The sequence below is a fragment of the Chitinophaga sp. W3I9 genome (assembly GCF_050434025.1).
GTDB lineage: Bacteria > Bacteroidota > Bacteroidia > Chitinophagales > Chitinophagaceae > Chitinophaga.
The window spans coordinates 5,039,391-5,154,733 of record NZ_JBNPWC010000001.1 but is presented as its reverse complement, the minus strand read 5'-3'; the positions used below and the strand labels follow the sequence as shown (position 1 = coordinate 5,154,733).

78 protein-coding genes and 2 pseudogenes (2 of these 80 cut by a window edge) are annotated in these 115,343 nt (G+C 46.1%); 46 read left to right on the top strand and 34 right to left on the bottom strand.

Translation table 11 applies throughout. From position 1 onward, the window contains the following. From QFZ51_RS21025 to QFZ51_RS20950, 16 genes are all read left to right on the top strand, one after another. Positions 1-4,282: the 3' portion of an amino acid adenylation domain-containing protein gene (locus QFZ51_RS21025; protein ID WP_429048588.1), read on the top strand. Its footprint begins 1,814 nt before the window's first position; the window shows 4,282 of its 6,096 coding nt (coding positions 1,815-6,096); its start codon lies beyond the left edge, outside the window; its stop codon occupies positions 4,280-4,282. Positions 4,283-4,315: 33 nt separating this feature from the next. Next, entirely contained in the window at positions 4,316-6,325 is a 2,010-nt protein-coding gene (locus tag QFZ51_RS21020) for a MupA/Atu3671 family FMN-dependent luciferase-like monooxygenase (RefSeq protein ID WP_429048586.1), read from the top strand. Between the two features lie 47 nt (positions 6,326-6,372). Further along, positions 6,373-8,241 (top strand): asparagine synthase (glutamine-hydrolyzing), encoded by a 1,869-nt coding sequence (gene asnB, locus QFZ51_RS21015; RefSeq protein ID WP_429048584.1) that lies wholly within the window; start codon positions 6,373-6,375, stop codon positions 8,239-8,241. 11 nt (positions 8,242-8,252) lie between these two features. Further along, positions 8,253-8,984 (top strand): aspartate/glutamate racemase family protein, encoded by a 732-nt coding sequence (locus tag QFZ51_RS21010; protein ID WP_429048583.1) that lies wholly within the window; start codon positions 8,253-8,255, stop codon positions 8,982-8,984. A 6-nt stretch (positions 8,985-8,990) separates the two neighbouring features. After that, positions 8,991-21,236, top strand: coding sequence for an amino acid adenylation domain-containing protein (locus tag QFZ51_RS21005; RefSeq protein ID WP_429048581.1), 12,246 nt, complete (start codon positions 8,991-8,993; stop codon positions 21,234-21,236). Between the two features lie 10 nt (positions 21,237-21,246). Continuing rightward, positions 21,247-23,016, top strand: coding sequence for a non-ribosomal peptide synthetase (locus tag QFZ51_RS21000; protein ID WP_429048579.1), 1,770 nt, complete (start codon positions 21,247-21,249; stop codon positions 23,014-23,016). Between the two features lie 4 nt (positions 23,017-23,020). Beyond that, on the top strand, positions 23,021-33,505 hold the full coding sequence (locus QFZ51_RS20995; RefSeq protein ID WP_429048578.1) for an amino acid adenylation domain-containing protein: 10,485 nt from the start codon (positions 23,021-23,023) through the stop codon (positions 33,503-33,505). 27 nt (positions 33,506-33,532) lie between these two features. Beyond that, positions 33,533-35,167: an MBL fold metallo-hydrolase gene (locus QFZ51_RS20990; protein WP_429048576.1), complete on the top strand. Its 1,635-nt coding sequence runs from the start codon at positions 33,533-33,535 to the stop codon at positions 35,165-35,167. A gap of 40 nt (positions 35,168-35,207) precedes the next feature. Continuing rightward, complete coding sequence (locus QFZ51_RS20985; RefSeq protein WP_429048575.1) at positions 35,208-36,860, top strand: cyclic peptide export ABC transporter; 1,653 nt, start codon at positions 35,208-35,210, stop codon at positions 36,858-36,860. A 54-nt stretch (positions 36,861-36,914) separates the two neighbouring features. Continuing rightward, positions 36,915-37,685, top strand: a complete 771-nt coding sequence (locus QFZ51_RS20980) for an SDR family NAD(P)-dependent oxidoreductase (protein ID WP_429048574.1) — start codon at positions 36,915-36,917, stop codon at positions 37,683-37,685. Between the two features lie 75 nt (positions 37,686-37,760). Next, on the top strand, positions 37,761-42,095 hold the full coding sequence (locus QFZ51_RS20975; RefSeq protein WP_429048572.1) for an SDR family oxidoreductase: 4,335 nt from the start codon (positions 37,761-37,763) through the stop codon (positions 42,093-42,095). Between the two features lie 29 nt (positions 42,096-42,124). Next, positions 42,125-42,319 carry a hypothetical protein gene (locus tag QFZ51_RS20970; protein ID WP_429048570.1) on the top strand — a complete coding sequence of 65 codons (195 nt, stop codon included), beginning with the start codon at positions 42,125-42,127 and terminating at the stop codon, positions 42,317-42,319. Positions 42,320-42,359: 40 nt separating this feature from the next. Further along, the gene (locus tag QFZ51_RS20965; protein WP_429048568.1) at positions 42,360-43,274 is read left to right on the top strand and encodes a glycosyltransferase family 9 protein; all 915 of its coding nucleotides are present in this window, start codon (positions 42,360-42,362) and stop codon (positions 43,272-43,274) included. 44 nt (positions 43,275-43,318) lie between these two features. Further along, the gene (locus QFZ51_RS20960) at positions 43,319-45,742 is read left to right on the top strand and encodes an ABC transporter permease (RefSeq protein ID WP_429048566.1); all 2,424 of its coding nucleotides are present in this window, start codon (positions 43,319-43,321) and stop codon (positions 45,740-45,742) included. A 36-nt stretch (positions 45,743-45,778) separates the two neighbouring features. Then, positions 45,779-46,843: a TauD/TfdA family dioxygenase gene (locus QFZ51_RS20955; RefSeq protein ID WP_429048565.1), complete on the top strand. Its 1,065-nt coding sequence runs from the start codon at positions 45,779-45,781 to the stop codon at positions 46,841-46,843. Positions 46,844-46,902: 59 nt separating this feature from the next. Further along, a complete protein-coding gene (locus tag QFZ51_RS20950; protein ID WP_429048564.1) occupies positions 46,903-47,625 on the top strand; it encodes a glycosyltransferase family 2 protein in 723 nt (240 codons plus the stop codon). A 383-nt stretch (positions 47,626-48,008) separates the two neighbouring features. Here QFZ51_RS20950 and QFZ51_RS20945 read toward each other — a convergent pair whose 3' ends face one another. The 8 genes from QFZ51_RS20945 to QFZ51_RS20910 all read right to left on the bottom strand — a co-directional run bounded on the left by QFZ51_RS20945 (position 48,009) and on the right by QFZ51_RS20910 (position 52,764). Then, positions 48,009-48,971 (bottom strand): helix-turn-helix domain-containing protein, encoded by a 963-nt coding sequence (locus QFZ51_RS20945; RefSeq protein WP_429048562.1) that lies wholly within the window; start codon positions 48,969-48,971, stop codon positions 48,009-48,011. Positions 48,972-49,039: 68 nt separating this feature from the next. Continuing rightward, positions 49,040-49,786, bottom strand: a complete 747-nt coding sequence (locus tag QFZ51_RS20940; protein WP_429048560.1) for an alpha/beta fold hydrolase — start codon at positions 49,784-49,786, stop codon at positions 49,040-49,042. 110 nt (positions 49,787-49,896) lie between these two features. Further along, positions 49,897-50,235 (bottom strand): hypothetical protein, encoded by a 339-nt coding sequence (locus QFZ51_RS20935; protein WP_429048558.1) that lies wholly within the window; start codon positions 50,233-50,235, stop codon positions 49,897-49,899. 5 nt (positions 50,236-50,240) lie between these two features. Further along, positions 50,241-50,441, bottom strand: a complete 201-nt coding sequence (locus QFZ51_RS20930; RefSeq protein WP_429048557.1) for a hypothetical protein — start codon at positions 50,439-50,441, stop codon at positions 50,241-50,243. Positions 50,442-50,455: 14 nt separating this feature from the next. Beyond that, complete coding sequence (locus QFZ51_RS20925) at positions 50,456-50,902, bottom strand: ester cyclase (protein ID WP_429048556.1); 447 nt, start codon at positions 50,900-50,902, stop codon at positions 50,456-50,458. Positions 50,903-50,962: 60 nt separating this feature from the next. Beyond that, entirely contained in the window at positions 50,963-51,637 is a 675-nt protein-coding gene (locus tag QFZ51_RS20920) for a helix-turn-helix domain-containing protein (protein WP_429048555.1), read from the bottom strand. 54 nt (positions 51,638-51,691) lie between these two features. Next, positions 51,692-52,192: a lipocalin-like domain-containing protein gene (locus QFZ51_RS20915; protein ID WP_429048553.1), complete on the bottom strand. Its 501-nt coding sequence runs from the start codon at positions 52,190-52,192 to the stop codon at positions 51,692-51,694. A 5-nt stretch (positions 52,193-52,197) separates the two neighbouring features. Continuing rightward, a complete protein-coding gene (locus QFZ51_RS20910; protein ID WP_429048551.1) occupies positions 52,198-52,764 on the bottom strand; it encodes a short chain dehydrogenase in 567 nt (188 codons plus the stop codon). A gap of 86 nt (positions 52,765-52,850) precedes the next feature. Between QFZ51_RS20910 and QFZ51_RS20905 the strand changes: the two genes are divergently transcribed. From QFZ51_RS20905 to QFZ51_RS20885, 5 genes and pseudogenes are all read left to right on the top strand, one after another. Beyond that, complete coding sequence (locus tag QFZ51_RS20905) at positions 52,851-53,696, top strand: AraC family transcriptional regulator (protein ID WP_429048549.1); 846 nt, start codon at positions 52,851-52,853, stop codon at positions 53,694-53,696. 174 nt (positions 53,697-53,870) lie between these two features. Next, positions 53,871-54,566, top strand: a pseudogene (locus QFZ51_RS20900) (serine hydrolase domain-containing protein); the annotation flags it as partial. A 98-nt stretch (positions 54,567-54,664) separates the two neighbouring features. Then, positions 54,665-55,141 carry a hypothetical protein gene (locus tag QFZ51_RS20895; protein WP_429048547.1) on the top strand — a complete coding sequence of 159 codons (477 nt, stop codon included), beginning with the start codon at positions 54,665-54,667 and terminating at the stop codon, positions 55,139-55,141. A 136-nt stretch (positions 55,142-55,277) separates the two neighbouring features. Further along, positions 55,278-55,847: a glycosyltransferase 61 family protein gene (locus QFZ51_RS20890; protein ID WP_429048545.1), complete on the top strand. Its 570-nt coding sequence runs from the start codon at positions 55,278-55,280 to the stop codon at positions 55,845-55,847. A gap of 164 nt (positions 55,848-56,011) precedes the next feature. Next, complete coding sequence (locus tag QFZ51_RS20885; protein WP_429048543.1) at positions 56,012-56,743, top strand: DUF6000 family protein; 732 nt, start codon at positions 56,012-56,014, stop codon at positions 56,741-56,743. 17 nt (positions 56,744-56,760) lie between these two features. On the opposite strand, the gene QFZ51_RS20880 is transcribed toward QFZ51_RS20885, so the two are convergent. Then, positions 56,761-58,164 carry a hypothetical protein gene (locus QFZ51_RS20880; protein ID WP_429048541.1) on the bottom strand — a complete coding sequence of 468 codons (1,404 nt, stop codon included), beginning with the start codon at positions 58,162-58,164 and terminating at the stop codon, positions 56,761-56,763. 559 nt (positions 58,165-58,723) lie between these two features. On the opposite strand from QFZ51_RS20880, the pseudogene QFZ51_RS20875 reads away from it, so the two are divergent. Continuing rightward, a pseudogene (locus tag QFZ51_RS20875) lies at positions 58,724-58,882 on the top strand (DUF2461 family protein); the annotation flags it as partial. Between the two features lie 116 nt (positions 58,883-58,998). Here the strand turns inward: QFZ51_RS20875 and QFZ51_RS20870 are convergent. The 6 genes from QFZ51_RS20870 to QFZ51_RS20845 are packed head-to-tail and all read right to left on the bottom strand — an operon-like array spanning position 58,999 to position 64,826. Then, positions 58,999-59,253, bottom strand: coding sequence for a DUF6755 family protein (locus QFZ51_RS20870; protein WP_429048539.1), 255 nt, complete (start codon positions 59,251-59,253; stop codon positions 58,999-59,001). Between the two features lie 23 nt (positions 59,254-59,276). Then, positions 59,277-59,804, bottom strand: coding sequence for a Rieske (2Fe-2S) protein (locus QFZ51_RS20865; protein ID WP_429048537.1), 528 nt, complete (start codon positions 59,802-59,804; stop codon positions 59,277-59,279). A 10-nt stretch (positions 59,805-59,814) separates the two neighbouring features. Next, a complete protein-coding gene (locus QFZ51_RS20860) occupies positions 59,815-60,384 on the bottom strand; it encodes a 4Fe-4S dicluster domain-containing protein (RefSeq protein WP_370910607.1) in 570 nt (189 codons plus the stop codon). 23 nt (positions 60,385-60,407) lie between these two features. Further along, positions 60,408-62,621 carry a molybdopterin oxidoreductase family protein gene (locus tag QFZ51_RS20855; protein WP_429048535.1) on the bottom strand — a complete coding sequence of 738 codons (2,214 nt, stop codon included), beginning with the start codon at positions 62,619-62,621 and terminating at the stop codon, positions 60,408-60,410. A 39-nt stretch (positions 62,622-62,660) separates the two neighbouring features. After that, positions 62,661-63,725: a hypothetical protein gene (locus QFZ51_RS20850; protein ID WP_429048534.1), complete on the bottom strand. Its 1,065-nt coding sequence runs from the start codon at positions 63,723-63,725 to the stop codon at positions 62,661-62,663. A 36-nt stretch (positions 63,726-63,761) separates the two neighbouring features. Then, positions 63,762-64,826 (bottom strand): tellurite resistance/C4-dicarboxylate transporter family protein, encoded by a 1,065-nt coding sequence (locus tag QFZ51_RS20845; RefSeq protein ID WP_429048532.1) that lies wholly within the window; start codon positions 64,824-64,826, stop codon positions 63,762-63,764. A 110-nt stretch (positions 64,827-64,936) separates the two neighbouring features. Between QFZ51_RS20845 and QFZ51_RS20840 the strand changes: the two genes are divergently transcribed. Next, on the top strand, positions 64,937-65,626 hold the full coding sequence (locus tag QFZ51_RS20840) for a hypothetical protein (protein ID WP_429048531.1): 690 nt from the start codon (positions 64,937-64,939) through the stop codon (positions 65,624-65,626). A gap of 33 nt (positions 65,627-65,659) precedes the next feature. Here the strand turns inward: QFZ51_RS20840 and QFZ51_RS20835 are convergent, their stop codons facing one another. Continuing rightward, positions 65,660-66,172 (bottom strand): putative immunity protein, encoded by a 513-nt coding sequence (locus tag QFZ51_RS20835; protein ID WP_429048529.1) that lies wholly within the window; start codon positions 66,170-66,172, stop codon positions 65,660-65,662. Positions 66,173-66,371: 199 nt separating this feature from the next. Between QFZ51_RS20835 and QFZ51_RS20830 the strand changes: the two genes are divergently transcribed. The 5 genes from QFZ51_RS20830 (at position 66,372) to QFZ51_RS20810 (ending at position 70,900) form a co-directional block, all read left to right on the top strand. Next, positions 66,372-66,731: a SnoaL-like domain-containing protein gene (locus QFZ51_RS20830; RefSeq protein ID WP_429048527.1), complete on the top strand. Its 360-nt coding sequence runs from the start codon at positions 66,372-66,374 to the stop codon at positions 66,729-66,731. 116 nt (positions 66,732-66,847) lie between these two features. After that, positions 66,848-67,471: a bifunctional 4-hydroxy-2-oxoglutarate aldolase/2-dehydro-3-deoxy-phosphogluconate aldolase gene (locus QFZ51_RS20825; protein ID WP_429048525.1), complete on the top strand. Its 624-nt coding sequence runs from the start codon at positions 66,848-66,850 to the stop codon at positions 67,469-67,471. 17 nt (positions 67,472-67,488) lie between these two features. Then, a complete protein-coding gene (gene dgoD, locus QFZ51_RS20820) occupies positions 67,489-68,637 on the top strand; it encodes a galactonate dehydratase (protein WP_429048523.1) in 1,149 nt (382 codons plus the stop codon). 21 nt (positions 68,638-68,658) lie between these two features. After that, positions 68,659-69,963 (top strand): MFS transporter, encoded by a 1,305-nt coding sequence (locus QFZ51_RS20815; RefSeq protein WP_429048521.1) that lies wholly within the window; start codon positions 68,659-68,661, stop codon positions 69,961-69,963. Beyond that, positions 69,950-70,900 carry a 2-dehydro-3-deoxygalactonokinase gene (locus QFZ51_RS20810; protein WP_429048519.1) on the top strand — a complete coding sequence of 317 codons (951 nt, stop codon included), beginning with the start codon at positions 69,950-69,952 and terminating at the stop codon, positions 70,898-70,900. The genes QFZ51_RS20815 and QFZ51_RS20810 overlap by 14 nt, the downstream gene beginning before the upstream one ends. 15 nt (positions 70,901-70,915) lie before the next feature. Here QFZ51_RS20810 and QFZ51_RS20805 read toward each other — a convergent pair whose 3' ends face one another. Further along, complete coding sequence (locus tag QFZ51_RS20805; RefSeq protein ID WP_429048518.1) at positions 70,916-71,350, bottom strand: GNAT family N-acetyltransferase; 435 nt, start codon at positions 71,348-71,350, stop codon at positions 70,916-70,918. An 87-nt stretch (positions 71,351-71,437) separates the two neighbouring features. Between QFZ51_RS20805 and QFZ51_RS20800 the strand changes: the two genes are divergently transcribed. Continuing rightward, on the top strand, positions 71,438-72,703 hold the full coding sequence (locus tag QFZ51_RS20800) for a PLP-dependent aminotransferase family protein (RefSeq protein WP_429048517.1): 1,266 nt from the start codon (positions 71,438-71,440) through the stop codon (positions 72,701-72,703). 221 nt (positions 72,704-72,924) lie between these two features. Here QFZ51_RS20800 and QFZ51_RS20795 read toward each other — a convergent pair whose 3' ends face one another. The 4 genes from QFZ51_RS20795 to QFZ51_RS20780 form a co-directional block, all read right to left on the bottom strand. Continuing rightward, entirely contained in the window at positions 72,925-73,680 is a 756-nt protein-coding gene (locus QFZ51_RS20795) for an SDR family oxidoreductase (RefSeq protein WP_429048515.1), read from the bottom strand. A 159-nt stretch (positions 73,681-73,839) separates the two neighbouring features. Beyond that, the gene (locus QFZ51_RS20790; protein ID WP_429048513.1) at positions 73,840-76,440 is read right to left on the bottom strand and encodes a sigma 54-interacting transcriptional regulator; all 2,601 of its coding nucleotides are present in this window, start codon (positions 76,438-76,440) and stop codon (positions 73,840-73,842) included. A 143-nt stretch (positions 76,441-76,583) separates the two neighbouring features. Continuing rightward, positions 76,584-77,825, bottom strand: a complete 1,242-nt coding sequence (gene hmpA / locus QFZ51_RS20785) for an NO-inducible flavohemoprotein (RefSeq protein WP_429051595.1) — start codon at positions 77,823-77,825, stop codon at positions 76,584-76,586. A 14-nt stretch (positions 77,826-77,839) separates the two neighbouring features. Further along, positions 77,840-78,277 (bottom strand): RrF2 family transcriptional regulator, encoded by a 438-nt coding sequence (locus QFZ51_RS20780; RefSeq protein WP_429048511.1) that lies wholly within the window; start codon positions 78,275-78,277, stop codon positions 77,840-77,842. Positions 78,278-78,469: 192 nt separating this feature from the next. Here QFZ51_RS20780 and QFZ51_RS20775 point away from each other — a divergent pair, with 192 nt between their 5' ends. Next, on the top strand, positions 78,470-80,140 hold the full coding sequence (locus QFZ51_RS20775) for a TlpA family protein disulfide reductase (RefSeq protein ID WP_429048510.1): 1,671 nt from the start codon (positions 78,470-78,472) through the stop codon (positions 80,138-80,140). A gap of 68 nt (positions 80,141-80,208) precedes the next feature. On the opposite strand, the gene QFZ51_RS20770 is transcribed toward QFZ51_RS20775, so the two are convergent. Continuing rightward, a complete protein-coding gene (locus QFZ51_RS20770; RefSeq protein WP_429048508.1) occupies positions 80,209-80,658 on the bottom strand; it encodes an SRPBCC family protein in 450 nt (149 codons plus the stop codon). Positions 80,659-80,908: 250 nt separating this feature from the next. On the opposite strand from QFZ51_RS20770, the gene QFZ51_RS20765 reads away from it, so the two are divergent. Beyond that, complete coding sequence (locus tag QFZ51_RS20765) at positions 80,909-81,448, top strand: prolyl-tRNA synthetase associated domain-containing protein (protein WP_429048507.1); 540 nt, start codon at positions 80,909-80,911, stop codon at positions 81,446-81,448. A gap of 103 nt (positions 81,449-81,551) precedes the next feature. Here QFZ51_RS20765 and QFZ51_RS20760 read toward each other — a convergent pair whose 3' ends face one another. The 4 genes from QFZ51_RS20760 to QFZ51_RS20745 form a co-directional block, all read right to left on the bottom strand. Beyond that, positions 81,552-81,950 (bottom strand): (R)-mandelonitrile lyase, encoded by a 399-nt coding sequence (locus tag QFZ51_RS20760; RefSeq protein WP_429048506.1) that lies wholly within the window; start codon positions 81,948-81,950, stop codon positions 81,552-81,554. Then, positions 81,950-83,011, bottom strand: coding sequence for an NAD(P)-dependent alcohol dehydrogenase (locus QFZ51_RS20755; RefSeq protein WP_429048505.1), 1,062 nt, complete (start codon positions 83,009-83,011; stop codon positions 81,950-81,952). The genes QFZ51_RS20760 and QFZ51_RS20755 overlap by 1 nt, the downstream gene beginning before the upstream one ends. Positions 83,012-83,071: 60 nt before the next feature. Continuing rightward, complete coding sequence (locus QFZ51_RS20750; protein WP_429048503.1) at positions 83,072-83,629, bottom strand: DapH/DapD/GlmU-related protein; 558 nt, start codon at positions 83,627-83,629, stop codon at positions 83,072-83,074. 64 nt (positions 83,630-83,693) lie between these two features. Next, positions 83,694-84,572, bottom strand: coding sequence for a helix-turn-helix domain-containing protein (locus QFZ51_RS20745; RefSeq protein ID WP_429048501.1), 879 nt, complete (start codon positions 84,570-84,572; stop codon positions 83,694-83,696). Positions 84,573-84,751: 179 nt separating this feature from the next. Here QFZ51_RS20745 and QFZ51_RS20740 point away from each other — a divergent pair, with 179 nt between their 5' ends. The 7 genes from QFZ51_RS20740 (at position 84,752) to QFZ51_RS20710 (ending at position 90,941) form a co-directional block, all read left to right on the top strand. After that, a complete protein-coding gene (locus QFZ51_RS20740) occupies positions 84,752-84,928 on the top strand; it encodes a hypothetical protein (RefSeq protein WP_370910628.1) in 177 nt (58 codons plus the stop codon). A gap of 33 nt (positions 84,929-84,961) precedes the next feature. Further along, positions 84,962-85,141: a hypothetical protein gene (locus QFZ51_RS20735; RefSeq protein WP_370910629.1), complete on the top strand. Its 180-nt coding sequence runs from the start codon at positions 84,962-84,964 to the stop codon at positions 85,139-85,141. A gap of 95 nt (positions 85,142-85,236) precedes the next feature. Further along, entirely contained in the window at positions 85,237-86,211 is a 975-nt protein-coding gene (gene gwsG, locus QFZ51_RS20730) for a grasp-with-spasm system ATP-grasp peptide maturase (RefSeq protein WP_429048499.1), read from the top strand. Continuing rightward, on the top strand, positions 86,189-86,368 hold the full coding sequence (locus QFZ51_RS20725; protein ID WP_429048498.1) for a hypothetical protein: 180 nt from the start codon (positions 86,189-86,191) through the stop codon (positions 86,366-86,368). Before gwsG ends, QFZ51_RS20725 begins: the two co-directional genes overlap by 23 nt. 2 nt (positions 86,369-86,370) lie before the next feature. Beyond that, positions 86,371-87,441 (top strand): grasp-with-spasm system SPASM domain peptide maturase, encoded by a 1,071-nt coding sequence (gene gwsS, locus QFZ51_RS20720; RefSeq protein ID WP_429048496.1) that lies wholly within the window; start codon positions 86,371-86,373, stop codon positions 87,439-87,441. Between the two features lies 1 nt (position 87,442). Further along, positions 87,443-89,650, top strand: a complete 2,208-nt coding sequence (locus QFZ51_RS20715) for a peptidase domain-containing ABC transporter (protein WP_429048494.1) — start codon at positions 87,443-87,445, stop codon at positions 89,648-89,650. Next, complete coding sequence (locus tag QFZ51_RS20710) at positions 89,640-90,941, top strand: HlyD family secretion protein (RefSeq protein WP_429048492.1); 1,302 nt, start codon at positions 89,640-89,642, stop codon at positions 90,939-90,941. Before QFZ51_RS20715 ends, QFZ51_RS20710 begins: the two co-directional genes overlap by 11 nt. Before the next feature lie 36 nt (positions 90,942-90,977). Here the strand turns inward: QFZ51_RS20710 and QFZ51_RS20705 are convergent, their stop codons facing one another. Further along, a complete protein-coding gene (locus QFZ51_RS20705) occupies positions 90,978-92,153 on the bottom strand; it encodes an MFS transporter (RefSeq protein WP_429048490.1) in 1,176 nt (391 codons plus the stop codon). A 94-nt stretch (positions 92,154-92,247) separates the two neighbouring features. Further along, on the bottom strand, positions 92,248-93,015 hold the full coding sequence (locus QFZ51_RS20700; protein WP_429048488.1) for a helix-turn-helix domain-containing protein: 768 nt from the start codon (positions 93,013-93,015) through the stop codon (positions 92,248-92,250). A gap of 323 nt (positions 93,016-93,338) precedes the next feature. Between QFZ51_RS20700 and QFZ51_RS20695 the strand changes: the two genes are divergently transcribed. Beyond that, the gene (locus QFZ51_RS20695; RefSeq protein ID WP_429048486.1) at positions 93,339-95,252 is read left to right on the top strand and encodes a tetratricopeptide repeat-containing sensor histidine kinase; all 1,914 of its coding nucleotides are present in this window, start codon (positions 93,339-93,341) and stop codon (positions 95,250-95,252) included. Positions 95,253-95,270: 18 nt separating this feature from the next. Continuing rightward, on the top strand, positions 95,271-96,017 hold the full coding sequence (locus tag QFZ51_RS20690) for a LytR/AlgR family response regulator transcription factor (RefSeq protein WP_429048484.1): 747 nt from the start codon (positions 95,271-95,273) through the stop codon (positions 96,015-96,017). A gap of 42 nt (positions 96,018-96,059) precedes the next feature. On the opposite strand, the gene QFZ51_RS20685 is transcribed toward QFZ51_RS20690, so the two are convergent. The 4 genes from QFZ51_RS20685 to QFZ51_RS20670 form a co-directional block, all read right to left on the bottom strand. Beyond that, positions 96,060-97,091, bottom strand: a complete 1,032-nt coding sequence (locus QFZ51_RS20685; protein ID WP_429048483.1) for a right-handed parallel beta-helix repeat-containing protein — start codon at positions 97,089-97,091, stop codon at positions 96,060-96,062. Between the two features lie 139 nt (positions 97,092-97,230). After that, positions 97,231-97,701 carry a hypothetical protein gene (locus QFZ51_RS20680; protein ID WP_429048481.1) on the bottom strand — a complete coding sequence of 157 codons (471 nt, stop codon included), beginning with the start codon at positions 97,699-97,701 and terminating at the stop codon, positions 97,231-97,233. Positions 97,702-97,743: 42 nt separating this feature from the next. After that, complete coding sequence (locus QFZ51_RS20675; RefSeq protein ID WP_429048480.1) at positions 97,744-99,123, bottom strand: DUF4157 domain-containing protein; 1,380 nt, start codon at positions 99,121-99,123, stop codon at positions 97,744-97,746. Between the two features lie 70 nt (positions 99,124-99,193). Next, positions 99,194-99,622 (bottom strand): DUF6194 family protein, encoded by a 429-nt coding sequence (locus tag QFZ51_RS20670; RefSeq protein WP_429048478.1) that lies wholly within the window; start codon positions 99,620-99,622, stop codon positions 99,194-99,196. A 104-nt stretch (positions 99,623-99,726) separates the two neighbouring features. On the opposite strand from QFZ51_RS20670, the gene QFZ51_RS20665 reads away from it, so the two are divergent. Both QFZ51_RS20665 and QFZ51_RS20660 read left to right on the top strand, forming a co-directional pair. Beyond that, complete coding sequence (locus tag QFZ51_RS20665) at positions 99,727-100,059, top strand: winged helix-turn-helix transcriptional regulator (RefSeq protein ID WP_370910644.1); 333 nt, start codon at positions 99,727-99,729, stop codon at positions 100,057-100,059. 97 nt (positions 100,060-100,156) lie between these two features. Beyond that, positions 100,157-101,077, top strand: a complete 921-nt coding sequence (locus QFZ51_RS20660) for a hypothetical protein (RefSeq protein WP_429048476.1) — start codon at positions 100,157-100,159, stop codon at positions 101,075-101,077. Between the two features lie 7 nt (positions 101,078-101,084). Here the strand turns inward: QFZ51_RS20660 and QFZ51_RS20655 are convergent, their stop codons facing one another. Beyond that, on the bottom strand, positions 101,085-103,973 hold the full coding sequence (locus QFZ51_RS20655) for a polysaccharide lyase family 8 super-sandwich domain-containing protein (protein WP_429048474.1): 2,889 nt from the start codon (positions 103,971-103,973) through the stop codon (positions 101,085-101,087). Between the two features lie 77 nt (positions 103,974-104,050). After that, positions 104,051-108,022, bottom strand: a complete 3,972-nt coding sequence (locus QFZ51_RS20650) for a two-component regulator propeller domain-containing protein (protein ID WP_429048472.1) — start codon at positions 108,020-108,022, stop codon at positions 104,051-104,053. Positions 108,023-108,292: 270 nt separating this feature from the next. On the opposite strand from QFZ51_RS20650, the gene QFZ51_RS20645 reads away from it, so the two are divergent. The 4 genes from QFZ51_RS20645 to QFZ51_RS20630 all read left to right on the top strand — a co-directional run. Beyond that, positions 108,293-111,349, top strand: a complete 3,057-nt coding sequence (locus QFZ51_RS20645) for a SusC/RagA family TonB-linked outer membrane protein (RefSeq protein WP_429048470.1) — start codon at positions 108,293-108,295, stop codon at positions 111,347-111,349. Positions 111,350-111,435: 86 nt separating this feature from the next. Next, the gene (locus QFZ51_RS20640) at positions 111,436-113,469 is read left to right on the top strand and encodes a RagB/SusD family nutrient uptake outer membrane protein (RefSeq protein WP_429048468.1); all 2,034 of its coding nucleotides are present in this window, start codon (positions 111,436-111,438) and stop codon (positions 113,467-113,469) included. A gap of 17 nt (positions 113,470-113,486) precedes the next feature. Beyond that, on the top strand, positions 113,487-114,398 hold the full coding sequence (locus QFZ51_RS20635) for a DUF5017 domain-containing protein (protein WP_429048467.1): 912 nt from the start codon (positions 113,487-113,489) through the stop codon (positions 114,396-114,398). 4 nt (positions 114,399-114,402) lie between these two features. Beyond that, on the top strand, positions 114,403-115,343 hold the 5' portion of the coding sequence (locus tag QFZ51_RS20630) for a glycoside hydrolase family 88 protein (RefSeq protein WP_429048466.1). 295 nt of this gene lie beyond the right edge of the window; 941 of the gene's 1,236 nt are visible here — the first part of the coding sequence; the start codon lies at positions 114,403-114,405; the stop codon falls past the right edge of the window.

Sequence of the window (115,343 nt, the reverse complement as noted above, 5' to 3'; positions counted from 1 at the left end):
CATCAGCATATTGTCAGCCCTGAAAACCGGTGCGGCATACCTGCCCATTGATCCCTCCTTCCCGCAAAGCAGGATCGATTTCCTGGTGGCTGACAGCGGTTGCCGGCTTGTAATAGACACAGACGTAGTGGCCTCTTTTCGCGGGTGTCAGGAATCGTACAGTCCGGAAAATCCGGTTATCGTAAGGGATCCATTGGATCTGATCTATGTTATTTACACGTCGGGGTCTACAGGCAAACCAAAGGGTTGTATGCTGGAGCATCGTTCGGTGGTAAACAGGATTTACTGGATGTGGAATCACTACGGGTTCTCAACAGATGACAATATTTTACAGAAAACCGCCTTCACATTCGACGTTTCTGTCTGGGAAATATTTATGCCGCTTTGTTTTGGCGCCCGCATGGTATTGTGCAAAAGAGAAGATTCCGTATCTCCCGACTCGATCCTCTCACTGATTGAAAAGGAAAAGATTACGGTGCTGCATTTTGTACCTACTATGATGAATGCATTTATTGCCCGGTTGTTTTACCAGGAGGATATCGCATACCGGCTTAAAAGTATGCGACTGGTGATAGTCAGCGGCGAAGCATTGTTGCCAGCTACCGTCCGCAATTGGTATGCAAAGGTAAATATACCGGTGCATAACCTTTACGGGCCTACGGAAGCAGCTGTGGACGTTACTTATTATGCCACATCAGCTGATGACGTTGTAATTCCCATTGGCCGGCCAATCTGGAATACCCGTATGTATGTCCTTGACAAGTATCGTGCTTTAGTGCCGCCAGGTGTTTACGGAGAAATTTGTATCGGTGGTATAGGGCTGGCAAGAGGTTATTTAAACCGTCCAGAGTTGTCTGCGGAGAAGTTCATTGCACATCCCTTCAATGCAGGAGAGCGATTGTATTGTACCGGAGACACTGGTCGCTGGCTAAGTAATGGCGATATAGAATTCAGCGGTCGTATCGATGATCAGGTGAAAGTACGCGGCTACCGTATAGAAACCGGTGAAATAGAACATGCCTTACGGAAACATGCAGGTGTTGCCGATGCACATGTAAAAGTATGGACCGATAGTAACGGAAACAAGGAACTGATCGCTTATCTCGCAGGGGAGTCCCATAATGAACGGGAGATACGTGCCGGTCTGGAAATGGAACTGCCGGTATATATGATACCACATCATTTTATTTCTCTTGCTGCCTTTCCGTTAACCATCAATGGAAAAATTGACAGAAACGCACTGCCTGCACCGGATGCATCCATCTCTGCCACCAATACTGTTTTTACGGCAGGTCGTAATGATAAAGAGATACAGCTGATAGCGGTGTACGAGGATGTTCTGAAGAAACGACCTATAGGAATTTATGATGACTTCTTCCTGCTGGGAGGAGATTCTATTAAGTCGATACAGATTGTTTCCCGGATGAAACAGCGTAGATATGTACTTACCATACAGGATGTAATGCGGTATCCTGTCATCGCGGGATTGTCTGCCCACGTAAAAACATTGGAGCGGGAAGCTGAACAGGAGCTGGTGACGGGCGTTATTCCGCTTGCGCCAATACAGCATTGGTTCCTTGATAATTCGGTAACGGATGTGCATCATTTTAATCAGTCCGTTTTACTGGAAAGTAAACAGCCGTTGTCGGTACCAGGTATTAGGGCGGTGCTGGAAAAAATTACATTACATCATGATGCCTTGCGCATGATTTTTCATAAAACAGCTGCAGGATGGATTCAGGAATGCAGGGGAGAAGAACAGGAAGTACAGTTGGAGGTAATTCCCTGGACAGATGAAACTACATTTGCAAAGGAATGCAATCGCGTACAATCCGCAGCGGACCTGAGCAAAGGGCCTTTATTCCGGGCTGTCTTGTTTCATGACCAGGAAAAAGACCTGCTTCTGCTGGTAGCGCACCATCTTGTTATAGATGCCGTTTCATGGCGTATCCTTCTGGAAGATTTATCAGACCTGTACCTGCAATATATGTCAGGGTCCATGCTTCATCTTCCGCTGAAAACAGATTCATTCCGCTACTGGCAGCAACAGCAGCAGCAATATGTTCATAGTGCTGTTTTGAAAAAAGAAGAAGCGTACTGGTCTGCTGTTGAAAGCATCGGGCTGCCGGCGCTTCCTATGGACAATATCAATGGCGGTAACCAGGTGAAAGTAGCAGCATCCCGCTCTTTTGCACTTGATGAAGCTACTACAACAGAGCTGTTGACACAATGCTATAAAGCTTTTAACACAGATATCAATGACATCTTATTGGCCACATTGAGCCTGGCGGTTCATGAAATATTTAATACAACAACTGTAGGCGTGAAGCTGGAAGGGCATGGCCGGGAAGATATTGGTGGCGATATTGACGTGACCCGTACCGTGGGATGGTTTACAACGATGTATCCTGTGGTGTTCGACATGTATTACCACAGCGATCCGCTGCGTCACCTCATCGCTGTAAAGGAAGTGCTTCATCGCGTACCGGGCAAGGGAATAGGTTATGGTATATTACGTTATGCCGGTGCGCGGCCATATTGTCTTGCACCACAAATACTTTTCAACTATCTCGGTGATTTCGGGCATGCAGTGGGTACCGGAAACAGCTCCGCCGTTTTTTCCTTCTCCGGAGCTTATCGCGGAAATGAAGTGTCTGCAGACAGAGAACGCGGTGTGCTCCTGGAAGTTTCCGGAATAGTAATAAAAGGCTGCCTGCAAATGTCTGTGGAATACAGCAGCCAGCAATACAATGTCACTACTATAAATGCACTGATAGCGGCATATCACCGGCACCTGGCTGCATTGATTACCCGCCTGTCGGCAACCACTAACAAAGTCCTTACTCCGGTGGACCTTACGTATAAAGACCTGAGTATAGATCAGGTAATACAGTTACAGCAGCAAATACCGCTGGAAGATGTATACAAGTTAAGCCCGCTGCAGGAAGGATTGTATTTTCACTGGGCGGCCACGCCAGGCTCTCCTATGTATTTTGAACAGGTGAGTTACCGGTTGAAAGGTGCACTGAATATGGCGCTTTTGGAGAAAAGTTATTATATGCTCATTGCACGCCATGCCGTTTTAAGAACCCATTTTACGCAACGCTTTGGCGAAAGGATACTTCAGGTAGTGGCCCAATCGGTAAAAGAAGGGTTCACTTATGAACAGATCAGCAGCAATGTTGACCACCAGATTGAACAGATTAAACAACAGGATCGTGCCCGCGGATTTGACCTGAATAAAGGTTCACAGATGCGTCTCACCGTACTGGATGTAGGAGGCGATAACTGGGAGTTTATCTGGAGTCATCATCATATCATCATGGACGGCTGGTGTATCGGCATCCTTGTAAAAGAGTTTTTTTATATCTATGATAGTCTGCTGGGTGGACAGGAACCGGTGCTGATGCCCGTACATTCCTACGCGAAGTATATACAGTGGCTGGAAAGCATCAACCGGAATGATATGCTGCGCTATTGGCGTGATTATCTTTCAGGTTACGATACCGTCAGCACGTTGCCGCAGAAACGGGACACCATAAGAAGGCAGGCGGTCGTTAAGCGCCGTTCTTTTCACATCGGCGGGCTGGCCAGGAAAAAGATAACAACACTGTGCGCGGAACTCCGTATTACAGAGAATATATTCATCCAGGCAGTATGGGGAATACTGTTATCTGCCTACAACGCCAGGAACGATGTTGTTTTTGGAGCGGTGGTATCCGGCAGAGCAGGCCATCTGGAGGGAATAGAAGATATGATTGGTTTCTTTATTAATACGATTCCCGTTCGTATTCAATACGACAACCTGTTAACCATCCGTTCACTGCTGCTGGGGATTAAAGAAAGTCTTGTACTGGGAGAGTTGTATCATTATACCCAACTGGTGGATATCCAGGAGGAAAGCGGGTTCGGTAAGCATCTTTTTAATAATATCCTGATATTTGAAAACTACCCCGTTCAGGAAATAATAAAACGCGATTTAAAAGAGAAAAGCGTTTGGGAAGATTTGTCCTTTACCTCTAAGGGAGGCTATGAACAAACCAACTTCGACTTCGTGGTGGTGGTGAGCCCTGGAATAACCTTCAATATAGACTTTTGTTACAATGCCAATATTTATGAAGAGTCACTGGTAGAAAGGCTGCAACAGCTGTTGGTATATATAGCAGAGGCGATGTTAAAAGAGCCGGACGGCCTTGTATCTGCTATTAACTATCCAGGCACTGGTGATAGCGCCTCCAAAGACGAAACGGCATTCAGTGCCGTTATCAGCGACAATTTCTGAACACTTCAATACCGTAATCTTTAATTATCAGTTATGAAAATTGCAACCCGGCAAGGTTACGATACGGCCATTGTATCCGCAGAGATGACTTTTACAGTGGATATGCTGCGGCGCAAAACTGCCCGGATCGGACAGCAACTGAAGCAAAAGAAATGGATACCCGGAAGTCCTGTTCTCATATATGTAACATCAGCAGGTGATCTGCTGGCTGCCATGTGGGCGCTCATTTATCATCGCAGCACCTTTGTTCCTGTAAACCCCGGCAGTGATGTTGCCATGATCACCACGCTGGCGCAGTATTGTGGTGCCGGTGCAATCATAACAGAGCAACGCTACGGGGAGTTTCCCCCAACAGTAGACACTATTTTAACAGACGATGATATCCCGGAAGAAACAGTTGAAGCTATCACAACAGATGACTATGATATCAATTGCATCTTCCGGGAAGGAGATAAAATGGTTTCGTTTCATCATGATGATATAACTGCATTCTATCAGGAACTGGATATGCTGATGACGCCAGCGGAACGGCAGCGGATTATGCTGGCAGGTAATATTCCTTTTACAGAACAAACGTTGGAGTTGCTGTGGGCTTCCGTAAAAGGTATAACGGTGGTCATGGATCAACTGAAGGATCAGGCGTCCGCAGCGCAGTATATCTACCTGAAGCCTCCATTCTCCATGGATTTCAGTTTGTTTCATTTTGGCAGTTATGTAGATAACTCACAACAGGACAAATATGGTTTGCTTTTAGATGCCGCCACATTTGCAGACACACATGGTTTCAAGGCTATCTGGACACCGGAACGGCACTTTAATGAGTTTGGTGGATTGTATCCCAATCCATCAGTATTGAGTGCAGCATTGGCGACTCATACCCGCAATGTGCAGATTCGTTGTGGCAGCCTGGTTTCACCGTTGCATCATCCGGTGAGAATTGCGGAGGACTGGGCGTTGATCGATAATTTATCAAACGGGCGGGTTGGAATATCCTTCGCTTCCGGATGGCAATGTGACGATTTTATTTTCTTTCCCGGGAAGTATGCAGACCGTCACCATCATATGCTGGAGCAGATAGCGACTGTGAGGCAGTTGTGGGCAGGTGAAAGCGTTCCCGCCATCAACGGGCTTGGAAATGAAATTCAGGTGAAGATATTTCCCCGGCCAATACAACAGGAATTGCCCATCTGGATCACCGTGTCGGGTAAGATAGAAACCTTTGTGGATGCTGGCAGGATAGGCGCCAATATTCTTACACACCTGCTGTGGCAAAACACGGATGAGTTGATTGATAAGATAGCAGCCTATCGGACTGCATTGAAGGATAGCGGATTTGATCCTTATTCCCGGAAGGTGACTGTGATGGTGCATACTTACCTGGGAGAAGATGATGAACAGGTAAAACAGCAGGTTAGAGAGCCACTGAAAAATTATATCCGGTCGTCGACACAGCTCATACAAACCATGGCCAAAAGTAATGCGGCCGCCGGTAACTCGAAAGAAGTAGCTGGCCGTTATGGCGGATTGAACGATCAGATTGCAGACGAATTACTGGAGGAGCTTACTGAGCTGGCTTTTGAACGCTTTTTTGAACAGGCCGGATTGCTCGGATCTGCGAAAAAAGCAGAACGACTGCTGCATAAACTTAAATCTTATGATGTAGATGAGGTAGCCTGCCTTATTGATTTCGGTTTGTCACGGGAAGATATTCTCGAAGGACTTCACCGCCTCAACAACCTGAGAACCTTGTACGCTGAACAACCCAGCATCCCGCCTTCTATATCTGCGCTGCATTGTTCGGCTTCCTTATTGCGCATGGCAGGGGAGCAACCCTGGCTGCTGGCGTGTTTGTCAGCTGTACAACATATTCTTACAGATAGTGATGAACTGGACGGAACGCCGGCATCATTGCTCAAAAAAGTTAAAGTGGTACGTGCGGATACAGCAGGGAAAGGTAATAGAAGGGTTTATGCAAATAACGTTATTGACATACAATCGGATCCGGATTCAGCCTTTATAGGCGCTTTAAGTGATGAATTTTAATTCATCCGGTAAACCGAAATAATTCGCACTTGACTTAAATAGTAATTATGTGTGGTATCGCAGGGATTTATGGTGTGAAAGCGCCTGTTCATATTGACGAGAAACTCGTGGCAGAGATGGCCAACGCTCTTTATCACAGGGGGCCTGATGATTTGTCGTGTTATGTTAACAGCCGCGTGGGGTTGGGTTTCAGAAGACTTAGTATCATCGATCTTGATCATGGCCGCCAGCCTTTTTTTAGTGAAGACGGACAGGTAGTGCTGATATGTAATGGAGAAATATACAACTACAAAGAATTACGAAGGGACCTGGAACAGAAAGGATATCGGTTTAAAACCCATTGTGACGTAGAAGTGGTATTGCACCTGTACCTGGAAGAGGGGCACTGCTTTATGAATAAATTGAATGGGCAATTCGCTTTCTGTATTTATGATAACCGCGACAACAGTATTTTCCTGACGAGGGATCAATTTGGTATCTGTCCATTGTTCTATACGATTACAAATGATGTACTTGTCTTTGCTTCTGAAATCAAAGCGATACTTAAGCATCCAGATGTTAAAAGAGCCGTGAATCTGGAGGGATTGGATCAGGTATTCAGTTTCCCCGGCCTGGTAAGTCCGGTAACCATGTTTAAAGACATTTTAAGCCTTGCTCCGGGACATTTTCTCCTCGTAAAACAGGGAAAGGTATCATTGATGGAATACTGGGACCTTAATTATCCGGAACAAGGTACTGTGGAGTACCACCCAGAATCATACTATCTGGAGAAGCTGGAAGAACTGCTTATTAAATCGGTAAGATACAGGATGAATGCAGATGTCCCTATTGGGTTTTATCTCAGCGGCGGACTTGACTCATCATTGGTCGGTGGTATTATGAAATCGATATCGCCCGGGAGTAGTTACCCGGCATTCTCTATTGGCTTTCCGTCGGACAGGGAAATGAATGAGCGCCAATATCAACAACAGGTAGTAAAATACCTGGGTAGCCCTTCTAATGAGATAGGGTTTGATCCGACAGAAGTAGAAGCCCGGCTTAAACAGGCGGTATGGTCATCGGAATGCGCCTTGAAAGAATCTTATAATAGCTGTTCCCTGGCCCTGTCGCAAGCGGTAAAGGAGAAGGGGATAAAAGTGATATTGTCCGGAGAAGGCGCGGATGAATTTTTTGCCGGATATGTAGGTTATAAGTTTGATAAGCAACGCACCGTGAACGCTGGTTTCAAACCATTGGAGGAACAGTTGGAAGATGAATACCGGTTGAAATTATGGGGTGATCAGAACTTCTTCTACGAGAAAAACTACTATGAATTTACAGATGTAAAACGCAGCATTTATTCGAAGGGAGTACGGGAGCAATTTAAAAGCTTTGATGCCACCAATACCCTGAAGTTTAGCAAAGAACGCATCCGAAACAGACATGTATTACATCAGCGCTCCTATATAGATCTTAAGCTCCGGTTGTCTGACCACCTGATTGCAGACCATTGTGACCGTATGACATACGCCAATTCTGTAGAAGGCAGATTTCCATTCCTGGATCCCGAACTTGTAGAGTTTATCAAAACCATTCCGCCGGATCTGAAATTGAATGGGCTGAATGAAAAATATATACTGAAAACAATCGCCGGAAAGTATGTGCCATCCGGAATTATCGATCGGCAGAAGTTCGGATTTATTGCGCCGGGCAGCCCCGATCTGCTCAAACAAAACGTCGAATGGATCAATGAAATGCTTTCATACGACCGCATTAAAAAGCAGGGATACTTTGACCCGGATATGGTAACAAACCTCAGGAAACATTATATGGCGGATGGTTTTCGTTTGAATTTGCCTTATGACAGCGACTTGCTGATAGTAGTCCTGACATTTAACATTTTGCTGGAACTATTTGATTTGCCCAACATTAATTAATGATTCTCCTTATGGTTCACAAAAAAAAACTGGGAATAGTAGGAGGAATGGGATCCCGTGCCGGCGCACTATTCTTACAGAAGATCATAGATCTTTCGCCGGCTTCATCTGATCAGGATTTCCCGGAAATCATCTTCCATAATAATTCCTGTATTCCTGACAGAACGAAGGCTATCCTATATAATGGCCCCTCGGCTTTAAATGATATTCTGAAATCCATTGAACTGTTTAATAGCAGCGGTGTGGAAGTAATATCTATGGCTTGTGTTACCTCTTACTATTACTACGATCAGTTCAAGCATTATACGAATGCCAGGATTATAAATCCTCTTCACCTGATTTCGGATGCAGTGCGCGAAGCTTCTGCAGGCGCATCCAGAGTAGGTGTGCTGGCTACCAGCGGTACTATTAGTGCAGGACTGTTTCATGCTGTACTGAATAAGGAAGGCTTTGAGGTAATAACGCTCAATAAAATTGACCAGGAAGAAATCTTCATGCGTGCAGTTTATATGGAAGACGGCTTCAAGTCGGCCAATATTTCGATGGAAGCGAGAGCCCTTATGGATCTTGCTTTTGAAAAGATACTGGCGGCAGATGTAGATGTAGTGATCGGCGGATGTACAGAGGTGTCACTGGGGGCGCCGTCTATGCTGCAGGGTGGCCGTTTCATCGATACACTGGATTTACTGGCAAGAAAAACGGTAGAAAACTGTTACAGTACCAATTATATAACCATTGAATAGCTTAAAATGAATAAGAAATTGATTCATAGTGTTTTTGAAGGAGTGGTACACACCAACCCCTCAAATATTGCCATTGAAACAGCTGATGGGCAAATGTCCTATTCCGACCTGAATATTTTCGCGAACAGAATATCCGCTTTGCTGAAACATATCGGATGCGGGAAGGGGACCATTGTAAATGTGTTGGTTCCTCCGTCTATACAGATGATCGCCGCCATGATTGGTGTTTTCAAAAGCGGAGGTATTTATCTGCCTGTTGATATCAATTTCGCTGAAGCGCGGTTGTTGCAGATATTTAAAGATACGTTTAACGGGATCATCATCATAGATGCCGGCCTGCAGGATACATTCCTTTCTATTGCGCAGCGACTGGAAATACCGTCCGCGCACTATATCATAGTGGATGGGCAGAACAATATCAGCATCTATAGATATGAGCAGGGCAGCATTACACCACAGGCTTTTGAAGAACAGCCGACCTGGAAAGATAATCCGCCATTAACGGTAGAAGGAGATGATAGTAACTATATCTTTTATACATCCGGAACTACCGGCAACGCCAAAGGTATTGAAGGAGCACATGCAGGGCTGAGTCATTTTATACATTGGGAAATCGGAGAGTTTGGTATCACGGCTGATGTAAGGGTTTCTCAATTGACCCAATTCACTTTTGATGCTTCCCTGCGTGATATTTTTGTTGCACTTATTGCAGGTGGTACTTTGTTTATTCCGCCTGCCGATGTAAAAACAAATCCGGCCAGCCTGCTGCAATGGTTATCTGACAATAAGATCACGCTTATTCACTGCGTACCTTCCTTATTCCGGGTGTTCATAAAAGAAATGCAATGGTCGGATGCACGGCGATATGATCTTAGTAACCTGCAATACCTGCTGATGGCCGGAGAGATGCTATATGCCAAGGATATCCTGGAATGGCGCAAGCTGGCAGGCGATCATGTGCAGTTGGTGAATTTGTATGGCCCCACTGAAACGACCATGATCAAATCCTTCTACAGAATAGGGCAGGTACCGGAGAATCCTTCTCAGGGCATCCCTGTGGGAAGTCCTATCAGTAATACCAATATTGCCATTATCAAAGATGGATATATCTGTAACGCGGGTGAGATTGGAGAAATATATATCAAAACACCCTTCGCTACCAAGGGATACTATAAAAATGAAGCACTTACCGCGGAATGCTTCGTACAAAACCCTTTAACACAAAAGGATAAAGACATCGTCTATAAAACAGGTGACCTGGGCCGGTATCTTTCCGATGGGCATATTGAAATACTGGGTCGCCTGGATAGCCAGGTTAAAGTAAATGGTATCCGTGTTGAATTGATAGAAATAGAAAAAGCACTACTGGAATTGGATAATGTGCACCAGGCGGTGGTAAAACCATACCGGACGGACGACAATTCTATTTCGCTGATTGCTTATTATACCGGGATAGAGAAAAGTGTGGATGATTTCCGCTACTTGCTAGCCCGCAGACTCAATGCTCAGATTATTCCTTTTTACTTTATTCGACTGGAAGCATTTCCATTGAATGTAAACGGGAAAATAGATAAGAAGGCTCTACCGGTTCCGGAAGATATTCTTATGGGCGGTATTGATTTTGAAGCGCCGGAAGGAGAGATAGAGGAAAAGCTGTCCGAATTCTGGAAGGAAATTCTCGGGTACAAAAAAATTGGTAGAAATATTTCTTTCTTTGGTGTGGGTGGTCACTCCCTCCGCGCTATTCAGCTGGTATCGAGGATACAGAATCAATTCAATATCACGATCCGGATAGCCGATATCTTCACGGAACATACGATCAGAAAACAGGCATCTTTTATTGTTGCCACCATGAATACCTCGTATGTATCCATTCAGCCCGCAGCAGTGCAACCGCATTATGCGCTGTCTTCTGCACAAAGGCGTCTTTGGGTACTTTGTCAGTTTGAAGATGGTAACATGGCCTACAATATGCCGGGAGCGTATATTCTTAAGGGAGCATTGAACAGAGATGCACTGGAGAACGCATTTAACCAGCTGATTACGCGGCATGAAAGTTTAAGAACTGTTTTTCGTGAGCAGGACGGTGGCGAGATCCGTCAGTTTATCCTTTCACCGGAAGATATTAATTTTAAGATCGCTTATAGCGATTTTCGGAATAAAGCAGATAAGGAAGCACTCATAAAGAAAATTATCAGAGCAGAAAGCCTGCATCGCTTTGATCTTTCCCGGGGCCCGCTTTTACGTGCAGTATTGTTTCAGCTGGATGATGACAGACACGCGTTAATATACACCATGCATCATATTATAAGTGACGACTGGTCTATGCGTATTTTGGTGGAAGAACTGTTTGCCCTTTACAATGCGCATGTATTAAACAGAGAAGTACACTTAACAGCGCTGCGCATTCAGTATAAAGATTATGCAGCGTGGCAGCAGGAACAGTTGAGAGGAGAAGCACTTGAAACACATCGAAATTACTGGCTGGAGCAATTCAGCGGAGCGCTTCCCGTACTGCAGCTTCCGGCAGACAAGCCGCGGCCAGCCGTTAAGTCCTACAATGGCGATATTATTTATGGTGTAATTGAGCCGGAACTTGCCTACAAATTCAAGACGTTTTTGCAACAGCAGGGTGATACATTGTTTATGGGATTGCTTGCTGTTGTTAATGCATTGTTATACCGTTATACCGCACAGGGTGATATTATTATTGGCTGCCCGGTGGCCGCCAGAAGTAATATAGATCTTGAAAACCAAATCGGTTTCTATACGAATATTCTCCCGCTTAGAACAAGGTTCAGTAGCGACAGTACCTTTGCGGAGTTGCTCCGGGAAGTAAGGCAGGTGACCGTTGATGCCTATCGTCATGAAGCATTTCCGTTTGATCAGCTGGTAGATGAGTTGAGGCTAAGGAGAGATATGAGCCGTGCTCCGCTATTCGATGTGTTTGTAGATCTGCACGATACTGTAGCCAAAAGTAAAATCAATGCAGAGATCGGACAGAACGATCTGGAGATAACGCCATATGAGGAAGAGGAACATCATGTCAGTAAATTTGACCTGACTTTTATGTTCACCAATACAGAGAAAGAGATTTATTTGTCTGTTGAGTATAACACAGATATATATAATAAAGAAACAATTCTGCTGTTGTATACCCACTTCCTGCAATTGATGGAAGCTGCCACAGCAGCGCCATTTGTAGCGGTGAGTAAGCTTAAATATCTATCCGCCAGTGAGGAAAAGACTTTATTGTCAGCATTTAATGAGGAATACGAGGTGCAATTTCCTTACCAGCCCGTACATGTTTTGTTTGAAAAGAATGCAATGTTGTCTCCTGACGCCATCGCCGTTGTGTTCCAACAGGAATCTTTTACTTATCAGCAATTGAATGACGCTTCCAACCGCGTGGCTGATTATTTGGCGAATGAGAGCGCGGTGAAACCGGGAGAAAGTGTCGGTATTATGCTAGACCGGTCTGAAAAGATGATCATTGCCATATTGGGAATATTAAAAGCGGGAGCAGTTTACGTACCGATAGATCCGGCTTATCCCGAAAAACGTAAAGAATATATTATGAGGGATGCAGCGCTGAAAGCGCTGATTACTCAAACAGATTACATTTTTGATATCAGTTATTTTGAAGGAAGTCTTTTTGCTATTGACGCACAACTGGAAACGATTGCTGAATCAGGTCAATATGCCATTCAAACGACATCCCAGTCGAACCACCTGGCTTATGTGCTTTATACCTCAGGATCTACCGGAATGCCGAAGGGTTGTGAGATCACGCATGGCAGCCTGTCGCATTATGTGCAGTGGGCCTGTCATCATTACCTGGGCAATGGGCTGAAAGGCAATTTCGCATTATTTACTTCGTTGTCGTTCGACCTGACAGTCACCAGTATTTTCAGCCCGCTGATCAATGGATCTACCTTACATATTTACGGACAGGAACAACCGGTGACAGATATTCTGCGTGATAGCTTCGGGAAAGACAGCGGGATAGATTGTATGAAGCTGACCCCTTCACATGTACGTTTGCTGAAGGGATTATCGTTGGAATCTTCCCGTGTTTTGTGTGTAATTGTGGGCGGCGAAGCAGTGATGCCAGATGATGTGTCCACGCTGAAAGCGTTGAACCCGGAAATGAAGGTGTATAACGAGTATGGCCCTACGGAGGCTACTGTAGGCTGCGTGGTGAAAGAACTGGAGTTGAACACGGAGATATTGATAGGGCGGCCGATCGCAGGAGCAGAAATATGTATACTTGATAGTCAGCGGTCGCTGGTACCGGTGGGTGTTTATGGCGAAATATGTATTGGGGGTGCGGGGTTGGCAAGAGGATATCTGAACCGCAAAGAATTAACAGAAGAGAAATTTATTCCTCACCCTTACCGGGAGGGTGAACGTCTTTATTTAACAGGAGATACCGGCAGATGGCAGCCCAACGGGGAAATAGCATATGCCGGCCGGACGGACGAGCAGGTGAAGGTACGTGGCTACCGCATTGAAACAGCAGAAATAGAACATGCACTGTTAAAGGGAGAATTTACTTCAGCGGCAGTGGTCAAAGTATGGCCAGGTGAGGATGGAGAAAACGAACTGGTAGCCTACCTGGCAGGAGAGTCTCACGACATTCCGCAGCTACGCGCTTACCTGCTCACACAACTGCCGGGTTACATGATCCCGCATCAATTTATTTCGATACCGGAAATTCCATTGACGACTAACGGTAAAGCCGATCGTAAAGCCTTGCCTGCTCCGGGAGTGACTAATACGGTAGCCGGAAGTGAGTATATCGCTGCGCGCAATGAAGTAGAAGCACAGCTGATTGCAGTTTATGAAGAAGTGCTGAGAAAGCAGGGGGTTGGTGTGCAGGACGACTTCTTTATGTTGGGTGGTGATTCAATCAAATCGATACAGGTTGTATCCCGTCTTAAGCAGCGGGGTTTCATCCTCACGATTCAGGATGTGATGCAGCATCCGGTGATCGCCGATCTGTCTCTCTGCGTCAGGACATTGGGTCGTGAGGCCAGCCAGGAGCTGGTCACCGGTCACATTCCACTCAGTCCTGTTCAACAATGGTTTTTTCAAACGGCCGTTGCAGCGCCGCATCATTATAATCAGTCGGTATTACTGGAAAGCAGGGAGCCTTTAGCAGTACCCGCGCTGAAAGCAGCGCTGGATAAGATATTACTTCACCATGATGCGCTGCGGATGGTATATCATCCCACTGCCACAGGCTGGCTGCAGGAGAACAAAGGTAGCGAGCAGTCATACCTGCTGGAGATCATTGACTGGACAGATGATGTCTCTTTTGCCGCGTGTTGTGATCGTATTCAGCGCAGTGCAGACCTGGATAAGGGACCGCTGTTCCGGGTGGGGTTATTTCGTGGTACTGGGAAAGACCGGTTGTTACTGGTCGCCCATCACCTGGTGATAGACGCTGTATCATGGCGTATTCTTCTTGACGATCTTTCTTCTCTTTACCAGGAATATGCGGCTGGTATCTCTACTGATCTTCCAGCTAAAACAGATAGTTTCCAATACTGGCAGCAACAGTTGCAGGAACATGCGAAGAGCAGTGTGTTGAAGTCAGAGCAGCCTTACTGGGATGCTATTGAAGGGGTAGCAGTAGCAGGATTACCGCTGGATAATGTGGGGGGCAGTAATCAAATAAAAGATATTGACACCTGCGCTTTTGTGCTGGACAAGGATATGACGAGCCGTTTGCAGGTGAGCTGTTATAAAGCCTGTGGCGCGGAGATGAATGATATCCTGTTGACCGCGCTGAGCCTTGCTGTACAGGAAGTGTTTGAAACAGATGATGTTATGGTGCGGCTGGAAGGTCATGGCAGAGAAGACATCGGCAACGAGGTAAATGTAACGCGTACTATTGGTTGGTTTACAACCATGTATCCTGTGGTCTTTAATATGCGGTACCACAAAGATCCGGTGCGTCAGCTGATTGCAGTGAAAGAAAAGTTGCACCGCATACCGTCAAAAGGAATTGGTTATGGGGTATTGCGTTATATGACAGAACAGGGATATAAATTACAGCCACAGATTGGTTTTAACTATCTGGGCGATTTCGGGGCTGTGCTAAATAAAGAGCAAACCGTTTCAGCTTTTACTTTCTCAGGTGTTTACCGCGGTGTTGAAATACCTGCGGACATGGAGCGTGATCTGCTGCTGGATGTATCCGGCATGATAGCAGATGAAAGAATGAAGCTGTCTATTGATTATAGCCGGGAACAATTTAATCATGCTACTATAGACAGACTGGCAACTGCATTCAGACAACATCTCGAAGTGTTGACGGATAAATTGTCGGCAGCAACCGTAACAACGCTTACGCCGGTTGATCTTACCTATAAGGAACTGGAGGTAGAGCAGGTGATGGAACTGCAAAGGGAAACCATGCTGGAGGATGTATATACACTGAGTCCTTTCCAGGAAGGATTGTATTACCACTGGCTGGCCACTCCCGGTTCCCCTATGTATTTTGAACAGATGAGTTACCGGCTGAAGGGTAAGCTGGATATCGCGATATTAAAGCAAAGCTATTATACGCTTGTATCCCGTCATGCGGTGATGAGAACCTATTTTACGCAACGTTTTGGAGAGCGCCTGTTACAGGTGGTATCCCGATCAGTAAGCGAAGGGTTTTCCGTTCTGGAACCGGCAGGAGATGGTGAAAGCTTTGTGGAAGCATTCAGGGAGCAGGATCGCCTTCGGGGTTTTGATCTTCATAAAGGCTCACAGATGCGGTTGACGGTAATTGATATGGGAGAAGAGATGTATGAGTTTGTATGGAGCCATCACCATATCATCATGGATGGCTGGTGTGTGAGTATTTTGGTAAAAGAATTTTTCCAGATATACGAAGGGTTAAAAACCGGTGTGGCGCCGGAGCTGGGTAGGGTATACCCTTACGCAGGATACATTAAATGGCTGAATAGCATTAATAGTAACAATACGCTGAACTATTGGCGTAATTACCTATCGGGATATGATACCGTGAGTACGCTGCCCAGAATGAAAGCGCCGGAAATAAAGTATCGGGGCACACAACAAAGTTTGTTGATAAGCGGAGATATAAGAACCGATATCAGAAAATTATGCACCGTTGCCGGCATAACGGAAAGTACATTCATACAAACTGTCTGGGGAATATTACTGGGCAAGTATAACGATACAGATGATGTGGTATTTGGTACGGTTGTTTCAGGGCGTCCGGCGCACCTGGAAGGAATGGAAGAAATGATAGGTCTATTCAGTAATGCGATACCGGTACGTATACGTCCTAAAAGAACATCCAGCATCCGGAATTTACTGAAAGAAGTACAACAGATGTGGATTGAAGGGGCGGATCATCACTACATGCAGTTGGCGGAAATACAGGCTGCCAGCAGCCTGGGAAGGAATCTGATGGATCATATGCTGGTGTTTGAAAATTATCCGGTAGTAGAAGCCGTGGAGGAAAATATGGAAAGTGTAAGAGGACTCTCCGTATTATCCAGTGGTATTTTTGGTCGCGCCAACTACGACATGATGATCACTGTTATTGCACGGGATAGCATTGTGATCAAATTTGATTACAATAAATATGTGTACGAAGACAGTCAGATAGAACGTATGAAATCTCATCTGATGGGTATTGTGAACGCCGTGCTGAATGACATAGACACCGCTGTTGTATCTCTTGATTATATCGGGAAAGAGGAGCAGCAGTTATTATTAAAAACGTTTAACAATACTACTGTAAGGTATCCTGCAGAAAGTACGCTGATAAGTCTTTTCCGCGATCAGGCCATTCGCATTCCGGATGCCGCATCTGTTATATTTATGGATAAGCAGCTCAGTTACCGGGAGTTGGATGAGCAATCCGACCGGCTGGCAGGTTATCTGCAACAACAGTATGCACTGAAACCTGGGGATCGTATTGGGATGATGCTGAACCGGTCGGAAAAAATGATTATCACCATCCTGGGTATCCTGAAGGCAGGTTGCTGCTTTGTACCGATTGATCCGGAGTATCCGCAGGCAAGGAAATCTTTCCTTATCAGCGATGCCGCTGTACCCGTGTTGATTACCGAAACGGATCATATCTTCAACCTGGATTATTACGGCGGCGCGATTATCGCCATCGACCTGCAACTGGACACCATGGCCCAGCCTCTGGTTGGCAGCTTACCGCTGGTCAGCGCAAACCAGGCGGCCTATGTAATTTATACCTCCGGTTCTACCGGTACGCCCAAAGGTGTTGTTATCGAACATCATGCAATTGTGAATACGATTCTTTCACAGCGGGTTACTTTCGATATACAGGATAATGAAAGAGGATTACAATTTGCTTCTCCTTCCTTTGATGCATCAGTATGGGAAATATTTATGATGTTGTCCACAGGTGGCGCCTTGTATATTATTGATGAAGACAGTAAGCGGAATCCCGCACTGTTGGAAGCTTATATCACCGATAACGCCATTAACATCGCTACCATTCCACCTGCTTATCTAAAGCTGTTGAATTTATCTGGTATTGGCAGTCTCACCAGGCTGATTACCGCCGGAGAGGCAGCTATCAAAGGTGATGCGCTGGCGTTCCTGGAATACGGTACTTATTTTAACGCCTATGGTCCGGCGGAATCCAGCATATGCGCTACGGTATTCCGCGTGGAAAAAGGTGACGAAATTCCATACAATAGTGTTCCTATAGGAAAACCGATTGCGAACACGCAGCTATATATTCTGGGAAGGGATCGTGCATTGATGCCCATAGGTGTATGGGGAGAAATTTGTATTGGAGGAGCAGGTTTGGCACAAGGTTATTTAAACCGGGAGGAGCTGACAGCAGAACGGTTTATTCCGCATCCTTTTGATGAAGGGCAGCGTTTATACCGGACCGGTGATGTAGGGCGCTGGTTGCCAGATGGCAACATTGAATTCAGTGGCCGCCTGGATGCACAGGTGAAGATCCGTGGTTACCGGATAGAAACGGGTGAAATAGAACATGTACTGCAAGGGCATGATAGTGTGACTGGCGCAGTGGTGTTGCTTTGGCAGGGTAAAGAAGGACCGCCTGAACTGGTGGCCTATATTGCCGGAGGTGCTCATGATGAGCAGGCTATCCGTGCTTATCTGGGGGCGCATTTACCCGTGTATATGATCCCGCATCATTTTATTTCCCTGCCGGAATTCCCGGTAACGGTGAATGGAAAAACAGACAGGAAGGCACTGCCCTCTCCTGAAGATATGGCCCGGCCGGCAAATGTTATCTACGCAGCGGGCCGTAATGAAACAGAGTTACAGCTGATTGCTGTATTCAGCGAGGTGCTTAAAAAAGAGGGTATCGGCATTTATGACGATTTCTTTATGCTGGGAGGAGATTCTATCAAGTCTATCCAGATTGTAGCCCGCCTGAAACAACGGGGTTATTCGCTGAACATCCAGGATGTAATGCAACACCCGGTTATTGCGGAGTTGTCGGGCTGTGTGAAAGCCCTTACCCGTCAGGCCTCACAGGATATCATTAGCGGTGAGATTTCTCTGAGTCCGATACAACAATGGTTCTTCGAATCCTCCGGATCTGCGCTGCATCATTATAATCAGTCTGTATTGCTGGAAAGCAGCGATCGGTTATCCGTGCCAGGGTTGAAAGCGGCACTGGACCGCATCCTGTTGCATCATGATGCCTTAAGGATGGTTTACCGGCATACAGCAGCAGGATGGGTGCAGGAAAACAGGGGTAGCCAGCAGGGCTATATACTGGAAGTGCATGAGTGGACAAATGATGCTGACTTTGCGGCCGATTGCAACCGGCTTCAATCCGGAGTGAGCCTTGAAGAAGGCCCGCTGTTCCGGGTAGCATTGTTCCAGGGAGGAGCTAAAGACCGGTTGTTACTGATAGCTCATCACCTGGTGATAGATGGGGTATCATGGCGTATTATATTCGAGGATCTATCTTCGCTTTATCAGCAATATATCAGTGGGGTTAATGCAGATCTGCCTCAGAAAACAGATGCTTTCCATTACTGGCAACAACAGCTGGAGGAATTTGCAGTGAGTGAAACGCTGCAGGCAGAAGAAGCTTACTGGTCTGCGATTGCATCCAGGCAGGTAAAGGGGCTTCCGGTAGACCATGTGACTGGTAGCAACCAGGTAAAGGATATTGCTTCCTGTTCCTTTGTACTATCTACGGATACGACTACACGCTTGTTAACCCGCTGTTATAAAACCTATAGCACAGAGATCAACGATATTCTCCTGACTGCCCTGAGCCTGGCGGTGCATGAGGTTTTTGCAGCCACGGAGGTGGCGGTGCGCATGGAAGGGCATGGTCGGGAACAGATTGGGGGCGATGTGGATGTGACCCGTACGGTAGGGTGGTTTACCACTATCTATCCGGTGATATTCGATATGCAATATCATGCAGACCCGGTTCGTCAACTGATTTCAGTCAAGGAAGTGCTGCATCGTGTACCCGGGAAGGGGATTGGTTATGGAGTACTACGTTATATGGGGCGGCGGCCATATAGGCTTGAACCGGAGATTACTTTCAATTACCTGGGGGACTTCGGATCAGGTGTAGACGCGGCTGATGGTACCTCGTTGTTTACTTTTTCGGGTGACTATCACGGAGAAGAAACGCCCGTTGACAGAGAGCGGGGTGTGTTGCTGGAGGTAAGCGGTATGGTGGTAGAAGGATGTTTACAGATGTCTCTCAGGTACAGTGAGCAGCAATATACTGCCGATACGATGAACAGGTTGCTGAAAAGCTACCGTGATCATCTCGACCTGCTGATCAATCAGCTGTCTGTCGACAGACCCACCGTGCTCACACCGGTAGATCTTACTTACAATGGGTTAAGTGTGGATCAGGTTATGCAATTGGAAAAGGATATTTCTCTGGAAGATATCTATCCACTCAGCCCTTTACAGGAGGGGTTATATTATCACTGGGCAGCGTCACCAGGATCTCCGGCTTATTTTGAGCAGATGAGCTATCGTCTGAAAGGTCATCTGGATATGGATATCATTGAGCAATGTTATTACGCGCTTATATCACGTCACGCAATATTAAGAACACATTTTATACAGCACTTAGATGACCGTATACTTCAGGTGGTAACCCGGATTACAGATAAAAGCTTCGCCCTGGAAAAGGTGAGTGGGGATCCGGAAAGCTTTATGAGTCGCTTCAAGGAAGAGGACAGGTCGAGGAGTTTCAACCTGAACAAGGGCTCGCAAATGCGTTTAACAGTCCTCGATATGGAAGATGACACGTATGAATTTATCTGGAGTCATCACCACATTATTATGGATGGTTGGTGCATCAGCATTCTTATAAAAGAATTCTTTCAGTTGTACGATAGCCTGAAAGCCGGAGTGCAACCTGATCTGAAGAAGGTACATCCCTATGCGGAATACATAAAATGGCTTGGCACCATCAATAAGGAAAGCTCGATGCGCTATTGGCGGAGCTACCTGGCTGGGTATGATACGATAAGCACATTGCCCAAGACGAAAACATATGGTGCGGCGTACCGGAGTGGCAAACAAAAGCTACAGTTGCATTCTGAGCTGATGACGGCTGTCAGGAAAGTATGTGCGGAAGCAGGTGTTACAGAAAATACGTTTATCCAGCTCGCATGGGGGATTTTGCTTAGCAGGTATAATAATTCACGGGATGTGGTATTCGGTACCATTGTTTCGGGCCGTCCGGCCAGTCTGGAAGGCATTGAAGAAATGATAGGCCTGTTCAGCAATGCGGTACCGGTACGTATTCGTTTGGATAAGGATAAAGCCACCACTGCATTGTTGGAAAGAACTCAGCAGCTGGCAACTGAGTGTAGCAGCCACCACTATGTACAATTGGCGGACGTGCAGGCAGAATCAACACTGGGAAGAAATCTGTTCGACCATATTCTTGTATTCGAAAATTTCCCGGTGGCATCTGTTCTGAAAGATAATATTGAAAAAAACAGTCTGGCAAGCACTTTAAGTTTCCTGTCTTCTGAAGAGTTTGACCGGTCCAATTATGACCTGACGCTTACTATTCATCCCGGCGATACCACAGATTTGTTGTTTAACTATAACAGCAGCGTATATCCGGAATCGCTCATGCTACAGGTAAAGTCGCATTTATTACACATAATAGAACAGCTGGCGACTAACATGCCTGTCAATAGTGATGAGGTAGATATTTTCAGTATCATAGAAAAAACAACAGCTACTGGAAACATTTAACGATACAAAAGTGAACTTCCCTTATGCAACGGTGATAGAAATGTTTGAAGCAAAGGTGATGGAAATACCGGATCATACTGCGATCACCTTTGACGGAGGTAGCTTATCCTATAAGGTACTGAATGAAGAGGCAAATAAATTCGCGGATTACCTGGCGGAAAAGTACGAAGTAGATAAGGGCGATCTGGTTGGTATGAAACTGGAACGTAGCCAATGGGTTCTCATCTCCATACTGGGCGTTCTGAAAGCAGGTGCGGCCTATCTTCCAATTGATACTGCATATCCGGAAGAGCGTATAAAGTACCTCATCAACGATGGAAATTGCAGGCTTGTAATAGATGAAGAAACAATACAACAATATCTACAGGGTGAATCAGCAGGGCGGGAATCCCGCCGGTTTTGTAACCCCGGGAACCTGGCCTATGTTATTTACACCTCTGGTTCCTCCGGACAACCCAAAGGGTGCGCTATTACACATGCCAGCCTGGCCAATTATATACAGTGGGCCAATAATTATTATTTCAAAGACAAGTGTCCGGCAAACTTTGGTCTGTTTACATCAACATCTTTCGACCTGACGGTGACCAGCATTTTCTGTTCAATTACCAGTGGTGCTACCCTACATATTTATGGTCATCAGGAAGAAATGCTGGAAATTTTTCAACATAGCTTTAGTAAAGCAAGCGGTATACGCAGTATCAAACTAACACCTGCCCATATCAATATTCTGAAGGAGCTGTCTATTAAGTCATCTTCCATGCAGTGCGCTATTATTGGAGGAGAAGAAGTGAAGCAGGAACATGTGAAAATACTTAGGAACATAAATCCAGACATCCGGATTTATAATGAGTATGGCCCTACAGAAACTACGGTAGGATGTGCTGTAAAGGAATTGGAGGAAGATACACCAATATTGATTGGGAAACCTGTGGCCAATACCCGGATGCTGATCCTTGATCATGAACTCAGGTTATGTGCGCCAGGTGTTTCCGGAGAAATATATATCGGTGGGGCAGGGCTGGCTCAGGGCTACCTGAACAAGCCTGATATCACAACAGAAAAATTTATTCCGGATCCTTACGCCCCGGGATCGCTTTTATATAGAACGGGAGATGTTGGTTGGTGGATGCCGGATGGAGATATCGGATTCCTGGGCCGTGCAGATGATCAGGTCAAGATCAGAGGCTACCGCGTAGAACCGGGAGAAGTGGAAAATCTGCTTCAGGCTCATATAGATATTGATATCGCGGTAGTAGTTGCCACCGGAAAGCCTGCCGATAAACATTTGGTGGCCTATATAACCAGCAAACAGCCCATCGATCCGGAGGTTATCAGGACTTATCTTTCCGGCCTGATCCCGGAATTTATGATACCGGCCCGCTTTGAACAAGTAGCAGCATTTCCGTTAACGCCCAACGGAAAAATCGACAGGAAAAGTCTTCAGGCAAGCCTGCAACCTGCACATACTACAGCAAATGTTTACCTGTCACCTGCCAATGAAACAGAGGAAAGATTGCTCCATATCTGGCAGGAGCTGTTGGGAAAAGAGACAATCAGCATGGAAGACAACTTTTTTGCCCTGGGAGGCCATAGTCTTAATGGCATGAAGCTGTTGGCCCAGATACACCGTGAATTTAACGTAATCATTAAAGTGAAGGATTTCTTCGATAAGGCTACCATCCGGGAAATCAGTAACGAGGTGATGAGAATTGAATGGCTGAAAAAGAAACACGAGGAACATATTGATAATCTAATTCCAGAGAAAAGCTTCACACTTTAGCACCATGATAACCGAATTAATTGACAGGCTAATGCAACTCAACATAGTTGTTGAGCTGGCGGAACAAGATAAACTCAGAATTCATGCTGATGTAAATAGCATTCCTCAGCAGCTGTTGCAGGAGATTAGAAGCCGGAAACCGGAATTGATAGCATATTTGAAGGAACGAGCTTCGAATCCGGATTTTGAGATCATTCCCCAGGTGCGGCAGCAGGATAGCTATGTATTGTCATCATCCCAGAAACGCTTGTGGGTGCTGGCACAGATGGATGGCGTTAATACCGCTTATAATATCACGAATGTATTTGTTTTTGATGGTGAACTTAATGTTAATGTCATAGCGGACGCATTTGATCGCGTAATTGAGCGGCATGAAATATTAAGAACCATTTTTAAAATGAATGAAGCGGGAGAAGGCCGACAATTCATACTTTCTCCGGAAGAGTCAGGATTTAGAATTATTTATAAAGACCTGAGTAATACGTCGGCTCCACATGATACTATCAGGCAAATCGTAGCACAGGAAAGTATTCACCTGTTTGATTTATCCACAGGACCGCTAATGCGTGCAGTGTTGTTAAAAACGGGTGATGGCAGATGGGTACTTGTTTATAGCGTGCATCACCTTATTAGTGATGGATGGTCCATGGATCTGCTGTTAAAGGAAATCCTGGAGCTATACAATACCGGCATTAAAGGTATTCCTGCTGCATTGCCGCCACTGCGTATACAATATAAAGATTACGCTGCCTGGCAACAGGCATTATTGAATAGCAGTGTCACAAACAGCCACCGATTGTACTGGAAAAACCAGCTCAAGAAAGAGCTGCCTGTTATCGCATTACCGGTAGATAACGTACGACCACCTTTAAGGACATATAGTGGCGGCCTTGTGAAGAGAGTGATAGCGCCTGCTGTAGTGGATGATTTGACGCAGCTATGTCAGGGACAGGGAGCAACTTTGTTTATGGGCTTCCTGGCGGCTATGAATATTATTCTGTATAAATATACCTCACAGGAAGATATCATCATTGGTACACCTATTGCTGGCAGAGATCATGCTGATCTGAAAGATCAGATCGGTTTTTATGTGAATACCCTCCCTTTACGTGTACGATTTAACCCTGGCAATAGTTTTACAGAATTGTTACAGCTGGTGAAAACAATTACATTGGAAGCGTATCAACATCAGGTTTATCCTTTTGATAAACTGGTGGAAGACCTGGAGCTGCAACGGGATATGAGCCGAAATACATTGTTTGATGTAATGCTGGCCTTTCAAAATACAGATGATCTGAAACCAGGAAGTAGATTAGATGACCTGCTTGTGAGCGGCTATGATCATGATGACCATGTCATCAGCAAATTTGACCTTACATTCAATATTGAACCTGCCGGGCGCGGTATGAAGTTGAGTGTGGAATATAATGGCGATATCTTTTTTAGAGAAACAATAGAACGATTATCTGATCATTTTTTACAGGTACTCGAAGGTATTGTCTCCATCCCATCACTGCCTGTTGCACAGTTAACCATATTAAACAAAAGGGAAGAGAAGCAACTATTGGTGGACTTTAACGCAACGGATGATTTTCAGGCCACCGCTGCCACCATCGTTACATTGTTTGAGAAAATGGTGGCTGATTGTCCGGATGCGACAGCTGTGATTTTTAACGGAAGGCATCTGAGCTATAAAGAACTGGATCAGCAGGCGAATAAATTGTCTGCTTATCTGTTGAAGCGTTATACAATACAACCGGATGACCTGATTGGCATATTACTTCCGCGCAGCGAATGGCTTATTATCACCATATGGGCTATTCTCAAGTCTGGTGCCGCGTACCTGCCAATAGATACAGCCTATCCGGCAGACAGGATTACTTATATACTGGATGACAGCAAATGCAAAGGAGTAATAGATGAACAGGACATTGCTGACTTCATCGATACAGCAAATAATTATGATATAGAAAGACCATTGGTAAGACCCCAGTCGAACCACCTGGCTTATGTGCTTTATACCTCAGGATCTACCGGAATGCCGAAGGGTTGCGAGATCACGCATGGCAGCCTGTCGCATTATGTGCAGTGGGCCCGTCATCATTACCTGGGCAATGGGCTGAAAGGTAATTTCGCATTATTTACTTCGTTGTCGTTCGACCTGACAGTCACCAGTATTTTCAGCCCGCTGATCAATGGATCTACCTTACATATTTACGGACAGGAACAACCGGTGACAGATATTCTGCGTGATAGCTTCGGGAAAGACAGCGGGATAGATTGTATGAAGCTGACCCCTTCACATGTACGTTTGCTGAAGGGATTATCGTTGGAATCTTCCCGTGTTTTGTGTGTAATTGTGGGCGGCGAAGCAGTGATGCCAGATGATGTGTCCACGCTGAAAGCGTTGAACCCGGAAATGAAGGTGTATAACGAGTATGGCCCTACGGAGGCTACTGTAGGCTGTGTGGTGAAAGAACTGGAGTTGAACACGGAGATATTGATAGGGCGGCCGATCGCTGGAGCAGAAATATGTATACTTGATAGTCAGCGGTCGCTGGTACCGGTGGGTGTTTATGGCGAAATATGTATTGGGGGTGCGGGGTTGGCAAGAGGATATCTGAACCGCAAAGAATTAACAGAAGAGAAATTTATTTCTCACCCTTACCGGGAGGGTGAACGTCTTTATTTAACAGGAGATACCGGCAGATGGCAGCCCAACGGGGAAATAGCATATGCCGGCCGGACGGACGAGCAGGTGAAGGTACGTGGCTACCGCATTGAAACAGCAGAAATAGAACATGCACTGTTAAAGGGAGGATTTACTTCAGCGGCAGTGGTCAAAGTATGGCCAGGTGAGGATGGAGAAAACGAACTGGTAGCCTACCTGGCAGGAGAGTCTCACGACATTCCGCAGCTACGCGCTTACCTGCTCACACAACTGCCGGGTTACATGATCCCGCATCAATTTATTTCGATACCGGAAATTCCATTGACGACTAACGGTAAAGCCGATCGTAAAGCCTTGCCTGCTCCGGGAGTGACTAATACGGTAGCCGGAAGTGAGTATATCGCTGCGCGCAATGAAGTAGAAGCACAGCTGATTGCTATCTATGAAGAAGTGCTGAGAAAGCAGGGGATTGGTGTGCAGGACGACTTCTTTATGCTGGGTGGTGATTCAATCAAATCGATACAGGTCGTATTCCGTCTCAGGCAGCGGGGTTTCATCCTCAGGATTCAGGATGTGATGCAGCATCCGGTGATCGCCGATTTGTCTCTCTGCGTCAGGACATTGGGTCGTGAGGCCAGCCAGGAGCTGGTCACCGGTCACATTCCACTCAGTCCTGTTCAACAATGGTTTTTTCAAACGGCCGTTGCAGCGCCGCATCATTATAATCAGTCGGTATTACTGGAAAGCAGGGAGCCTTTAGCAGTACCCGCGCTGAAAGCAGCGCTGGATAAGATATTACTTCACCATGATGCGCTGCGGATGGTATATCATTCCACTGCCACAGGCTGGCTGCAGGAGAACAAAGGTAGCGAACAGCCATACCTGCTGGAGATTATTGACTGGACAGATGATGTCTCTTTTGCCGCGTGTTGTGATCGTATTCAGCGCAGTGCAGACCTGGATAAGGGACCGCTGTTCCGGGTGGGGTTATTTCGTGGTACTGGGAAAGACCGGTTGTTACTGGTCGCTCATCACCTGGTGATAGACGCTGTGTCATGGCGTATTTTATTCGAGGATCTTACGGTACTATATGAACAGTACCAATCAGGCGATGGACTAAACCTTCCAGCTAAAACAGATAGTTTCCAATACTGGCAGCAACAGTTGGAGGAATATGCGAAGAGCAGTGTGTTGAAGTCAGAGCAGTCTTACTGGGATGCTATTGAAGGGGTAGCGGTAGCAGCATTACCGCTGGATAATATGGGGGGCAGTAATCAAATAAAAGATATTGACACCTGCGCTTTTGTGCTGGACAAGGATATGACGAGCCGTTTGCAGGTGAGCTGTTATAAAGCCTATGGCGCGGAGATGAATGATATCCTGTTGACCGCGCTGAGCCTTGCTGTACAGGAAGTGTTTGAAACAGATGATGTTATGGTGCGGCTGGAAGGTCATGGCAGAGAAGACATCGGCAACGAGGTAAATGTAACGCGTACTATTGGCTGGTTTACAACCATGTATCCTGTGGTCTTTAATATGCGGTACCACAAAGATCCGGTGCGTCAGCTGATTGCGGTGAAAGAAAAGTTGCACCGTATACCGTCAAAAGGAATTGGTTATGGGGTGTTGCGTTATATGACAGAACAGGGATATAAATTACAGCCACAGATTGGTTTTAACTATCTGGGTGATTTCGGGGCTGTGCTAAATAAAGAGCAAACCGTTTCAGCTTTTACTTTCTCAGGTGTTTACCGCGGTGTTGAAATACCTGCGGACATGGAGCGTGATCTGCTGCTGGATGTATCCGGCATGATAGCAGATGAAAGAATGAAGCTGTCTATTGATTATAGCCGGGAACAATTTAATCATGCTACTATAGACAGACTGGCAACTGCATTCAGACAACATCTCGAAGTGTTGACGGATAAATTGTCGGCAGCAACCGTAACAACGCTTACGCCGGTTGATCTTACCTATAAGGAACTGGAGGTAGAGCAGGTGATGGAACTGCAAAGGGAAACCATGCTGGAGGATGTATATACACTGAGTCCTTTCCAGGAAGGATTGTATTACCACTGGCTGGCCACTCCCGGTTCCCCTATGTATTTTGAACAGATGAGTTACCGGCTGAAGGGTAAGCTGGATATTGCGATATTAAAGCAAAGCTATTATACGCTTGTATCCCGTCATGCGGTGATGAGAACCTATTTTACGCAACGTTTTGGAGAGCGCCTGTTACAGGTGGTATCCCGATCAGTAAGCGAAGGGTTTTCCGTTCTGGAACCGGCAGGAGATGGTGAAAGCTTTGTGGAAGCATTCAGGGAGCAGGATCGCCTTCGGGGTTTTGATCTTCATAAAGGCTCACAGATGCGGTTGACGGTAATTGATATGGGAGAAGAGATGTATGAGTTTGTATGGAGCCATCACCATATCATCATGGATGGCTGGTGTGTGAGTATTTTGGTAAAAGAATTTTTCCAGATATACGAAGGGTTAAAAACCGGTGTGGCGCCGGAGCTGGGCAGAGTATATCCTTACTCCGGATATATAAAGTGGATAGAAAACCTGAGCCGGGAGAAGACCTTGGATTACTGGCGTAATTATTTGTCGGGGTATGATACGCTCAGTACACTGCCGAAGACGCCATTTCTCCATCCCGAAGAAGGAAATCAACACCAGCTTTTGATTTTGGATGGCAGCAGAAGGGAAGCTATCCGGAAATTGTGTACCACGATAGGAATTACGGAGAGCGCCTTTGTGCAGGTGGTTTGGGGAATTTTATTAAGCAAGTATAACGATACAGATGATGTGGTATTTGGTACGGTTGTTTCAGGGCGTCCGGCGCACCTGGAAGGAATGGAAGAAATGATTGGTTTGTTCAGCAATGCGATACCGGTACGTATACGTCCTGAAAAGGCGTCCGGCATCCGGACTTTACTCAAAGAAGTACAGCAGATGTGGATTGACGGTTCCGATCATCACTATATGCAGTTGGCGGAAATACAGGCTGCCAGCAGCCTGGGAAGGAATCTGATGGATCATATGCTGGTATTTGAAAACTTTCCGGTAGTAGAGTCGATAGGTCAGAATGTGGATAGCCTCAAGGGTTTGTCTGTATTATCAGGTGGTGCGTTTGGACGAACCAACTATGATCTTATGTTAACGATTTCTTCCCACCTGAATATTGAAATTAAGTTCGATTACAACACCACGATATACGATAGCAACCAGATAGATCGAATGAAATCTCATTTGATGGCGATTGTAGATAGTATGCTTGAAAACCCCGAAGCAACAGTAGGGACACTCGATTATATCGGGAAAGAGGAGCAGCAGTTATTATTAAAAACGTTTAACAATACTACTGTAAGGTATCCTGCAGAAAGTACGCTGGTAAGTCTTTTCCGCGATCAGGCCATTCGCATTCCGGATGCCGCATCTGTTATATTTATGGATAAGCAGCTCAGTTACCGGGAGTTGGATGAGCAATCCGATCGGCTGGCAGGTTATCTGCAACAACAGTATGCACTGAAACCTGGCGATCGTATTGGGATGATGCTGAACCGGTCGGAAAAAATGATTATCACCATCCTGGGTATCCTGAAGGCAGGTTGCTGCTTTGTACCGATTGATCCGGAGTATCCGCAGGCAAGGAAATCTTTCCTTATCAGCGATGCCGCTGTACCCGTGTTGATTACCGAAACGGATCATATCTTCAACCTGGATTATTACGGTGGCGCGATTATCGCCATCGACCTGCAACTGGACACCATGGCCCAGCCTCTGGTTGGCAGCTTACCGCTGGTCAGCGCAAACCAGGCGGCCTATGTAATTTATACCTCCGGTTCTACCGGTACGCCCAAAGGTGTTGTTATCGAACATCATGCAATTGTGAATACGATTCTTTCGCAGCAGGTTGCTTTCGATATACAGGATAATGAAAGAGGATTGCAATTTGCTTCTCCTTCCTTTGACGCATCTGTATCTGAGATTTTTATTATCATCCTGACGGGTGGCGCCCTGTATATTATTGATGAAGACAGTAAGCGGAATCCTGCACTGTTGGAAGCTTATATCACTGATAATGCCATTAACATCGCTACCATTCCACCTGCTTATCTGAAACTGTTGAATTTACCTGGTATTGCCGGTCTCCGTAAGCTGATTACCGCCGGAGAGGCAGCTATCAAAGGTGATGCGCTGGCATTCCTGGAATATGGTACTTATTTTAACGCCTATGGTCCGGCGGAATCCAGCATATGCGCTACGGTATTCCGCGTGGAAAAAGGTGACGAAATTCCATACAATAGTGTTCCTATAGGAAAACCGATTGCGAACACGCAGTTATATATTCTGGGAAGGGATCGTGCATTGATGCCCATAGGTGTATATGGAGAAATTTGTATTGGAGGAGCAGGTTTGGCACAAGGTTATTTAAACCGGGAGGAGCTGACAGCAGAACGGTTTATTCCGCATCCTTTTGATGAAGGGCAGCGTTTATACCGGACCGGTGATGTAGGGCGCTGGTTGCCAGATGGCAACATTGAATTCAGTGGCCGCCTGGATGCACAGGTGAAGATCCGTGGTTACCGGATAGAAACGGGTGAAATAGAACATGTGCTGCAAGGGCATGATAGTGTGACTGGCGCAGTGGTGTTGCTTTGGCAGGGTAAAGAAGGACCGCCTGAACTGGTGGCCTATATTGCCGGAGGTGCTCATGATGAGCAGGCTATCCGTGCTTATCTGGGGGCGCATTTACCCGTGTATATGATCCCGCATCATTTTATTTCCCTGCCGGAATTCCCGGTAACGGTGAATGGAAAAACAGACAGGAAGGCACTGCCCTCTCCTGAAGATATGGCCCGGCCGGCAAATGTTATCTACGCAGCGGGCCGTAATGAAACAGAGTTACAGCTGATTGCTGTATTCAGCGAGGTGCTTAAAAAAGAGGGTATCGGCATTTATGACGATTTCTTTATGCTGGGAGGAGATTCTATCAAGTCTATCCAGATTGTAGCCCGCCTGAAACAACGAGGTTATTCGCTGAACATCCAGGATGTAATGCAACATCCGGTTATTGCGGAGTTGTCGGGCTGTGTGAAAGCCCTTACCCGTCAGGCCTCACAGGATATCATTACCGGTGAGATTTCTCTGAGTCCGATACAACAATGGTTCTTCGAATCCTCCGGATCTGCGCTGCATCATTATAATCAGTCTGTATTGCTGGAAAGCAGCGGTCGGTTATCCGTGCCAGGGTTGAAAGCGGCACTGGACCGCATCCTGTTGCATCATGATGCCTTAAGGATGGTTTACCGGCATACAGCAGCAGGATGGGTGCAGGAAAACAGGGGTAGCCAGCAGGGCTATATACTGGAAGTGCATGAGTGGACAAATGATGCTGACTTTGCGGCCGATTGCAACCGGCTTCAATCCGGAGTGAGCCTTGAAGAAGGCCCGCTGTTCCGGGTAGCATTGTTCCAGGGAGGAGCTAAAGACCGGTTGTTGCTGATAGCTCATCACCTGGTGATAGATGGGGTATCATGGCGTATTATATTCGAGGATCTATCTTCGCTTTATCAGCAATATATCAGTGGGGTTAATGCAGATCTGCCTCAGAAAACAGATGCTTTCCATTACTGGCAACAACAGCTGGAGGAATTTGCAGTGAGTGAAACGCTGCAGGCAGAAGAAGCTTACTGGTCTGCGATTGCATCCAGGCAGGTAAAGGGGCTTCCGGTAGACCATGTGACTGGTAGCAACCAGGTAAAGGATATTGCTTCCTGTTCCTTTGTACTATCTACGGATACGACTACACGCTTGTTAACCCGCTGTTATAAAACCTATAGCACAGAGATCAACGATATTCTCCTGACTGCCCTGAGCCTGGCGGTGCATGAGGTTTTTGCAGCCACGGAGGTGGCGGTGCGCATGGAAGGGCATGGTCGGGAACAGATTGGGGGCGATGTGGATGTGACCCGTACGGTAGGGTGGTTTACCACTATCTATCCGGTGATATTCGATATGCAATATCATGCAGACCCGGTTCGTCAACTGATTTCAGTCAAGGAAGTACTGCATCGTGTACCCGGGAAGGGGATTGGTTATGGAGTACTACGTTATATGGGGGGCCGGCCATATACGCTTGAACCGGAGATTACTTTCAATTACCTGGGGGACTTCGGATCAGGTGTAGACGCGGCTGATGGTACCTCGTTGTTTACTTTTTCGGGTGACTATCACGGAGAAGAAACGCCCGTTGACAGAGAGCGGGGTGTGTTGCTGGAGGTAAGCGGTATGGTGGTAGAAGGATGTTTACAGATGTCTGTCAGGTACAGTGAGCAGCAATATACTGCCGATACGATGAACAGGTTGCTGAAAAGCTACCGTGATCATCTCGACCTGCTGATCAATCAGCTGTCTGTCGACAGACCAAACATTCCATTAAGTCAGGATACATCAACTACGGCAGTCTCCGGGGGGACATTGATAGACGCGTCCTATAATCAGCTCTTCTTCTTCTCCGAATGGACGGTAAAGGTGGAGGTAGTAGTTTCATGCTACGAAACGCCTACCCTTGATATACCTGCTTTCCACGAGGCGATGATAAAGCTTACAGAGCGTCATGAAATACTCAGGACAGGGTTTCTTCCCATCAACGGAAAAATTAAACAATGGATTGTGCCAGCAGAAGACCTGCATTATCAATTGCCGGATGTTATAAAACTGACGGATGATCGTGAAAAAGATGATATTATTGATAAAGCACATTATCAAAAATTTGATTTACGCAAGCCGCCGCTTTTTGGGGTGCAATTATACCAGCTAACTACAGGTAGCTTCCTGGTAGTGATTACACTGCATCATGTTATCACAGATGGATATTCCGACGGTATTTTGCTGAAAGAACTTAGCTCATTATACGAGCAGGCGTTGAAGAAAGAAGTGATGGCATTGCCGCCATTGACTTTACAATACCAGGATTTTACCAGGTGGCAGAAGCGCTTTGTTGATTCGGCAGAAGGATACCGGCAACGGAATTACTGGATGAAAAAGCTGGCAGGGTTTAATCCGGATCTGAGGCTATCACCGTCGCTGATGAATACCGGGACACGGGCAACAACAGGGGTGGATATCCGCACCACACTAACTGTGGAAGGGCAGCTGTATGATGATATCGGTAAGTTCGCGGCAAAGAATAACCTCACACGTGCCGGCATCATGATGGGAGCACTTACTTTATTACTCCGGCAGCTTACCGGGCAGGAGGATGTAACTTTTGTTACACCGCTTTCTTCAAGGAATTCCAATCATTTCAAGGAGCTGGATATCACCACGCTGATAGGCTATTTTGTAAACGTAATATTTGTCAGGACGTTTGTAGACATGAACAGGTCACTCATTGACCATGTCCGTAATGTGCAGCAGCAGTTCCTGGAAGATCTGAATAATAGTTTATATCCTTTCAGAAAGCTGATAGACGAACTGCCGGACGTAACGCCTTCTGCTTCCTTTATCAATCCGCATGTATTCTTTAATTACCATAACTACGAGTATCTGAAAGATCAGGATGCCAGGATAGATAAGTCAGAGTTGAACGACACGGAAGATACGGTGGAAATGCAGTCTACATTCGGCATTAATATTAACGAGTTCAGAAACTGCTCAAGGGTACAGCTGATCTTTGATCCGGCTGTATTTGATCCGGCGCTGCGTAAAGAAGTCAAAGCGATGTTCCATTCCTTTCTTTGTGATATCGTATATGACCAACACCAGCCACTCAGAAGCATCAAGCGAAAGATGGTTATCAAGGGTATCTAAAATTATTAATCATATTAATAAGCTGTTATGAAAGAAGAGTTGTATTACCTCAAACCGAATGTTGTATTTGAGCCACTCATAGGAAGATGGTATGCCTGGTCTCATCTGATATCTCCGGCCACGGCGGCCATGAATGTGGTGGGCAGACATCTGAAGATTATGAATTCCTATATACAGGCTCCGCAGATACATGCTGCTGCAGTACTTAATCCCAAAATGCTGGGAGGACCGTTTATGGATTATGGAACACCCAAAGTAGAGGAGATCAGGAAGTTAAAAGAAGAAACGATAACCAGTCAGTCATCATTGATCAGGATGGCAGAGGCGATTAAGGAATTGAATGCTATCCTTGAAAAAGAGGCCAGCGGATTTTCCCTGGAAAGCCTTTATGAGAAAGTGCCGGAGATATTGAGAGGCTATGTGGAATTGAATTATGATCTGAATAACAGGCCATCTTTCCGCTTCTTTGAACCATTGCTGTACAAGAGTGAGTTTTATAATAAAAAATCGCAGAGCGTGGCGTTGTGGGTCACGGAAAATGACGAGCGCCCGTTTTGTTTAAGTACCCCCCGCCTTGATAGCCCGGAAATACTGCACCTGAATATTTCTTTCGATCATCCGGGAATAGATGTACTAAGTAAGATGAAAAGAACCCCTGGCTCCATAAATGAGATAGCGGCGTTGCTTGGCGTGCAGGAGGCTGACAGGGCGCTGTTTGATTCTTTTTTCACGAAACAGACGTATCCCGCTTATAGTAAATATGAAGGTCTCGCTGTACGAATGCGCTATTTCGGGCATGCCTGCATTTTGATTGAAACGCAGGGCATCAGTATTTTAGTAGATCCTCTGATCAGCTATTACGGTTATGAATCCAGTGTTTCTCACTTTTCTGACGTGGATATCCCGGATGAAATTGACTATGTATTGATAACGCACAATCATCAGGATCATATTTTATTTGAAACGTTACTGTCTTTACGATATAGAATAAAAAATATCATCGTACCAAGAACTACTGCAGGAGCCTTGCAAGATCCCAACTTGAAGCTGGTATTCAATGAAGCAGGATTTAAGAATGTCATTGAAATCGATGATATGGAAGCTATCCGGTTTAAGGATTGTGTGATCACAGGTGTACCTTTTACCGGTGAACATAGTGACCTGAACATACAGGCCAAAACCTGTTATCATGTTGCGGTCAACGATTTCACTTTCCTGTTCGTTGCCGACTCCAGGGTGTTGGAAGCGAGGCTGTACGAGCATATTCACCGGATGATAGGAGATGCGGATGTCATTTTTCTGGGTATGGAATGTGATGGGGCCCCGCTTTCCTGGTTATATGGTCCGTTGATGCCGGAGGAGCTGCCTCGCGACAAAGATCAGTCAAGGCGCTTGTCCGGATCTGATTTTAAGAAAGGTATTCACCTGGTGAACACCTTCCATCCCAAAGAGGTGTATGTGTATGCGATGGGCATGGAGCCCTGGCTGGAGTTTATTAGTACGGTAAGGTATACGGCTGCATCTAATCCCATTGTACAATCCAACCTGTTAATAGAGGAATGCAAAAAAAGGGATATAATGGCAGAGCGGTTATACGGAGAGAAAGAAATTTTGTATCAATATAGCCAGGAGCCTGCATTGCAGGAAGCATTGAAAGGGTAATATTATATAGTCACCAGACGTGGATCTTTTAAACAAAAGAATGAAAAAGTTACTTGAAATAGTTTTGCCTTTAATCGGCAAAATGCGGCTTATCAAATATGTCATTTGTGGGATACTTTCCGGATTGTTCAACTTTTTGTTTATCAACTTCATTACGAAAGTGATCTCCAGATTGATTACCGGTGACTTTGGGGAGTCCCGTACCAGCTACGTTGCCATATTTGCTGGCGTCATTATCGTGTATGTCCTGATCAGAAGGACCTTGTCACTGGGAATTATAAAACTGGCCCAGTCAGTTTTCTGGAAGTTGCGTAAGGACATATTTACGCAGGCACTCAAAGCCGGTTATCAGCAGATCATTCAACGAAAATCAGAAATTCAGACAGCGATTTTGGGAGATGTCCAGGTACTTACGGATGCATCACTCAATATTATTGGATTCTTTTCTGCCTTCATTCTGGCTATTTCCTGCTTTGTGTACCTGTCATCCATTTCGCTGATTCTCTTTCTGATTACACTGGCTGTAGCAGGGATCGGTATTACAGGATATCATTTTAGCTCGAAGAAGAATATCAAACAGTTCAACAGGTCAAGGGAGCTGGAAAACAAGTTTGAGCAGAATGTAAATTCAATTCTTTACGGGTTTAAGGAAATATTTGTAGAGCCGGAGAAAGGCAATGATATATACCATCAGAATGTGATTCCTGTTGCCCAGGAGTCATACGATAGCAATATGAAAGCTTTCTCTGGTTATATCAATAATCAGATGACGGGTCAGGTACTTTTTTATATCCTGATAGCCTCGGTATTGCTTTTTTTTAGCCTGATCCTGAAAATAAATCCTGCTGATATAGTAAGTTTTGTATTTACGCTGTTTTACCTGCTGGGGGCGCTGGAAACAATTATGGTACTTCTGCCGGGTATTGCCCGTGCGGGCGTTGCGGCCAGGCATCTTACTGCGCTCAAACACGATCTGGAAAATGTGGAACAACGTGCACCTGATAATTTAGGCATCTTCAGCAAAGAGGAGTTCAACACGATTGAAATCAGGAACCTTGAGTTTCGTTACGGCGGCCATAACCGGTTTTTTGCGCTTGGACCTATTAACCTGGAAGTATGCAAGGGGGATATCATTTTTATTTACGGCAGTAACGGCAGTGGGAAATCTACACTTATCAACGCGCTGCTGGGGTTATATCCGCATTCTGCTGGAGAAGTATTGTTGAACAGAACAATCGTGGAAGCGTCCTGCCACGCATCTTACCGGGGATTATTCTGTGTTGTATTCAGCGACTTTTATTTATTCAGTGAACTGTATGGTATTAATAATTTTAATCTGGAGAGATGGGCATATTATCTGAAATTATTTGAATTAGAGGGGAAAGTAACGCTGACAGGCAGAAAGTTGTCTACTACAGACCTTTCCACCGGACAGCGGAAACGGCTGGCACTCATTGTTGCATTAATGGAGGAGAAGCCAATTCTTGTGATGGATGAGTGGGCGGCAGACCAGGATCCTTATTTTAGAAAGAAATTTTATATCGAAATTATTCCCATCCTGAAGAAAGAAGGTTACACCGTTATTGCCATTACACACGATGATAAATATTACGACTGTGCCGATAAATTATTCAGGATGGATTATGGAAAGTTATGGCCGGAAACGGTAACGGAACATTCTCTGGGCCGATGATTTTTGGAGTACGGGTCTTTTTATTATTTCCATACGCTGTTAAAAAATTTCTTAATGAATAATCGCATAGCAATTATAACCGGCGCGAGTTCAGGCGTTGGCAAAGCTACTGCCCTGGAGCTGAGTCGTAAAGGCGTGAAGGTGGTACTCAATGCCAGAAATACAGATAAACTGGAGGCGCTCTGCAAGGAGATTAATGAGTTTGCCGCGGGGAGCGCCATATGGGTTTCCGGTGATGTATCAGACAAGTGGGTGATGGATCAGTGCTGCGAGAAATGTCTTTACACATGGAATGTTTTACCCGATATTTTTATAGCCAGTGCGGGCCGGGGACTTCCAGGAACGGTGATGAACTCGGATGAAAACGAGTGGAATGATATTATAAATACCAATTTTAATGGACTGATGCGTCAGTTGAAATGTGCCGGTGAGATTATGACCGCACATATCGCCGCCGAACGAAATCCGATCACGCATCCATTGGATATTATTGTGTTAGGATCGAACATAGGAAGAAATGTTTCCCCTTTCAACTCAGTATATGGCGCCACAAAATTCGCGGCCAGAGGGCTTACCACCGCTTTGCAGCGGGAGCTTGGGCCAAAGGGTATCCGTGTAACACTGATTGAACCTGGTATGATTGCCACTTCCTTCCAGGAAACTGCTGGTTATGATCCGGAATGGTTCGGGCGATATGCCAGTGAGATCGGACCTGTTTTGCAGGCTGCTGATATTGCAGGCATTATCAGCTTTCTGGTGGGCTTACCGGGCAATGTAAACCTGGATATTATTTCTATCAGGCCTACCCGTCAGGCTTATCCATAAGTGCGTGGCCTGCAGTGGATCTTTTGTAATAAGTTTTCAGATTGTAATTAGTTAGGTCACTTATTCCGTCTCCAAATGTACATTCCTCATATAAATTTAACGTCACTCTTTCTAAGCATCTGCAGGGAATTTCCTGACAGAGTGGCCATAAAAGACTCCGGGTGTTCACTCACCTACAGGCAAACGTTGCAATTTGCCCAACAGCTTGCGGCATCACTGAAGGAGCAGCAGGTGGCTGTGGGAAACAGGGTGGTGTGTATTGGCAGAAAGGATGTGGAAACCATTGTCAGCTTTTGGGGGATATTACTCGGTGGGTGCATCCCTGTTATGCTCGATGAAGAGGATGGTGAACACGTTAACATCGCCAAGATAAAGGAAGTAGAGGCAGGCGCCCTGGTACTCGATAAAACCAGACAACCAGCTGTTACCGCGGCGCACGATATACCTTTGCTGGAGCTTTCCCAGCTTTGCGCTGCCAGGTTATCCGCTGCGGTGTATGATACTCCCGATGTCTCTGGTTTTCCGGACCTCTGCTACATCCTGCTTACCAGTGGTACCACTGGTAAACCTAAAGCCGTGCAGATATTACATAGCAGTGTACTGCATTATGCATATGCCATTTATCAGCGGATTGGTAGTCCTGACCATGTAGTGGCGGCGCATGTATCTACTATGGCGGCAGACTTAGGGCTTACTAACCTGCTGATAGCGTTGGTAGCTGGCGGCACCTTGCGCGTGATCAATAAAACAGAAGCAACGGATCCTGCATGCTTCAATCGTATAATGGAAGAGGAGAAGGTATCCCTGCTGAAGATTACGCCTTCCCATTTGATTTCTCTTATCGGCAATAATATTGCACCCTATACAACGCCGCTTGATTGCATTATCCTGGGAGGTGAAAAGCTGGGCTGGGATGTGGTAGACGCCATTGTTTCCGCAAAATTATGTACAAAGCTTTTCAATCACTACGGGCCAACAGAAGCTACGGTTGGTGCATTGGCTTTTCACATCGATCACGACAGCGCAATTACTGCTAAAACCGGCTCTGTGCCAATGGGTACACCTCTCGGAGAGGGGATCTGCTTTCTGGAAAACAAAGAGGGCGACACCGGAGAACTCTATATCGGAGGGCCGGGTATTAGTGTCGGATATCTGCATAATGAGGCAGAAAATGAACGGAAATTCCTTGTCAGGGAATTTGCCGGCCGGAAAGTGCGGTGCTACAGAACGGGCGATGTTTGCAGGCAACTGAGTGACGGCAATTATGAATTTCTTTACAGAACAGATCGTCAGGTAAAGGTAATGGGGCATCGGATAGAATTGGGCGAGATAGAGCTGGCCATTTATGCCCGGCCTGAAGTAGCCGCCGTTGCCGCAGATACTTCTATGCATTTAGGTCATCCGGTAATAGAAGTATACATCAAGCTCAGAAAAGACGCGACCCTTGATACAGAAGAGTTAAGAATATGGCTTCAGGAACGCCTTCCGAAATACAAAGTACCCACTGTTTTTAACTTTTATACTGTCACTCCCTACAACGCCAATGGAAAGCTGGACCTGCCTGCGTTGAAAGCATCGTTCCGAAAGGATGCGAAAGCCAGGGAATCTGGTGGGACGAAATTACATGAAATTTCCTGGCGGGGGCTCGTTAGTAAAACATGGATGAAAGTGCTGGGAAGTACGATGGTATCGCCGGCTGATAACTTTTTTAAAACGGGAGGGGACTCGCTCCGGGCTATACAATTTATTGGAAGGCTGCAACGCTTTGGATATAAGGTGAGTATATCTGACATCAATAATTTTCCGGAGTTTGGAAAATTCCTGGATCTGGCACCGGAAAAAGAGCGTAACTACAAGGTGTCATCGCAGCCGGTGAAAAAGGTGCAGCAATGGACCATTTCGCAACATCGGCTCCTTGAGCAGAAAGGCTTTGATATCGCCAACTACTGTCAAAGTATACTATTGCAGGCGACGGAAAAAATCAGCATTCGTGAATTGGCTCTGGCACTCAAATGTTTGTTGGAAGGGCATCCGCAACTCGGTATGTATTTCCAGGAGATAAGAGGACATTTCAGTATGGAGAAAAAGTCAACCACCGGTATACATTTGCAAACGACAGTGCTGGACAGTGAAAAACCTGTAGTAGTACAAATCCAGGAGGTGGCGGCGCATCTTTTAAAAGAGATATCTGCAGACCGGTTGTTGTTCTCCGTTCATCTATTTATCGATAATAAGGGTAACGATTATATTTATTTTCTTGGGCATCATCTGATCATTGATGTAGTATCGTGGCATATCATTATTGGTGAATTATTTGACTATTACGAGCATTTTTTATCTGGTAATCATCCCACCATAGTGCCGGAGGATTCACTCGGCAGATTTTTTAACGAGATAGAAGCAGGGGCGGAGGAAAGTAAAGCGTTATTGAATGGCAGCGTGCCCCAACGTATACACAGACTACCCGAGCAGGTGCCGGAAACCGACGGACAGCATGCCCTGGAAGTGTTATGTATCACCATTCCCGAAGAAATATCTGCCGCCCTCAGATTTGTGGACTTGCAGGGGACGCCATCTTTGCTAAGTGGTTTGCTGATGTATTCTTTTTCCAGCGCGTTGCTGGATGAATATTCCCTGCCGGCACTTACGGTAGATACAGAGTATCACGGAAGGCCCAGGTATAATCATCTTCCTGACCTTAGCAGGTCTGTTGCCTGGTGGGCTACTACCTGGCCGGTACATCTGGAAGCAGCAAAACTATCCGTCGGATATTGTTCACGCCTGATTCATGAGAAAGCAGCTGCAGCCAATAATATTAACCTGCTGCCACCGCTTATAAATAGAAAGAACAGGGAACGACCACCTGATGTTAAATTTAACTACCTGGGATATTTTCCGGAAACATTTGGAAACGGAAAAATTACGCTGGTTCCCGCATGCTTCAATCCCGGATCGCCACGAAGCATGAGTGCCCAGCAGGAGTATAAGATATCATTTACTACACGGTTTATTGGTAACCGGATGGTGGCAGACATGCAGTATGATCTTCAGTGGTGTTCCGGAGCGAAAGCAAGCGCTGTTGCTGGACGTTTCTTTGAGATATTAAAAAATGCACTGCGGGAAAGAAATTGCTCATTTGATGAAACGGTCCTGCCTTTTATGAAAAGCAATATGCCCTCTGTAGGTCAACCGTTATACCAGTTACATTCCGCAATAGCTGCAGCAAAGCCAGCGAATATCTTTCTTACCGGCGCTACTGGATTTCTGGGCATTCATCTGCTGCATCAGCTAATAACACAGGGAGCCAGGATAATCAATTGCCTGGTCAGGAGCGGGGGACGGGATGCAGCAGCTAAGAGATTGAAACATTGTTACGAGCATTACTTTCAAAATGTGCCCGTTAACTGGGATAAGGTAGTGCGCGTTATAAACGGGGATCTGTCTGAAAGCCACTTTGGCTTGTGTGCTGAAGATTATCAGCTGTTGGCGGATGAAACAGATGTTATATTACATACCGGTGCAGATGTAAACCTCCTGCGTGATTATGCATTGCTGGCCCAAACCAATATCACAGGTACCCGCAATGTAATTGAATTAGCCACTGCCGGTAAAGGGATGAAAATACATTTCGTTTCTACATTGGCAGTAAGTGGTATGCCTGGCGATAGCATAAAAAGGAAGTTTAGCGAGGATGATTTCGATTACGGGCAGATTTTTATCTCCAACTACGAAAAAACCAAGTTTGAGGCAGAGCAACTTATCCGGGAGTTTATCAATACAGGAGGGCAGGGTCGGATATATAGGGTGAGTCATATTGCGGCAGACTCTGCAACAGGTAAATTCCAGAAGAACGTTGGAGATAACCGTATTTTCCAGGTGTTAAAAGGGATGCTTTTGCTGCGACATATTCCGGATACCTATCAGGAGCAGCTGTCTTTTTCCTACGTAGATATTGTTGCACAGGGAATTGCCGCATTTTGTCTTGAGAAGATCCATGCGGATATACGTTGTGTACACATGGAGAATCCTCAATGCCTGCCATTTACAGCGGTTGTACAATTGCTTCGGCAGATGGGTTATGTCATCGACGTAGTTGATACGTCTGCTTTCAAGGAGAAAATAAACAATTATGAAGGCCCCGCCGGCTCGAAAAGAGATATTGATCTTATGGATACCTGGATTCAGCGATATCTTCAAACGCCGCGACAGATCATCTACAATAATAACAGGTCTGTTGATATGTTGGCCACATTCGGTATTTATTTCCCGAAGGCTGATCTGCAATGGTTTTCCCGTATGATCCAGAAAGGTATTAGTGCCGGATACTTTGAGCCGCCCGCAGGCTATCGTAATGTTGCCAGTTGGTCAGATGTTACTGATGCAATGGGAGAAGTACAGCATCGGTCCTGATCATCATTTTTCACTATAAAATGCCAAGTATGAAAACAAAGGAGGAAATATTGGAAAGAATCATCCATATTCAGCATGATGCAGTACTGATTGAAGAAAAACTGAATGAAGAGATGCTGAAGCGGCATCCGGACAGGGATTACACGCTGCTGAAATTTCTGCATAAGGAGAAATGTAATTGGGCAAGTGCTGTCCGTGAGTTGGAATGGATGATTACTGACTGAAGATATTCTGGTTACTCATTTCTATTTATTAATGTTCAATATGAAGAGAAAAATAATCCGCGTAATCTCCTGGGGAGGTTTAGGAGATGTGTTGTTAACTACACCTTCCTTTGAAGCCCTGAAAAAAAAGGACCCGACCTGCAAGGTTATTATTTATTGCACCTCAAAATCACATATGGAGGTTTACAAAAACAACCCCTATATTGATGATGTCAGATCAAATGCTTTCAGATCTAATATGCTGGCTTATTTTCTGTCTTATTTCAAGCTGGCGCGTTTTCTGATTCCGAACTATGGCCAAATGCTTCCAAGCCTGTTTTTTAAAAAACATGCAACGGAAATTATAGCCGAAGAGATCTTCAACGTAAAGCTGGAAAGGAATAAAGTACAGATATACCTGACAGGCGCGGAAGAGGAATGGGCCAAACAAAAGCTGTCGGCCTACAGGACCCCGGTGGCCATTCACGTTACGTCTATCACCTCCACGAATCAGATGTGGCCATTGGAATACTGGGAAGAGTTGGTGGCTTCCTCTCCGGAGTATACCTTCTTACAGTTGGGACTTCCATCGGAGCAGTCTATTAAAGGCGCCGTGGATCTGAGAGGGGATACTACTTTCCGTCAGGCATTGGGAATTTTGAAATATTCTGCAAGTTTTATTGGAGTGGTTTCTTCTTTTTTACATGCCAGCAGTGCATTTGATACGCCGGGTATTGGTCTGTACGGATCCTCTACCCCCGTTGTATGGGGATATGACAATAATATAAATTTATTTAAAAAATTACATTGTGCTCCCTGTATTGATTATATTTGGAAAAGCCCTTGTCCATATTCAAGTCGCTGTATGACGGGTATTACTGTAGCAGAAGTGAAAGCAGCGCTGGACAAACAAATAAGGAACAGGCAACAAACCCGGAACCCCTTGGAGTCATTACTGCAGGTATCCGAACCATGATTCAATCGGGCTGATTCGTTTAACATCTTATTTAACCATTATTTATGCTCAGGAACTATTTGAAATTTGCTATCCGAAATCTGTCCAGAAACAAAACATTCAGCTTTATCAACATTATAGGCTTGTCTGCAGGTACATTGTGTTGTTTGTATATTATTCTTTATGTGCAGAACCTATTTAGCTATGATAATTACCATAAACACGCGCAGGAAATATATCGCATTACCACCACACTGGGCCCAACGGGGGATCAGGTAAAGCTTGCCACTACTTCGCCTCCCGTGGCGCCGGTAATGAAGATGGAGTTCGGGGAGGTGCAGCAGTACACCCGTGTTGTAGGTACCAGGGATATCAAAGAGAGCCTGCTTACCTATCATGAGAACGCCTACTATGCTAAAGATATGGTGTATGTGGATTCTACTTTTTTCGATGTTTTTGACTACCACTTTGTAAATGGTAATGCAATCAATGCTTTAGCAGAGCCCAATGTGGTGGTGCTCCTGAAGACAACAGCGGATAAGATCTTCCCGCACGAATCGCCGGTCGGTAAAATTATCCAAATCGAAAATGCTGAGGGAAGAAAGGATTATAAAGTTACCGCTGTTGTTGATGAAAGTCTCGGACTATCGCATATCCGTGCCAGTTTGTTTATTACAATGAACAGCGGCGGCATAGGCGGTGATGTAAAGACGGATGATGACTGGGGCGGTCATAACTTTGTACATTCCTATGTGAGGCTTTATCCCAACGCGAAGGTAACGTCATTGCAGAAAAAGATACCGGAATTCCTGAATAAATATGGGGGCGCCAGGCTTGAAAAACTGGGAATGAAAAAGCAATTGCATCTGCAGCCGCTGAGTGACATTCATACTACTACAGGTTATGAGAATGAAATGACGCAGCCAATCAGTAAAGCATTTTTATACCTGCTCTTGCTGGTGGCTATTCTCATTCAGTTTATCGCTTGTATTAACTTTATGAACCTGTCTACCGCTTTCGCTTCCAAACGGGCGAAGGAAGTAGGGGTAAGAAAAGTTATGGGGGCCGTGAAATATGATTTTGTCCGGCAGTTTCTCAGCGAATCAATGATAATGGTGTTTATCAGCATTGTGCTGGCACTCCTGTTGTTGGTGCCCGCCATGCCTTACCTGAACCAGTTAACAGGTACGGACATCAGGTGGACTGTTTTTTTTGACTACCGCATCTGGCTGATATTGCTGACGATTTTAATTTTCACTGGTGTCCTGGCAGGAAGTTATCCCGCATTTTATTTGTCTGCATTCCAGGCTATAAAAGTCATCCGGGGAGACTTTACCAACCGTATGTCGGCGGCGGGCCTGCGGCATCTGCTGATAGTGTTTCAGTTTTCTATGTCCATCATGCTGATGATAGGCATTGTTGTTATTTACTGCCAGCTGAACTATATCAAGAATAAAGATTTGGGCTATGAAAAGAAACAGAAACTGATCCTCACCTTTCATACAAACAATACCAAAAGTCACATGCGTGCTATCATGTCCGAGCTGCAGCAACAGACGGAGGTACTGGCCGTAAGCAGCACCAATAGTTATCCGAGCCAGGCAGTGACCAATGACTGGCCTTTCTTTCCAAGGGGCGGAAGTTCCACCACCGCAAAAGATGCGCAATTCATTCTTACGGATGAGAATTATCTTAAAACTACCGGAATAAAACTGCTAACAGGAAGGGATTTCCGGAGAACCGATTCGGCAACTGTTCTCATAAACGAGACGATGGCCCAGAAAATGGGCTGGAATACCAATACTGCGGTAGGTCAAAGAATCTACTCACAACAAGACGATTCGATTCCATTGGAATTTGAAGTAGTTGGCGTGATGAAGGATTTTAACTATAACTCTCTTCATGGGGATATCTATCCATTTTTGCTGATGTATGATCCGGAAAACGGCGATATTTCCAATTTGCTCGTTAGCCTGAAGAGCGATAATTACAAAAATACACTCGGTAAAGCAGAACAGATATGGAGAAAGAATCTTCCTGATACCCCTTTTGAATACTCTTTCCTGGATAGTGAAGTGGAAAAGCAATATGAAGGAGAACTTACACTTTCGCGTATTATCAGATCTTTCGCTATTATGGCCATTATAATTTCATCGCTCGGACTATTTGGCTTATCCGCTTTTAGTGCCGAACAAAGGAGGAAGGAGATTGGCATCAGGAAAATACTTGGCGCCAGTATCTTAAACGTAGTGATGCTATTGTCAAAAGACTTTGTGAGACTGGTGTTGGTTGCTTTTGTTTTTGCGATCCCCATTGCCTGGTGGACAATGAGCAAGTGGCTAAATGATTTCGCCTACCGGATCAGTATTAGCTGGTGGATGTTTATCATTGCCGGCGCCATGGCCCTGTTTATTGCTTTATTCACTGTCAGTTTCCAGTCTATGAAAGCAGCCCGTACAAAACCGCTTGACAACTTGAAAAATAAATGAGATCCTCATCTTTTTATCACTCATTGAAATAAAACAATGGAAGATATTATTTTTGACAATATGCCGACTCCACAGAGCCCGGCAACAGGGACCGTCATTCCTGAAATAAAGAAATCGCTGCTGAATGGTGGTGATCAGCTAATGCCTCTGGTAATTACGTCGTTGTCAGCTAACGGAAATCTGAGCAGTTGGATGAAAGCCAACAAAGCATCTTTCGAGGCTGATCTGATACATCATGGAGGCGTATTGTTCAGAGGGTTCCATATCAGTGGGCCTGCGGATTTTAAAGAATTTATGAATTGCTTTAATACAGACCCGCTCCCTTATTTGTTCAGATCCTCTCCCCGAAAGGAGCTCTCCTCGTCCACGAAGAATATTTATCTGTCTACCACATATCCACAGGAGAGATCCATCAATATGCACAATGAATCGTCGTATAGCCGTGTATGGGGCAAGAAGATTGTTTTCTGTTGCCTTAAGGTAGCGGAGCGTGGAGGCGAAACACCATTGGCAGATTCTCGCCTTGTATTGAAAAGCATACACCCGGATGTGGTGGCGAAATTCCGGCAAACCGGCGTTAAGTATCGTCGGAATTTGCTCGAAGGAATGGGAATGGCATGGCAGGAGGTTTTTCAAACAAATGATAAAGAGGTGGCACTGAATATTTGCAGGAGGAATGATATCACCTGCACCTTCAAAGACCAAAATGATGCAGTAATAGAATGGGTAAAACCTGCTGTTTACCGTCATCCTGTTTCCGGAGAAGAAATGTGGTTTAACCATGTATTCTTCTTCAACAAGTATTCCCGTTATGAGGAGCTGGGGCTTGGTGTTGATGATTTCCTGCCGGACGATTACCTCAGCTCCGATACTTTTTTTGGAGATGGATCAATCATTAGTTACAGTCAGTACTGTAACATCCGGGATGCGTATGAAAAAAATAAAGTAGTATTTCCCTACCAACAGGGCGACGTCATTTTCCTGGACAATATGCTTACTTCACATGGTCGCAATCCATATGTGGGCGAAAGAGTAATCGCCACAGCTATCATTGAGGCCATTTATGATGAAGGATACTCCGCGGCTTCGTTCAATGTGTAATACAAAATTATTTTTAACAGGCATATTCTAAGTAAATGCTCCAAATTAATAACAAATTTATGAAGAAGCCATTGATTTCTATTGTCACCGTGGTGTATAATAATGAAAAGGGAATTGCAAAAACAATCGACAGTGTGATTAGTCAAACCTATCCGGCTATAGAGTATATAATTATTGACGGAGGTTCAACAGACGGAACAGTTGATATCATTAACGGATATAAGTCCGGGATAACAAAATTTATTTCAGAAAAGGATTCGGGTATTTATGATGCTATGAATAAAGGGATCAGGAATGCTAATGGAGAAATTATTGGCCTGATAAATAGTGGTGATCATCTTGAGCCCGGATGTTTAGATGCTGTTGCAAAGGCATACCTGGAAAATCCAACGTATGACGTATTTCATGGTTTAATGAGGGTTTATTCAAGTTCAGAAAAATTCATTTGCATCATAGGTAACGATAGTTCAACATTGTCAGGAGGAATGATAGAACACGCGGCTTGCTTTGTGAAAAAAACTTCCTATGAAAAGTATGGTGATTTTAACCTTAAGTATAAAATTTCGTCAGATTATGAATTTATGCTCAGGTTAAGGAAACAAGGTGCCGGCTTTTACTTTATTGAAGCCGTTCTGGCAAATTTTTATCTGGGAGGGATATCATCCAGGCCCTTGGGAACTTACGAAAGCTTAGAAATTCGTCATAACTATGGTTTAATTTCCACTACGGTGAAAAATGTCAATCGATTTTTTCTAAAACTAAAAATGATGCGTAGTAATTAGATAAATTGTCGGATAAGATTTGTGAATATGCTCCATTACGAAGATAAATATTAAATTGTGCTAACCCTCACAGATCCCAAATGCTGCACCGCGTTGCGTTTGACCAATGTTAGGTGATGTCAGGATAAATGAAGTTGAAACAATTTCTGAAAGCCAATCTACACAAACATTACAGCCATTTAGTTATATCCGGTTCAATCGTGACCTGTACGCGTTGGGGCTGAATTTTGTGAATACCCCGGGTTGGATGGAGTTAACCATATTCAGCACCTTTGTGCCATGATGCTTTCTTTTCACAGCAAGGCCTATGTTTTAGGATGATTCAATTGACGCGTTATATGAAATATAGGTATTTTGATGATGTTATTTCCGGACCAGTTTAGCTACTTCATTTTTGTATGAACTGTTGATCGTTCAGCCTCCGTGTTCCAGTGGAAGCTTGCCCTGAATGCCAAAGGCGACAAGTTAGTCCTTGACTTGAACAGCCGGCTGAATGATTGCGGGTGTTCAAACCCCAATCCATAGGCAATTTCACTCACCGACTGGTTCGTGGTGGATAGTTGCGCCTTTGCGTTTTCAATGAGCCTGTCCAGGAGGTAGTGTTGTGTGCTTTTCCCGGTCAGCGCTTTCAGTAAGTTGCTGAGGTATCCTGCAGAAACATTCAATGAAGAGGCCACATATTTAACGGTGGGTATTCCTTCTGTGGATAGCCGGTCGCTGTTGAAATATTCATTCAGTAAGGATTCTAAGCGGTCGAGGATCGTATGGCTGTATTTTTTTCGGGTAATGAACTGCCGCTGGTAAAATCGCTCCGCATACGTCAAAAGCAATTCCAGTTGCGCAATGATCACGGGGTCGCTGAATTTGTCGATGTTATTCCGGTACTCCTGCGCCATGCTTTCTATGGTGGCAAGGATGGACTTTTCTTCTTTATCCGATAGGAACAGTGCCTCATTCACAGCATAGTTAAAAAAGTCGTATTGCCTGATTTTCTTTGCCAACGTAGTTTTCCATAGGAAATCGGGATGGATGAGCAATACCCAGCCTGAGCGGTTGGTGTTTTCCGCTTCTTCAACACTCACTTCAAATACCTGACCTGGCGCCATAAAAAAAAGTACGCCTTCCTCGAAGTCTCCCGACTGCTGCCCGTATTTCATGTTGCCTTTAAAATCCCTGTCGATGAGGATAGCATAAAAGTCGAACATGAAACCCATACTGGTCTTGCAGGGTAGCTGTATAGACCCGTAGTCCACAATGCTGATCAGCGGATGTTCCGGCTTGGGAAGGCCCATTACCTTATGGTATTCACTGATCGTTTTTATCCGGTGTATCACCCTGTTTTCCATATCCTAAGTTACTGATAAATGGTTTAAGATTGCCGCAGGCATATACCCGTCCTTTTCCCCGGGAGCTATTACCGTACGATCTCTTCCAGCTTTTTTACCAGGTTTTCCGGTTGCTCACGCATGGAGTAGTGTCCGCCCTCCAGTGTATAGATTTTCCATTTTCTTGCCCTGGCTTTCAATATTCCCATTTTATCGTGTGCCGGACTTCCCTTACCGTCTTTCGTCATCTGGAGAAAGGCGGTTGGAATCTTTTTAACCATGGGGTTGCTGATCTGCAGCGGTTCAGTAAAGGTATTCAATGGCTGTGGCACATCCATCGGCGGAGTAAGCTTTGCGGGACCGAAAGGATAAAGCACCATGTTATCTTTGATATTGCCCTTTGTCATTGGCTCCCAGAGGTCGCCACACACGTCTTTTGCACTTTCGCCGTTGTCAGGTACCATCGCATCCAGGTAAATCAGCTGTTGGATGCGCTCAGGCGCCTGTTCCGCCACGCCTGAAATGACCATGCCGCCATAGCTATGACCTACCAGGATGACATTGTGCAGGTTCTCGAACCTGATCACATTCAGTATATCATTGATGTAGGTGGTCAGGTTGATATCCGGGTTGGAGAGATGCACCTTTTCTCCAAGGCCTGTAAGTGTCGGGCGGTAAACGATGTCGCCATGTGCGCTTAGAATGGAATCCACTTTTGCGTAGTCCCACCCGCCGTCCCATGCACCGGGAACGAAGAGAAAAGTACGGGGATGGTGTGGCTGTCCGTACGCGAAGGAAGAGAGGATCATGCTTAAAATAAAGATTAATTTTTTCATACAATGTTTGATTGAAATCTCTTGTTTGAGATGACAAAATTCCGGAATAGGCGGATGCCAGACCTAACCGGATCTGCTTTAGTTGTAACAAAATATGAGATTGGAGCGTATTACCCGGCAGCAGATGGCTCATATTTCATCCGCAAGGGAAGCGCTCCAAGTATGATGGATACAAATATCGTTATGATGGAGCCCTCCAGTTCAGGTTTCACCGTCATTAAAAAAATAACCCCCAGGAAAATTGCTGTTCGCATTTTGATAGAAAACCACAGTGAATTATCGTTTATAAGTTTTTCTAACTCCTGCGAATGCGCATTATTCTCTTTCATTATTTTCCTGATTTTTTTCATTTTTCTCCCTGTTATGATGCCGCCAATCAAGCCTATGAGTATCAACCCCAAAAAACCAAATATAGCCCACCTGGCATCACCCCAAACGGAGACCATCATATATATTATATACCAGGAATCAGGATCAGGAGCGCTCCTATATCGCCCATGATACCCACCTTGGAATAATAGAAAAGCGATTCCTTAATGCGGTCCATACTAGCTGTTTTCCTGAAATGGATGATGCAAAGCCACTCAATAGCAATGGCGGCACATACCATTAAAGCTCCTGTAATGTGTAAGAATAGCGCAATTTTATATAGCATGATATCTTGTGTTTTTAGTGTTGTTTTACGTTGGCTGATGAAGTGTCTTTTACTTTTTCAAGTAGCCGGTGCAGATTGGTGACCACCCAGCGTTCTGCCAATTTATTGTTTTCCAGGCGGTAGATCGCAATACCCTCGAGCGTGATAAACCTGCCTGTGGGAACGATGTCAAGGAAGTGGCCTTTATGGGTCCCCAATAGCCTCCATCGCACTACTACCCGGTTCCCTTCTGCAATCAGGTCGTCCACTTCATAGCGGGCGTCCGGTAATACGGAGCGTATAACGGTTGAATAATAAGTCCGGAATGCTTCCGGACCTGATGGGCTGCCTTCCGGCCAGTCGTGAGATATAAAATGAGGTGCAATAAATTCCTCTACCAGTGACATATTCCAGTTCACCAGTACTTCCTTGTACAGTCGTTGAACGATTGCCTTGTTAATGGCTGTTATTGTGTCGGTCATCTTTGTGCTGTTTAGAAGCAAAGTTGGGACGACGCCGACAAGATAAATTGTATAATCCTGCTATTTTTTGATGGCAAAAGATGGATAGATGCCAAACATTTTCTGAAATGTTTTAATAAAATGAGAAGAGTCCGCAAAACCGGAAGAGTAGGCGCACTTGGTGAGGGAGGCGCCTTCCAGTGCATGTTTTATAGCCATTTCAATCTTTTTCCATAAGATATACTGATTAATAGAGGTGCCTACTTCCTTCTTAAATAAATGTGATAACCTGCTTTCTGATAAAAAAGCAACTTCAGCAAGCCTGGCAATATTTATCCGGTCGGTTGCATAATTCGCTTTTATCCAGTCCAGGATTCGTTGTATCCGGCTGTCCATGTCATTTAAAGCCAGGTTTTTATTTTCAAAAGCGAGTATATGATTTTCCCTGAAAAATTCAATTTCAACGGGGTCAATTAGAATGTCTTCGTTCTGGCTAAGATAGGATTTCAGGATATTCTTCCCGGTATAAGACACGGGGTTTATAAAATACAGCTGGCATTCACTGTTCAGGCAACTGAAAGTATGCGGCACATTTGAATTAATAATGGCAGATTGAATATTAGCATATTTGTGGGTATCGGTTTCAATAGTTAACTGCCCTGATAAGCTGAAAGCTACTTCAATAGGGAAATGGGCATGACGCTTTAATTGGTAATCCTTTTGTGAAAAACCCGCCACTCCGCTATTTAAATCCATATAGTTTATATGCATATTTCCGCTGTAAATACCCCGGTAAGATATGATTATTTGTTAATTTTTTCTCCATACAACCTTCGCCACCGCAGCGCCTCCGCTTGTAGGTGTAGTCACGGTATATGTAAGAATACTATCTTTCAATGAATAAGTACGTACTTGCGTAATTCCCTCCCAATTTGGATAAAAAGCATGTTGGATAGTGAATACAATTACCTGTTTGTTTTCATCAATAGTATAGGTTCCGAAATGAGAGTTATTTCCCCGTACTAACGCCGCATTTTCTTCTGTGGTAGCTTTATCTTTATCATTGGCTAAAACTTTACTCCGGTTAGCTTTTAATATCTGGATGGCGTACTTTCCTTCTTTTGTAAAAACGAGCATCCCAACGGGATGTTCGCCATAAGGAGCAATTTTACTGCCATCAGCATTTATATTTTCAACGGAGATAAGTGACCAGGTACCCCAAAATTGGTGCTGGTCTGATAGTCCTTTATTATCTTGTCCCTGTACAAAAGAGACAGACATCGTAAAAACGAGATATAGAATAGTCTTCATTTTAATTACTGTTTATAATAACCTACTCTTATAATTTCCCCATTTATTGCTGTTTCAAGACATCTTACATAAGCCGCTATTAATTCATCCCCGCCAGTATCTGAAACTTTAGACGGGCTGATAACATTCAGTCTGAGTCCCCTGGGCATTTCCTGCGCCGCAGCCATTACAAAGCTGTTGATCGCTCCATTTACAAATGCCTTCCCCGACGAACCTTTAGCGGGAAATTCACCCATTTTTCCGGATATAAGCATGATCGAACCATTATCCTTCAGATACTTCATGCCGGAAAGCACCAGGTTAATCTGCGGCCATAACTTCTGCTCAATACCAACCATGAACTGCGCTTTATTCATCTCCGGCAAGGGACCTGTAACGCTATCGCCGGCAGTACAAATGATCGCATCGATATCTGATACTTGCTTAAATAGATTTTCCACGGCAGTTGGGGAAGAGATATCAGCCATAATATCCCCGGTGTTTCTTCCCACGGTGATGACTTCATGCGCTTTCAGCGCCGCAGTAACCTTCATACCAATAGTGCCGCCCGCACCAATTATTAGAATTTTCATCTTATTAGAATTTATATTAGCAAATGTATACAAGGGGATTATCATTCTGGTTGTACATTATTACGCTAATTTTGTACTTTTACAACATGCCGGGAGGAACCTTACATCAACAATATGAAATCGAATGGAAGGAGTTACAGCGCTTCGAAAAACCTTTAAAGCGCAATAATTTCTTTGAACTCATCTATATTATGGAAGGTACCGGCGTACAGTTTGTCAATAACCATCAGTTTAATTACCGCAAAGGAAATTTATTTTTATTAACCCCAAAGGATACTTACTCTTTTGATATTGACCAAAAGACCAGTTTCTTTTTTCTAAGATTTAATGAATCATATATCAGGGAAAAATCAGACAGGGATCAGGATACGGTGACGCATGTAACATACATTTTACAAAATGCCAGTCACAGACCCGGGTGTATCTTAAAAAATAAAACGGATAAACCTTTTATTTTTTCACTGGTAAATACGATCCTTGATGAACACACCAGGCAACAGATCTACTATACCCGTATTTCAGAACAGGTTATCAGTACCATCATAACGGTTGTAGCAAGAAATATTGCGTTAAAATTGCCCAAGAATATAAAGGAGGATACAGGTGAGCCAATTTTGGAAATATTGAATTATATACAAGTAAACATTTTTGAACCGGAGAAACTCAGAACGGAGAATTTAAGCCGTCATTTTAATATTTCAACAAATTACCTTGGCAGGTATTTCAAAAAACAAACCGGTGAAACACTTCAGAGCTATATTACTCATTACAAAATCAGGTTAGTGGAAACCAGGCTATTACATAGTGATATGCGCATGAGTGAAATTGCCTATGAGCTTAGCTTTACAGACGAAAGTCATTTAAACCGTATTTTTAAAAGGTATAAAGGAGTAAGTCCTACAGCGTTTAAGAAAACAGGAAAGAAAGTATAATAATAGCCATGAAAAGAATCGGGATCATTATCGCCTTTTTTGGAGTATACCTTAACTGTTCAGCTCAGGTGTTGAATGACAATCCCTTAAAAACCCAACTGGATTCTACGGTGGATCGTTCGGCAAAATTATATTTAAGTAAAGCGGGGAGGGTGGGTATATCCATCGGGGGAACCGGTGCGCGTGGGATACTTGCTGAGTCATACCGCGATGTTTCCAAATAGTTTTACGGATGGTGACATATCGGTTCCAATGACGGAAGCTTATTTCCTGGATCACCTGCAGCAAATCAAACTGGATAGTTTGAAGACGTTAAAATATGCATATTCCAACGTAGGTTACCAGTTATTGGGCTATGCACTGGAACATATTTACCAGGCTGACTTTGAAACGTTGATCAACCGCTACATAACTGGGCCCCTACGCATGACAAATACATTTGTGAATCGTGCTGCTGCAAAACTTGACGGTTATACTGCCAGTGGTGAAAAAGCACAGCCGGTACAGGTCTCTTTTCCAGGCGCAGGAGGGCTTCATTCCTGCATAGATGATATGTTGAAATATGCTGACTACCAACTCGCTGAAAAAGATGCTGCGGTAAAACTCACCCACCGGGTTGTTTATGGTAACGTGGAAGAAGACGCTGTCGGCTTCCAATGGGCAATTGGCAGAACAAGGAATTGGGACTATTATATCAGGATAGACGGAGGTACTAACGGATTCCGGAGCTTCTGTTCACTATATCCAAATGACCAGGCAGCCATTATCCTGCTTACTAACGAAAAAGACGACCAGGCAGGCGGTGACCTTTACCGGCTGACAACTGCGATACTAAAAACGTTGAAACAAAGTCACTTCTCCTCCAATTAGCATCATGGTGATTCTTTCTTATACAATTTGTCATCCAGCACTAACCGTGATCGCTTTTCTTGTTTTGGGAATCAGGATAAATATTTATTTTTACCGGTATGGGACAATTAAGAATAGGACTGGGCAGCTGTAGGCCCATTCCAAGCGCAAACACCGATCATTTTTCGCACGTACACGGTCGCTTACAGATCATAATCGATGAGAAGGTGGTACCCGCCCTGGGCTATTTTGGAGAAGGAGATGTATGCCTGAATGCCTGGCTCAATGTGTTGGGCACAGTCGTCCGCAACTTCGAATCAGGAAAAGATACCGAATACACCTATGATGAGGGGGAGCAGGGGCAACCCGCCTTTCGATTTGTGCTGGTTAAACCGAACGAGGTAGCCTTTTCCATTGTTGAATCGGCTATCTCAGGTGGAGGGGGCAGCGGCAGTAAAAAATGGCGCAACAAAACCTTTCCACTTTCTGATCTGAAGAAAGAATTCCAGAAAGTTGCTGAGCAGTTTTTGAAGGAAGTGGCTTCCAAAGCGCCGGCTCAATTGCCACATTGGAAGAAGATTATTGGGAATGTATAGTGCTTTGATAAAAAGATAGGCATGAATTTTTTATATTACCGAAATACACAATCCAGATATCAGAAGAAATAATTTGTAATGTAGTAATAACGGCTAAGCTTTATCTTCGTAATTATTCCCGATAATTATATTACCATTGAAAGAGGACCAGATAAAACACATTTTAGATAGCTATGTGATTCACAGGGAAATGCCTGTAAACAGGAAAAAACGAACCCTGGGCAACGGAAAATACCTTTTGGCTTTTGGTGAATGGTCTCATTCACATTATCATTGGTTCTGCAACGTAATCCCCCGCCTGTTTCCGATTAGGGAATTGGTAAAAGATTATATTTTATTGCTTCCTGATGTAGCATACATTAGAGATATTGGCCTGGCGAGTTTGGAGTTTTTCGACTTAAACCCGGCTGGAATTGAATTTATACAAGAGCGGGAGCTTGTCAAGGCAAAGCATCTGTCGATTGTCACCCATACCTGTTTAACCGGGTACACGAATGATAAGGTGATGCAGGAAATGCAGCGTTTTATTTTATCCAGGCTGAGCGTTCCAATTGCCAAAGACAAAATTTATGCTACCAGGGATAAGGCCAGGTATCGAAAGATGCTGAATGAAGAAGTAATTTTGGATGTTGTTAAAAGTAATGGTTATAGCATAATAAGGTTTGAAGATTTTGATTGGAAGCAACAGATTTTGATAGCGGCTTAGGCTAAATCCATGGTTTCATTGAAGGAACAAAGAAAGTAGCAATAGCATTAAGGTTCAATAACATGTTCATGTTATTAGGGACTTGTTTAGAGAATGATGCTGTATTGGATAATTATTGAATATGATTCTGTACATTTACGCCACATAATCTCATTCCCTATACTATGAACGACCAGGATAAAATGATCCGGCTGCACATTGCTGGTGCTGCTATCAGGCATACTCACCCCTTCGATGAACTGCCTGATCATAAAAATTCAAAGGAACTCTCTGCCAGCTTCCTCCAGGATTGGGTAACGCCATATTATCTCGAAATTAACTTGAAAAATGATCAAAGCTGGATCGTCGCCCTGGAGAAAATAAAAGGAAAGATCACCCGGGAGATAACCAAAGAACTGTTGGGCGACTTCAACTGGCGCACAAGACTGGTAGGGGCCTACTTTGCTGCCATTAAAGGTTATACGGAATTCATCGATATCATAGGTATTCATTTACTGAAAAGTGAAGTGTGCTGCGTAGGACATATCTACGCCCTTACCCTTACTTATCTTAATACGGAGAAAAGTATCGGATACCTGCATCAGTATCTTGATCATTACCTGACCACACCTTCCCTGTATTTTAATCAGCAGACGGTCATGGAAGCATTGCTGTACCTGGATCAGCAACAGCAAACCAATCACTTTGCCAAACACGTACCAGCCTGGGAAAAGTTAAGTTTAGAAAGGGCACGGATCAATAAAAAATCTGTTTCGGGTATTACCAGGATGCTGGAAATTGTAACAGATAAAAGCCTTGGCGAAGAAAAGGCGGAAACGGCAGCCCCAAAAGAAGCAATATTTAAAACAGATTTCTTCATGGGGCATATGGCCATCCTCGAGCGCTTAAAAGACTGAGTAAGAATTGAAAGCTTTTATTTATTCTTCTTGTCCCGTTCATATTCCAATTCTTCCCGGGATTTTCCAGTATGCCATTCCCTTTTGCGCAGACCATGGTCGTCTCTCAATTTATTCTCGGTAATATTATGCACGGTAGCTTCTTCCGGTATTCCTTCAATCGTATGCTTTTCGTCTTTATTGTGCCAATTGTCGCCAAGAGTTTGAGATTTAAGATCCTTGCCTGTGACCCGTGAATTTAAAATATGGATCAGTTCATGTCCATAAACAATAAATCCGGGAGCAGGAATAGGATGATGATCCTTATCTTCATTCACCATTTCACTATCTTTTATCCGTTCTCTTAGCTCAACATCTTTTCCGGCAGGATCTGCGTTAGCAACGGAAGAATTATATTTATCCTTTTCTACTTCACGGCTGCCAACCTGCTCCTCAAGTTCTCTTTTCCTGGACATAAGCTTAGTATATATTTCTGAATCAAAATAGGCATCTAAAGTCTCCTCTTTTTCAGCGCGCTCAACATTCTCTTTGTTTTGCTTTATTATCTCTTCCAATTCGGGTCCATATTGCTTTAGTTCCCTATTTATCTCATGCTTACGATATACCCTTTCCTGTTTTTCCTTCCTGGACAGATTAGGGGCTTTGTTTTGTTTTATTTCAAGCGTTTGTTTTGTTTCGAGCAACCTTTTTAGCAATTCAGCTCCATTGGGCTGAGAAAGAAGTTTGGCATGCATCGCCCTTAATTCCTTCTTAAATTCAGGTGTGGCATCCTTATTTGTTTTTATGATACCTGTTTCATTACGCAGGGCGTTCCAATTTTGCTGGACCGTTTTAGTTTGTTCAGGCGTAAATTTAGCATCTTTGGGCAGGGGGAGATCTAAATTCATACGATGAACATAATCGACAAGATTTAAATGCTCCTGTTGTAAGTGATCTAGTGCATCCAAAGCGCTGTTGTCAATATCCCCGTTATCAAATGCGTCCTGAACCCGCTTGTATAAGCCTTTCTGCTCGTTTTCAATGCGCTCCATTTCTTTATTGGCATAGGATTGCTGATAATACTTGTATGCGCCTCCAGCCAAAGCTCCCATCCCTACCAAACCCAGACCAACGGGGCCTGTTAAAGCCGAAACGCCTAAATAAGCACCTACTCCGGCAGCTCCGGCCCCTGCCAATGCCCCTATGCCAGCTCCTTTTGCCATTTCCTTGTTCCTGTTCGTAAATTGCACGACATTGCCGGCTGTTTTTGCCTGAGTAATAGCGTTGTTTTGATCTATTGAATGAGATAACGGTGCTTCATGTGCTAATTTACGCTGAAAGGGGTGGATGGATGGCCGCGAAATGCCAGATGAACTATGATGGTTTGCTGCTGCACGGGAAGGGGGTTGTGCAACATCAGTACGGTTATGATTATCAAACATTTGAGGGACCGGTTTTTATTGAGATACAATTTTGATTATCAAACCTAATATACGAAAAAGAATCATCATGCCTTTAGTCGGGAGCGCTTAATCTTTCCAATAAAATAATGAATTGCGAGCGCCAATATAGTCCAGTAGAGAGCAAATCCAATAACCAGGAATGGGGGTGGAGGATCCGGCAGATTCATAAGTGGAAGAATGGGACCCGCCAGAACAATTTTAACAGGATACAACATTGTGGATACTATGCTCTTCCAGCCAGTAAGTGATTCCGTGCTCATAAAAGACGCTCCGTTTTCAGGAATGAGCCGGACGACTGACCGAAAAATTACGTTGTATATAAAAAGAAAGGCAAATCCACCAATGAGGAAGAGGACAACAAATCTTTTTCTTGAAATTTTCATGATCCCGCCTTTTTTAAGTGAGAGAAATGCTTTGAATTACAAAGTAACTAAAAGTACTTTGTAATTCAAAGTGTTTTAACAAAAACTTTTATAATCCGGTACTGAGAGAATTTCGTATGCTAAGCACCTAACCAGCGGTAGGGAAAGCCGGCTACTATCTGCATATCCAGCGTGGTCAATCCTTTCTGGCGGGAGGTATTTACATGCTGGAAAATGATAGCCCGAAAACGCTCCGGAAAGAGATTTCCGGCAATGCACTGGAGTTTGAGAAAATTGAGGTGAAGAAAGTTGCCAGCATTACTTCGGCGGTTTGAGCAAAGAAGGAAAAATAAAACGTATTCCTTCGGGCTTTGAAAAAGATGATCCGGTGGGGGAATACCTGAAACTGAAGAATTTCAGCTTTGTTGTAGGCTTCCTGGAGTATTTCCCTTTATTCCCGGTCATTTTTCCGGTATCCCATAGGCAGGAAATGCAGCCAGAAGAAACCTATCAGGAATAAAAACAGTGAGGCCAGAAATGCCGGCAGGGCAATATCCCTGTTTTCGCCGAGGGCGTTATTAAGACTGGTATAAAGCAGCCATATCTGGATGCCGATATTCAGGATAAGAATAATGATCAGCGCAGATATGAGCGTGTTTGTTTTATTTGGGTGCGCTTTATTTTGTGCATCTTTAAAATTGCTCATTTTTAATATTGTTAGATAGATTTTTAAATGGCAGCTGCGTTTTTAGCAGCATTCTGATTCCCGGCTTTCACATACACATCATCCCCTTTCAGCAATACTTCCAGGGCGGGTAATGGCCTGGGCGGCGGCCCTGCCAGCACTTCGCCTGTCATGGCGTCAAAGAAACCTTCATGACAGGGGCATACAATCTGCCCGGAGCCGGGCTTATAATATACTGCACAGGAAAGATGGGTGCATTTTTGTTCATATGCCTTCCAGTTGCCGTTTTCCAGTCGTATGAGAATATACGGGATAGTGCTTCCTTCAATAACAAAGGAACGGGTACCTCCTACAGGAACGCTGGCTGCTTTACAAACAAAATGTTCTCCTGTTACTTCTTCTGGCGGAAAGAAATTCGCTTTAACAGCTACGTAGGCGCTGCCCGCTGCAAGACCGCCGGAAACCAGGCAAAGGAAGCGGGCGAAATCCCGCCGGCTTACCTTCGTGGCTTCGGTTCTTTCTATCGGAAAATCCTCTTTCCAATGAGGTGCTTTTGCAGTTTTATCAGACATACTGTTCAGTTTAATGGATTTTCAGAAAGGTGCTTCCTTTGGGCATCATGATATTTACTTTCGTTGTCACTTCCTGTTCCCCGAAAATGAATTTATTTACCGGGGTGCTATTAGGGCGCATCCGGTTAATTTCTTCCCTGGTGCCGTAAAACAAGGCCTGGCTGGGGCAAACAGTGGCGCACATCGGTTTTTTGCCGGCGCTGGTCCGGTCGTAGCACATGTTGCATTTCATCATCATGTCGTATTTCTCTTCTTTGATGGGTACGCCAAAAGGACAAGCCATCACGCAGTTGGAGCAGCCTATGCACCGCGCGGTATTGGCGCTGTGTACAACGCCAAAGTCATCTTTGGAAATAGCGTCAGCAGGACACACTTTCGCGCATACGGGATCGTCGCAGTGCATGCATACCTGCACCGTGGTTTGGATAGTAACAGCGCGTTCCACGTAATTTACGTGGATCATACTTTCGTGGCCATTGGTTTCGCATTCCGCACAGGCCATTTCACATGCTTTGCAGCCAATGCAGCGCTGCATGTCCACGAAGAACTCCATATCGGTTTTGTAGGCGGTAACTTCCATCAGGTTATCATGTTTTGTGTGAATCAGATACTGTCAAATGCAGGTACTTCGCCCGGCTGGGTGAAAACTCCCAACGGCTCCAGCTGGCACGCGCATACTTTGAATTCCGGGATCTTTGACACCGGGTCCAGTGTGCCGATGGTCAGCTGGTTGGCTGATTTTTTGCCAGGCCAGTGATAGGGGATGAATACGGTGTCTTTCCGTATTGTTTCCACAATATTTGCCGGGAAATCGGCCGTGCCGCGCCTGGTGGTAACCCGTACGGTTTCGCGTTGCCGGATATTGTATCGTTGTGCCAGTTCAGGATGTATTTCGAGCAGCGGCTCGGGTATCAGCTCCACCAGTTTGCCGATCCGCCTGGTTTGTGTGCCACTGAGGTACTGTGATACTACCCGTCCGGTGGTAAGTACTACCGGGTATTCGCTGTCAGTTACCTCCGATGGTTGCCGGAACGGTGCCGGGTTAAAATGAGCCTTACCATCCGGGGTGGCAAATTTTTTATCTTCCCACAGTCGTGGTGTGCCCGGATGATCTTCGGAAGGGCAGGGCCAGAAGATGCCCATATTATCTTCCACTTTTTTATAAGTGATGCCATAGTAATCGGCCGTGCCACCTTTGGAGGCGATGCGCAGTTCATTAAAAATGGCTTCTGAGCTGGCGTAGTTAAATCGCTCTGCTTCTCCCAGCCTGGCTGCCAGTTCCAGTATAATGGAAGTATCTGTGCGGGCATTTCCCGGAGGGGTAACGGCCTGGCGTATACGAACTACCCGGCCTTCTGCAGTAGTAACGGTGCCTTCTTCTTCTTCGTGCAGGGAGCCTGCCAGTACGATATCTGCATGCCTGGCGGTTTCGTTTAAAAAGAAATCGATGCAAACATAGAATTCCAGTTTCTCGAGGGCTTCCCTCACATAGTTATTATTAGGCAAAGATACCAGCGGGTTGAAGCAGATAGACAGCAATCCTTTTACCTCGCCGCGATGTATGGCTTCTATCAGCTCCCAGGCGGTGAGTCCTTTTCCAGGCAGTTCCTGTTCCGGGATATTCCATACGCCGGCAATATATTTCCGGTGTTCCGGATTGGTGATGTCGCGGTTGCCCGGCAGCTGGTCGCATTTATGTCCATGTTCCCGGCCTCCTTGCCCGTTACCCTGACCGGTGATGGTGCCGTAACCGCAGTAGGGCCGGCCAATGCGGCCGGTAGCCAATACCAGGTTGATACAGCCCAGTACATTGTCTACTCCTTTGGAGTGATGTTCAATACCGCGTGCATGGAGGAGAAAACTGGTGCTGGCTTTGCCCCATAGTTCCGCTGCCATTTGTATTTTTTCCTTTTCGATACCGGTAATGGTTTCCGCCCATTCAAGGGTATAGTCCTGTACCGCTGCAATAGTTTCCTGGAACCCGGTGGTATGCTGATCAATAAAATCATGATCCAGCATATCATGGTCCGCCAGGTATTTAAGCATGGCGCCATACAGGGCAGAATCTGTTCCTGGTTTTATCGCGAGGTGTATGTCTGCCGTTCTGGCCAGTGGAATAACCCTTGGGTCTATGACAATCAGTTTTGCGCCGTTGTCTCTTGCCCGCCAAAGCCAATGGGTGAGGGTAGGGAAAGTTTCGCTCACATTAGCGCCGGTAACAATGATCACCTCCGCATGTTCCAGGTCGGCGTAGCTGTTGGAGGCACGATCCAGCCCAAACGCCTTTTTATTCCCGGCGCCGGCACTCACCATACACAATCTGCCATTATAATCCAGGTTGGCGGTTTTTATAGCTACCCGCGCAAATTTTCCCATCAGGTAGCTTTTTTCGTTGGTGAGTGACACTCCTGATAAAACCGCGAAAGCATCTTTCCCATGATCGGCTTGTATCTGCCTGATAGCGGCAGTAACCCTGCTGAGTGCATGATCCCAGGAAACCGGCTTAAAGCCTTCTCCTTCCACCCGCTCCAGTGGTTCCATTAACCGGTCGGGGTGATTATCCTGCAGGTACCGCTGTACGCCTTTGGGGCAAAGCCGTCCTTCGTTGAAGGGGAATTCCATCCACGGTTCGAACCCAACCACTTTGTTGTTTTTTACCAGCAGCTGAATGCCGCATTGCATACCACAGAAGCAGCAATGAGTTTTAACGGTGGCATCAGGTTCATCCCTGCCGGTGTATCCCTCCTGGGGAGCAAAGTTGAGATGAGGGCCGAAATGGGCAATCAGTTTATCGGTGGAAACGGGTAATTTGGCCATGCTGATCGTATTTTATTTTCGGGTAATGCTTCTTTGCGTTTATCCAAACAGCGTACCGCCTTCCTGCCGGGCCTTCAGATGTGCCTTGGCCAGCAGGGAGCGTTTTCCTTCCGGGCTGTAATCCAGGTGAGAGGTGCCGTCTTCCAGGGTGAAATCGAAACCTAATTGTTTGGTGACGGTCTTCAGATCGTCTACATGTAGCTGGGAGGTAAATGCCTTGCCCGTATGCGGACAAATCGCCATGCCTCTCTTTTCTCCTTCCCGCCTATAAATATGCGCACCTATCTGCGCAGGACGCTGGATAATATGAAAGAACTTGCCAAAGGGAATCCACACCAGGAAAAGGATCACGGAGATGGCATGTGTTACCGACATAAAATCATAGGCGATGCCTTTCATAAAAGCATAGCTGAAATTCAGTCCCAGCCCCGTTACCGAAATAATGATCAGGAGAATCAAGGGGAGCAGATCGCCTTCAAAGGTCTGGGATGCGATCAGGCCCGCATTGGTTAATCTTCTTACTAAAAAAATTACCGCGCCTGCTATAACAAACCAGGAGCACCAGGTTAAAGCATGAAAAATTAAAAACGCCATAACCGACCCCAGTTTAAAGTTCATTACTTTAAAACCGAAGAAGTTGGCAGCATATAATTTAGTAGCTCCCGGATCCAATGCGGATGCAGGGTCCAGGGTGAAATTGATCCAGCCAAGAGTGAGCGGAATGGTAATGGCGAATGCCGCCAGGCAACCGGACGCCAGCATAAAGTGCGCTATCCACCGTTTTTTGCCCCTGGGGTAGATAAAAGACTGGAACAGGAGGTTCTTTACGGAGTCTGCTACCAGGGAAAAAATATGAGCGAAGATTTTTCCGGAGAAGACCAGTTGCCAGGTGCGTTTAAAATACATCCAGGTAGGAGGCCTTTGCAGCCATACGCAATAACGGTAAATGCCTCCGAACAGCGCAAACAGGGTTCCGAATAAATAGGCAATTAAAGCAGGGTCAAAATTTTGCAGTTTCCTGGAGCCATAAAATGAAATCACTACGCAAACGAGGGTAGCAATAATCGAAATAATGGCCGCTTTCTTATTGAGAGAATGCTGCATGGGTACATTTTTGGATAGCTGAATAAGACAACGGGGTTATTTCTCTTGTATTTTTTTTGCTGAAAAAAGATCAATAAACAAACCAATCATCACGATCACCCACGTGCCTAAAGCTAATATAACAAATAAAGCGGAAATAGGTTTCAGGAAACTGAAACCGGTGATGGCCGCATATGTATACGTACATACACCGTACATGCCCAGTGGGAAAACCATCGACCAATACTGTGGATCGTACTTCAACTGCACGCCGGCAATAAAGTGCCGGTAGAAAAACATGATGAATAACAAAGGGAGCCACCAGCTGGCAAACGCCCAGAAAAACATCGTGAAAGCCTGTACGAAGCCGGCCCACTCGCCAAGTGTTTCATGTGCCCGGGCATACATGACAAGACGGGAACCTGCCAATGTAATAATCGCTACTGCGCCCATATTAATCCAGTAGGGTGGTGTGAGGGTTTCTGCTTTCATGCTGAAAAACAACCACCGGTAAAGGATTAGCCCGATAAGTACAAAGTAAAACATGCCACCTATCATATAAGTGCACAGGGAAATAAATGCAATCAGCCAGTGAAGTGCGCTGCTGTTGGCGATGATGGCCCCCAAAACAGCCACCGACTCTGTAGATACAACGATTAACAGCCAGGCGCCATTGATGCTCTGCTTCAGCGAAGGTTTGGGCTCCTTCATAATATTTACAAGGAAGAAAGTATATAACAGCAGTATCCAGAGTACAAACCCCGCTATCCATAATGCCAGCGCAATATCCATGCGACCGGTGATAAGCGCCACCTGGCTGCCCAGCACATTGTTACCGGCTACCAGTGTGAGGAAGGTTACGCCCCTGGCCGGATGATGGAGATCATTCCAAACCACTACCGGGAATTTTATAATCCGTAGAATAAGAATGATCCATAACAGCAGGTAAAAAAATATATTTAAACCGAGAAAGATACCGGCCATGCGGGGATGCGACCAGAGGAACATTCCTATGGAAACGATTCCTGTAGCCATTATCAGCGCAAAATAACCAGGGAAGAAGTTTTCCAGAGACGTGGTGTTAACCGGTTGACCAGGATGTGCGAGTCCAGCTTTAGACATGATCAGGGTTTTATGTAATTTAAGATTTACTGCGCATAAAAATCTTTTCGATGTATAAAAATGTTGGATAATTCACGCGGCTATTTTATTTTGTACCGTAAGATGCAACTATGACAGACCATAAAACCACACTAAAAATTTTTGTAAACTCATTTAAAGAATGGCTGTCGGCAAACTATTCCCTGCAAGAGATACAGGACCTGCAAGTTAATGACGCCAGTTATCCGGAGTGGCAACCAATAGAAGATTATTTTTCGGCCCTGCTGGCCGCCAGACAAATCAATCAGCTGGATGAGGAGGATCTGGCTCATTTGCTTTACCTCATTGCGCGGCATTGGGATATTGGAAGAATGATTGCATGGTTATCCCGGGCGCCTGTATTATCGAACCTCGGCGATCTTTCAGTCGAAGATTTTATGATACTTGCCAGGGCTGTGTCTCAATTATCCGGAACTGAATACGATGATGCAAAATATCAGTTTGCTGCCTGTTTTGAAAAAAAGTTCGATACACTAACGCCCGGAATAGCGCACATCCTTTTAAACCTTTACCATAGCAATGATGAATACACCAAACGGTTATCCCTGCTGGCGCTGGCAAAACTCAAGTATCCGGATATCAGGACGATATTGAAACAATCGTGGGACACCGTTGATGAGCAGTATCATAAGATTGGCTGCCTGCAGGCCATTGATGAATATATAAAAGACCCGGTACTGCTTAACGAATACCTCGCGTTGGCGGCCGGCGAAACAGGCGATGAACTGGAAAAATATGTCAGCTGGCTTAAAAGTAAATAAGGTGATAAGTATTGGATACTTGTCGCTTACTCCTTACAAGCTGAATACAAACCAGCATATATTATTTCTTAATTGCTGATCGTCAAGAACAAGTTCACGGATGGCATCCGGAAGTTGTTCCCGCTGCCATTGACATTCTTTGCGTCGCATTTCATCTTTTTCATTTTCAGGAACGGATTCCATCGCTGCTCTGATGGCGTAGGCTGCTGCACCAAGTTCATGTGCTGCAACGTGGGCCACTGCTACCGCTTGCCCGGCTGCCAGTGCTGCAAACCTGGCGGCGTCAGGCAATCCTTTTGCAGCAGCATTTGTAGCAAAAGCTGTTTTGTGCGCTTCTTTCATAGTGATTTCTCCGTTTACCCATGCCCGTGTCAATGCTATTGCTTGTTGTGGCCGGTCGTCGTCAGAGGCCTGCTCAAACAGGTGCAGCACATGTTCCGCGCAACTGGCGGCCCATAATGCCAGCAAATGATGATGGATATCTGTCAAAGTGCCACCACGTCTTATCGTTATAAATCTTGGGTCCCTTTGTTTCGGTAATATCATGGTGTGATTATTTTTTTGAATAGTGTAAAAGCCGGGACATGATTACCAGCATAAGCACACTCGTAACATAACACATGATCCTGAAAAATTCAGGTACCCGGAAAATCTCCGTGGTATAAATCGTCCGCATAGCGATTCTTTTAAATCCGCCTGTAATATAAAATGTGTATTTTTATTTTCATCAATAAAAACCCATATTATGACAGTAGAACAAATTGCTGCACGTTTAACGGAACTTTGCCGGCAGGAAAAATTTGATGTGGCACAAAAAGAACTCTATGCCGATGATGCAGTTAGCATAGAACCCTATGCCACGCCTGGCTTTGAAATAGAAACCAAAGGACGGGAGGCTTTAACTGAGAAAGACAAAAAGTTCAGTGCTATGGTGGAAACCAGGTATGGCACGGAGGTTTCGGAACCATTGATCGCAGGCAATGTTATTGCATTCGTGCTCACCATGGATCTCAAGATGATTGGCAGGGACCGTATGAAGATGAGTGAGCTTTGCGTATATCATGTGAAAGACGGTAAAATTATTTCAGAGGAGTTCTTCATGTAGCTTACTGGTATTATTAATATTACGTTTGGGCGTTCCCGTGCCCGGAGTGTAAGAAATGTTGAAAATACACTTAATTATTTTTATCTTTCCGGTAGACAATTATACGCGTAAATTCCATGTCTACACTCTCTCAGATACTCGAACATAAGATCATTGCCATCATCCGCGGGGTACAGCCGGCAGATGTGCTGCGGGTGGCAGAGGCCATTTATGCCGGCGGCATCCGCCTGCTTGAAATAACAATGAATTCAAGCGAGCCACTGGCCGTTATCAAAGAAGTGTCCGCTAAAATGGGCGATAAAATGATCATCGGCGCCGGCACTGTGCTGGACGCCGCTACTGCCAGGGAAGCAGCAGCGGCGGGAGCTCGCTTCATACTTTCTCCCATACTGGAACCGGAAGTGATCAAAACAGCCCGGGAACTGGGTGTGGTGAGCATTCCCGGCGCCTATACGGCCACTGAAGTTTATGCAGCCTACAAACAGGGGGCAGACATGATTAAGGTTTTCCCGGCTACCTCCGCTGCTTATATCAAAGATATTTCCGCACCACTGCCTAAAATGCACCTGCTACCTACAGGTGGCATCACACCCGAGAACATCAAAGATTTCCAGAAAGCCGGTGCTGCCGGCTTTGGCATTGGCAGCGCCCTGGTGAGTGCCGGTGTTGCCGTTACGCCGGAATATTTGCAGCAACTCGCCATAAAGGCACAACAGTTCGTCCGAGCCATTCAATCCTGAAAAAGTAATACATCGTTATGAAGATAAAAAGCTATGAACTGTTCCAGGTGCCGCCACGCTGGCTGTTCCTGAAAATAGAAACGGACGAAGGCATTATTGGCTGGGGCGAACCGGTGATAGAAGGGAAAGCCGCCACGGTTAAAACTGCGGTGGACGAGTTAATGGAATACCTCCTGGGCAAAGATCCTATGCATATTGAAGACCACTGGAACGTGATGTACCGTGCCGGCTTTTACCGCGGCGGTCCCATCCTGATGAGCGCCATTGCAGGCATCGATCAGGCGTTGTGGGACATTAAAGGGAAGTATTACAACGCGCCCGTCTACCAGCTACTGGGCGGCAAAGCGCGCGACAAAATGAAGGTCTACTCCTGGATTGGCGGCGACCGTCCCGCTGAAGTAGGAGCGGCTGCCCGTAAAATGGCAGAACAGGGCTTCCTGGCCGTAAAGATGAATGCTACGGAGGAACTGCAGTACATTGATAGTTATGAAAAGATAGATGCCGCCATTGAACGCATCGCTTCCGTGCGCGAAGCCGTTGGACCGGGCATCGGTATCGGCATCGACTTTCACGGCCGCGTGCACAAGCCCATGGCTAAAATACTGGCCAAAGAAATGGAGCCGTTCCGGCCCATGTTTATTGAAGAGCCGGTACTGCCGGAAAACAATGAAGACCTGCGCGAGATTGCGCAACACGTAGCCATCCCCATTGCCACCGGTGAACGCATGTTTTCCAAATGGCAGTTCAAAACACTGCTGAAGGAAGGTTACGTGGATATTATCCAGCCGGATGTTTCCCATGCCGGGGGCATCACCGAATGCAAAAAGATCATCTCCATGGCAGAAGCGTTTGACGTGGCAGCAGCGCCGCATTGTCCGCTGGGACCTATTGCGCTGGCGGCCTGCCTGCAGGTAGACGCTACCTGCCACAACGCTTTTATCCAGGAACAAAGCCTCGGTATTCATTACAACCAGGGCAGCGACCTGCTGGATTACCTGGCGGATAAAACAGTATTCCAATACAAGGATGGCTATGTGGAAATTCCTTCCAAACCAGGTCTTGGTATAGAGATCAACGAAGCGCATGTAAGGAAAATGGCCGCTGAAGGCCACAACTGGCGTAACCCCGTGTGGCGGCATACCGATGGCAGTGTGGCGGAATGGTAAACACAGACCTGTAAAAACTACATGAAAGCACTCAATCCTAATGCGAAGCCTTCAAAAATACGCTACCAGGTACTGTTCCTGATATTTGTGAATGTAGTGATCAACTACATGGACAGAAGCAACCTGGCGGTAGCCGCTTCTGAAATAGATAAGGAATTTAAATTGACTCCGGTGCAACTGGGGCTGGTCTTTTCAGCCTTCAGTTGGACCTACCTGCTTTTCCAGATACCCGGTGGTATATTGGTGAACCGTTTCAGTCCGCATATCCTGTATGCCATCTGTCTTATTAGCTGGTCGTTTGCCACGGTTATGCAGGGATTTGCAAAAGGCTTTGCCTCTCTTTTTGGCCTCCGCATGGCCACAGGCGTATTTGAAGCACCGGCGTTTTCCATCAACAACCGGGTGGTGAGTAATTGGTTCCCTGACAATGAGCGGGCTTCTGCTATTGCTGTGTATACCTCCGGCCAGTTCCTTGGCCTGGCCTTCCTGATGCCGGTACTATCTATGATCCAGCTGGAGGTGGGCTGGAGAGGGCTATTCCTCGTGACTGGCGTCATTGGCATCATCTGGGGAATAGTATGGTACCTGTTTTACCGGGACCCGCTCAGGCACAAAAGGGTTAACGCCGCGGAGTTGCAGCATATTGAAAACGGTGGCGGCCTGCTGGACAAGCAAGCGGCCGAAAAGAAAACGGCTTTCCGCTGGGCCGACCTGAAAGCGGTGCTTTCTTATCGTAAGCTCTGGGGTATTTATATCGGACAGTTTGCGGTGAACTCCACATTATGGTTCTTCCTCACCTGGTTTCCAAAGTACCTGGCAGACTACCGGGGTCTTGATTTCATTAAATCAGGTTATTGGGTGTCCGTGCCTTATGTAGCAGCGTTTACAGGCATTTTGTGTTCCGGTTTTTTATCTGATTACCTGGTGAAAAAAGGAGTGTCTACTGCAAAAGCGCGCAAGCTGCCCATCATCATAGGTTTATTGTTATCCGCTTTTATACTGGGTGCTAACTATGTAAGCCTACCGGGGCTCATCATCTTTTTTATGTCCCTGTCATTTTTCGGGGTGGGCTTTGCTTCCATCACCTGGATATTTGTATCTACGCTGGCGCCCAAACACCTCATCAATCTTACAGGCGGTGTGTTTAACTTCATTGGCCAGCTGGCCGGTATTGTTGTACCCATTGTAATAGGTTTCCTGGCAAGGGGAGGCAACTTTGCGCCGGCGTTGGTTTTTGTGGCAGTACTCGGACTGCTGGGTGCATGCTCGTATATTTTCCTGGTGGGGAATGTAGAACGGATAAAAAGAGGAGATGATGAATATTAAACAGCAGCAGATGAATTATTTTTTAAGTTGTGACTGGGGCACCAGTTCTTTCCGGTTACGATTGGTGGAAACAAGTAACCTGAACATCATAGCAGAAGAAAAATCAGGTGCTGGTATTGCCGGCACTTACCAGCAATGGCAGCAAACATCGCTGGCCCGGGAAGATTTTTTCGCATCGGTTATCAATCGCCAGATCGATACACTGGCGGAGAGAACAGGCATTCCGCTGCAGGATACGCCGGTAGTGCTGTCCGGCATGGCATCTTCCAGTATTGGCATGGTAGAGTTGCCTTACAAGGAGCTGCCCTTTAACATGAGCGGAGCAGATCTGGCGGTACATACTTTCAACAGGTTCATCATTATTTCCGGCGCCACCAATGGACATGATGTGATGCGTGGCGAAGAAACGAAAATAGCAGGCTGCGGGTCATTGTTACCGCATACAACGCAGGACCAATGGCTGCTCATGCCAGGCACGCATCCAAAACATGTGGTAGTAAACCGTCACCAGGCCATTCGTTTTCAAACCTTCATGACAGGCGAATTTTTTGACCTGCTCTCTACCCACAGCATCCTCGCCGCGTCTGTAGAAAACGGCGGAACGCTGGATGACCCGGCATCGCTCGCCTGCTTCACAGAAGGGGTACAGGCCGGAAGGTCGGACAACCTGCTGCATGCAGCCTTTATGGTACGCACCAACCAGTTGCTAAAAAAGATCCCTGCCGCCCATAACCGTTTTTATTTAAGCGGCCTGCTCATTGGTGCAGAACTGAAGGCTGTGCCACCTGGTACACCTGTATACCTGGTGGCAGGGCCGCAGCATGCTCCGCTTTACACACTGGCCTGCCAGCTATTGAATATTCCCGTAGCAACAGTAATAGATGCAGATGAGGCGCTGGTACGGGGACAACAGGCTGTTATTTCAAATCGGAAATGACGTTTCCCTGGCGCACTATTCAGGCAACTGCAGGTGAATATCAGGCCGGTAAATTTCCTGTACAAATGCCGGATTGGCCAAATCTCTAAATTGAAACTGACGATATAATCCGTGTGCATCTTTGGTATTAAGCATTATTCTCCTTAAACGCTTAGCCCATGGTTGTGCTAATATGTGTGTCAGTATTTTTTTAGAAATTCCCTGTCTCCTGTATTCTTCCAATACATAAAAATCCGCGAACCATCCAAAGGTGGAGTAGTCGGTGATCACCCTTCCAAACCCGATTTGCTGACCACCTGTAAAGGCGCCTGTACAAAACGAATGTTGCAGCGAGTTATCTACCAGTTCATACGAAATCCCTTTGGCCCAGTAGGAATCTTCACTTAAGAAACGATGTATCGCCTGTACATCCATGTGCTCTTTACCGGTTTTAATAATTACTGCTGGCATAATTGTTTTATGCAAAAATAGCTGCAGCCACTCGATTAGCACAGTCTCAGTTTTGATTATTTTAATGGACACAGTTATATTTGACAAATGAGTAAGGAGTTTCTGTATACTGAAATTACCAATGGCATTGCCGGCCAGATCAGGAGCGGAGTTTTGAGAGCAGGAGACCGGCTGCCTTCCGTCAGGATATTATGCCGGCAACACGGCATCAGCATGAACACTGCTAAAAGGGTATTCCTGGAGCTGGAAGCACAATCACTGATTGAATCAAAACCACAATCCGGCTATTTTGTAAGCCGCCTGCCTTACCTGAAACTTCCGCTTCCTGAAGTAAGCAAGCCTTCTCCGACCCGTAATAACAAAGAGCCGGAAGAACTGATCAGGAAAGTATATGAAAATATGGGGAGAGATGACCTGATGCCTTTTTCGATTGGCGTTCCTTCCGGAAGTTTGCTGCCTTTGGCGAAGCTGAACAAAGAGATCGTTAAGGCAACGCGTGAATTGGAGGGATGTGGTACCGCATATGAGCCTTTGCAGGGCAACGCAGCATTGCGTCGGATGATTGCCATCCGCTCGCTGGCATGGGGAGGAAACCTGCATGAAAATGACCTGGTTACTGCCAGCGGAGGGATGAATGCGTTATCTTTTTGTATGATGGCTTTAGCGAAGCCGGGAGATACCATTGCGATGGAAAGCCCCTGTTACTCCGGTATCCTGCAATTAGCCAGGAGTATAGGACTAAAAGTACTTGAGCTTCCTACACATCCCACCACGGGTATTGAAATAGCTGCTTTAAAGAAGGTGATTTCAAAGATCAACCTTTGCCTGTTGGTGCCGAATTTTAATACGCCTTTGGGTAGCTGTATGCCCGATGAGCATAAAAAAGAAGTGGTGTCGCTGCTGGCCAGGCATCGTATCCCGCTCATTGAGGATGATATATATGGCGATCTGTACTTCGGATCTCAACGCCCGAAATGTTGCAAGTCATTTGATGAAGAGGGGATGGTGTTGTATTGCAGCGCTGTTTCCAAAACGCTGGCGCCGGGTTACCGGGTGGGCTGGATTGCACCCGGCAGGTACAAGGAGCAAATATTGAAATTGAAGCTGGTGCATGCCATATCATCGGCTGCTGTTACACACGAAGCGGTGGCGGGTTTCCTGAAAAGTGGCCGGTATGAAAATCATCTTCGCCGGTTGCGTCAAACCTTACAGGGCAATTACCAGCATTATGTAAATACGATAGCCGAATATTTTCCGGAGGCACTAAAACCAGCCGGCCGCAGGGCGGACTTACTTTATGGGTGGAGTTCAATAAAAAAATTAATACCGCCGAACTGTATGACAGCACCATAAAACGGAAGATCAGCATTGCGCCGGGAAGGATATTCACCCTGCAGGATCAGTTTGAAAACTGTATGAGGCTTTCCATCGGTTTACCCTGGTCGGAAGAAGTGCGGAACAAATTAAAGCTGCTGGGCAAACTGGCGGTACATTCAATGTAAGCATCTATTGTTAGAAAGGGAGCTGCGATCTGTTGACCGCACCTTGTTTCAACAGATCGCAGCTCCCTGTTATTATGCTTTCACCGCCTGTGTGGCCCACCAGTTCTCGAAAGTAACCGCACCCTTTTGCGCTTCGCCTGCAGGCACCAGCGCGCTGTGTGTAACTTCACCACCGAAATACGCAGGCTTACCGTTAGGGATTACTTTACGCGGATCGTTGGCCAGTTGCAGATAACGCTCCACAATTTTGTACATCTCAAAACGCTCAGGTCCTGCAATTTCTACCCGACCATTCAACGGGGCAGCCAGTGCATATTTCGCTACGAACTTTGCTACATCATCTGAGGCGATAGGTTGGAACAATACATCTGAAAGATGCACTTCATTGCCTTCTGTAGCCTGATTGGCGATACCGGCAATAAACTCAATGAATTGCGTGCTGCGAACAATGGTGTAAGGCACGCCTGATTGCTCAATCAGTTCTTCCTGCACTTTTTTTGCACGCATGTAGCCAATGTTTTGCATGATATCCACGCCGACAATAGACAATGCTATGTGATGTTTTACGCCTGCATTAATTTCTGCGGCTAACAGGTTACGGCCTGCTGTCTGGAAAAATTCCATTACTGCTTTATCTTCAAAGGAAGGAGAGTTGGCGAGATCAATAACAATATCGGTTTCCTTCATGGCTTCCGCCAGTCCCTCTCCGGTGAGCGTGTTGATACCAGTTGCAGGGGATGCAGCGATCACCTGGTGACCAGCCTGACGAAGTTGATTTACCACTTTGGTTCCAATGAGACCAGTGCCTCCGATTACTACGACTTTCATATAATTTGATTTTTGTTTTTAATGATGCTACCTATCAGGCCAACCAAATGCCATCTTTAGTAAATCATTAAAAATCAATCAAATAGCAAGAGCTGGGGCATCTGTTTTTCACTGTATTTAATGAAACCACCAGGCCTTTCACTTTATTAAGGGATTTTATCAGGAGAAGTAGTCGCTCTTGGTGATGCCCAGTTTTTTTATTTTAGAGTGTAATGTGTTACCGGGAATTTGTAATACTTCTGCTGCACTGCCGGCACCGGAAATCTTGCCTTTACAGCGTTTCAGCGTTTCAATAATATAGTCGCGCTCCACTTCTTCCAGCGACCGGTTCTGCAGGAAAGCCTGTTCGTGTTTATCGGCATCTGCACTGCGCGGAATAAAAACATCGCTCAGGGTGCTGTCGGTAGCCAGCAGTACGCTTCTTTCAATAAGATGTTCCAGTTCCCTTACATTGCCAGGCCAGGTATAGCTACGTAATTGCTGTATTACCCTGGGCGCTATTTTCCTGATAGTGCGGCCTGTGTTCCTGCTATATTTCTTTACGAAGAACTGCGTGAGCGCTTCAATATCCTCCAGCCGGTCGCGCAGCGGGGGGAGGTTGATGGGAAATACATTTAACCTGAAATACAGATCGGCGCGGAAGCGGCCGGCTTTTACTTCTTCTTCCAGGTTGCGGTTGGTAGCGGCTACAAGGCGGACATTGATTTTAATGACATGTTTACCGCCCACACGCTCCAGTTCGCGCTCCTGGATTACACGCAGCAGCTTAGCCTGTGCCTCCAGTGGCAGCTCCCCGATTTCATCCAGGAATAGGGTACTGTTATCTGCCATCTCGAATTTCCCGATGCGGCGGTCTGTTGCTCCGGTAAAGGCGCCGCGTTCATGGCCAAATAGTTCACTTTCGATGAGGTTGGAAGGAAGCGCCGCACAATTTACTTTCACCATGAGGTTTTCTTTTCGTGGCGAGGCATTGTGAATAGCTCTTGCGATAAGTTCTTTACCGGTACCTGTTTCTCCCAGTATCAACACCGTAGTATTGGACGCTGCAACAAGTCCCATCAGGCGGTACACCTCCTGCATCGCGTCGCCGCTGCCAATGATTTCAGAAAAATTGTATATGGTTTTGATCTGTTCTTTCAGGTAATCATTTTCTATTTCCAGTTGCTTTTTATAAGCCAGCAATTTTTCATTTGCTAATATATTTGCCACGGCAACAGTAATCTGGGAACAGATACCTTTCAGGAGTAAGGGACCCAGGGAATCTGCCAGCAGCCAGATGGTGCCGATAATCTTGTCCCCCATACGTAACGGTAAGCCATACATATTTTTCAGGCCGGTGGATTTCCAAAGTTTCGCATAGTCATTACCGCTTCTTAATTCTTCATCTATATTGAATATTATTCCTTCCTTACTTGCGAGCACCTGTGCAGTATAGGTTTCATCAATTTTAATTTTACTGGAAGATAATTTATCAAAATCTGCCTGGGCGTTTCCGAATAGCCTGCGGTCAAACATAAATACGCCCAAATGGACGCCATCATCTTCCAATACGCGGATCATCGCAAGCTGTGTATTCATGGTTTTATCCAACACCTCGAAGATGGCGGCCTGCAGCTCATCTTTTGTGCGTACTTTGGTGATGGCGCTGCTGAAACCTAATAGAAAGGCTTGTTCTTCCTGTTTTTTGCTCACCTGCTCATTAGCCATAATATTGGCCATGGCTATGGATATCTGTGCACAAATACCCTGCAGCAGGTCTATCTTGATCTCTTCAATGTCGAGCAGCAGAATTCCGAGATCGGTTTCCCCGTTGCGCAACCGTATACCCACGAAATTTTCGAAGCCCATCTTTTTCCAGTATTGCAGATAGGCTGATGTGATCCCTCTCTGTATTTCTCTTTCTACATTAAATAGTAAAGGAATAGCACTATTGAGCACGCGGTTTTGCAAGCCATCGTTAACAGGATATTGGGCTTTTACCAGTACGGCGAGCGACTTCTCATCGCCTGCTGGTCCCAGATCATATACATATGCGCTCATCGTCGCTTTATCTTCATTGATGCGCCGGATGACGAAGCCGCTTTGCTGATCAAGTTTACGCAGCGCCGTGCGAACCGCCCGGGTGAGGTCTTCCTTTGTTCTTACGGTGGCTATAGCACTGCTAAAATCGAGGAGGAAAGATTTCTCTTTTTCTTTATTCAGTAATTCTTCGTTTTTAATAATATTGGAAACTGCACCCGACAGCTGTGGTGCGATACCATTCATTACACTTCTGAATTCATGATTAAAGCTGTCTGTCCGGTCCGAGTACAAATGAATAAAACCCATTGGCTTTCCTTCTTTCATCAGCCTTGTCATCAGTATTTCCCTTACCCCTCCTTCATAATTGACATGAAGGAAAGGTGGGCTCTGGGGCTTGTCCATTATTTCTTCCAGCAGAAAAGAAATAGGTGCTTCTGCTGTCAGTACAGCCTGAATGAAGGGATCGTTCAGGGAAAACCGGCCGGTTACCAGTTCCTTATATTTCAGATGGGTTCTGATGGGAGATCCTTCATTATCCAGCAGAAATGGATAATAGGTTTCGTCTTTATAGTCTATTAAAGTAATAATCGTATGCGTGAAGTAAAATAATCCCTTAATGTTGTTTTTAAAAAGTGTGATCAGGTCATTTTTCTCTCTTACTTTGGTAATATCGTTGCCGAGATCCAGCAATATCTTTCTTTCCTGCTCAAGTATTGCTTTCGTCGGCGGATGAAGCACTGACTCGTTTTTGATGGTTTTTTTCATATGGGGGCAGCCCAACCGGGTGTCTGAATCTTTGTTTGCAAAAAGGTGTGAAGTAATTCAGGCAAAAGGTACAAAAAAAATAAAAGGGGGCAAAGGCCCCCTTACGTATTTGTTAACTAATTGTTTAGCTGTAACGAGGCCGGGCCGAATTCTTCAAAATGAATAGAAGCCGCATCCACGCCATTTTCTACCAGGAACCCATAATGCCGGGTGATGAATGGAGCGGGTCCGCAGAGGTAATAATCTGCATCTGTTTGTAATACGTCTGTTTTAATTTCGGATAGGTCCACCCAGCCGGTATGTTGTGCCTGTACTTCCGGCTGATCATAGAAAATATGGTGGTTAAAATTGGAATAGGAGCCGGCCAGTTGTGTGAGCCGTTCTTTGAAGGCATGTACGGCCTCGTTGCGGCATCCATGTACCCAGGTGATGGGCGTATCTGCCTGTTTGCCGGTAAGCGCTTCGAGCATGGCCATCAATGGTGTTTGACCCACGCCACCGCTGATAAATACCTTCGGACGGGATATATTTTCATTCAGGGTGAAGGTGCCTGCAGGAGCGGATAATTCTACAACGTCTCCTTCCCGGGTATGATCGTGGAGGCGGTTGGAGATCATTCCGTCGGGGTGACTGGCGCCTGTTTCCCTTTTTACTGAAATGCGGTAGTATTTTCCGTTGGGAGCACAGGAAATGCTGTACTGACGGGGTTGCCGGAGGTTCAGTTCAGGCAGGAATAACCGCAGGCTGATATATTGGCCTGGCATAAAATCCGCTACCGCGCCACCGTCGGCCGGATACAGGTAGAAGGAAGTGATTTCGGAGGATTCTTTTACTTTTTGTTTTACAATAAAAGGTTTCCACCCGGTCCATCCGGCGTTTTTACTCACCTGTTTTGTGTAAAGATGTTGCTCATGGCCTGTCATGATCGCTGCCAGTTGCTGGTAGGCTAGGGCCCATGCCTCCAGCAGTTCCGGTGTGGCCGCATTTTCCAATACATCTGAGATAGCAGCCAGCAGGTGTTTGCCAACAATAGCATAGTGTTCCGGCCGGATATCGAGGCTGGTGTGTTTATGTCCGATGCTGTTTACCACCGGCATCAGTACTGCCGGATTTTCGATGTGCTCTGCATAGGCCAGTACTGCCATCGCTAATGCCATCTGTTGTTTTCCATTCTGCTGGTTGCCCATGTTGAATACGTGTTTCAGTTCCGGGTTATGGGTAAACATGCGTTGATAGAAATGGGTTGTCAGCAATACGCCATGCTCTCTGAGTACTGGTACCGTAGCTTTTACGAGCTGTTTTTGTTCCTGTGTCATCTTATTAAATTTTAAATAATAAAAGACTTTTTTATCCTTTATTTTTATAAAAAAAACTATTTGTTCAGGGTGAACTTCCCTTTAATCAGGCCCATATTGAATTTCCCGATGGAGGTATTGTTCAGCATCTGCGTGATCTGGTTCCTGACTTTCTTAAAATCGTCGTGAAGGGGACATGGATTGCTTTCGGAGCAGTAGGTGAGGCCTAATCCGCATCCGGTGAATATTTCGTTGCCATCAACGGCCGTTACGATATCTGCGAGGGGCCGGTTGAGGGAGGCGGTATCAAAGTAAAAGCCGCCGTTAGGCCCTTTGGCGGACTGGATCAGTCCTTCCCGGCTGAGTTTCTGAAGGATTTTGGCAAGGAAGGGCTCCGGGGAATTAATATGGCCGGCAATTTCTTTTATGCCAACCCTGTAGCCTTCATGAGAGCGTTGCGCAACGTAGAAAACTGCGCGCATCGCATATTCACATGTTTTGGAAAAGACTGCCATATATCTCCTGGTGATTTAATTACGGCACAAAGATAGGTACGGAATAATAAAAGACAAAAATATCTTTTATTATTGCCGCCTGGAGCTTCGCTGCATTATCCGGAAACGGTGTATTTATTTTTATTGTTAAAATGACACTTATATTATGTAGCTTTCAGATATGATGCCTGACTGGGTCAATGATCTGCTGCTATGAAAAAATTTGTTATTCTCTTCCTGATTATTTATCCGGTGATATTAACAGGCCAGGCCCGTACTTTATCCAACGTTCCTGCCTCTCTTAATCCCGGGAATGTTACCGTCAATATTTTTGTTGAAGGTTATAACCCAAAGACAGATGCTTTCAGATATCTGAAGTTGAACTATTTCTCTGTCTATAATGGTATTACCACAACGATACCATGCGAATTAGACAGCGGCGGAAAATCCAGTGTTACTTTCCCCCTGGTATTACCACAGGAAATTATGCTGCTGATAGATGGTAGCTACTCTATGATGTATGCGGTGCCTGGTCAAACTGAAAATGTATACTTCGATCTGGCAGCATTCAAGGCAGGTAAAAAACTGTCTGCCGGGGAAACCGGCACCACATTTTTATCCCTTCGTTTCTCTGGTGGGTTGTCGCACTTTAACCAATACTTAAATGCTTTCTGGCCAAAGCTGCCAGCCATCATTCCTTACGACAACCAAAAGAGAATGATTGACTCGCTGGAGCAATCCGCTTATAAGTCCTGGCGCCTTGCCGTGATGAAAAGAATGCTGGATACCCTGGATGTGTTCAACCGGAACCAACGTACCAGCAATGATTTCCGGCAGGCGATGTCCCAGCACATACATTACTGGGCTGCGGAGGATCTGGTAAGGTATGGCTGGCTGCACCGGCAAGGGAAACGGGAGCCGCTGACCAAAGAATATTTTGATTTTTTAAAGGAAATTCCCATTAATAACACCAAAGCCCTGGTAACCGGAAAGTATGCTGCTTTTTTAAGGGAATATTTCGAAATGTGGATGGGACGATGGCAACTTATACCCATTGATGTAACAGACGCGCAATTATATGCCTTTCTTGAAACGAATGCCGGTCCGGTTTCGCAGGAAGATAAACGGGCGCTTAAAATGCCCAAAGCCAGCCGGAACCCGCCGCAGGAGGCATTGGTGTCGCAGCTTTATTCCCTGTATGAAGTTAATTACAAAAATTTCAGGAACAATTTAAATATCCAGACCTGGCTGGCGCGGGAGTTGCCTCCTGGTATCGGAACAGATATTCTGTTGGCGAGGGTAATCAGCAATTATTTAAATCAATTCCGGCAACCACTTCTGCCGCAGAACATGCAGCTTATGACCCGGCATATCGGTAATCAACCTGTTTGTGCATTGGTAAAACAGGATAATGAACAGCTTAAGCAGGAACTTGCGGGTACATTTTCGCATGAAGGGAATCAGGGTAGATTTAAGTTGCAACAGGAACAGCTCTATCAGAAACTGGTTACCCGTTACAGTGGAAAGGTGATATACATCGACTTCTGGGCTCCCTGGTGCGGGCCCTGTATGGGCAAAATGCCAGCCTCTATAGCAATGGCAAAAGAACTAAAAGGGAAAGATATAGTTTTTCTATACGTTGGAGTGGAGTGTGATCAAAACTTATGGGACACGACTGTGAAAAGAATGTTTGATGGCGGGGAGCATTATTATGCAGATAAGAATGAATCAGTGCTGCTGGAAGCGAAATTTAATTTTTCGGGCATACCCCGCTATGTGCTTATCGATAAAAAAGGAGCGGTGTCGGATGACAATGCCCCGGCGCCGGGACGATCGGCAATACTAAAAAGCAAAATTGACATTTTGCTTGAAAATAACCAATAGTGACATACTTTCAGGGATCATCAGGCATTATATACCCGGTGGTCCCTGAAAGTATATTGCTCGCTGCCTCAGGCATCCGGTATTTCCGGCTCTACCAGCTTCGCAAGTTTTTCCAGTGATTCCTGCCAGCCCAGGTAGCACATTTCCACCGGTATCACGGCGGGGATTCCTTCCTGGGTAATTTTTATTTCTGTTCCCGCGATCGTTTTCCGGAGCCACACAGAAGTGGTCATTTCTCCCGGCAGGTTGGGGTCGTCAAATTTATCAGTGTATTTTAAAAACTCATTGGGTTTGAGTTCCAGGTATGTTCCACCGAATGAATGGCTGTTGCCGGTGGTGAAATTCTGGAACGACATTTTGAAAGCACCGCCTACTTTTGCCTGCTGCTCATGAACGGTACAAAGAAATCCGTAAGGAGGCAGCCAGGAGGCGATTGCAGTGGATTCAGTAAATGCGCGGTATACCTTTTCGGGAGATGCTTTAAGAACCCGGTGGAGTGAAACAGTATTGTTTGACATATGGAATAATTTTGTTCCTACTCATCTGGCTTTTCGGTTTCGCCCGTTTTTAGAGTGGTTGCTGCTCCACTGGTATTTATCGTTGACATAACAAAGATGGTAAGAAAACCAGATTCAGAGGCAGGCTATATACGACAATTTAAAGGGTGGTTTGCGACCCGTTTATGTCGCAGGTTATTTTTTAACGCCTATCGGTTATCTTTGACCACCAGTGATTTTTCTTTGGAAAGAAATAATAATGAGTATTGATATGTTTTTTGTCAGTGAGATAAAACAAACCAGGCCACCGGTGTTTAAAACACCGTTACAGCAACTGGTATATGAAATGTTGGAGGAGAGAGGGGTGAAGTATGAGCGGGTCGACAATGATCCTGCTATTACGATGGAAGACTGTATCAGGATAGATGAGCGGCTGAACATGAAAACGGTAAAAACGCTTTTTCTCTGCAACCGGCAGCAAACAAATTTTTATTTAGTGGTTACTACCGCCGGGAAGCCTTTTAAAACAAAAGACCTGAGCGCAGCGTTGGCGATTTCCCGCCTGTCCTTTGCGCCTGTTGAATTACTGAAATCAATGCTGGGAACAGATATAGGTGCAACCACCATATTCGGGCTGATGCTGGATGAGAAAATGGAGGTACAGCTGGTGATCGATAATGATATACTGGCAGAAGAGTGGTATGGTTGCAGCGATGGCACTACCACCAGTTACCTCAAACTGGGTACAGCCTGGGTGATAAACGACTTTATTCCTTCTACCGGGCATACGCCAAAATTGGTACAGCTATAGGATGCCGGTACTGCTTTTTTTAAAGAGAAATATTGTTCGCATAGCCGGTAACGTTAGTTAACATACCATAAGGGCGCCCTTATGGTATGTTAACTAACGGAAATCAGGGTCGCTTATATTCCCCGTCCGTTACATGTTCCAGCCAATCTACCATTTTGCCGTCCAGGTTTTCCTGTATGGCTATATGGGTCATACCGTTGGAAGCCGAAGCACCATGCCAGTGTTTCTCGCCAGGTTCAAACCATACTACATCACCCGGGCGTACTTCTTCCACAGGGCCGCCTTCACGTTGCACCCAGCCAAGGCCGGCTGTAATGATGATGGTCTGACCCAGGGGGTGCGTATGCCAGGCCGTTCTTGCACCCGGCTCAAAAGTGACCGTGGCCGCGGCGGCCCGGCGGGCATTGTTCGCGTCAAATAAAGGATCAATGCGTACAGCCCCGGTGAACCAGTCGGCTGGTCCTTTGGCAGAGGGCTTGGACGCTATTCTTGTTATTTCCATTACGAGGCATTTTTCAAAGAGTTCATGTCGATCACAAAGCGGTATTTCACATCACCTTTCAGCAAACGTTCATAGGCTTCGTTGATTTGCTGGATATTGATCATTTCAATATCCGCGGTAATATTATGTGCTCCACAAAAATCCAACATTTCCTGCGTTTCAGCAATGCCGCCGATCATTGAACCGGAAAAACTTTTGCGGCCCATGATCACACTGAAGGCGGCAACCGGCAGCGGATGCTCAGGGGCGCCTACTAATGCCAGCGAACCGTCTACCCGCAGCAGGTTCAGGTAAGCATTGATATCATGCTCCGCAGATACGGCGTCCAGGATAAAGTGCAGTTTGCCCCTGTAGGCGGCCATCTGCTCTTCATCTTTGGACAGCACCACTTCGTTGGCGCCCAACCGTTGGGCTTCTGCGAACTTTGATGCGGAAGTGGTAAAGGCTACCACATGTGCGCCCATGGCTTTGGCTATCTTTATGCCCATATGACCCAGGCCGCCGATACCCACAATACCCACTTTTTTTCCGGGGCCTATGTTCCAGTGACGCAGGGGAGAATAGGTGGTGATGCCGGCGCATAGTAATGGCGCTGTTGCGGCCAGGTCAAGGTTTTCTGGTATGCGCAATACATAGTTCTCATCTACCACAACACTTTCTGAGTAACCGCCAAAAGTAGGCGTATCCAGGTATTTATCGGGCGAATTATAGGTTTGGGTGGGGCCCGGCTCACAGAACTGTTCCAGGCCTTCCTGGCAGTACTGGCATTCCCGGCAGGAGTCAACCAGGCAACCTACACCCACTACATCTCCGACCTTGAATTTGGTCACATGATCGCCTACACGAACAATCCTGCCTACGATCTCATGACCCGGAACACAAGGATACACGGTGAAATGCCATTCATTACGCGCCGTGTGCAGATCGGAGTGGCAAACCCCGCAATAAAGAATATCGATCTCCACGTCGTGCGGAGTCGTTGTTCTTCGCCTGATGTCAAGCATGTTCAATGGCGCTTCCGCTGCCGGTGTGCCATATGCTTTTACTGATGTGGTACTCATAATTTTTATTTGAAATTAATGACTGCTTCAGATTTTAGTAAAAAAGGTGGACATGCCTTATTAGGAAATTGTTTTGATCAACCTGGCCGGCACCCCGCCTGCCACCGTGTTGTCAGGAACATCCCTGCTGACTACCGCGCCTGCTGCCACCACTGCGTTTTCACCGATGGTAACACCGGGCAGAATGGTGGCGCCTGCGCCGATCCAGGCGTTCTTTTTTATTAAAATGGGTTTACACAACATGCTCCGGCGGTCTGCCGGGTTGAGCGGGTGATTTTCCGTAATGAGATTCACTTTTGGCCCGATGAGTACATGGTCTTCCAGGGTAATGCCGCCCATATCCAGGAAAGAACAGGCATGATTTATAAACACATTTTTGCCAATTTTGATAAAGCGGCCGAAGTTGGTATAGAAGGGTGCGAATATGGCGGTGCTTTCATCCAGCGTAGTACCAATAATTTCGCTGAGTTTTGCTCTTATCTCCTCTACGCTGGCAGCAGCATTGAGTGCCGGCGACAGGGCCAGTGTTCGGTTAACCACTGCATCCACTTTGAAAAATTCCGGGTCATCCAGCGCGACGGGCTCCCCGGCTTGTAGTCTCTCGAAAATATCTTTCATCACGCAAAGGTAGGATGGGCCGTCCCTTTGCTGTTTATGACTATCAAACCAATAGTTAAGAATTTCAAACTTCCAGGCTGCGCAATGAGGTTGGGTTGGTACCGGTCATCCTTTTAAAGTAATTATTAAAATAGCTGGGATATTCGAAGCCCAATGCATAAGCAATATCAGCAATGTTCCAGTCGGTATGCTGTAGCAGCGCCTTCGCCTCGCTGATGATCCGTTCAGCAATATGTGCAGTGGTGGGCTTACCAGTCACTGTTTTTACCGCGCGGTTGAGGTAATTAACGTGCAGGGCGAGATTTTGCGCATAGTCCTGTGCCGTTTTCAATTGAAGCGGCTTATCCGGGCTTTCAATGGGGAACTGTCGTTCCAATAACTCAAGGAAAACAGCGGTGATCCGGCTGGCGGCGTTCTTATGCTGATCAAAGTTTTCAGAAGGCTGCATTTTCATGGCTTCATGCGCGATCAGGTTGATATAATTGCGGATCAGGTCATCTTTAAAGATATAACTGCTCTGCTGTTCCCCGATCATCTTCTGGAAAATGGTATTGAGAAAAATCCGCTGCGCGTCGGTGATGGTCAGGATAGGGGTGCCACCTATCTTGAAAAATGGCGACTGCTGCAGGATATCCGCGCGTTCTGAAACATTCAGGAATTCTTCTGAAAATAAACAGGTATAGCCTACGTAGGTGGTCGACAGGGTTTCCCAGGAATAGGGAATGTGCGGGTTGCCAAAGAACAGCACCGTACCTTCCGCATGGAAGCTCCGGTCGGCATAATGAATAATGCTTTTGCCCGTGGTCAGGCAAATCTTATAAAAATCCTTCCGGCTGTAAAAGCGGGTAGCCTGACTATCATCCTCAATCTGGAAGGCATTAAAGCCTTTTAGTTTGAGATCGTTATTGAATGCGGATACCGAACGTGCCTGGCCTTTTTTCATCTTACAAAATTAAGAAAATCAAGACATGGTGCCAACTTGAATCCGGTATCTGCCTGGCCAACGCTGCAATTATTTCCCCAAGTACTACGAATATGGATCGTAACCAGTCAAATATGCCTTGCCTCTCCGCGGAATTGCTCCTGCCGCCTAATTTTAAGGCAGATTTAAAATCTAATAACATGAAACAGTTAGAAAAATTGGTTACCAAAAAGGTAGCATCTCCGGAAACGGTGAAAGGCGGCAGAGCACTCGCCCTTGAATTCTTCCTCGAAGACCAGGAAAGAACCACGGAAAACCATGCTTCGTGGAACGGTCAGCACTATGTAACTGATACCCGGAATGATCCTAACAAGTAATCCCAAACGTAAAACCTCTAAAAATTAAAAACTATGGAAAAGTTGAAAAAACTGAATGCAAAGAAAATTGAATCCCTGGAAACGATTAAGGGCGGAAAACTAGCCCTCGTGAGCGAGCTGGCTGATTCCGGCGATGGCGCAGGCACCACCATTCACTCGCCCACCCATTATTCAGGACCGGATGTTTACATCTGCGACCACAAACGCGACTAGTAATAAACATCTCCTTCCGCCATTGTTATGTCCGGAAACTACAGAACTGCCGGTGATTGCCGGCAGTTCTTACTACCAGTAATCAACTGTACACCATGTCTCAACAGATCCTTATATTAAGTCAATCGCACCTGGAAGGCACCACGGATCATGTTTGCCAGTGGATGGACCATTTGCGGATACCCTACCTGCGGGTTAATGGGGAGGACTTCTTCGATATTCAAAACCTGGATGATCTGCCAGGCAACAATGAAATTGCCGCTGTCTGGTACCGGAGAAAGATCAGCAGCTTTCCTGTAAAATACCGTCTTAAACAAGCAGACTTTAATACGGAGTACACCCTTAAACGATTCCTGGTAGATGAATTCAACGGCCTTCATTCCCTCTTGTTTTTTACCATTGACCGCCATAAGTGGCTCAATGACCCCATCTCCGAAGATAACCTGAATAAACTGCATGTGTTGAGCCTTGCCCGTCAATGCGGGATTAACATCCCTTTTACGGAAGTGGTGACCACCAAAGCTGCAATTATACATTTGCTGGATAAGTGCAACGAGCTAATCGTAAAGCCTGTCAGCGAATGTATTTTTGTAGAAGACGCTGATGGCGAAAAGTACAAGATGCTCACCAAAACCATCAACAAAGCCAATCTTCACCTGGTACCAGAGAAATTTTTCCCCTCGCTGGTACAGGAGAAGATTATCAAGAAGTTTGAGATACGCACGTTTTACCTGGATGGCGAGTGCCATTCGATGGCTATTTTTTCGCAAAACAACCGGAAAACAAAAGATGATTTCCGGAACTACGATAACCAGCGGCCAAACAGGACAGTGCCCTATAAACTACCAGCAGATCTGGAACTTAAGCTGAATCAGCTGATGAAAGCACTGCGGTTCCGCACAGGTTCTATTGACCTGATGGTAGATATGCAGGGAAACTACCACTTCCTCGAAATTAACCCCGAGGGCCAGTTCGGCATGGTGTCTTACCCCTGCAACTATTACCTGGAAAAGAAGTTAGCATTGTTGCTGCATAAAAATAGCGCTCATGAAAAAGAAATTCACCAGTAAACTGAAAGAGAAGAAGGGATTGCCGCTGTCGCTGTATTTCCTGGACCAGGATAACCAGCAGCAAACCTATCCCATCCTCAAATTTGAAAAGGCCCCGAAAATAAATTCCGGAGGATTTGAGCTTTTCAATTTTTATAAAGTGATCTCCAAATTCTGATAATGGAATATTTAAATCTATACGCAAACTGCCGGCTCGTGAAGGGAGCCCGTATGTCGCTGCTCTGCGATCTGCAAATGCGCAGGTTTTACCATATCCCGAACGATACCGCCGATGTATTCCTCTTCCTGCAACAGCATTCTATCGACGAATGCATGGCCCATTACGGGGAAGATAATCGTAAAACCATTATGGGTTACATTAATTTTGTGCTGAGCAAAGAACTGGGATTTACAGACGACCGGCTGCTACCGGAACTGATACCGCTGGATCTCAGCTGGGACAGGTACTCAGCAATCACCAACGTAATTATTGAGTATAATGAAGCTATCGATTATTCCGGCCCTTTTTTCCGCGAGCTGTTCGACCTGCATGTACAGGCACTGGAGATCAGGTGTTACGGGAAAATAGCGTTGGATAAGATCCGCGAATTACTGGAAGTGTTCAACGGCACAACGCTAAAGTTCATCAAACTGGTGCTGCCGTATGACGATACGCTGGACCTGCCAACGCTGGATAAACTGGTAAAAAAATATCCGCGCGTGAAGTCGCTGCTGATTCATTCAGCACCGGTTGATAAGCCGGAGAAAATATTCGAAGGTTCGGTGCCCGTAATTTTCTTCAGCAATCATATCAATTCCTGCCTGGCCTGCGGTGAAATCCGCTCCAGCTACTTCGTTTCAAACATGGAACTGTTCACCGAGAGCCAGCATCATAATACCTGCCTGAACAGAAAGCTGAGCATAGATCTGAACGGATATATCAGGAATTGTCCTTCACTGCCGGATAACTTCGGGCATATAACAAACACACCGCTGCAGGAAGTATTGGACAATCAGGCATTTCACCGGTATGGAAAAATCCGTAAAGATGAAATAGCGGTTTGTAAAGATTGTGAGTTCAGACATGTATGCACCGATTGCCGGGCTTACGTGGAAGATCCACAGGATATTTATTCCAGGCCGCTTAAATGCGGGTACGATCCGTACAGTAACACCTGGGAGGACTGGACGGAGAATCCGTTGAAGCATGCTGCCATTGCCTGGTACGGGCTGGGAGAGACAATAAACTAATATGAAACTGAAAGCATTCCCTTTTTATATGCAGCCGGACAGGAAGGATTGCGGTCCTACCTGTATAAAGATCATCAGCAAGCATTACGGCCGGCTGACCGATATTCAGACTATCCGGTCGCTGGCGGAAACCACGCGGGAGGGGAGTTCTTTGCTGGGATTGTCTGCCGCAGCGGAGAGGCTGGGTTTTAAGTCCCTGGCGGTAAAGATAGATTTTATTACGCTGTTGGAAGAGGCGCCACTGCCCTGCATTTGTCATTGGGGACAGCAACACTTTATTGTTGTTTACAAAATAAAAAAGTCAGGACCGGATACATTCGTGTATGTTTCCGATCCTGCTTACGGATTGATAAAATATACGCAACAGGAGTTTATAGATGGCTGGATAGGAAAAGGGAAGCAGGAGCGCGACGAGGAGGGGATTGTCCTGCTGCTGGATCCGGGTCCTGCATTTTATGAAGCAGATGCAGCAACACCGCGGAGCAGGAAGGATTTCTCTTTCCTCTTCGGTTATTTCTTCAGATACAAAAAGCTAATCGCCCAGCTGGCAATAGGTCTCTTTGCGGGCAGCCTGCTGTCGCTTATCTTCCCCTTTCTGACGCAAAGCATTGTAGACATAGGCATCCAGAACCACGACCTGAACTTTATTTACCTGGTATTACTGGCACAGGTGATGTTGTTTATCGGGAGAATGGGAATAGAAGTAATCCGGGGTTGGATTTTGTTACATCTCTCCAGCCGGATTAACATTTCCATTGTGTCCGACTTTTTCATAAAACTGATGAAACTGCCTATCAGCTATTTTGATACCCGTATGACCGGCGATATTATGCAGCGTATCAATGATCACCACCGGATAGAACAACTGTTGACCAATTCTTCGCTAAATACCTTGTTCTCGTTGGTGAACCTGGTTATTTTCAGCGTGGTGCTGTTGCTGTATGATTACCGCTTATTCCTGATCTACCTGTTGGGCGCTATCTTATCGGTAGGATGGATATCTTTTTTTCTCAGGAAGAGAAAGGAGCTGGACTATAAACGTTTCTCGCAGGTATCACAGGAGCAGAGTAAAGTGATTGAACTGGTGAATGGCATGCAGGAAATCAAGATGCATAATGCAGAGCGGCAGATGCGCTGGGGCTGGGAATTTATGCAGGTGAAACTGTTTAAGATCCAGATCAGGTCATTGTCGCTGGAACAATGGCAAACGGTGGGCTCCAATTTTATCAACCAGATGAAAGACATCTTTGTCAGTTTTCTTGCGGCAAAACTGGTACTCGATGGTAACCTTACCCTGGGAATGATGCTGGCGGTGCAATACATCATTGGCCAGCTGAATGGCCCGCTGATGCAGCTGATGGACTTTGTCAAACAAATGCAGGACGCAAAAATATCGTTGGAAAGGCTGGGAGAGATCCACGATAAGGAGGATGAAGAACGTACTGATGTGCAAACGATGATAGAAATACCGGAGCAGGATATTGCATTGAATAATGTGTCTTTCCGGTATGTAGGTGCCGGTGCGCCGGTGTTCGAGCACCTGAGCCTGCGTATACCATACCGCAAAACCACTGCCATTGTAGGCGCCAGCGGCAGCGGTAAAACAACCCTGCTGAAACTGCTGATGAAGTTCTACGAGCCGGGCGAGGGTGAAATTAAAATCGGGAATGTACAGTTGCAGAATATTTCTGCGCGGTACTGGCGCGATCAATGTGGCGTGGTCATGCAGGAAGGGTACGTATTCAATGATACCATCGCAAAAAATATTGCCATAGGGATAGATGATATAAACCGGCAACAGCTCCGCAAGGCCGTGGATGTGGCATGTATCCGCGATTTTGTGGAAAGCCTGCCATTAAGTTACAATTCGAAGATCGGGAATGAAGGCATTGGCATCAGCGGCGGGCAGAAGCAGCGGCTCTTTATAGCCAGGGCCGTATACAAATCGCCGGAATATATATTTTTTGATGAGGCCACCAGTGCGCTGGATGCCAATACAGAAAAAGCGATCATGGGCAACCTGGAACAGTTCTTAAAAGGAAAAACGGCGGTGATCATTGCGCACCGGTTGTCAACCGTGAAAAATGCCGATAAGATCATTGTACTGGATAAAGGAAAAGTAGTGGAAGAAGGAAGTCATGATGAACTGGTATCGCTCAGGAAAGAGTATTACCGGCTCGTAAAAAATCAACTGGAACTTGGAAACTAAAAAGGATATCTTAGACACTATTCAACTGCACTCAGAAGGGGTGCAGGACATTCTTACACAGCCACCGCATTGGATGGTCCGCTGGGGGAATACCACCATATTTTTTATACTGCTGCTCATTTTAGTGATGAGCTGCGTGATAAAGTACCCGGAATTTGTTCCTTCTGCCGTCATCATTTCCTCCCGGAATCCGCCGGAGAAGCTGGAAGTCAGGATCAATACCAAAGTAGAGGAAATATTTGTAACCGACCATCAGCCGGTTTCCCGTGGGCAGATACTGATGGTGCTGCAATCCACTGCCGACTACCGCGACGTGATCCGGTTGAGGGCTATTGTTGATTCGCTGGGTAACGCGGGAGTGGAGCACTTCCCACTTGGTGAAGTAGCGGGGTTCAAACTGGGAGAGATCCAGGCGGACTACAATGCCTTTGCCCGCGCGTTGACCGACGCACAACTTTATACCACTTTGCAGCCTTATTCCCCGGATTATGCAGCAGCCAACAAGAGCCTGGCGGAATCACGCAGCAGGATACGTACGCTGCAGCAGCAAAAAAGTCTGGAGCAAACGAAGTATGAGCTGTCTAAAAGGGAATTCGACCGGTACCAGGAACTGTTTAAAGAAAGGGTTGTTTCTGCATCGGAAATGAACCTGGAAAAAATGAAATTTCTGCAGGCAGAACAGAGCCTGGAAAACATCAGCCTTGCGATATCCCAGCTGCAGGAAGGTATACTGGGTATTGAAAGGACACGGAGCGGGGCAACCATCAATGCACAAAAAGATAAGATCAATTTAACAGCGCAGACCGGACAACTATTTGAGCAACTGAGAAAATCACTCAACGCCTGGGAACAGAACTACCTGCTTACCTCTTCAGTGGCCGGTGTAGTGGGCTTCCAGCAGTTCCTGGGAAAGAACCAGTTTGTGAAAACAGGAGACATCCTGTTGTCCGTGATGCCGGATGATAAAGATATGCTCATCGGCGGATTACGGGTGCCAGCCACCAATTCAGGCAAGGTAAAGGTGGGACAGAAAGTGCTGCTGAAACTGGACAACTATCCTTACCAGGAATTTGGTATGGTGGAAGGCCGGGTGAAAAATATCGCCAATGCACCGGATAAAGATGGTAATTATTATGTGAATGTCATTTTGCCGAAAGGGCTTCAAACATCTTTCCATAAAACCCTTCCCTTTGATAAAGAATTAAAAGGCAACGCTGAAATAGTTACGCAGGACCTGCGGCTGATAGAAAGATTCTTTTACCAGCTGAGAAAGCTGCTGCGGTTTGAATAAAAGTTACACGCCCCTTGATGGGGGCGTATAACTGTGCTATACCTGTCTGGACGCATTATTCCTGTTAAAGAACAATATGAAAATGGCCAGCAGGCAACTGAACGCACCAAACAGGTAAACGGCTTTATAATCATACCAACCTGCAATGATACCGGCAATAGGGCCCGACAGTCCCAAAGAGAGATCAAAGAATGCGGCATAAGCACCTAATGCTGTTCCCCGTATTTGCGGTGCTACCTTTTTGATCACCAGCACACCTAATGCAGGAAATATCAGGGAAAAACCAATGCCGGTCAGGCTGCATCCCGCTATTGTCATCACTTCTGACGAGGCAAATCCAATCAAAAGCTGTCCTGTGGCCTGCACCATTAAAGAAACCAGCGCAACTTTATATCCGCCATACTTATCAGGGAAGGAAGAAAAAAATACCCGGGTAAGTACATAGCACGCCCCAAAGGCCATGAAAGCCATAGAGGGATCGCCCCAATGTTTTTCAGTGAACAGCAAGGAAATGAAGGAAGAAATGCAGGCGAATCCTATGGATGAAAATGCCAATCCCAAACCCTGTTTGCCAATCAGGTTTATTACTTTGTAGAAAGGTGTCCTGATATGCGAGGCATCTACAGGTAAAGCCGGCAGCTTGATGGTGGGGAGCCAGGCAACAACCGGCAGCAATGTGATGACGGCAAAAACATACCCTGTTCCAAAGGACCTTTGCATCCAGATGGCCACCGGCGCACCTATAGCAATGCCGGCGTACATGGCAATACCATTCCAGGTCATTACCTTACCGGACCTTTCCTGGCCCACCAAACCTATTCCCCAGGTTAATGCGCCCGTCACCGACATGCTTTCTGATATGCCGTGAACAATCCGCGATACCATTAAAAGTCCTAATGCCAATGCGGCGTTCCGGCTGTTGGCTGCAGCTATACTATATAAAACACCGGAGAACATTACAAGCAATATACCGCTAAGGGTGCTCGTTTTTGCGCCTTTTGTATCCGTGGTTTTCCCTGAATATGCCCTTGTCAGCAAGGTAGCCAGTGATTGCAATCCTATGACCAGGCCAACAACCAGGTTACTGAATTTTAAATCATTTTTTACAAAACCGGGAAGTATTCCCAAAGTCATTCCGATGGTAAGATAAATAGCGAATACTGATATGATAATAGGGGTTATCAGGGTAGCTATTGGTTTTTTCTCTGTCATTTTGTATCGTATTATTAATTTAAATTTTACGGATACAAAATTAAACGGCATCGAAGCAACGGCTGGTAGCCATCTAATGGCTATGATTGGACAATTAATGGTTTTTGATCCGGAACCCGGTGGCGGTCATTCCCGTGTTCTTCTTAAAAAAGCGGGAGAAATATGCATGGTCTTCATACCCTAATTCGTAAGCGACCTGTTTTATATCTAAAGAGGAATAAAACAGCAAACGCTTGGCTTCCAGCAGGATTTCCTGGTGAATCCAATGACTGGCGGCGAATCCGGTGACTTCTTTTACTATTTCGTTCAGGTAAAGGGGAGTGATGTTGAGCAGTGACGCATAGGCCTTCACCTGTTTTAGTTCTTTACATTTTGTATTGACCAGTTGTTTGAAACGGAGAACGGTATTGTACTTTTGCCCGCCAACCAGGCTCAGGGTGTTTTGTGACTGTATTATTTTTGAAGCGATCATTCCCGCCAGCGTTGCTGTCAGGGAGCTTATTAAGTTTTTTTGAAGTGGTAATGATGGCTGATGAAGGAGATCTTCAAACAAAGGCATTATTTTAAAAACCGCATCCTCCTTTTGAACCGCCACCGACTGACGGGCATTAAGATAAGTGTCGAATATTCCCCGGATCTGCGTGGATATTTGCCCGTTGTCCACAAATACTAACCAGCCCTCGCAGTTTTTATAGCTGATATATCTATGCACCTGACCGGGGGCAACAAAGCTTATGGAGGGTCCTTTCATGATGACTTCCGTAAAATCCAGCTCCCATAAAAAGCGTCCCTTCAGTTGAATGATGAACATATAATGGTCGTCCCTATGCGGGATTTGCACGGTTTGGTCCAAACTTTTCATCAGCTCTATTTCAACGCCTGCTGGCGCTAGTTGCTCCTGGTGTAATAAAATTGCGTTCCTGGCCATTATGGTTTGATGCTAAGTTTTCTTCCGGTAAAAATACAGATAATAGAAAATATCTTATCCCTTATCTGAAAAGGGAAGCAGGTGCAAATATTGGATCAGGCGCTACGGATATGGGATGAAAGCTACTGGATATTTACCAGGCCGGTTATTGAACGTTTTAAATTATATATTTAGAGAATAATCATTATAAAACCGGGGAAGAAAAAGAAGAACCGTTTATATTTATGTTTTTTTGTGCAGCTAAATTTACATCATTGATGAATGCAAGAGCCGCCTTTGCGGTTATTTCGGTTTTGACCCTGCTTTTTATTGCCTCGTGCAAGGATAAAGAAAAGCCGGGGAAGGATCAGGGAAATGCCCTTCCTGCAGCGCCCCGGAAAGATTACCTGTCCCTGATCATCTCCCTGGATACACTATCATCTGCCGGAATGAAAAGCGCGACTTACCGGGAAGACAGCCTGCTGCGGCACACCGCTGACAGCAATGTGAACCCGTTTTATCATTATTTCAGGGGAAGATATTATAACCTGGAAAGACAACGGGACAGCGCAATAGCCGAGTACAAGAAGATGGCCGGACCAAAGGGCGATGTGGAAGTGGAGCTGCTGAAAACCTTCAGCCTCCTGGACAACAGCACCGCCAACGGCACTATGGTAGAAGGGGCTTTAATGAATGACATACTGGCCGCCATGAAAAAAGCGGAAGGCGCCCATAGCAGGCTGACCTATCGCTTTTACGACCTGATGGCCAAAGCTTATTACCAGAACCACAACGAAAAAGAATCACTGGAATATACCGAACGCTATTATAAAAGCCATCCTTACAAATCCCATCCCGTAATCCGGCAACGGTATTATGATATTTCTTTCATGCTGGCCTCCAGGGGGGATGATTATGATAAAATGCTGCTGTATAATGTACAGGCGCGTGACCTTGCGAAAAGCATCGGCGACAGCATGGCAATTGCACGGTCTTACGATAACCTATCACAGGTATATGCCCGCCAGGGGCAATCTGAAAAGGGCCTTGAATGTAGCAAGATCTTCTTTAATTATTTAAAGAAAACCAATAACCTGCAGGCATATGCATATAATAATTTAGCTACCAGTTTTATCCGTAATAACCAGCTGGATTCGGCGATCCACTACTATAAAGAGGCTATTGCCCTTGCCAAAAAGAGGGAAAATGGGAAAGAAGATCCCAATTATTACAAGGGACTTATTGAGGCGTATAAAAAGAAAGGCGACTACGCAGAAGCCATGGAGACAGCGGATTACGCCTTTTCCGTAGAAATAGATCATATTAAACAGATAGAAGCAGTTAAAGTAGCGGAGATACAGACAAAATATGAAGCAGAGAAAAAGGACCGGAATATCGCTGAGCTAAGCAGCCGGAATGCGTTGAATGAAAAGGTGATCCGCCAGCAGAGATGGACGCTGGCATTGGCATCGCTGGTATTCATTGGCATACTTTTATTCTTCTATATAATTCACCGGCAATACCGGTTGAAAGAAAAAAATAAAATGCTCCAATTAGAGAACAGCCGCCTGAACATCGAGCAAAAATTACTACAGGCACAGCTAAACCCGCATTTTATTTTTAACTCCATCGCCAACCTGCAAAGCCTGGTCGCTTCCGGCGATACAAAAGAATCTGTCCGTTACCTCTCAGCATTTTCAGGGCTGTTGCGCAGTGTGCTGGAACAAAGCAGGAGGGATTTTATCAACCTGGAAGAAGAAGTCACCTCGCTGAAAAATTATCTTCAGCTGCAGCAGATGCGTTTCGCAGGGATCTTCGATTACCAGGTAACGGTAGCAGCGGATCTTTATCCTGAAGATATACTGATTCCTCCTATGTTAGTGCAACCATTTGTTGAAAACGCCATAGAGCACGGGTTCAGGAATATTCAATACAAAGGCATGCTCAGGGTATCATTCAGCGCGGAAAACAACCAGGTTATCATCCTGGTGGATGATAACGGCAAAGGCCTTACCAGTAAGGAGGAGAACCCGCAAAAGAAAAGGTCGCTTGCCGGAATTATCCTTAAAGAAAGACTGGAGGCGCTTTTCAAATCCAACGGACAGGAAGCGAACTTCAATATTGAAAATAAAGACAATAACGGAACACATGGTGTTACCGTGCATATTGTAATACCGGAAATTAAAGACTAAACCAGAAAATAATCATACATGAAGCTTTATATTCTTGAAGATGAAGCGCTCATATTGAAGCACCTTTTACAGGTCGTTCAAGGCATTCCCTTTGTAGAGGTCATAGGGAATTCACCCGAGGTGGCCCAGGCGGTGAGGGAAATACCCGCCTTGAAACCAGACATTATTTTAGCTGATATCCGGCTGAAAGACGGCGACAGCTTCCGGCTATTTCATGAAATAGGGAATGAAGGCTTCCAGGTTATTTTCCTTACGGCCTATGATCAGTATGCCATACAGGCGCTCAATATGGGGGCTTTCGGATACCTGTTGAAACCGATAGACGAAGCCGCTTTAACGGAAATGCTGAAAAAATGTTTCCACCAGCGGAAGCAGGAACTTATTGACCAGCAGCAGCTGGAAATAGCCCGGCAGCATTATTTGGCACAGGGCGGAACAGTGCCCAGGCGGCTTGCATTGAAAAGCATTGAATATATAGAAATTGTTTCGATAGAAGATATTATGTACTGCAAGAGCGACAAGGGATATACGACCTTCTACCTGAAGAACAAGCGGGAAATCCTTGTGTCGAAGGGCCTGAAGGACTATGAGGGTTTACTGTTGCCCGCCGGCTTCCTGAGGTGCCACCAGTCTTACCTGGTTAATTTCCACTATGTGGAAAAGTACTACAGGGAAGGATATTTAAAAATGCAAAACAATGAACAGGTACCAGTTTCCAGCCGGAAGAAGGAGGAAGTGCTTAATTATCTGGAGAATATTTCTTAGGCAGGGAGGATATTGAAGAGTAGGAAAAGATATCTGTCATTTTCAACGGTTTCTCATTAACCTGAATATCCCGGCTGGAATGTCTTTTCCTGCTGAGGCAGGAGATAGGTTAAGATAGTTTACCGGTATCGTGTCTTTATCTGTTTCGGTAAGCAGCACTTTTCCTGATCGCTGAATATTCTTCATAACCGGGTGATTCACCTCATCTTTTTCGATGATACCATTGTTATTCAGACCCATTTCAATAGCATTCCCTGTAATTAAAGAGTTGGTGAAGGTATATTGGGCTTTGTAGTCTTTCATACTTATCCAGAAGCAATTATTATTTGCTATAATATTATCTCTGAAAACAAAATCTGAATATTTTCCGAACCATATGGCCCCTTCGTAAGCCCCATATATAATAGAATTGGTCAGGGAAAACCCTGTTACAGATAAGAATAACAAAAGTGCGTTCCTGCATTCATAAAATACACAATGGCTTACTTTGATACCACTGCCTTGCGCGAAAATGGCGCCCTGTATTGGCGCTGAATTCTTACTGCCTACAAAATAGCATTGCGAAATTTCCATGTCTTTTAGTTCAGGCCGGTGGCGCTCGATTGCATAATAGTAAACAACAGAAGGATGGGTGTTACCCAGGAATTTCAATCCCCTGAAGCAGGTGTTATTGCGTTCAACCTGGAAGCCGATGCAATGATCAAAGCTCCCGTAGTTTTTATTGTTGGGAGAAACAGATTGTATAACCGGCATTTTGGAGGGCAGCCAACCGGTGTCATCGGGCAAGATGGATGCCTCTATGGTGTATTTCCCCGTATCTGTTGGGTTAGAAGACTGTAGCACCAACTGTTGCGTGAGAGTATACAGGCCGGGAGCAAGCTTGATGGTAACCGCCTCCTTTCCGGTGAAACCATTGGCCAGGGCAATCGCTTTTTCAAGGCTTGCCAGTGGATCTCCTATTGTTCCTGTTGCGTTGTCCCTTCCTTTTGCAGGGTCAACGAATACTGTTTGGCCTGTTGATGTGTTTAGCTGAATGACGCATAGGAAACATAAAGTAATGATAAGTTTGTACATGGTCGCCGGAGTTAGATTCATATAAGTTCTTGGTTCATATGAAAGGTACTATTTCCCCGTTAGCGCGGTTGTTCAAGGCAGGATCAAGTTTGTGCAAGTTCGTTCAAGCGGATAATTTATTAGCTGACACCATTTTGAATTACTCCTGAACATCTTTCTTTCCTTTACCTAAAATCAGATGTCCCAATAAAAAATCAAACAGGTAATGGTCATCAGCATCTTTTTGAGATACAATAGATAATCCTGTTGTTCCTTTGGTGAAGTCTGTTTTATAAGAAAGGACTAATTGATCCTTTTCCATAATTGACCATTGCCAAAGCGGCGTATCATTAAAGACAAGTTTAAATTGCCGGTTTTGATATTCGAAATTGAAGTTTAATGAAAACGGAATACTTTTCAGCTTCAAAACAGGTTCGCCTGACGCTAGTATTTTAATATTGTTACGGCTGAAAAGGCCGAAGGAATGCTCAATACTATATTCATTTTGAAGAATATTGAAAGTTGTAGGCTCTTTAAGCCAGTCATCTCCTCTTTGATATGTCCCAATTTCTTCGCCATTAACTAAAAACACAAATTTACCTTCGTTAATCTGGTTCCATTGCCTTTCCATAAATAGTATATATGATCGTAATTATGCCTGTGATTCAAAGCATCACTTTTTCTCTTTCGTCACACTGGTAGTGTTGGTAGTGCTCTGAATATATGCATTAATGTCGTTATTAAAATCAGCCCGGTGTACCAGGTTGTAATGCCTTCCTGCGGGGAACATTTGTGAGATGCCGATAATGTGGTTTTCTCCAACTTTCCAGATCCCTTTACGTCCCTGGAAGGCGGCTGTGGTGGCGCTGTTATGCATGTGATCATTACGGTCGGCCCTGGCAACTTGCTTGCTGGGTTCATAAATAGCAGGCTTGGTTTCCCAGTATTTTTTCAGGTTTATGATGTCAGTCACCAGGTCTTTCCTATATTCGAGGTTGTTAGCATTTTGAGGCGTTGCCAATCCGTCCATTTTAGCCTGGCAGCCGGTCCATACCTGGTTAGTTATCATTTGATGGAGGGCGAGTCCTTCATCTTCGCTCAGCGTTTCCACCTCCTCCTGGTACAGGGTTTTTACGGTATTCATCGTTTTCCAGATACCGCGTACGGCCATCAGGAAGGGCATATCCCCATCATTGGTGGTTTTTATTACTTTTACGATATCACTTGAATAGAGATGGTAGAAGAATTTTAATCGTAACCCGGCTTCATCGCCGCGTGTTTGATGTATTTCAATGGGTTTAAACGCAGCTTCCTGCCAATAAAGACCAGTCTGACCGAATAAATGGTTACTGTACGCAACTTCTGTTTGCCGGCGCTTTTGCGACTCTCCGTGTTCTTCACCCACCATATTCAGCTTGCTCACATCAATACTGATGCGCTGTACAACTTCCTGCTTCAACTGGGTAGTGGCCAGCGGGCGCACCGGCGAAGCGCTGTACAGTTGCAGCGCCTTCTGACCCATTATATCGGCCTCATGCTCCAGACCTTTATCGTCGTTAACAGGTGTACCCTGTTTTAATTGTGTGGTAGCCTGTACCCGTCCCTGTTTTTGCTGCACTACATGCCATGCTTCATGTGGCAGGTGTTTCTCCTGTCCGGGGCCGAGGTGGATGTCACTTCCCTTTGCATAGGCAAGGGCCTGCAGTTGAGCGGGTTCTGCGGAATTGTAGTGTACACGGACATCGTCCATGCTTTGCCCGGACATATTCTCTATTCCACTTTTAAGATTATCCGGCAAGCCGGTTTTGTTTTCTTTTTTCTGTATGGGAGATTGATGGCCGTCTGCTTTCAGTTGCGCAGGCCGTGGGCGGTTGTCTGCCAGTGTTTGCAGGGCCTTTTGCTGCGTTATCTTGTCGCTGTTGTCTGCCAGTTGCTGAAAAGGACGTAGCTGCACTGCCTGTGGGCCTGTGCCCGCAGTATGTACAGCCGCGGGGGTGACAGGTGTGGCAGCCTGGCGTTTTCCGCTGTGAGGGTCTTCAGCATGTTTGATCATGAGGTTATTTTTTCCTGGTAATATGAAGATAGCAAAAACCAGTCATTATTGCAATTTCTTCGTAGTTGGCTTACCCTGACTTTCTCATTTTAGCCGATTGCTTTTTATCGAACCGGTTCTTTGCAATAAGATGGGCTTCTTCAATAAACCGGATCGTTTGAGGCAACAGGTCTTCTCCGGGATTCAGGATGCAGATGTAGTGCTGCGCGGCATAATCCGGATGAGGCATGAAGCGGTTTAATGCCGTATAATCCCACCCGGTTTCAGTACCTGAAAACAGTTTGTTATAAGCATCTTTTGAGATACCGATATTTACCCGGAAAATACCGTCGCGATCCAGGTTGGACTTGTTATCATGCTCATTATCGGATGCGGCAATGGTTACAAACGGGAGCACCTGGTCCGTTTCATAAAAGAAGAATTTGTATCCAAAGCTATCAAGTTTGGTAACGTTGGGAAGTTGTTCCGTTATATATTGTTCGATGGCTTGTAATGACATAACAGGTGTTTTGTGTTCGTTGCAAATTTCGTCCTGTTCCTGTACATTTACAAGTAGTTACCTTTTTGGCAGGTAGTAACATAAAGTAAAGTAACAGGTACAGTATGGCTTTGAAAGATGAAAAAAAGATAGATAAATCTGAAACATGTCCCTTCCAGGAAGCGATGGACCTGATTTCGGGCAAGTGGACGATGTCCATCATCAATAACCTGATGGCAGGAAAAATGCGGTTTAAGGAACTCGAAAGAAGTGTGACAGGCATCAATACAAGAATGCTGGTGAAAGAATTAAAGCAACTTGAAAACAGGAAGATCATTAACCGGAAAGCCTTTGCAACAATGCCGCCAACAGTGGAATATTCACTGACCGAAAAAGGTACTTCACTGAAGCCGGTGTTGATGGAAATACAAATATGGGCAATGAAAAATGTGGTTTAACCAGCCCGGGGAAGCCATATTTGGTGCCTGATTAAAATTTGTCAATGCAACAGCAATAATTATCTTGCATCCTCGTAATTAACCGGCGACTTATACCATGAAGCACAAGTTTATGCACCTCCATATCCGGGTACCTGTTTTTTGTATGCATATGATAATGCTGGCCGCCTGTAATGGTGGCAGCAAAGAATCCCAAAGCAAGCAACCTGTTGTTAGTGCCGTCAGGATAGATTCCCCGGCGCATAAAAAAGTTGACATTCCGGCGTTGTCTACAGAAGCATATGTTTCCGGTATCATCAACAGGAAACAAGCCATCGAAAAACAATTGCCAGGTATCAATGCGGCCACAGCTGCCCGGCTTTACAGTTCCCTGGCGAATTATATGGATACAGCACTGGCTGGTATCACCGCCAATGAGCAGGCATGGCTGAATGAGTATGTAAACTACTACGATGAAACAAAAGGGATGATCGTACTGCCTGCGCAGGTACAACAACGCATTCATTTACTGGCCACCGCGGGTATTGAACCCTGGGAAATAGGCGAGGGGTATACCGATCTTCGCACGGTTCCTGCATTCTATACAAGTTTATTCAAAGCTTCCCTGCCCGCTGATTACAATGCTTTCCTGCAACTGCGGGCAGATGAAGATACCGTATTATACAGCGCCGATGCGGGATTGCTGATTCCTTTCAGCATGATAGGAAAGCGCGCACTCAACTGGGAAAAGTTCCTGGACGCTTATCCAAACAGCACCTTTGTGGAAACCGCCCGGGAACAATATAACGGCTATTGTGAGGATTACCTGTTTGGCACAGACAATACGCCTTCGTTTGAAAATATAAGTAATCTCCGTTCACTGATCTCGGAAAATAAAGAGGAATATCTCTCCTTTGTACAGCAATACGGGAATACCAGAACTGCTGGTATTGTACAACTGTTCCTGGACAAAGTAACCACTGTAAAAACATATGAGCTGTTGCGGCAGCAGGTGCGTGCAGCAATAGCTCAGTATTAAAATCAGCTTACATCTTCACTATCTTTTTTACCAGTTGTTTACCTGGTGCTTTTAACACCAGTAAATACATCCCCGGTTGTATATCACTCATCTGGATATCGAACTGCTGACGGCCATCTAGTTTTTCCATTTTCACCACTTTGCCGGCGGTATCATGTAATTCCGCTCTCAGCCAACGTTCGGCGGTATTTACATAAATGAATGCACTTGCCGGATTGGGATAGATGCTCACGCCATCTGTTTTCTGCTCCATCGCTGGCATCATTTTCCGCAGGGTGCTGCCTGTACTGCAAACGAGTACCGGCCGCCGGGTGCTGTCGCTGCTCTCGCGGGAAGTAAAGGTGGCATCGGTGGTGGCGCCTGCCAGTCCGGATACCAGTTTTAAAGTAAGCATGCCATCGGCAGATTGCTGGGAGAGCGCAATATCTGTTACATCCCATTCGGCATAATTGCCGGCAGTGCGTCCCATGATCGTATCCACAGCGCTGGTCGCGGCAGGCATGTTGTTGTAGGTGATGCCTGATTCGGTCCAGCTGTCGTTGCTTACATATCGCACAATCCACGGTACAGTGGTGACGCTGGTGTTTGCATAGCTCACATACATTCGCAGTTTTACCTGGCTGGTACCCGCGGGTAATGCACCCACATTGAAGCGGAGAAATATTTCCCGTGTATAGCTTGTGGTGGTTTCCTGCTTCAGCACAAGCGACTCGGTGCCATAGTTTACACTACCGTAAGTAGAACCTCCTCTTACATAGGCATCCGCAATAGCCGTGATAACGGATGCACCATAAACAGGCGTTTGACTGTTCACATGATACGTGGCAGACGAGCCTGCATAAGGCCCTGAAGGCAGGGTAGCAATCAGCTCCCGTGTTTGTGGAATCCCCGGCAGGTTCAACTGGATATTAACAGGCGAAGCGGATTGCGCCGGATCAGCAACGGACAACGTGACGTCGGGAGTGCCTGCATTGCGCAGCATCAGCGCACATGGACGGTCAACGGTAACTGTGAGTGAATCCTTATGGAAGGTACCGGCCTGGTAAAATACCATCTGCCAGATATTTAATCCCCTGTGATATACTACCTGCATGTTCGCCGTATTCTGCTCAACACGTACGGCCGTGGTATCATAAGTGCTCATATTTTGACCCGGCAATACATAATATGCATAAGTGCCGTTGGCAGGTGCAGTACCATGGTTGAACCACAGCTGGAACACGTTCAAGTTCTGTACAGTGGTGCTGCCACCGTTATTAATGCTTCTCCAGGTACCGGATTGTGATTGCATGCTCAGTTGCAACTGGCCACCGGAAGGGAAGTAATAGCTAATGCCATTATGTGTGATCCATTTCAGGGTATTGTTGTAGCTGTAAGTGCCATTGGTAATAGTGCTCACGGAGCCGTTTACATTGGCAGATACTGCGCCGTTCAGCAAGCATTGGTTCACGGTGGTATTGATGGGCTGTGTGGCGGTGGAGCTGATACCGGCGCCCAAACAAATAACCTCGTTGTCGAAAAAGAACCAGGCTTTACGTGCCTGCGTATTGTAATCGGAGAATTGAAGCGCGGAAACACCATACAGCGAGTCCGACACGCCACCTGCGAATGCGGTAGTGCCAAAGTTCACGCCCCAGGCTGTACGCAGCGGAATAGTGGTAATGTACGGCACGGTGGTACCAGGTATCCTGCTCCAGTCCCACACAGCCGGAATGTTATAATACTCGTTGCCGCTGGCGGCGATGTGCGTGGACCCGTCCGACAGGTAATAACCCTTCAGGTTTTCTCCATTACCGTTTTCCTGTTTGGCGGTGCGGGTAGAAGTCATGTGTACCCCAAAAAGGTAGCCGGTACGATGATGTACAGTATAGTCAGAACGCCAGAAGTGGGTATGCAGGGAGGGCAGGAGGTATCCCGGCGACTGGCTGCCGTTCAGCCGCGCGATGTTCTCATTGTATTCAGTCGCATGAGCGGTGTCCAGCACTTTGAGCTTTTCCAGGTGGTTGGTAACGCCAATGGCTAATTGATTTTCCCGGCTGATGCTGCGGCCGTTGGTGCCGTAGTCGATATAACGGGTCCGCATAGCTTTGAGGAAACCGTTCCGCACAAAATTACTGAACACCGATAAGCGGGAGCCTGACAGCGCATAAGGCGTGCCACGCAGATAATAGGCAACATTGGTTTCGCCGCTCACGAACACGGAACCATAACCAAAGAAATACAATTGCGGACCATGCTGGTGATATGACAGATCATGCTGGATGCCCTCATTGGCGGTGAGTACGAGGGAATAAAATGCCTGGTCCACGCTGTACTGCATCAGGGAGTCGTTGGCAGTGAGACAGGACCGGTATATAAAGTGTATAGCCTCATCCAGCTTGTTGGCGCCGGCCTGACCGGAAGGATTGCCGCGGCTCATTTGCGTAAGCAAGGCATTGCGGAGACTGCCCAGGCTTTGCTGCGCGGTGTCTAAAAGGATCAGGATTTCGCCGATGCGCTGCGGATTGGAGATATGGTTATGGTACCAGTTCCAGCTTTGCGGATCGGTGGTGTTCCAGTAAGTAAGGCTGTTCACAATAGCGGTGAAAAGTGTGGTGCTTTTGTAATATGAACTGGCTGATTTCGTATAGGCCAGCGCGAAGGTTTTTACCCGGTTGATGTGTACGTCCGCCGTATAGGTGGTGGCGCTGTAGGCATAGTTGACGTCCGGCCAGGAGCCATTGCTTTGCAACGTGGCCAATGTGCTGGTTACGTTATTGTCCAGCGTGGCGGTACTGCCGGATTGCGAGAGCAGTTCGGCACGGATACGGTCCATAATAGTGGTGTACGCCGTTTGGCCCCATGCATGGGACATATTACACAGGAAGCCCAGGATAAGCAGCATGCTGATTTTCATAACAGTGGATTTGTAACAAATCTAATGATCCCTGCCTGTTAGGTGGGGTGATTATTCCGAGTAAATGGGGGGAATTTTCACAAATCAGGGGCTTCCGCAAACTCGGAAGGCGTTTTACCGAACTGTTTCTTGAATTCGCGGCTGAAATATTTCCGGTCGTTGTACCCCACCATGTACGCCACCTGGTATACGGTATGCTCACGGGTGCGTATCAGGGAGGCCGCTTTTTTCAACCGCAGCGATTTTACGAAGTCGTTCACCGACATATTAGTGACGGCCTTCAGTTTTTTGTACAGCACGGGCTGGCTCATGGCTACCTTCCGGGCCAGCATATCCACGCCGAAGTCGGGGTTGTCCATATGCTCTTCCACCAATGCGATCACTTTTTCGAGGAAAGCGTTATCCAGGCTGCTGGGCAACGCATCCGGTACTTCCGTTTCTGTTTGCAGCTGGCGGCTGTAGCGTTCGCGCATTTTTTCGCGGGAAGCAACCAGGTTGCGGACGTTGAGCGCCAGCACACGGGTACTGAAAGGTTTGGTAAGATAGAGATCTGCCCCGGTTTCAAGACCGCTTACATGATCGGCCTGGGAACTTTTGGCAGTGAGCAGCACTACAGGAATATGACTGGTGCGCTCATCTGTTTTAAGCGCCTGGCAAAGCTGCAGGCCATCCATTTCGGGCATCATCACATCGCTGATCACAATGTCGGGGATTTGTGCGGTGGCTGTAGCCAAGCCATCTGCCCCGTTCACGCTTTCCAGTACCAGGTATTGATCCCGGAAAGTTTGACTGATGAGAGTACGCAGCTCCGGGTTGTCTTCCACTATAAGAATGGTGAAGGGTTGCGGTGCAGCTGTGATAAGAGTATCCGGGGTTTCCGGCGCCAGCGTCGCTTTTACCGGCGCCGCGGGCATGGCAGGCACTCCGCCTACGGTGTGTTGGGTACCTTCAAAATGTTTGGCGCCGGTAGGCAGGGCAACCGTAAAACAGGTGCGGCCCTCCTTTACCGCAGTAGAAGGTTCGCTTTCCACGGTCAGCGTTCCTTTATGCTGTTCCACAATGTTTTTGGATAATGCCAGCCCGATGCCGTAACCGGTGTTCTGCAAGCCATGATCCTGTACCTGGAAAAAATTGGTGAATAGCTTGTCGAGGTATTCGGGTGCAATACCGCGGCCATTATCAGTGACAGTGACCACCGTGTTTTGCCGCGAATGGGTAATGTGCAACTGGATGCTTCCCCCATCCGGTGTGAATTTAAAAGCATTGCTGAGCAGGTTGAAGAACACTTTCTCCAGCTGCTCCCGGTCGAAATAAACCCAGGCGTGGTCCATATCATGACCGAATACCATGCTGATGTTCCGGTCGAGCGAAAGCTCGCGGAAGCTGGTGTATATATGATCAAGAAAAGGAATCAGGTCCTGTTCCTGTACATGCAGTTTGAGGTGATTGGTTTCCGCTTTGCGGAAATCCATCAGTTCATTTACAAGCTTCAGCAACCGGTCGGCATTGTTCCGTAACTGCAGCAGGGTGGATTGCAGCGGATCGTCTTTCTTCAGCATATCCATCATCTTTTCTACCGGCACCAGCAGAAAAGTGAGGTGGGTACGGATTTCATGGGAAACATGTGTAAAGAAGTTCAGCTTCACCTGGTGCAGTTCTTCCTCTTTGCGCAGCAAGGCCCACAGGAAAAAGAATCGGGTCACGAAGAAGAACAGCAGGATAAGCCCCAATGCGTAAATGCCATATGCCCACCAGGTTCGCCAGAATGGCGGCAGGATGGTGATCTCCATCTTTGCGGGCGCGCTCCAGATGCCGTCGTTGTTGGCGCCTTTTACCCAAAATGTATAATGACCGGAAGAGAGATTGGTATAGGTTACCGCCGGATTATTGGTTTCAATCCAGTCGCGGTCCGCACCTTCAAGCCGGTATGCATAACGGTTTTTGCTGCTTTTTACATAGTTGAGCAGCGCAAATTCGAGCGTAAATACTTCCTGGTCGTGATGAAAACGCAGCGCCTTCGTAAAGCTGATATCCTGTTTCAGCAGTCCGTTGTCTTGGCCGATAGCTACCGGTTTGTTAAACAGCCGCAGACCGGTAAACCGGATGACGGATGGATGGGAATTAGTAATGATCTGATCCGGGAAAAAACTGGTGATGCCGTTATAGCCGCCGAAGAGAAATTCGCCGCGGCTGTCCCGCAAAAAGGAGTTGTAATTAAATACGTTTCCCGCCAGGCCATCGCTTACAGTATAGGTCTGGAAGGAGTTGCGGCCGGGATCAAAACGTGCCAGGCCGTTATAGGTACTAATCCATAAATTATGCTGATCATCTTCCAGTAACCCAATCACGTTATCGTTCGGCAAACCATCTTTTTCTGTATAACGCGTTTGCTTCTTCAGCTCCGGATCATATTTAACCAGGCCCCCGAAATACATGCTCACCCAGATGTTGTGTTTTGAATCTTCCTGTATGGAGTTTACATAACCCGGCTGGATAAGCCGCATGGTGTCTGCCTCAAACACATACAGGTTGCTGATAGAACCGACCAGGATCCGGTGGCGTGAATCTTCCAGGATATACCGGATCGATTGGCGGGCGGCAATACCTGTTAAAATAGAATCGGCCCGTTTCTCCAGCTCGTGGCCATTCCGGTGGAGCAGGTGGAGCGCGTTATTGGTGCCCACCCAGAACCGGTTCCGGCTGTCTTCCAGTATGGCTGTTACTTCCCTGGAAAAGGTGCCGGGATCTTTGGTATCGTAGAAGAAGCGTTTAAACCCACCCTGCCGCAGGAGGTTTAGTCCGCCGCCATGCGTGGCCGTCCAGATGTTGTGGTCTTTATCTTCATACACTACTTTCACCAGGTTGGACCCAAGGCTGGCAGGATTATTTGCATCATGTTTATAGCTGGTAAAACGTTGGGTAGCGCGATTATAATAATTCAGTCCGCCGCCTTCTGTACCGATCCAGTAATTGTGCTGCGCATCTTCAAGGATGCTGCTGATCACATTGTTGCTGATCCCATTGAGCGGGGGATGCTGCTGCCAGGCGCTAAAGGCCGTGCCATAGGGATGCACCATGTTCACGCCGCCGAAGTAGGTACCCATCCAGATTACACCGTTATTATCCTGGTAGATGCTATGAATAGAATTCTGGCTAAGACTGGTGCTGTTGCCGGGATCCTGCTGATAGTGCCGGCTGGTCATCGTCACCGGGTCAATGATGCTGAGTCCTTCCTGGGTGCCCACCCACATGTTGCCTGCTTTATCGCGAAGTACCCGTCTTACTATATTATTAATGATCGCTGGTTGCGCCAGTAACGAAAAACGGCCGGTAGCAGGATCATATATATTAATACCACCGGTTTGTGTAGCCACCCATAACCTGCCCAGTTTATCCTCAGTGATGGCAGTGATAAAGTTCATAGCCAGACTGGCCGGTTGTCCGTCTTCATGGCGGAATGTTTCAAAATCATTGCCACTCATTTTGGTGAGGCCGTTGCTGGTGCCAATCCAGATATTGCCTTTCTTGTCTTCATACACACAACGCACTACATAACCGGCAATTTTACCGGGTATGAGAAACTCCTGCCGGTTACCCTCCTGGAGATAAAGCCCGTTGTTGGCGCCGATCCAACGGCGGCCTTTACTATCTTCATAAATACAATTAATGTTTGTTGGCCGTCCGGGATCCAGTTGGATGCGTTGAAAACGGTCCTGTTCAGGATCATACTTCGCCAACCCTGCGGAGGTGCCTATCCATAACACATTTTTCCGGTCACGGTACAGGCTCATGATCTGGTTACCGGGAAGGGAGGTGCTGTCGCCTGCCTGCTGGCGATAAATTTTGAATCGATGTCCATCATACCGGTTAAGGCCATAGTGTGTACCATACCAGATGAATCCCTGGGCATCTTCTCCAACAGACAATACCGCGTTGTGCGATAATCCATCTTCTACGGTGAGGTGATTGAACGTAACGTTTTGCCCGCTGCTTTTTATAAAAGCAGCGAGGAGCAGCAGGCATAAGAACGGGAAGCACCTCGAAATCATGCTCTAATATAAGAATTGTATTGGGGCAAATGGGTGTTTTTTATAAATATCATTCTTTATTATTCTGATAATCAGCAGGTTGAAGGGGGATTTATAAAATTCACCCCAATCATTTATGATTGTCCCCCTGTGATTTGAACTGGTTACCACATATTTGTGTATCAACCGTTATTTCCGCTCAATTCCACAATTATTATGAAAAAGACATGCCAATCAACCAGCAGGGGGAGAGAGTGCAGCTTCGCCTTCAATTATTTTTTTACGGGAGTCATGTGGATCTTACTTTTTCCGCTTTTCCTTTTTGCTCAACAAAAGAAAACAGTGTCCGGCACTGTAAAGGCCAAAGATGGTACACCGTTGCCAGGTGTGACAGTAATGGTAAAAAATGAAAAGACCGGCGCGCATACAGATGGCAATGGACGTTTTACTATTTCCGTAAATCCTGGTGCTACTTTGGTGTTCTCCTTTGTCGGTTTCGGAAAGATAGAGCAGCCGGTAGATAACAGGACAGAGTATAATGTGCAGATGAGTGAACAGGCCGGCACACTCAACGATGTGGTAGTAGTGGGATATGCTACCCAGCAACGGAAAGACCTGACCGGGGCAGTGGGTAGTGTGAACATGAAAGATTTTGCGAAAGCGCCGGTAAAGTCGTTCGACGAAGCGCTGGCCGGCAGGGTAGCAGGGGTCGCGGTAGCGAGCAATGATGGTCAGCCGGGTTCTATCTCCAATATCGTTATCCGCGGTGCAGGGTCTATCACACAGGATAATTCCCCGCTCTATGTTATTGACGGTTTCCCTACCGAAAGTTCTAACGCAAATGCGATCAGCCCGGGTGATATTGAGTCGATCGACGTATTGAAAGATGCGTCCGCCACTGCTATTTATGGCGCCCGTGGATCCAACGGCGTTATTCTTATTACCACTAAAAAAGGTAAAACCGGCGCGCCGCAGGTAACCTATAACGGGTACTATGGCTGGCAGCAGGTGCCGAACAAAATCCCGTTAATGAACGCCTACGAGTTTGTACAATATGTGGGCGATGTGAACCCATCTATCTATGATTCCGTATACCTGGCCGGCGGGGCCAAACTGGAAGATTACCGTAACAAGGAATCCATAGATATGCAGGACTTTGTGTACCGCGTAGGTCAGAACCAGAACCACGACATTGCCGTGCGGGGAGGAAATGATAAAACGAGATATTCACTCTCCGGTAATTTCAATAACCAGAAAGGGATCATTATTAATGGCGGTTTTAAAAGATACCAGGGCCGGTTTTCACTGGATCAAACAGTGAACAGCAAGCTGAAAGTGGGTATCAATGCGAATTACGCCTACAATGAAACCTACGGGATACCGGTGTCCGCCACCAATTTTTATGCGTCCGCAACTACATTGTATTCCGTTTGGGGCTTCCGGCCAACGACCAGTATCGCCGGCCGCGACAGCAGTGTGAACCTCGTGGATGAATTTTATGATCCGGGCAATGAACTGGCAAATAACCAGGACTATCGCGTGAATCCATTGCAGAATATACAGAACCAGTATACCATGAACAAGGTGAACAACCTGTTCGCTAATGCGTATGCGGAATATGCCATCACCAATGGACTCACACTTCGTATAGCCGGTGGTATCAACACGGTAAATACTGAGATCAATATTTTCAACAACTCCAAAACGCAATCCGGCAGTAAATGGAACGCCAACGGCGTGAATGGCAGCGTGGAAACCAAACCCACTTCACTCTGGCGTTCGGAAAACTCGCTGACCTACCGCAAAAGCTGGAACAAGTTACACAACCTCACCGTGCTCGGCGTACTGGAAGCGCAGGGATATAAAAATTCGCAACGCAGGTTTTCGGCAAATCAAATTCCCAATGAAGACCTTGGACTGGACGGAATCGATCTGGCCGCGCCGGCCAATACTTCACTGCTTTCACTTAGCTCCGGTTGGACAATGGCCTCCGGCGCACTGCGCGTGAACTACGATTACAATTCAAAATATCTTTTCTCTGCGTCTGTCCGTGCCGACGGCTCCTCTAAATTCGCAGCCGGCAACAAATGGGGATACTTTCCTTCCGCTTCTGCTGCATGGCGCTTCAGCAGCGAAGAGTTTATGAAAAATGTAAGTTTCATTTCTGATGCGAAGATCAGGCTGGGCTATGGCGCATCCGGGAACAACCGGGTGGGCGACTTTGCTTACCTGTCCCAGTTACAACTCACCAGCAATCAATACTGGTATTCCGTGGGAAATGGACCACTGAGTATTGGCTCGGTGATGATATCTTCCGGTAACGCGGACCTGCGCTGGGAAACCAACGAACAAACCAATATCGGCCTGGATATGGCCTTCCTGAAAAACAGGCTGACACTCACCGTAGATGCCTATCTGCGTACTACAAAGGATCTGCTGCTGAATGCCGCATTGCCTTATGCACATGGCATAGAGAGCGCGCAGGGATTTAAAAATGTGGGTCAGTTACAGAACAAAGGCCTGGAGATCACGGTGGCAGGTGTAATTGCGGATACCAGGGAGTTCGGCTGGAACAGCAGTTTTAACATCAGCTTTAATAATAATAAAATACAATCACTGGCAGAAGGACAACAATCTATTCTCTCTGGTTCCGGAACTTTTTTCAATACTACTTACTCGGGTCTGTTCCCTTATATCTCTGTAATCGGAAGGCCGCTAGGAGAGATGTACGGCCTTGTATTCGATGGAGTATACCAGTATTCCGATTTCGATGTAATGCCAAATAACACCTATCTGCTGAAGCCGGATGTGCCCACCAATGGCGCGGCGCGCAACGCTATCCGTCCGGGTGACATTAAGTATAAAGACCTGAACGGCGATCTCCAGGTGAACAACCAGGACTACACCATTATTGGCAGTGGTTTACCAAAACATACCGGTGGTTTCAGCAATGATTTCCGTTACCGCAATTTTGATCTGAACGTATTATTGCAGTGGTCTTATGGCAATGATATTATCAATGCCAACCGGTACGTATTTGAAGGCGGTATTGTAAATAATCCGAACCTGAACCAGTTTGCCAGTTATGCCAAACGCTGGACGCCCACCAACCCCAGCAACGCCATGTTCCGCGCAGGCGGTATGGGCAATGCAGCTTATTCTTCCCGCGTGATTGAAGACGGTTCTTACCTGAAACTGAGAACGGTTTCCCCTGGGGTACAATGTGCCGGGCGCATTGCTGAAACGTGCGAAGATAAAGAATGTGCGTATCTACGGTGCTGCCCAAAACATTTATACATGGACGAAGTACTCCGGTATGGATCCCGAGGTGAACGGCAGGCCTGGTAACCTTACCCCCGGCTTCGATTACGCCGTTTACCCGCACTCATTGTCTTATGTGACCGGTTTAAATGTAACCTTCTAAAATGATGAACATGAAACGTATTTGCATCCTGGCATGTATAGTAATAGCAGGGCTTACTTCCTGCAAAAAATTCCTTGATACGCAACCAACGGATTTTTATACCACCACAAATTATTACGGAACGGAAGCACAGCTCCAGCAGGCGCTGAACGGTGTATACGGCGACCTGATGCGCCCAGAGCTGTATGCACAGGTGATGGGCTTCAACTTTGTATCCACCACAGATGAGGTAATGTCTAACCGCACAACAGATGGCGATGCACGCGGTCTCCGTTACAATTACGACGCCTCCCTTGTGCATATTGCCAACATCTGGCGTTATGCATACGTAGGCATCAATAATCTTAATTCGTTACTGGATAACATCGATAAACCAACGATGGATGCATCCCGCCGGAATATCATCAAAGGGCAGGCATTGTTCCTCCGCGGGTTCCTGTACTTCATTCTTACCAGTAATTATGGAGATGTACCTGTAGTACTTCACACACCCGCTATCAATGATGTGAACATTCCGCAGGTAAAGCAGGCAGACGTGTATGTACAAATTGAGAAGGATATGAAAGAAGCAGAAGTGCTGCTGAAAGATTATACCATCACCCAGGCGAAATTCAACGAGGTAGTGACACTCTCCGCCGTGCAGGCGATGCTGGCACGTGTATATCTTTATTGGGCTGGTTATCCGCAAAACAATACCGCCAAATACCAGGATGTGATCACCTATACAGATAAAGTGATCCTCTCCGGCCTTCATGCATTGAACCCCGATTACCGCCAGGTGTTCATCAACCTGGCTACAGATCAATATGATGTAAGAGAAAATATCTGGGAGCTGGGCTCACTGGGCGCCGCTGCCGGTGTGGTGAACAAGTCGGGGAATGATATCGGTAACTTTGTGGGGATCCAGTCTACGCTGACTGCCCTGGACTCTACCTCCTACAACTCCGCCGCATGGGTATGGGCCACTAAAAAGCTGTTCGATGCTTATGAAACAGATCCCAACAGTACCCTTTTACCAAACAAACCTTCGCTGGATATCCGCCGCGACTGGAACTGCGCCAACTATATTTACAGCGGAACAAATCCCCGCGTAAAAGCAGCCCGTCCTAATCCCTGGCAGATGTGCGCCGGCAAATTCAGAAGAGAATATGTACCGCAGGCGATCCGTAACACCAATGGTGTAGGCGGCACGTACAATATCAACTGGCCCATGATCCGCTACTCAGATGTATTGCTGATGCGCGCGGAAGCAGAAAACTACGTGAACGGCCCTACGAATGCTTATAACTATGTGAACCAGGTGCGCAAAAGAGGATATGGACTGATGAATGGCAACGTAGTAAAATCCATTACGATGGTGAGTACCGGTGATGGCTATACGAAAATGCCCGCGGTAACGATTACTGGCGGTGGCGGTAACGGCGCTACAGGAACAGCGATCCTTACCAGCGGCAAGATAACGGGTATTTACCTGAACAGCCCTGGTGCATTGACGGTAGGCTCCTACTATACTACTTCGCCTGTGGTAGTGATAGGCACCTTCTGGACGCCGGGCGCCAGCTATACCACAGGCACACAAGTCACCAATGGCGGTATGCTGTACACGGTAACAACGGCAGGCACTGCTACTAATACGCCACCCAGTCATACCTCCGGCGCTTCTGATCCTGCGGTGACCGGCGCTGTATTCACCTATGCAGGTACCGCAGCTACGGCTACTGCCACCATCACTACCGGTAGTGAATCAGATCTTACACCGGGTCTTAGTAAAGATGCATTCCAGCTGGCCATCCGCGATGAAAGAATGCGGGAGCTGTGTTTTGAAGCCGTGAGAAAAGCGGACCTGATCCGGTGGGGCAGTTTTGTATCAGACATGCAGAACTTCGCATCCTGGGCTACCGCTAACGGTGCGGGCGTAACCTCCACAGGTAATCCTAACGGTTTGCAAGGAGTACGCAATATAAGCGCCAGGCACGTGATGCTGCCGAAGCCAACTTACGAACTCAATCTAAACCGCTTACTGACACAAAACGCAGGCTGGTAATTCTTAAAAACATCCACATGAAAAAATCATTCATCATACTGTTGTCTTTCCTTGCGGTGGCTTGTTCTAAAACACTGGAAATAGATACGCCGGATTTTAATGTAGCCCTTGATCCTGCAAGGCTGGTATCAGACACGTTTACCTATCGCCTGGGAGACACTACCCGCTTCAGGTTCAGCGGCAGTGCAGGCAATGTGACCTTCTATTCCGGGGAACCAGGCAAGCGCTACGATGGCCGCACGTCTGCAAACAAACTGGGAAAGATCACGCTGAGTTTTTCCTCAAAATCGGAATTTGGTACGCAAAAAAATACCCTGCAGGTACTGGCCACCAATAAACTACCCGGCCTTGATTCCGCTTCTGTAGTAAATGCCGCATGGACGAATATCAATGATCGCGGGGCACTGGCTACCAGCGCCACCGTAGTGCCTTTTGGTACGGCTGATCTGACAGACCTTGTGGCTAACGAAAATGATTCACTCTTCATTGCTTTCAAATACAGCGGCGTAACAGGTTCCACACAGCGTACCTGGACGATCACCGAATTTACCGTGAACAATGTGTTAGCGGAGAAAACGGTTTTGATCAGTTCTTTGTCGGCCGATGTGGCTTACTGGACACGCTACGGCAATGTATGGAGCCCTTCCAACGGCCGCTGGACAGCTTCTGCCACAGATCTTAAAATTACCGGTGGTGGTGGCAGCGCAGCTACAAATACCAGCTGGATTGTCACCAAACCATTATACGCGGGCCGTGTTCCGGGAGATGTAAGTACCGGCATCAAGAGTATCAATGAACCGGATAAAGAAGAATATGCTTATGCTTATCCGGCGCCGGGCGTATACAAGGCCACCTTCGTGGCTTTTAACCACACACTGGATGAAGAAAAGAAGGTTATACGGGAACTGATCATTAAAGTGACACCATAAGAATATGAAACCATTGCTTTATTTTATTTTAGCCGCCGGCATCACTGCCTACACGGTGGGCGGGGAGAAGGACTTTATCAGCAGTAATGCAGGCTTTGCCCGGCAGCAGCTTAAGCATATGCTGAAGGACACGGAATCCCGCGACAGCCTGGCCTTTCCCAGGACGATCAACAAAGAGGGGAAGATGATTACTACATCGATGTACGACTGGACACCCGGTTTTTTTCCGGGCTCACTCTGGTATGCATATGAACAAACCAAAGATCCCGCGCTGAAACAGGAAGCTGTTAAGTGGACGGAGAAGTTAAAGCCGCTGAAGGATTTTACACAACACCATGATCTTGGTTTTATGATGTATTGCAGCTATGGCAACGCTTACCGGATTACCGGCAACAAAGCGTACCGGGATATCCTTATCCAGGGCGCCCGCTCGCTCAGCACCCGTTTTAACCCGGTAACACGGAGCATTAAATCGTGGAATGCCTTTAAATCGTGGCATAGTCAGCAGCTATACTACTATCCCGTGATCATCGACAACCTGATGAACCTGGAGCTGTTGTTTTTTGCAGCTAAAGAAACCGGCGATACCAGCTTCCGCCACATTGCAGTGAGCCACGCGGAAACCGCCATGCGCAACCAGATACGGCCGGATTACAGTTCCTACCATGTGGTATGTTATGATACCACCAATGGTAAGGTGCTGGCACGCGAAACTGCGCAGGGGTACGCCGATAATTCTACCTGGTCGCGTGGCCAGGCATGGGGCATCTATGGTTTTACCATGATCTACCGGGAAACACATGACCCGCGTTTCCTCAAAACTGCTACCGGTATGGCCGACTGGTTCCTGGATAATAAAAATCTTCCGGAAGATAAAGTACCCTATTGGGATTTTAATGTACAGGAGAATGGATATGTTCCAGGTGTGCGTTCCAATGCCAACAA

Coding starts and splice junctions, on each gene's coding strand:
- QFZ51_RS21020 (WP_429048586.1), top strand. CDS start 4,316: ATGAAAATTGCAACCCGGCAAGGTTACGATACGGCCATTGTATCCGCA.
- asnB (WP_429048584.1), top strand. CDS start 6,373: ATGTGTGGTATCGCAGGGATTTATGGTGTGAAAGCGCCTGTTCATATT.
- QFZ51_RS21010 (WP_429048583.1), top strand. CDS start 8,253: ATGGTTCACAAAAAAAAACTGGGAATAGTAGGAGGAATGGGATCCCGT.
- QFZ51_RS21005 (WP_429048581.1), top strand. CDS start 8,991: ATGAATAAGAAATTGATTCATAGTGTTTTTGAAGGAGTGGTACACACC.
- QFZ51_RS20995 (WP_429048578.1), top strand. CDS start 23,021: ATGATAACCGAATTAATTGACAGGCTAATGCAACTCAACATAGTTGTT.
- QFZ51_RS20990 (WP_429048576.1), top strand. CDS start 33,533: ATGAAAGAAGAGTTGTATTACCTCAAACCGAATGTTGTATTTGAGCCA.
- QFZ51_RS20985 (WP_429048575.1), top strand. CDS start 35,208: ATGAAAAAGTTACTTGAAATAGTTTTGCCTTTAATCGGCAAAATGCGG.
- QFZ51_RS20980 (WP_429048574.1), top strand. CDS start 36,915: ATGAATAATCGCATAGCAATTATAACCGGCGCGAGTTCAGGCGTTGGC.
- QFZ51_RS20975 (WP_429048572.1), top strand. CDS start 37,761: ATGTACATTCCTCATATAAATTTAACGTCACTCTTTCTAAGCATCTGC.
- QFZ51_RS20970 (WP_429048570.1), top strand. CDS start 42,125: ATGAAAACAAAGGAGGAAATATTGGAAAGAATCATCCATATTCAGCAT.
- QFZ51_RS20965 (WP_429048568.1), top strand. CDS start 42,360: ATGAAGAGAAAAATAATCCGCGTAATCTCCTGGGGAGGTTTAGGAGAT.
- QFZ51_RS20960 (WP_429048566.1), top strand. CDS start 43,319: ATGCTCAGGAACTATTTGAAATTTGCTATCCGAAATCTGTCCAGAAAC.
- QFZ51_RS20955 (WP_429048565.1), top strand. CDS start 45,779: ATGGAAGATATTATTTTTGACAATATGCCGACTCCACAGAGCCCGGCA.
- QFZ51_RS20950 (WP_429048564.1), top strand. CDS start 46,903: ATGAAGAAGCCATTGATTTCTATTGTCACCGTGGTGTATAATAATGAA.
- QFZ51_RS20945 (WP_429048562.1), bottom strand. CDS start 48,971: ATGGAAAACAGGGTGATACACCGGATAAAAACGATCAGTGAATACCAT.
- QFZ51_RS20940 (WP_429048560.1), bottom strand. CDS start 49,786: ATGAAAAAATTAATCTTTATTTTAAGCATGATCCTCTCTTCCTTCGCG.
- QFZ51_RS20935 (WP_429048558.1), bottom strand. CDS start 50,235: ATGATGGTCTCCGTTTGGGGTGATGCCAGGTGGGCTATATTTGGTTTT.
- QFZ51_RS20930 (WP_429048557.1), bottom strand. CDS start 50,441: ATGCTATATAAAATTGCGCTATTCTTACACATTACAGGAGCTTTAATG.
- QFZ51_RS20925 (WP_429048556.1), bottom strand. CDS start 50,902: ATGACCGACACAATAACAGCCATTAACAAGGCAATCGTTCAACGACTG.
- QFZ51_RS20920 (WP_429048555.1), bottom strand. CDS start 51,637: ATGGATTTAAATAGCGGAGTGGCGGGTTTTTCACAAAAGGATTACCAA.
- QFZ51_RS20915 (WP_429048553.1), bottom strand. CDS start 52,192: ATGAAGACTATTCTATATCTCGTTTTTACGATGTCTGTCTCTTTTGTA.
- QFZ51_RS20910 (WP_429048551.1), bottom strand. CDS start 52,764: ATGAAAATTCTAATAATTGGTGCGGGCGGCACTATTGGTATGAAGGTT.
- QFZ51_RS20905 (WP_429048549.1), top strand. CDS start 52,851: ATGCCGGGAGGAACCTTACATCAACAATATGAAATCGAATGGAAGGAG.
- QFZ51_RS20895 (WP_429048547.1), top strand. CDS start 54,665: ATGGGACAATTAAGAATAGGACTGGGCAGCTGTAGGCCCATTCCAAGC.
- QFZ51_RS20885 (WP_429048543.1), top strand. CDS start 56,012: ATGAACGACCAGGATAAAATGATCCGGCTGCACATTGCTGGTGCTGCT.
- QFZ51_RS20880 (WP_429048541.1), bottom strand. CDS start 58,164: ATGTTTGATAATCATAACCGTACTGATGTTGCACAACCCCCTTCCCGT.
- QFZ51_RS20870 (WP_429048539.1), bottom strand. CDS start 59,253: ATGAGCAATTTTAAAGATGCACAAAATAAAGCGCACCCAAATAAAACA.
- QFZ51_RS20865 (WP_429048537.1), bottom strand. CDS start 59,804: ATGTCTGATAAAACTGCAAAAGCACCTCATTGGAAAGAGGATTTTCCG.
- QFZ51_RS20860 (WP_370910607.1), bottom strand. CDS start 60,384: ATGGAAGTTACCGCCTACAAAACCGATATGGAGTTCTTCGTGGACATG.
- QFZ51_RS20855 (WP_429048535.1), bottom strand. CDS start 62,621: ATGGCCAAATTACCCGTTTCCACCGATAAACTGATTGCCCATTTCGGC.
- QFZ51_RS20850 (WP_429048534.1), bottom strand. CDS start 63,725: ATGCAGCATTCTCTCAATAAGAAAGCGGCCATTATTTCGATTATTGCT.
- QFZ51_RS20845 (WP_429048532.1), bottom strand. CDS start 64,826: ATGTCTAAAGCTGGACTCGCACATCCTGGTCAACCGGTTAACACCACG.
- QFZ51_RS20840 (WP_429048531.1), top strand. CDS start 64,937: ATGACAGACCATAAAACCACACTAAAAATTTTTGTAAACTCATTTAAA.
- QFZ51_RS20835 (WP_429048529.1), bottom strand. CDS start 66,172: ATGATATTACCGAAACAAAGGGACCCAAGATTTATAACGATAAGACGT.
- QFZ51_RS20830 (WP_429048527.1), top strand. CDS start 66,372: ATGACAGTAGAACAAATTGCTGCACGTTTAACGGAACTTTGCCGGCAG.
- QFZ51_RS20825 (WP_429048525.1), top strand. CDS start 66,848: ATGTCTACACTCTCTCAGATACTCGAACATAAGATCATTGCCATCATC.
- dgoD (WP_429048523.1), top strand. CDS start 67,489: ATGAAGATAAAAAGCTATGAACTGTTCCAGGTGCCGCCACGCTGGCTG.
- QFZ51_RS20815 (WP_429048521.1), top strand. CDS start 68,659: ATGAAAGCACTCAATCCTAATGCGAAGCCTTCAAAAATACGCTACCAG.
- QFZ51_RS20810 (WP_429048519.1), top strand. CDS start 69,950: ATGATGAATATTAAACAGCAGCAGATGAATTATTTTTTAAGTTGTGAC.
- QFZ51_RS20805 (WP_429048518.1), bottom strand. CDS start 71,350: ATGCCAGCAGTAATTATTAAAACCGGTAAAGAGCACATGGATGTACAG.
- QFZ51_RS20800 (WP_429048517.1), top strand. CDS start 71,438: ATGAGTAAGGAGTTTCTGTATACTGAAATTACCAATGGCATTGCCGGC.
- QFZ51_RS20795 (WP_429048515.1), bottom strand. CDS start 73,680: ATGAAAGTCGTAGTAATCGGAGGCACTGGTCTCATTGGAACCAAAGTG.
- QFZ51_RS20780 (WP_429048511.1), bottom strand. CDS start 78,277: ATGGCAGTCTTTTCCAAAACATGTGAATATGCGATGCGCGCAGTTTTC.
- QFZ51_RS20775 (WP_429048510.1), top strand. CDS start 78,470: ATGAAAAAATTTGTTATTCTCTTCCTGATTATTTATCCGGTGATATTA.
- QFZ51_RS20770 (WP_429048508.1), bottom strand. CDS start 80,658: ATGTCAAACAATACTGTTTCACTCCACCGGGTTCTTAAAGCATCTCCC.
- QFZ51_RS20765 (WP_429048507.1), top strand. CDS start 80,909: ATGTTTTTTGTCAGTGAGATAAAACAAACCAGGCCACCGGTGTTTAAA.
- QFZ51_RS20760 (WP_429048506.1), bottom strand. CDS start 81,950: ATGGAAATAACAAGAATAGCGTCCAAGCCCTCTGCCAAAGGACCAGCC.
- QFZ51_RS20755 (WP_429048505.1), bottom strand. CDS start 83,011: ATGAGTACCACATCAGTAAAAGCATATGGCACACCGGCAGCGGAAGCG.
- QFZ51_RS20750 (WP_429048503.1), bottom strand. CDS start 83,629: ATGAAAGATATTTTCGAGAGACTACAAGCCGGGGAGCCCGTCGCGCTG.
- QFZ51_RS20745 (WP_429048501.1), bottom strand. CDS start 84,572: ATGAAAAAAGGCCAGGCACGTTCGGTATCCGCATTCAATAACGATCTC.
- QFZ51_RS20740 (WP_370910628.1), top strand. CDS start 84,752: ATGAAACAGTTAGAAAAATTGGTTACCAAAAAGGTAGCATCTCCGGAA.
- QFZ51_RS20735 (WP_370910629.1), top strand. CDS start 84,962: ATGGAAAAGTTGAAAAAACTGAATGCAAAGAAAATTGAATCCCTGGAA.
- gwsG (WP_429048499.1), top strand. CDS start 85,237: ATGTCTCAACAGATCCTTATATTAAGTCAATCGCACCTGGAAGGCACC.
- QFZ51_RS20725 (WP_429048498.1), top strand. CDS start 86,189: ATGAAAAAGAAATTCACCAGTAAACTGAAAGAGAAGAAGGGATTGCCG.
- gwsS (WP_429048496.1), top strand. CDS start 86,371: ATGGAATATTTAAATCTATACGCAAACTGCCGGCTCGTGAAGGGAGCC.
- QFZ51_RS20715 (WP_429048494.1), top strand. CDS start 87,443: ATGAAACTGAAAGCATTCCCTTTTTATATGCAGCCGGACAGGAAGGAT.
- QFZ51_RS20705 (WP_429048490.1), bottom strand. CDS start 92,153: ATGACAGAGAAAAAACCAATAGCTACCCTGATAACCCCTATTATCATA.
- QFZ51_RS20700 (WP_429048488.1), bottom strand. CDS start 93,015: ATGAAAAGTTTGGACCAAACCGTGCAAATCCCGCATAGGGACGACCAT.
- QFZ51_RS20695 (WP_429048486.1), top strand. CDS start 93,339: ATGAATGCAAGAGCCGCCTTTGCGGTTATTTCGGTTTTGACCCTGCTT.
- QFZ51_RS20690 (WP_429048484.1), top strand. CDS start 95,271: ATGAAGCTTTATATTCTTGAAGATGAAGCGCTCATATTGAAGCACCTT.
- QFZ51_RS20685 (WP_429048483.1), bottom strand. CDS start 97,091: ATGTACAAACTTATCATTACTTTATGTTTCCTATGCGTCATTCAGCTA.
- QFZ51_RS20680 (WP_429048481.1), bottom strand. CDS start 97,701: ATGGAAAGGCAATGGAACCAGATTAACGAAGGTAAATTTGTGTTTTTA.
- QFZ51_RS20675 (WP_429048480.1), bottom strand. CDS start 99,123: ATGATCAAACATGCTGAAGACCCTCACAGCGGAAAACGCCAGGCTGCC.
- QFZ51_RS20670 (WP_429048478.1), bottom strand. CDS start 99,622: ATGTCATTACAAGCCATCGAACAATATATAACGGAACAACTTCCCAAC.
- QFZ51_RS20665 (WP_370910644.1), top strand. CDS start 99,727: ATGGCTTTGAAAGATGAAAAAAAGATAGATAAATCTGAAACATGTCCC.
- QFZ51_RS20660 (WP_429048476.1), top strand. CDS start 100,157: ATGAAGCACAAGTTTATGCACCTCCATATCCGGGTACCTGTTTTTTGT.
- QFZ51_RS20655 (WP_429048474.1), bottom strand. CDS start 103,973: ATGAAAATCAGCATGCTGCTTATCCTGGGCTTCCTGTGTAATATGTCC.
- QFZ51_RS20650 (WP_429048472.1), bottom strand. CDS start 108,022: ATGATTTCGAGGTGCTTCCCGTTCTTATGCCTGCTGCTCCTCGCTGCT.
- QFZ51_RS20645 (WP_429048470.1), top strand. CDS start 108,293: ATGTGGATCTTACTTTTTCCGCTTTTCCTTTTTGCTCAACAAAAGAAA.
- QFZ51_RS20640 (WP_429048468.1), top strand. CDS start 111,436: ATGAAACGTATTTGCATCCTGGCATGTATAGTAATAGCAGGGCTTACT.
- QFZ51_RS20635 (WP_429048467.1), top strand. CDS start 113,487: ATGAAAAAATCATTCATCATACTGTTGTCTTTCCTTGCGGTGGCTTGT.